93 protein-coding genes and 1 tRNA gene are annotated in these 106,740 nt (G+C 60.4%); 54 read left to right on the top strand and 40 right to left on the bottom strand.

From position 1 onward, the window contains the following. Window positions 1-135: 135 nt before the first annotated feature. On the bottom strand, window positions 136-1,335 hold the full coding sequence (gene tyrS, locus NTD85_RS23890) for a tyrosine--tRNA ligase (protein ID WP_003228770.1): 1,200 nt from the start codon (window positions 1,333-1,335) through the stop codon (window positions 136-138). 212 nt (window positions 1,336-1,547) lie between these two features. Here tyrS and NTD85_RS23885 point away from each other — a divergent pair, with 212 nt between their 5' ends. Both NTD85_RS23885 and NTD85_RS23880 read left to right on the top strand, forming a co-directional pair. Next, entirely contained in the window at window positions 1,548-2,972 is a 1,425-nt protein-coding gene (locus tag NTD85_RS23885; protein WP_103484981.1) for a peptidoglycan DD-metalloendopeptidase family protein, read from the top strand. A 3-nt stretch (window positions 2,973-2,975) separates the two neighbouring features. Beyond that, window positions 2,976-4,067 (top strand): anhydro-N-acetylmuramic acid kinase, encoded by a 1,092-nt coding sequence (locus NTD85_RS23880; protein ID WP_262143361.1) that lies wholly within the window; start codon window positions 2,976-2,978, stop codon window positions 4,065-4,067. A 75-nt stretch (window positions 4,068-4,142) separates the two neighbouring features. On the opposite strand, the gene erpA is transcribed toward NTD85_RS23880, so the two are convergent. Together erpA and argC are read right to left on the bottom strand one after the other, a co-directional pair. After that, window positions 4,143-4,493 (bottom strand): iron-sulfur cluster insertion protein ErpA, encoded by a 351-nt coding sequence (gene erpA / locus NTD85_RS23875; RefSeq protein ID WP_003228776.1) that lies wholly within the window; start codon window positions 4,491-4,493, stop codon window positions 4,143-4,145. A 168-nt stretch (window positions 4,494-4,661) separates the two neighbouring features. Beyond that, complete coding sequence (argC, locus tag NTD85_RS23870) at window positions 4,662-5,696, bottom strand: N-acetyl-gamma-glutamyl-phosphate reductase (protein WP_047296942.1); 1,035 nt, start codon at window positions 5,694-5,696, stop codon at window positions 4,662-4,664. Between the two features lie 135 nt (window positions 5,697-5,831). Here argC and hemJ point away from each other — a divergent pair, with 135 nt between their 5' ends. The 6 genes from hemJ (at window position 5,832) to coq7 (ending at window position 10,412) form a co-directional block, all read left to right on the top strand. Further along, the gene (hemJ, locus tag NTD85_RS23865; RefSeq protein ID WP_262143360.1) at window positions 5,832-6,260 is read left to right on the top strand and encodes a protoporphyrinogen oxidase HemJ; all 429 of its coding nucleotides are present in this window, start codon (window positions 5,832-5,834) and stop codon (window positions 6,258-6,260) included. Between the two features lie 35 nt (window positions 6,261-6,295). After that, window positions 6,296-7,282 (top strand): NAD(P)H-dependent flavin oxidoreductase, encoded by a 987-nt coding sequence (locus NTD85_RS23860; protein ID WP_262143359.1) that lies wholly within the window; start codon window positions 6,296-6,298, stop codon window positions 7,280-7,282. 61 nt (window positions 7,283-7,343) lie between these two features. Continuing rightward, a complete protein-coding gene (locus NTD85_RS23855) occupies window positions 7,344-8,291 on the top strand; it encodes a DUF805 domain-containing protein (RefSeq protein ID WP_262143358.1) in 948 nt (315 codons plus the stop codon). A 61-nt stretch (window positions 8,292-8,352) separates the two neighbouring features. Beyond that, window positions 8,353-9,141, top strand: a complete 789-nt coding sequence (locus NTD85_RS23850) for an SDR family NAD(P)-dependent oxidoreductase (protein ID WP_045122654.1) — start codon at window positions 8,353-8,355, stop codon at window positions 9,139-9,141. 80 nt (window positions 9,142-9,221) lie between these two features. Further along, window positions 9,222-9,560, top strand: coding sequence for a histidine triad nucleotide-binding protein (locus NTD85_RS23845; protein WP_127647765.1), 339 nt, complete (start codon window positions 9,222-9,224; stop codon window positions 9,558-9,560). Between the two features lie 204 nt (window positions 9,561-9,764). Next, window positions 9,765-10,412 carry a 2-polyprenyl-3-methyl-6-methoxy-1,4-benzoquinone monooxygenase gene (gene coq7, locus NTD85_RS23840; RefSeq protein WP_027610738.1) on the top strand — a complete coding sequence of 216 codons (648 nt, stop codon included), beginning with the start codon at window positions 9,765-9,767 and terminating at the stop codon, window positions 10,410-10,412. Between the two features lie 116 nt (window positions 10,413-10,528). Here the strand turns inward: coq7 and speD are convergent, their stop codons facing one another. Together speD and NTD85_RS23830 are read right to left on the bottom strand one after the other, a co-directional pair. After that, window positions 10,529-11,323, bottom strand: a complete 795-nt coding sequence (gene speD / locus NTD85_RS23835; RefSeq protein WP_003228791.1) for an adenosylmethionine decarboxylase — start codon at window positions 11,321-11,323, stop codon at window positions 10,529-10,531. A gap of 237 nt (window positions 11,324-11,560) precedes the next feature. Then, complete coding sequence (locus tag NTD85_RS23830; protein WP_003228794.1) at window positions 11,561-11,983, bottom strand: OsmC family protein; 423 nt, start codon at window positions 11,981-11,983, stop codon at window positions 11,561-11,563. 238 nt (window positions 11,984-12,221) lie between these two features. Between NTD85_RS23830 and crp the strand changes: the two genes are divergently transcribed. Next, window positions 12,222-12,866, top strand: a complete 645-nt coding sequence (gene crp / locus NTD85_RS23825; protein ID WP_003228797.1) for a cAMP-activated global transcriptional regulator CRP — start codon at window positions 12,222-12,224, stop codon at window positions 12,864-12,866. A 9-nt stretch (window positions 12,867-12,875) separates the two neighbouring features. On the opposite strand, the gene NTD85_RS23820 is transcribed toward crp, so the two are convergent. From NTD85_RS23820 to NTD85_RS23805, 4 genes are all read right to left on the bottom strand, one after another. Then, complete coding sequence (locus NTD85_RS23820) at window positions 12,876-13,577, bottom strand: biotin/lipoate A/B protein ligase family protein (RefSeq protein ID WP_103520813.1); 702 nt, start codon at window positions 13,575-13,577, stop codon at window positions 12,876-12,878. Between the two features lie 98 nt (window positions 13,578-13,675). Continuing rightward, window positions 13,676-14,512, bottom strand: coding sequence for an indole-3-glycerol phosphate synthase TrpC (trpC, locus tag NTD85_RS23815; protein ID WP_262143357.1), 837 nt, complete (start codon window positions 14,510-14,512; stop codon window positions 13,676-13,678). Then, entirely contained in the window at window positions 14,509-15,558 is a 1,050-nt protein-coding gene (gene trpD, locus NTD85_RS23810; protein WP_003228800.1) for an anthranilate phosphoribosyltransferase, read from the bottom strand. The genes trpC and trpD overlap by 4 nt, the downstream gene beginning before the upstream one ends. An 8-nt stretch (window positions 15,559-15,566) precedes the next feature. Beyond that, window positions 15,567-16,160, bottom strand: coding sequence for an aminodeoxychorismate/anthranilate synthase component II (locus tag NTD85_RS23805; protein ID WP_003228801.1), 594 nt, complete (start codon window positions 16,158-16,160; stop codon window positions 15,567-15,569). A 406-nt stretch (window positions 16,161-16,566) separates the two neighbouring features. Here NTD85_RS23805 and estP point away from each other — a divergent pair, with 406 nt between their 5' ends. After that, a complete protein-coding gene (estP, locus tag NTD85_RS23800) occupies window positions 16,567-18,477 on the top strand; it encodes an esterase EstP (RefSeq protein WP_262143356.1) in 1,911 nt (636 codons plus the stop codon). A 174-nt stretch (window positions 18,478-18,651) separates the two neighbouring features. Here the strand turns inward: estP and trpE are convergent, their stop codons facing one another. From trpE to NTD85_RS23750, 10 genes are all read right to left on the bottom strand, one after another. Continuing rightward, window positions 18,652-20,133, bottom strand: coding sequence for an anthranilate synthase component I (trpE, locus tag NTD85_RS23795; RefSeq protein WP_003228804.1), 1,482 nt, complete (start codon window positions 20,131-20,133; stop codon window positions 18,652-18,654). Window positions 20,134-20,203: 70 nt separating this feature from the next. Continuing rightward, entirely contained in the window at window positions 20,204-21,022 is an 819-nt protein-coding gene (locus tag NTD85_RS23790) for a phosphoglycolate phosphatase (RefSeq protein ID WP_103484973.1), read from the bottom strand. Further along, the gene (gene rpe, locus NTD85_RS23785) at window positions 21,019-21,693 is read right to left on the bottom strand and encodes a ribulose-phosphate 3-epimerase (RefSeq protein ID WP_003228808.1); all 675 of its coding nucleotides are present in this window, start codon (window positions 21,691-21,693) and stop codon (window positions 21,019-21,021) included. Before rpe ends, NTD85_RS23790 begins: the two co-directional genes overlap by 4 nt. Window positions 21,694-21,773: 80 nt before the next feature. Then, the gene (locus tag NTD85_RS23780; protein WP_262143355.1) at window positions 21,774-22,922 is read right to left on the bottom strand and encodes an iron-containing alcohol dehydrogenase; all 1,149 of its coding nucleotides are present in this window, start codon (window positions 22,920-22,922) and stop codon (window positions 21,774-21,776) included. Window positions 22,923-23,145: 223 nt separating this feature from the next. Then, complete coding sequence (locus NTD85_RS23775) at window positions 23,146-23,970, bottom strand: ABC transporter permease (protein ID WP_003228811.1); 825 nt, start codon at window positions 23,968-23,970, stop codon at window positions 23,146-23,148. A gap of 12 nt (window positions 23,971-23,982) precedes the next feature. Further along, the gene (locus NTD85_RS23770; protein WP_003228813.1) at window positions 23,983-25,230 is read right to left on the bottom strand and encodes an ABC transporter permease; all 1,248 of its coding nucleotides are present in this window, start codon (window positions 25,228-25,230) and stop codon (window positions 23,983-23,985) included. A 240-nt stretch (window positions 25,231-25,470) separates the two neighbouring features. Beyond that, window positions 25,471-26,514, bottom strand: coding sequence for an ABC transporter substrate-binding protein (locus tag NTD85_RS23765; protein ID WP_103485889.1), 1,044 nt, complete (start codon window positions 26,512-26,514; stop codon window positions 25,471-25,473). A gap of 49 nt (window positions 26,515-26,563) precedes the next feature. Next, window positions 26,564-27,688 (bottom strand): ABC transporter ATP-binding protein, encoded by a 1,125-nt coding sequence (locus tag NTD85_RS23760; RefSeq protein ID WP_103485890.1) that lies wholly within the window; start codon window positions 27,686-27,688, stop codon window positions 26,564-26,566. A 349-nt stretch (window positions 27,689-28,037) separates the two neighbouring features. Then, window positions 28,038-28,667, bottom strand: a complete 630-nt coding sequence (locus tag NTD85_RS23755) for a response regulator transcription factor (RefSeq protein ID WP_003228820.1) — start codon at window positions 28,665-28,667, stop codon at window positions 28,038-28,040. An 84-nt stretch (window positions 28,668-28,751) separates the two neighbouring features. Further along, window positions 28,752-31,148 carry a PAS domain S-box protein gene (locus NTD85_RS23750; RefSeq protein WP_262143354.1) on the bottom strand — a complete coding sequence of 799 codons (2,397 nt, stop codon included), beginning with the start codon at window positions 31,146-31,148 and terminating at the stop codon, window positions 28,752-28,754. Window positions 31,149-31,222: 74 nt separating this feature from the next. Between NTD85_RS23750 and NTD85_RS23745 the strand changes: the two genes are divergently transcribed. Then, the gene (locus NTD85_RS23745) at window positions 31,223-32,212 is read left to right on the top strand and encodes an alpha/beta hydrolase family protein (protein ID WP_262143353.1); all 990 of its coding nucleotides are present in this window, start codon (window positions 31,223-31,225) and stop codon (window positions 32,210-32,212) included. A 129-nt stretch (window positions 32,213-32,341) separates the two neighbouring features. Here NTD85_RS23745 and NTD85_RS23740 read toward each other — a convergent pair whose 3' ends face one another. From NTD85_RS23740 to NTD85_RS23730, 3 genes are read right to left on the bottom strand one after another with little or no spacing between them, the layout of a single operon-like run. After that, entirely contained in the window at window positions 32,342-33,109 is a 768-nt protein-coding gene (locus tag NTD85_RS23740) for a TerB family tellurite resistance protein (protein ID WP_103485894.1), read from the bottom strand. A gap of 1 nt (window position 33,110) precedes the next feature. Then, window positions 33,111-33,782: an N-acetylmuramate alpha-1-phosphate uridylyltransferase MurU gene (gene murU / locus NTD85_RS23735; RefSeq protein WP_201136429.1), complete on the bottom strand. Its 672-nt coding sequence runs from the start codon at window positions 33,780-33,782 to the stop codon at window positions 33,111-33,113. Then, window positions 33,779-34,798: an aminoglycoside phosphotransferase family protein gene (locus NTD85_RS23730; RefSeq protein ID WP_262143352.1), complete on the bottom strand. Its 1,020-nt coding sequence runs from the start codon at window positions 34,796-34,798 to the stop codon at window positions 33,779-33,781. Before NTD85_RS23730 ends, murU begins: the two co-directional genes overlap by 4 nt. Window positions 34,799-34,928: 130 nt before the next feature. Here NTD85_RS23730 and NTD85_RS23725 point away from each other — a divergent pair, with 130 nt between their 5' ends. The 11 genes from NTD85_RS23725 to NTD85_RS23675 all read left to right on the top strand — a co-directional run bounded on the left by NTD85_RS23725 (window position 34,929) and on the right by NTD85_RS23675 (window position 49,019). Next, on the top strand, window positions 34,929-37,727 hold the full coding sequence (locus NTD85_RS23725; protein ID WP_262143351.1) for an LPS-assembly protein LptD: 2,799 nt from the start codon (window positions 34,929-34,931) through the stop codon (window positions 37,725-37,727). After that, a complete protein-coding gene (surA, locus tag NTD85_RS23720; protein WP_003228836.1) occupies window positions 37,708-39,024 on the top strand; it encodes a peptidylprolyl isomerase SurA in 1,317 nt (438 codons plus the stop codon). Before NTD85_RS23725 ends, surA begins: the two co-directional genes overlap by 20 nt. Continuing rightward, entirely contained in the window at window positions 39,021-40,010 is a 990-nt protein-coding gene (gene pdxA, locus NTD85_RS23715) for a 4-hydroxythreonine-4-phosphate dehydrogenase PdxA (protein WP_262143350.1), read from the top strand. The genes surA and pdxA overlap by 4 nt, the downstream gene beginning before the upstream one ends. Further along, window positions 40,007-40,816, top strand: a complete 810-nt coding sequence (gene rsmA / locus NTD85_RS23710) for a 16S rRNA (adenine(1518)-N(6)/adenine(1519)-N(6))-dimethyltransferase RsmA (RefSeq protein WP_262143349.1) — start codon at window positions 40,007-40,009, stop codon at window positions 40,814-40,816. The genes pdxA and rsmA overlap by 4 nt, the downstream gene beginning before the upstream one ends. Window positions 40,817-40,930: 114 nt before the next feature. Further along, the gene (gene apaG, locus NTD85_RS23705) at window positions 40,931-41,311 is read left to right on the top strand and encodes a Co2+/Mg2+ efflux protein ApaG (protein ID WP_003228843.1); all 381 of its coding nucleotides are present in this window, start codon (window positions 40,931-40,933) and stop codon (window positions 41,309-41,311) included. After that, window positions 41,311-42,192 carry a symmetrical bis(5'-nucleosyl)-tetraphosphatase gene (locus tag NTD85_RS23700; protein WP_262143348.1) on the top strand — a complete coding sequence of 294 codons (882 nt, stop codon included), beginning with the start codon at window positions 41,311-41,313 and terminating at the stop codon, window positions 42,190-42,192. The genes apaG and NTD85_RS23700 overlap by 1 nt, the downstream gene beginning before the upstream one ends. Before the next feature lie 33 nt (window positions 42,193-42,225). Further along, window positions 42,226-42,555 (top strand): thiosulfate sulfurtransferase GlpE, encoded by a 330-nt coding sequence (glpE, locus tag NTD85_RS23695; protein ID WP_003228847.1) that lies wholly within the window; start codon window positions 42,226-42,228, stop codon window positions 42,553-42,555. 295 nt (window positions 42,556-42,850) lie between these two features. Next, on the top strand, window positions 42,851-44,773 hold the full coding sequence (locus NTD85_RS23690; RefSeq protein WP_003228848.1) for a PrkA family serine protein kinase: 1,923 nt from the start codon (window positions 42,851-42,853) through the stop codon (window positions 44,771-44,773). Between the two features lie 121 nt (window positions 44,774-44,894). Next, complete coding sequence (locus NTD85_RS23685) at window positions 44,895-46,166, top strand: YeaH/YhbH family protein (RefSeq protein ID WP_003228849.1); 1,272 nt, start codon at window positions 44,895-44,897, stop codon at window positions 46,164-46,166. Beyond that, window positions 46,163-47,725, top strand: a complete 1,563-nt coding sequence (locus NTD85_RS23680; protein WP_003228850.1) for a SpoVR family protein — start codon at window positions 46,163-46,165, stop codon at window positions 47,723-47,725. Before NTD85_RS23685 ends, NTD85_RS23680 begins: the two co-directional genes overlap by 4 nt. A 64-nt stretch (window positions 47,726-47,789) precedes the next feature. Beyond that, complete coding sequence (locus NTD85_RS23675; RefSeq protein ID WP_262143347.1) at window positions 47,790-49,019, top strand: multifunctional CCA addition/repair protein; 1,230 nt, start codon at window positions 47,790-47,792, stop codon at window positions 49,017-49,019. Window positions 49,020-49,103: 84 nt separating this feature from the next. Here the strand turns inward: NTD85_RS23675 and folK are convergent, their stop codons facing one another. Next, window positions 49,104-49,622 (bottom strand): 2-amino-4-hydroxy-6-hydroxymethyldihydropteridine diphosphokinase, encoded by a 519-nt coding sequence (gene folK / locus NTD85_RS23670; RefSeq protein ID WP_103521082.1) that lies wholly within the window; start codon window positions 49,620-49,622, stop codon window positions 49,104-49,106. Further along, window positions 49,613-49,969 carry a dihydroneopterin aldolase gene (folB, locus tag NTD85_RS23665; protein ID WP_003228857.1) on the bottom strand — a complete coding sequence of 119 codons (357 nt, stop codon included), beginning with the start codon at window positions 49,967-49,969 and terminating at the stop codon, window positions 49,613-49,615. The genes folK and folB overlap by 10 nt, the downstream gene beginning before the upstream one ends. Window positions 49,970-50,043: 74 nt before the next feature. Here folB and plsY point away from each other — a divergent pair, with 74 nt between their 5' ends. Then, window positions 50,044-50,613: a glycerol-3-phosphate 1-O-acyltransferase PlsY gene (plsY, locus tag NTD85_RS23660; protein WP_103485902.1), complete on the top strand. Its 570-nt coding sequence runs from the start codon at window positions 50,044-50,046 to the stop codon at window positions 50,611-50,613. A 23-nt stretch (window positions 50,614-50,636) separates the two neighbouring features. Here the strand turns inward: plsY and tsaD are convergent, their stop codons facing one another. Beyond that, window positions 50,637-51,662 (bottom strand): tRNA (adenosine(37)-N6)-threonylcarbamoyltransferase complex transferase subunit TsaD, encoded by a 1,026-nt coding sequence (gene tsaD, locus NTD85_RS23655; protein WP_262143346.1) that lies wholly within the window; start codon window positions 51,660-51,662, stop codon window positions 50,637-50,639. Window positions 51,663-51,861: 199 nt separating this feature from the next. Between tsaD and rpsU the strand changes: the two genes are divergently transcribed. From rpsU to NTD85_RS23575, 16 genes are all read left to right on the top strand, one after another. Beyond that, complete coding sequence (gene rpsU, locus NTD85_RS23650; protein WP_002551877.1) at window positions 51,862-52,077, top strand: 30S ribosomal protein S21; 216 nt, start codon at window positions 51,862-51,864, stop codon at window positions 52,075-52,077. A 483-nt stretch (window positions 52,078-52,560) separates the two neighbouring features. Beyond that, window positions 52,561-54,525 (top strand): DNA primase, encoded by a 1,965-nt coding sequence (gene dnaG / locus NTD85_RS23645; protein ID WP_262143345.1) that lies wholly within the window; start codon window positions 52,561-52,563, stop codon window positions 54,523-54,525. Window positions 54,526-54,592: 67 nt separating this feature from the next. After that, window positions 54,593-56,440, top strand: coding sequence for an RNA polymerase sigma factor RpoD (gene rpoD / locus NTD85_RS23640; protein WP_003228865.1), 1,848 nt, complete (start codon window positions 54,593-54,595; stop codon window positions 56,438-56,440). Window positions 56,441-56,566: 126 nt separating this feature from the next. After that, window positions 56,567-60,313: a bifunctional diguanylate cyclase/phosphodiesterase gene (locus tag NTD85_RS23635; protein ID WP_262143344.1), complete on the top strand. Its 3,747-nt coding sequence runs from the start codon at window positions 56,567-56,569 to the stop codon at window positions 60,311-60,313. Window positions 60,314-60,328: 15 nt separating this feature from the next. Further along, window positions 60,329-60,405: transfer RNA gene (locus tag NTD85_RS23630), tRNA-Ile, on the top strand. 202 nt (window positions 60,406-60,607) lie between these two features. Continuing rightward, window positions 60,608-61,174, top strand: a complete 567-nt coding sequence (locus tag NTD85_RS23625; RefSeq protein ID WP_262143343.1) for a PBECR2 nuclease fold domain-containing protein — start codon at window positions 60,608-60,610, stop codon at window positions 61,172-61,174. A 296-nt stretch (window positions 61,175-61,470) separates the two neighbouring features. Further along, window positions 61,471-61,932, top strand: a complete 462-nt coding sequence (locus NTD85_RS23620) for an Lrp/AsnC family transcriptional regulator (RefSeq protein ID WP_007910086.1) — start codon at window positions 61,471-61,473, stop codon at window positions 61,930-61,932. A gap of 343 nt (window positions 61,933-62,275) precedes the next feature. Then, on the top strand, window positions 62,276-63,958 hold the full coding sequence (locus tag NTD85_RS23615) for a flavin monoamine oxidase family protein (protein ID WP_003228871.1): 1,683 nt from the start codon (window positions 62,276-62,278) through the stop codon (window positions 63,956-63,958). A gap of 12 nt (window positions 63,959-63,970) precedes the next feature. After that, window positions 63,971-64,765: a carbon-nitrogen hydrolase family protein gene (locus NTD85_RS23610; RefSeq protein ID WP_262143342.1), complete on the top strand. Its 795-nt coding sequence runs from the start codon at window positions 63,971-63,973 to the stop codon at window positions 64,763-64,765. 48 nt (window positions 64,766-64,813) lie between these two features. Beyond that, window positions 64,814-67,231: a pyrroloquinoline quinone biosynthesis protein PqqF gene (gene pqqF / locus NTD85_RS23605; RefSeq protein ID WP_262143341.1), complete on the top strand. Its 2,418-nt coding sequence runs from the start codon at window positions 64,814-64,816 to the stop codon at window positions 67,229-67,231. A gap of 158 nt (window positions 67,232-67,389) precedes the next feature. Beyond that, complete coding sequence (pqqA, locus tag NTD85_RS23600; RefSeq protein WP_003422658.1) at window positions 67,390-67,464, top strand: pyrroloquinoline quinone precursor peptide PqqA; 75 nt, start codon at window positions 67,390-67,392, stop codon at window positions 67,462-67,464. 81 nt (window positions 67,465-67,545) lie between these two features. Then, on the top strand, window positions 67,546-68,457 hold the full coding sequence (gene pqqB / locus NTD85_RS23595; protein WP_103520389.1) for a pyrroloquinoline quinone biosynthesis protein PqqB: 912 nt from the start codon (window positions 67,546-67,548) through the stop codon (window positions 68,455-68,457). A gap of 137 nt (window positions 68,458-68,594) precedes the next feature. Then, complete coding sequence (gene pqqC / locus NTD85_RS23590) at window positions 68,595-69,347, top strand: pyrroloquinoline-quinone synthase PqqC (protein ID WP_262143340.1); 753 nt, start codon at window positions 68,595-68,597, stop codon at window positions 69,345-69,347. After that, window positions 69,344-69,619, top strand: a complete 276-nt coding sequence (gene pqqD / locus NTD85_RS23585) for a pyrroloquinoline quinone biosynthesis peptide chaperone PqqD (RefSeq protein ID WP_003228880.1) — start codon at window positions 69,344-69,346, stop codon at window positions 69,617-69,619. The genes pqqC and pqqD overlap by 4 nt, the downstream gene beginning before the upstream one ends. Continuing rightward, on the top strand, window positions 69,591-70,763 hold the full coding sequence (gene pqqE / locus NTD85_RS23580; RefSeq protein WP_045121967.1) for a pyrroloquinoline quinone biosynthesis protein PqqE: 1,173 nt from the start codon (window positions 69,591-69,593) through the stop codon (window positions 70,761-70,763). Before pqqD ends, pqqE begins: the two co-directional genes overlap by 29 nt. Next, a complete protein-coding gene (locus NTD85_RS23575; RefSeq protein WP_262143339.1) occupies window positions 70,729-72,540 on the top strand; it encodes a S9 family peptidase in 1,812 nt (603 codons plus the stop codon). Before pqqE ends, NTD85_RS23575 begins: the two co-directional genes overlap by 35 nt. A gap of 136 nt (window positions 72,541-72,676) precedes the next feature. Here NTD85_RS23575 and NTD85_RS23570 read toward each other — a convergent pair whose 3' ends face one another. The 4 genes from NTD85_RS23570 to NTD85_RS23555 all read right to left on the bottom strand — a co-directional run bounded on the left by NTD85_RS23570 (window position 72,677) and on the right by NTD85_RS23555 (window position 75,133). Further along, a complete protein-coding gene (locus tag NTD85_RS23570) occupies window positions 72,677-72,835 on the bottom strand; it encodes a YqaE/Pmp3 family membrane protein (protein WP_003228885.1) in 159 nt (52 codons plus the stop codon). Window positions 72,836-72,944: 109 nt separating this feature from the next. Continuing rightward, on the bottom strand, window positions 72,945-73,265 hold the full coding sequence (locus NTD85_RS23565) for a helix-turn-helix domain-containing protein (RefSeq protein WP_003228888.1): 321 nt from the start codon (window positions 73,263-73,265) through the stop codon (window positions 72,945-72,947). Beyond that, a complete protein-coding gene (locus tag NTD85_RS23560; protein WP_226500968.1) occupies window positions 73,258-73,614 on the bottom strand; it encodes a type II toxin-antitoxin system RelE/ParE family toxin in 357 nt (118 codons plus the stop codon). The genes NTD85_RS23565 and NTD85_RS23560 overlap by 8 nt, the downstream gene beginning before the upstream one ends. 235 nt (window positions 73,615-73,849) lie before the next feature. After that, on the bottom strand, window positions 73,850-75,133 hold the full coding sequence (locus tag NTD85_RS23555; RefSeq protein WP_262143338.1) for an aspartate aminotransferase family protein: 1,284 nt from the start codon (window positions 75,131-75,133) through the stop codon (window positions 73,850-73,852). Window positions 75,134-75,302: 169 nt separating this feature from the next. Between NTD85_RS23555 and NTD85_RS23550 the strand changes: the two genes are divergently transcribed. Continuing rightward, the gene (locus NTD85_RS23550) at window positions 75,303-76,232 is read left to right on the top strand and encodes a LysR family transcriptional regulator (RefSeq protein ID WP_045122656.1); all 930 of its coding nucleotides are present in this window, start codon (window positions 75,303-75,305) and stop codon (window positions 76,230-76,232) included. Between the two features lie 227 nt (window positions 76,233-76,459). On the opposite strand, the gene NTD85_RS23545 is transcribed toward NTD85_RS23550, so the two are convergent. The 9 genes from NTD85_RS23545 to bioB all read right to left on the bottom strand — a co-directional run bounded on the left by NTD85_RS23545 (window position 76,460) and on the right by bioB (window position 86,974). Continuing rightward, window positions 76,460-78,238 (bottom strand): acyl-CoA dehydrogenase C-terminal domain-containing protein, encoded by a 1,779-nt coding sequence (locus tag NTD85_RS23545; RefSeq protein WP_262143337.1) that lies wholly within the window; start codon window positions 78,236-78,238, stop codon window positions 76,460-76,462. A 188-nt stretch (window positions 78,239-78,426) separates the two neighbouring features. Then, window positions 78,427-79,716, bottom strand: coding sequence for a GGDEF domain-containing protein (locus NTD85_RS23540; protein WP_003228895.1), 1,290 nt, complete (start codon window positions 79,714-79,716; stop codon window positions 78,427-78,429). A 192-nt stretch (window positions 79,717-79,908) separates the two neighbouring features. Further along, window positions 79,909-81,714 carry a phenylacyl-CoA dehydrogenase gene (locus NTD85_RS23535; protein ID WP_262143336.1) on the bottom strand — a complete coding sequence of 602 codons (1,806 nt, stop codon included), beginning with the start codon at window positions 81,712-81,714 and terminating at the stop codon, window positions 79,909-79,911. A gap of 276 nt (window positions 81,715-81,990) precedes the next feature. Next, window positions 81,991-82,287 (bottom strand): pyrroloquinoline quinone biosynthesis protein PqqE, encoded by a 297-nt coding sequence (locus NTD85_RS23530; RefSeq protein WP_207849928.1) that lies wholly within the window; start codon window positions 82,285-82,287, stop codon window positions 81,991-81,993. A 108-nt stretch (window positions 82,288-82,395) separates the two neighbouring features. Further along, entirely contained in the window at window positions 82,396-83,076 is a 681-nt protein-coding gene (gene bioD / locus NTD85_RS23525) for a dethiobiotin synthase (RefSeq protein WP_262143335.1), read from the bottom strand. Beyond that, entirely contained in the window at window positions 83,073-83,885 is an 813-nt protein-coding gene (bioC, locus tag NTD85_RS23520) for a malonyl-ACP O-methyltransferase BioC (RefSeq protein ID WP_262143334.1), read from the bottom strand. The genes bioD and bioC overlap by 4 nt, the downstream gene beginning before the upstream one ends. Beyond that, entirely contained in the window at window positions 83,878-84,609 is a 732-nt protein-coding gene (locus tag NTD85_RS23515; RefSeq protein ID WP_262143333.1) for an alpha/beta fold hydrolase, read from the bottom strand. Before NTD85_RS23515 ends, bioC begins: the two co-directional genes overlap by 8 nt. After that, the gene (gene bioF, locus NTD85_RS23510) at window positions 84,602-85,780 is read right to left on the bottom strand and encodes an 8-amino-7-oxononanoate synthase (RefSeq protein WP_262143332.1); all 1,179 of its coding nucleotides are present in this window, start codon (window positions 85,778-85,780) and stop codon (window positions 84,602-84,604) included. Before bioF ends, NTD85_RS23515 begins: the two co-directional genes overlap by 8 nt. 138 nt (window positions 85,781-85,918) lie before the next feature. Then, window positions 85,919-86,974 carry a biotin synthase BioB gene (gene bioB / locus NTD85_RS23505; protein ID WP_103486447.1) on the bottom strand — a complete coding sequence of 352 codons (1,056 nt, stop codon included), beginning with the start codon at window positions 86,972-86,974 and terminating at the stop codon, window positions 85,919-85,921. A gap of 91 nt (window positions 86,975-87,065) precedes the next feature. Here bioB and NTD85_RS23500 point away from each other — a divergent pair, with 91 nt between their 5' ends. From NTD85_RS23500 to rarD, 5 genes are all read left to right on the top strand, one after another. Then, window positions 87,066-87,800, top strand: a complete 735-nt coding sequence (locus NTD85_RS23500; protein WP_262143331.1) for a ComF family protein — start codon at window positions 87,066-87,068, stop codon at window positions 87,798-87,800. Window positions 87,801-87,989: 189 nt separating this feature from the next. Beyond that, window positions 87,990-88,754 carry a TOBE domain-containing protein gene (locus tag NTD85_RS23495; RefSeq protein WP_262143330.1) on the top strand — a complete coding sequence of 255 codons (765 nt, stop codon included), beginning with the start codon at window positions 87,990-87,992 and terminating at the stop codon, window positions 88,752-88,754. Between the two features lie 71 nt (window positions 88,755-88,825). Beyond that, window positions 88,826-90,727 carry a PhoX family protein gene (locus NTD85_RS23490; protein ID WP_262143329.1) on the top strand — a complete coding sequence of 634 codons (1,902 nt, stop codon included), beginning with the start codon at window positions 88,826-88,828 and terminating at the stop codon, window positions 90,725-90,727. A gap of 209 nt (window positions 90,728-90,936) precedes the next feature. After that, the gene (locus NTD85_RS23485; RefSeq protein WP_027610685.1) at window positions 90,937-91,911 is read left to right on the top strand and encodes a serine/threonine protein kinase; all 975 of its coding nucleotides are present in this window, start codon (window positions 90,937-90,939) and stop codon (window positions 91,909-91,911) included. A 192-nt stretch (window positions 91,912-92,103) separates the two neighbouring features. Beyond that, the gene (rarD, locus tag NTD85_RS23480) at window positions 92,104-92,991 is read left to right on the top strand and encodes an EamA family transporter RarD (RefSeq protein ID WP_103522066.1); all 888 of its coding nucleotides are present in this window, start codon (window positions 92,104-92,106) and stop codon (window positions 92,989-92,991) included. A 222-nt stretch (window positions 92,992-93,213) separates the two neighbouring features. On the opposite strand, the gene NTD85_RS23475 is transcribed toward rarD, so the two are convergent. Further along, entirely contained in the window at window positions 93,214-93,732 is a 519-nt protein-coding gene (locus NTD85_RS23475) for a glycine cleavage system protein R (protein ID WP_003228919.1), read from the bottom strand. Window positions 93,733-94,338: 606 nt separating this feature from the next. Here NTD85_RS23475 and NTD85_RS23470 point away from each other — a divergent pair. Then, window positions 94,339-96,516, top strand: coding sequence for a malate synthase G (locus NTD85_RS23470; RefSeq protein ID WP_262143328.1), 2,178 nt, complete (start codon window positions 94,339-94,341; stop codon window positions 96,514-96,516). Window positions 96,517-96,758: 242 nt separating this feature from the next. Here the strand turns inward: NTD85_RS23470 and NTD85_RS23465 are convergent, their stop codons facing one another. Next, window positions 96,759-97,205, bottom strand: coding sequence for a response regulator (locus NTD85_RS23465; protein ID WP_003228923.1), 447 nt, complete (start codon window positions 97,203-97,205; stop codon window positions 96,759-96,761). Between the two features lie 259 nt (window positions 97,206-97,464). Here NTD85_RS23465 and NTD85_RS23460 point away from each other — a divergent pair, with 259 nt between their 5' ends. From NTD85_RS23460 to NTD85_RS23425, 8 genes are all read left to right on the top strand, one after another. Continuing rightward, on the top strand, window positions 97,465-99,399 hold the full coding sequence (locus NTD85_RS23460) for a DUF294 nucleotidyltransferase-like domain-containing protein (RefSeq protein WP_315975171.1): 1,935 nt from the start codon (window positions 97,465-97,467) through the stop codon (window positions 99,397-99,399). Continuing rightward, the gene (locus tag NTD85_RS23455) at window positions 99,396-100,103 is read left to right on the top strand and encodes a PolC-type DNA polymerase III (protein WP_262143327.1); all 708 of its coding nucleotides are present in this window, start codon (window positions 99,396-99,398) and stop codon (window positions 100,101-100,103) included. Before NTD85_RS23460 ends, NTD85_RS23455 begins: the two co-directional genes overlap by 4 nt. Window positions 100,104-100,310: 207 nt before the next feature. Beyond that, a complete protein-coding gene (locus NTD85_RS23450; RefSeq protein ID WP_262143362.1) occupies window positions 100,311-100,829 on the top strand; it encodes an RNA polymerase sigma factor in 519 nt (172 codons plus the stop codon). Then, the gene (locus NTD85_RS23445; protein ID WP_201136409.1) at window positions 100,826-101,797 is read left to right on the top strand and encodes a FecR domain-containing protein; all 972 of its coding nucleotides are present in this window, start codon (window positions 100,826-100,828) and stop codon (window positions 101,795-101,797) included. The genes NTD85_RS23450 and NTD85_RS23445 overlap by 4 nt, the downstream gene beginning before the upstream one ends. A 234-nt stretch (window positions 101,798-102,031) precedes the next feature. Beyond that, window positions 102,032-104,458: a TonB-dependent siderophore receptor gene (locus tag NTD85_RS23440; RefSeq protein WP_262143326.1), complete on the top strand. Its 2,427-nt coding sequence runs from the start codon at window positions 102,032-102,034 to the stop codon at window positions 104,456-104,458. A 75-nt stretch (window positions 104,459-104,533) separates the two neighbouring features. Further along, window positions 104,534-105,658, top strand: a complete 1,125-nt coding sequence (locus tag NTD85_RS23435) for a PepSY-associated TM helix domain-containing protein (protein WP_262143325.1) — start codon at window positions 104,534-104,536, stop codon at window positions 105,656-105,658. Continuing rightward, a complete protein-coding gene (locus NTD85_RS23430) occupies window positions 105,655-105,834 on the top strand; it encodes a hypothetical protein (RefSeq protein WP_003228937.1) in 180 nt (59 codons plus the stop codon). Before NTD85_RS23435 ends, NTD85_RS23430 begins: the two co-directional genes overlap by 4 nt. Window positions 105,835-106,027: 193 nt before the next feature. Further along, entirely contained in the window at window positions 106,028-106,657 is a 630-nt protein-coding gene (locus NTD85_RS23425) for a glutathione S-transferase (protein ID WP_103486436.1), read from the top strand. Window positions 106,658-106,740 lie beyond the last annotated feature (83 nt).

The following is a 106,740-nucleotide window of genomic DNA, read 5'->3' as shown; positions in this document are numbered from 1 at the left end:
CTCGATGAACTGAAGCAAGCCACTGTCGAAAACTGTGTAACTCATTGAATCTCAAGGAGTTTTCCGTTTCGACTGCGCCGGAAGTGGGGCGAATTATAGACTTCTAAAATTCGCCGTCAACCCCTAGATCCAACTTTATTCAGATTTCAGCGTGATGCGCGCGAATGCCTTCTTGCCCGCCTGACAAACGTGGGTCGCACCCAGTACATATATAAAGGAGCGATCAACCACCTCACCATCCACACGCACACCACCGGAAGCCAACAGATCACGCGCAGCCGCCGAGTTCTTCACCAGGCCCGCCTTATTAAGGACGGCCGCAATCGGCATATCTTCAGCAGAAGCCAGCTCAATCTCCGGCAGATCATCCGGCAGCTCACCATCCTTCATACGGTTACCAGCAGCGCGATGCGCATTGGCGGCAGCCTCCTCACCGTGGAAGCGAGCGACAATCTCTTCTGCCAGCTTGATCTTGATATCGCGCGGGTTAGCCCCAGCCTCTACATCCGCACGGAAGGCATCGATCTCATCCATCGAACGGAAGCTGAGCAGCTCAAAGTAACGCCACATCAACGCATCCGGGATCGAGACCAGCTTGCCGTACATCACACCTGGCGCTTCCTGGATACCGACGTAGTTGCCCAACGACTTGGACATCTTCTTCACGCCATCCAGACCTTCTAGCAGTGGCATGGTCAGAATGCACTGAGCTTCCTGGCCATATCCACGCTGCAGCTCACGCCCCATCAGCAAGTTGAACTTCTGATCGGTACCGCCCAACTCGACATCCGCGCGCAGAGCAACCGAGTCATAACCCTGAACCAGAGGATAGAGAAACTCGTGAATGGCGATCGGTTGGTTGGTGGTGTAACGCTTATCGAAGTCATCACGCTCAAGCATACGCGCGACGGTGTATTGCGAAGTCAGACGAATGAAGTCCGCAGGCCCCATCTGATCCATCCAGGTGGAGTTGAACGCAACTTCGGTTTTCGCCGGATCCAGAATCTTGAACACCTGAGACTTGTAGGTCTCGGCATTTTCCAAAACCTGCTCGCGAGTCAAAGGAGGACGAGTAGCGCTCTTGCCGCTTGGATCACCGATCATCCCGGTGAAGTCACCAATCAGGAAGATCACCTGATGCCCCAATTCCTGGAACTGGCGCAGCTTATTAATAAGCACGGTGTGACCCAAGTGCAGATCCGGGGCGGTTGGATCGAAACCAGCCTTGATACGCAGCGGCTGGCCGCGCTTGAGCTTCTCGATCAGCTCGGACTCGACCAATAGTTCTTCCGCACCACGTTTAATCAGCGCTAGCTGCTCTTCAACCGACTTCATAACAGACCCGCAAGGCTCAGATTCAAAGGGAACCAACCATACAAGATCGTGCACCAATTACAAGTTTTGCCCGGCGCACGGACACCAATCTGCAGACAGGCTGTCTGTAGACTTGCTTCGGGGATGATTTGGTTATATTTTATACAGTTATTTCATCTTCATCATGTCATTCATCTTTTCCAATTCATCTTTTTTCAAAGTCAAAATTACTTATGACCACTGAACCGTCTAAAGCGCCACCGCTTTACCCGAAGACCCACCTGCTTGCCGCAAGTGGAATCGCCGCTCTTCTCAGCCTGGCACTCCTGGTATTCCCTTCCAGTGATGTTGAAGCCAAAAAGACGACCCTGAGCCTTGAACTGGAAAGTCCTGCTGAACAACTGACACAAGATCAAGACGCTGCTGACGCGGTTCAAGCCACAAATGAGCCAGTAGCCTCACCTTTCGCCCAAATCGAAAACAGCACCGAAGACACCCCGAAAACCGCTGAGGCCGCACCTGCACCTGCTCCGACTGCGGAAAAACCGAAAGCCCCGGGACATCGCGAAGTCATCGTCTCAAAGGGCGATACGCTCTCTACATTATTCGAGAAAGTCGGCCTGCCAGCTGCCGCCGTGCATGAAGTCCTGGCCAGTGACAAACAAGCCAAACAGTTCAGCCAGCTCAAGCACGGCCAGAAGCTCGAGTTCGAACTGAACCCGCAAGGCCAACTGACCAGCCTGCACAGCAAGGTCAGCGACGTAGAAACCATCACCCTGACCAAGAACGACAAGGGCTATGCGTTCAACCGCGTCACCGCTAAACCTACCGTTCGCACGGCTTACGTGCACGGCGTGATCAATAGCTCACTGTCACAATCCGCTGCCCGCGCAGGCCTGTCCCATAGTCTGACCATGGATATGGCCAGCGTATTCGGCTACGACGTCGACTTTGCACAGGACATCCGCCAGGGTGACGAATTCGACGTGATCTACGAGCAGAAAGTGGTCAACGGCAAGGCAGTGGGCACCGGCCCGATCCTGTCTGCGCGCTTCACCAACCGCGGCAAGACCTACACCGCCGTGCGTTACACCAATAAACAAGGCAACAGCAGCTATTACACCGCCGATGGCAACAGCATGCGCAAGGCATTCATCCGTACCCCGGTGGACTTCGCCCGCATCAGTTCTAAATTCTCCATGGGCCGCAAACACCCGATCCTCAACAAGATCCGCGCCCACAAAGGCGTCGATTACGCAGCTCCACGCGGTACGCCAATCAAGGCTGCCGGCGACGGTAAAGTGCTGCTGGCTGGTCGCCGCGGCGGCTACGGCAACACCGTGATCATTCAGCACGGCAACACCTACCGTACGCTCTACGGCCACATGCAAGGCTTCGCCAAAGGCGTGAAAACCGGCGGCACCGTCAAGCAGGGCCAGGTAATCGGCTATATCGGTACCACCGGCCTGTCCACAGGACCGCACTTGCACTACGAGTTCCAGGTCAACGGCGTTCACGTCGACCCGCTGGGCCAGAAGCTGCCGATGGCTGATCCGATCGCCAAATCCGAGCGTGCACGCTTCCTTGCACAGAGCCAGCCATTGATGGCCCGCATGGACCAAGAGAAGGCCACCATGCTGGCTTCGAGCAAGCGCTAAGCCATGGCTCTTTATATCGGCGTGATGTCCGGCACCAGTCTCGACGGGCTGGACATCGCCCTGATCGAGCAGACCTCGGCGATCAGACTGATCGCCACGCACTACATCCCCATGCCCGAATCCCTGCGCACCGAGCTGCTTGGCCTGTGCGCCAGCGGCCCTGACGAGATCGCCCGCTCGGCGCTCGCCCAGCAGCACTGGGTAAAACTCGCCGCACAGGGCATCAACACCCTCCTCGATCAGCAGCAACTCAAACCTGAAGCCATTCGCGCAATCGGCAGCCACGGTCAGACCATTCGCCATGAGCCCGCTCGCGGCTTCACCGTGCAAATCGGCAATCCCGCACTACTGACCGAGTTGACCGGCATCACCGTGATCAGTGACTTCCGCAGCCGTGATGTGGCTGCTGGCGGCCAGGGTGCGCCGCTGGTGCCTGCTTTCCATGAAGCTTTGTTCGAAGAGCGTAGCGGTAACCGTGCAGTCTTGAATGTCGGCGGTTTCAGCAATCTGAGTCTGATTGAGCCGACCAGGCCTGTAGCCGGTTTCGACTGTGGCCCTGGGAATGTGCTGATGGATGCCTGGATTCATCAGCAACGCGGCGAGAACTATGATCGCAACGGTCAGTGGGCAGCCACCGGCACTGTCGAGCCAGTCTTGCTGAAAGCGCTGCTCAGCGATCCGTTCTTCGTGACCAAAGGTCCAAAGAGTACTGGCCGGGAAGTGTTCAACCTGCCTTGGCTGGAACACCATCTCTCAGAGCTACCGAGCTTCGCCCCTGAAAACGTCCAGGCAACGCTGCTCGAACTGACGGCGCTGACCATTGTCGAGTCGCTGCAAACCGCTCAAGCCGATACCCGGGAAATGCTGGTCTGCGGCGGCGGCGCTCACAACGTCACGCTGATGAAGCGTCTGGCCGACCTGTTGCCAAACGCTACCGTGGCCAGCACCGCCACTCACGGCGTCGATCCGGACTGGGTCGAGGCAATGGCCTTCGCCTGGCTGGCCCATTGCTGCCTCGAAGGCATTGCCGCCAACCGTCCGAGCGTCACCGGCGCCAAAGGCCTGCGGATACTCGGCGCCATTTACCCCAACTGAACAAAACGCCGACAACAAAAAACGCCGCAGAACCGTAAGGCTCTGCGGCGTTTTGTTGTGTGTAGCGAGGTGCGATCAGATCGAGAACGAAGAGCCGCAACCACAGGTCGTGGTGGCGTTCGGGTTCTTGATCACAAAGCGCGAACCTTCCAGACCTTCCTGGTAGTCCACTTCGGCACCCGCCAGGTACTGGAAACTCATCGGATCGACCACCAGACTCACGCCTTCGCGCTCGACGATGGTGTCGTCCTCGGCCACATCCTCATCGAAGGTGAAGCCGTACTGAAACCCCGAACAACCGCCGCCCGTAACGAATACGCGCAGCTTCAAGCGATCATTCCCCTCTTCATCGACCAGGCTCTTCACCTTGTGCGCAGCACCTTGGGTGAATTGCAAAGCCGTGGGGGTGAAGGATTCGACGCTCATGCTGACTATCTCCCGGCGTTACGCCGCCATAATGCGTGATGACGCGCATTATCCGCTTGTCCTAGAAAATCGGTCAACTATTGTTACGGTATATCAATAAACCCGACCAACTGCCCAGAATGCAAAAAGGCCCGTTTGACGGGCCTTATTGCTGTGTTGCCGAAAGTGTTACGGCAGCATGCCGGCGTGGGACAGGCCGAAGCGCTCATCCAGGCCGAACAGGATATTCATGTTCTGCACCGCCTGACCCGACGCGCCTTTGACCAGGTTGTCGATCACCGACAGCACCACCACCAAATCACCATCCTGCGGACGATGTACTGCAATGCGGCAGACATTGGCGCCACGTACGCTGCGGGTTTCCGGATGGCTGCCGGCCGGCATCACATCGACAAACGGTTCGTTGGCATAACGCTTTTCAAACAGCGCCTGCAGATCCACCGAACGATCGACCACGGTCGCATAGAGCGTGGAGTGAATACCACGGATCATCGGCGTCAGGTGCGGCACGAAGGTCAGACCAACGTCCTTACCGGCAGCGCGACGCAGACCCTGGCGAATTTCCGGCAGATGACGGTGACCTTTCACCGCATAGGCCTTCATGCTTTCCGACGTCTCGGAGTACAGCGAGCCTACAGACGCGCCGCGACCGGCTCCGCTGACGCCGGATTTGCAGTCAGCGATCAGGCGCGAAGTATCTGCCAGACCCGCCTCAAGCAGCGGCAGGAAACCCAACTGCGTAGCGGTTGGATAGCAGCCGGGAACGGCGATCAGACGAGCCTTCTTGATCTGCTCGCGATTGACTTCCGGCAGACCGTAGACCGCCTCGTCCAGCAATTCCGGCGCACCGTGTGGCTGGCCGTACCACTTGGCCCATTCTTCAGCGTCCTGCAGACGGAAGTCCGCTGACAGATCGATGACCTTGGTGCCCGCCGCCAGCAATTCACCGGCCAAGGCATGGGCAACACCGTGCGGAGTGGCGAAGAACACCACATCACAAGCGCCAAGGGTCTTGATATCGGGAACGCTGAACGCCAGACCGTCATAGTGGCCACGCAGGTTCGGGTACATGTCAGCCACGGCCAGACCGGCCTCGGATCGGGAAGTGATCACCACCACTTCTGCCTGCGGATGCTGTGCCAACAGACGCAGCAGTTCGACACCGGTGTAACCCGTGCCGCCGACGATACCGACCTTGACCATAAACCTGCCCTCAACGAACCCACTGGAAAGCCGTCGATAATAGGGGCCGCGCGCCCCTGCGACAACCATCAAGGTGACGTGCGGACGCTCAAGCCTCTACTATCCCGGCTACCGTGAACCTGGGAATAACTAAAAATGCTCTATCTGTGGATCAAAGCGTTTCACATCGTCAGTGTCGTGTGCTGGTTTGCCGGGCTGTTCTATCTCCCCCGGCTGTTCGTTTATCACGCGCAAAGTGAAGACGCGATCAACAAGGAACGCTTCAGCGTCATGGAGCGCAAACTGTATCGCGGCATCATGGGCCCGGCGATGATCGCCACGCTAATCTTCGGCGGCTGGCTCATCTACCTCAATCCGGGCATCTTCAGCATGGGCGGCTGGATTCACGCCAAGCTGACCCTGGTGGTCTTGCTGATCGGTTACCACCACATGTGCGGTGCGCAGGTAAAACGCTTCGCCCGTGGCGAGAACACCCGCAGCCATGTCTTTTATCGCTGGTTCAATGAAGTGCCGGTTCTGATATTGCTGGCTATCGTAATTCTGGTCGTGGTCAAGCCGTTCTAACTTCTATACAGGCATAACACCTCGGGGGATTTCCAATGTCGCTGCCCGCTCTGCTCGAACAACGTCTGCGCCTGCCGGTAGTGGCGGCGCCGATGTTCCTGATCTCCAACCCGGAGCTGGTACTCGCCTGCTGCCGTAACGGCGTGGTCGGCAGTTTCCCGGCGCTGAACCAACGTGAAAGCAGCGGTTTCAAGGCCTGGCTGGAGGAGATCGAAACGGGCCTGGCGACACTGGACAACCCGGCGCCGTATGCCGTGAACCTGATCGTGCACAACAGCAACCCGCGCCTGCAGGCGGACCTGGACATCTGCGTCGAACACAAGGTGCCGATTGTCATCACCAGCCTCGGCGCGGTGAAGGAGCTGGTCGATGCCGTGCACAGCTACGGCGGTCTAGTGTTCCACGATGTGACCACGCGCCGGCATGCCGAGAAGGCCGCCGAAGCCGGAGTCGACGGCTTGATCGCCGTTGCGGCGGGCGCCGGGGGCCATGCCGGGACCTGGAGCCCGTTTGCGCTGATCGCCGAGATCCGCGAGTTCTTCGATAAAACCCTGCTGCTTGCAGGATGTCTGAACCACGGCCATGAGATCCTGGCCGCACAACTGCTCGGCGCGGATCTGGCCTACTTCGGAACGCGATTTATCGGCACCACCGAAAGTCATGCGCCTGACGCCTACAAGGACATGCTGCTGACGGCCAAAGCGGCGGACATCATTCATACTCCTGCCGTCTCTGGCGTACCGGCCAGCTTCATGCGCCAAAGCCTGGAGGCGGCAGGTTTCGACATGGCCGCGCTGCAAGGCAAGGGCGAAGTCAACTTCGGTGACAAGCTCAAGCCGATCAACGACGAAGCCAAGGCCTGGAAGACTGTGTGGTCGGCCGGCCAGGGCGTAGGCCAGATTGACGACCTGCCGAGCGTCGACCAGTTGATCGCCCGGCTCGACGCGGAATATCGTCAGGCGCTGGAACGCGCGGCGCAATTGCCCAAACGCTGGCCGCGCCGAGAAAAATCAGGCCAGTGATCGACCGACTGGCCTTACACTTGCTGACCTTCAATTGATTCGCGACAAGGATGCCCCGACCATGAGCGAACCTCGTTACAAGATCGTTTTCGACGGTGCTCTGCAGCCCGGCGTCGATCTCACCACCGCCAAGCTCAATCTGGCGGCCCTGTTCAAAAGCGATGTCGCTGCCATCGAGCGCCTGTTCAACGGCAGCACCGTCGCCCTCAAGCGCGACCTGACTCACAGTGATGCGCAGACGTATCTGCAAGCACTGAGCAAAACCGGGATCGACGCGCGGATCGAGGCGGAAACGGCAATCGAGCTGAATCTGGCGGACGTGCACGAACATCAGCCCGTCATTGCAGAACCAGCCTCCCCCTACGCACCACCACGCGCCGACGTTGGCGAGAGCCTGCCGGCCTTCGCTGTGCTCAAGCCCTTCAGCGTTGAAGGCCGGATCGGTCGCCTGCGGTTTTTGGCCTGGACGATGGTACTGAGCCTGGTGACCCTGCCGATCGTTGGCATATTCGCTCTGCTCGCGCTCGGACTGGTCAGCGGCGACTCCACCACCGGTCTGATCATCGGCGGGATATTCGCGTTCTTCCTGTTCCTCGGCTTCATCATTGTCAGCATCCTGTTCAGCGTGCAGCGCCTGCACGATATCGGATGGTCCGGCTGGCTGTGGCTGCTGAACCTGGTGCCGTTCGTGGGCAGTTTCTTCCCGCTGGTGATCATGGTCGTGCCGGGCAACACTGGCGCCAACCGCTACGGCCCGCCGCCGCCACCCAACAGTACCGCGGTCAAAGTGTTGTGCTCGTTGTGGATCGTGTTCTTCGCCCTGGTATTTGCCGGCGGCATGCTCGGCGGCATCTCGGCCATTCAGCAGGAATACGAAAGCAACCTTGAGAGCAGCTACGAAAGCGGCTCGGTCACCACCGATGAAGTCGAGGTCGAGACTGAACCGGCGAATTCCGTGGACGATGCAGCCGAAGCGGCCCCGGCCCCTGTAGACTCTGCGAAAGAATGAACAGCGCTCCCCGCCGTGACACCTGCGTCGCTGGCGCGGAGCTGTTGCGATGGAGAATTGCATGACCCGTTACGCTCTGATCACTGGCGCCTCCAGCGGCATCGGCCTGGCCCTGGCTGAAGCTCTGGCCCGGCGCGGCCGCAGCCTGATTCTGGTGGCTCGCCAGCGTGATCAGCTGGAAAGTATCGCGATCGAACTGACCCAGCGTTTTGGCGTGGAGGTGTTGTTCCGCGCCTGCGACCTGGGCGAGCCATTGCGCTTGTCCGGGTTCCTGCTGGAACTGGAAGAAGGCGACCGGCAGATCGATCTGCTGGTCAATTGCGCTGGCATCGGCACCTGCGGCCCATTCCTCGCCCAGGACTGGATGACCGAGCAGGACCTGATCGAAGTCAACATCCTCGCCCTCACCCGCCTGTGCCACGCCATTGGCAACAGCATGGCGCTGCAGGGCGGCGGGCAGATTCTCAACGTCGCCTCGGTGGCGGCTTTCAATCCCGGTCCGTGGATGAGCACTTATTACGCCAGCAAAGCCTACGTATTGCACTTCTCCGAAGCCCTGCGAGTGGAGCTCAAACAGAGCGCGGTCAAGGTTTCGGTGCTTTGCCCCGGCCCGACCCGCACTGCATTTTTCCGCACGGCGCAGCTCAACAGCGACAAACTCAAGGACAGCAAGCTGCTGATGAGTCCCGAGGAAGTCGCGCTGTACACCGTGCGGGCGCTGGAAAAAAACCGCGCCATCATCATTCCCGGGAGGCGCAATCGCTGGTTCGCCTTCCTGCCACGCCTCGGCTCGCGCTGGCTCAATCGCACCCTTGTCGGCATGGTCAACAAGGCTTACTGCCCGCGCTGAACTGTCCTACGGCAAAACACTGGGCGGGGGCATTCCCCATGCGTACACTCAGGCCAGCCCACACAACGGAGAAAACAGCAGTGGATACTCTGTTCACCAAGATCATCAACCGGGAGATCCCGGCCAAGATCATTTACGAAGACGACCAGGTTCTGGCGTTCCACGACATCGCTCCTCAGGCACCGGTGCATTTTCTGGTGATCCCGAAGAAACCGGTGCGTACCCTCAACGACCTGACCGAAGACGACAAGGCACTGGCCGGGCACATCCTGTTCACTGCCCAGCGTCTGGCACTGGAGCTGGGCTGCGAGGAAGGCTTCCGGGTCGTGATGAACTGCAATGAACAAGGTGGGCAGACCGTCTATCACATTCATATGCACGTACTCGGTCAGCGTCAGATGAACTGGCCACCGGGCTGATTCACTGCATCAGCCCCTGTGGGAGCGGGCTTGCTCGCGAAAGCGGATTGTCTGGCACTGATACTTTGAATGTGCCGACGTCTTCGCGAGCAAGCCCGCTCCCACAAAAACACCACCGTGCTCTCTGCATGGCAATGACCCAGCGCAAACCTTCCCCGGCCGATTCGGTTAAACTGGCCGTCGAGATTTTTCCCGGAGGTCAGCATGACTACCCAACGTCACTACTCGCCGATTGACCGTCTTCTGCTGCAAGCCGATGCCGCGATGCGCACCCTGCTGCCCTTCAGTGGCCAGCCGTACCGCCCGTCACCCGCCATCGTGCAGCCGGATGTGCAGATGAGCGACGAAGACACCCGCCATGTCGCCGGCCTGATGCGCATCAACCACACCGGTGAAGTCTGCGCCCAGGCGCTGTACCAGGGGCAGGCGCTGACCGCCAAGTTGCCGCAGGTACGTGCCGCCATGGAACACGCCGCTGAAGAGGAAATCGACCATCTGGTGTGGTGCGAACAGCGCATCCATCAACTGGGCAGCCATACCAGTGTGCTTAATCCGTTGTTCTACGGGATGTCGTTCGGCATCGGCGCTGTGGCCGGCCTGATCAGTGACAAGGTCAGCCTCGGTTTCGTCGCGGCCACTGAGCATCAGGTGTGCAAGCACTTGAACGAACACCTGGAGCAATTACCGGCCGAGGACGAGAAGTCCCGGGCGATTCTGGAGCAGATGCGCATTGATGAAGAACATCATGCGGAGAGTGCACTGGATGCGGGTGGTTTCCGCTTTCCGGCGCCGGTGAAGTTCGGGATGAGTCTGTTGGCGAAGGTGATGACCAAGAGTACCTACAGGATCTGACTTCAGTGTTGTCTGGCAGGGCCCCTTCGCGAGCAAGCTCGCTCCCACAGGGTTCTGTTTCGGTAATAAAAAAGGCGACTACCGCACGGTAGTCGCCTTTTTTGTGCCCGGGAATCTTACGTCGGCATGTTGCGCGCGTAGAAGATTTCCAGCATTTCGTGTTTCACACGCTCGGTCACCTGAGCGCGTTGCTCGGACGACAGATTGCTGGTGGCGTCGCCGAACAGGTAGTTGTCCAGTTCGAAGTTCTTCAGCAGCATTTTCGTGTGGAACAGGTTTTCCTGGTACACGTTCACGTCGGTCATCTGGTACGCGTCGCGAGTGTCTTCGGAAAGGTAGTTCTGGATCGAGTTGATCTCGTGGTCGATGAAGTGCTTGTTGCCTTCAACGTCACGGGTGAAGCCGCGCACACGGTAATCCACGGTCACGATGTCCGAATCGAACTGGTGAATGAGGAAGTTGAGCGCTTTAAGCGGTGAAATGACACCACAGGTCGACACGTCGATGTCCACACGGAACGTCGCGATACCGGCGTCCGGATGGATTTCCGGATAGGTATGCACCGTGATGTGACTCTTGTCGAGGTGGGCAAGGATGATTTCGGGCAATGGACCCGGGGACTCTTCGATCTGGCTGTCAGTCGGGGTCACCGGCTCTTCCGAGATCAGAATCGTGACGCTGGCACCCTGAGGCTCATAATTCTGACTGGCAATGTTCAGAATGTTGGCACCAATGATTTCGACAACTTCCGTGAGAATCTGCGTCAGGCGTTCGGCGTTGTACTCTTGATTGATGTACTCGACGTAAGCCTGCTGGTCTTGCGGGGTTTCCGCGTAGCAGATGTCATAGATGTTGAAGCTCAAGGTCTTTGTCAGGTTATTGAACCCGTGGAGCTTGAGTTTGCTTTTCACCGTTAAAAACTCTCTATGTATGCGGCGCAGCCGCGTGATCAAGCATGCCCGTCAAGTGCGAACAACGCACCTGCGTAGGACGGTTAACACCTCTTCGCGATGGCGATTTTGGTTATCTGTTCAGGCGGATGACCCGTCGGCTGACCGATCACTGCCCTGAAAAAAGTGGCGCATTATGCAGACGTCAGCGAGGGATCGCCAGAGTCTGCACTGCTTTTATGATAGTTGAATGTCGGCTCAGCCGAGTTCGACGATTTCATAATCGTGAGTGATCGCCACGCCGGCCGCGCCGAGCATGATCGAGGCCGAGCAATACTTCTCGGCAGACAGTTCGATGGCGCGCTTGACCTGGGCTTCTTTCAGGCCCCGGCCCTTGACCACGAAGTGCATGTGGATCTTGGTGAACACCTTCGGATCTTCGGTCGCGCGTTCGGCTTCGAGGAACGCTTCGCAGCTTTCAACCGCCTGACGCGACTTCTTCAGGATGCTGACCACGTCGAAGTTGCTGCAACCACCAACGCCCAGCAGGAGCATTTCCATCGGGCGAACACCCAGATTACGACCACCGGCGTCCGGCGGACCGTCCATGACCACGACATGACCGCTACCGGATTCGCCGAGGAACATGGCTTCGCCAGCCCATTGGATGCGTGCCTTCATCGCCAAGACTCCACTGTAGAAAAAAGGGTCGCCAGCTTAGCACAGGCCCTTGCTCTGACAGCGCTTGGCGTTCCTAGGACGGATGCCTCTGCGGTGTAGGTAATTTCTCGAATTTTCGACGAAGTGTCTGGTAAGCTGGCGCCAATTCGCTGGCGCCAATTGTCAGCCTGTGTAGCGACCGCCTTCAGCGCCTCATAAAAAATCAAACATCACCGTGCAGTCTTTTCGGGATACAACCATGGTTGCTATTACCCCCACACCCAAAATCAAGAACCTCGACAAGCTGTTGATGCATTGTCAGCGCCGTCGCCATGCGGCCAAGAGCAACATCATCTGCGCCGGCGATCGCTCGGACACGCTGTACTTCATCATCAAGGGTTCGGTGACGATCCTCATCGAAGATGACGACGGTCGCGAAATGATCATCGCCTACCTCAACGCCGGGGATTTCTTCGGCGAGCTGGGCCTGTTCGAACAAGCGGGTCAGGAGCAGGAGCGCAGTGCCTGGGTGCGGGCCAAGGTTGAATGTGAAATCGCCGAAATCAGCTACGTGAAGTTCCGCGAATTGTCGCAGCAGGATCCAGACATTCTTTACGTTCTCAGCGGACAAATCGCACAACGCCTGCGCAATACCACGCGCAAGGTCGGCGACCTGGCGTTCTTCGATGTCACCGGTCGCGTGGCCCGTTGCCTGCTGGAGTTGTGCAAGCAACCTGACGCGATGACCCACCCGGACGGCATGCAGATCAAGGTGACGCGTCAGGAAATCGGGCGGATTGTCGGTTGTTCGCGGGAGATGGTCGGTCGCGTGCTCAAGGATCTTGAAGAACGCAACCTGGTCGATGTGAAAGGCAAGACCATGGTGGTCTTCGGCACGCGCTAAGCGCGCTACTCAGGCGCTGTAGACCTGCGCCAGCATCAGTCGAAACAGCTCATCAAGACGCGCCAAAGCCGTTGGCGCGACGAACTTCTCATGCAGGGCGATGTGGCTTTCGGCCCGTACCCGCTGCTCCAGACCGCAAGCCTCGTTGAAGCGATTGACCGCCGCGACCATCGACTCGCGCTCGTTATCCATCAGCATCGCCCCATGCACCAACCCTACCGGACGCTGACCACCCTGACTCTGGCGCCAGCGCTGAGCGGTGCCGACCATCTTGCGGCCATCGAGATTGACGTTGAAGCGACCGTCGCAGAACGCGCCGGCGATTTCGCCCAACGACGACGTGCCGCCCAACTCATCCAGCAACTCGCAGATCGGATCGCACAGACGCCGGTAGCCGGTTTCGATGCGGTTCAAATCACCCTCGCTGCGGGGCGGGGCGTAGACCAACGCGATGTTGATGGTTGAAGCGGATTGCGGGACCGGTTCGCCACCGGTTTCCCGCAGCAATACCGGCCAACCGGCAGCAGCGGAGACTTCGCAGGCATGCTCGAAACCGGGCAGACGATTGAGGCGACGCGGCATGACCAAGGCGCGATCACTGGGTTGCCAGAACAGCAGGCCGAATTCGGCATCGCCGGCGCAGATCGAGGCCAACAGGTCTTGTTCGGCTTGTAGGCCGGCTTCGATGGGGAGAGGGACTGGCAGCGACATGACGAACTCCGGCAGATCTGGAATCTGTAGGGAATTGACTGGCCTCTTCGCGGGCAAGCCCGCTCCCACAGGGGACGCGGGCGCCTGCAAAGACGTGATCAGTCGAGGGTCGAACCACTGACCGGTACACCACGCTCCGGGAAGAACAGGCGCTGCAGTTCGGTGCCCGGGCTTTCCGCGCGCATGAACGCTTCGCCGACCAGGAATGCGTAGACGTCGCTGATTTCCATCAGCTCGACATCGGCACGGTTGAGAATGCCGCTCTCGGTGATCACCAGGCGATCGCGCGGGATGCGCGGCAGCAGGTCGAGGGTGGTTTCCAGGCTGACGTCGAAGGTGTGCAAGTTGCGGTTGTTGACCCCGACCAGCGGCGTGTCGAGGGTTTTCAGTGCGCGCTCCAGCTCATCGCCATCATGTACTTCAACCAGCACATCGAGACCGACGCCTTTGGCAACCGAGGCCAGCTCGGCCATTTTCACGTCGTCCAGTGCGGAGACGATCAGCAGCACGCAGTCGGCGCCCAGCGCGCGGGCTTCGACGATCTGGTACGGATCGATCATGAAGTCCTTGCGGATCACCGGCAATTTGCACGCGGCGCGGGCCTGTTGCAGGTAGACATCAGCGCCCTGGAAGTAGTCGATATCGGTCAGCACGGAAAGACAGGTCGCCCCGCCCTTCTCGTAGCTCTTGGCGATATCGGCAGGCACGAAGTTTTCGCGGATCACGCCTTTGCTCGGCGAAGCCTTTTTGATTTCGGCGATCACCGCCGGTTGCTTCGTCTTGGCCTGCGCCAGCAGGGCCTGGGCAAAACCACGGGGTGCATCGGCCGCCTTGGCCAGACTTTCCAGCTCGCTCAGGCTGACGCGAGCGCTGCGCTCGGCGACTTCCTGGACTTTGCGCGCCAGAATGTTTTCCAGAACCGTCGGTACACTCATCCCTCATTCTCCACTTTGAATACCGCGGTAAAGGCACCCAACTCCTCGAGTTTTTCCCGAGCAAGACCGGTGTGCAGAGCATCGTGCGCAAGTGCCACGCCTTCTTTGAGACTGGTCGCCAGGTCAGCCGCGTACAGCGCCGCACCGGCATTGAGCACAATCATTTCGGCAGCCTTCTGGCCGTTTTCGGTCTTGCGCTTGCCCAGCGCATCGCGGATCAGCGCCAGCGAAGCTTCCGGGCCTTCGACCGACAGACCGTGCAGGCTCTGGCTCTTCATGCCCAGATCTTCCGGCTCGACCCAATATTCGGTGATTTCGTTGTTCTTCAGCTCAGCCACAAAAGTCGGCGCGGCAAGACTGAACTCGTCCAGACCGTCCTTCGAATGCACCACCAGTACGTGCTTGCTGCCCAGGCGCTGCAAGACTTCGGCCAATGGCCGGCACAGCGCAGGGGTAAACACGCCCACCACCTGATGTTTGACACCGGCCGGATTCGTAAGCGGGCCGAGCATGTTGAACAGCGTACGCAGGCCGAGATCGCGGCGCGGGCCGGCGGCGTACTTCATCGCTTTGTGGTGAGTTTGGGCAAACATGAAACCGATGCCGACGTTGTCGATGCAACGGGCGACCTGTACCGGCGTCAGGTTCAGGTAGATGCCGGCTGCTTCCAGCAGGTCGGCGCTGCCGCTTTTGCCCGACACTGCACGGTTACCGTGCTTGGCCACGGTGCAACCCGCCGCCGCGACGACGAACGCGGACGCCGTCGATACGTTGAAAATGTTCGCACCGTCACCGCCGGTGCCGACCACATCGACCACGCCGTCGAGGGTCTTGAGTTCGACCTGATCGGCCAGCTCACGCATCACGGAAACCGCGCCGACGATTTCGTCGATGCTCTCGCTCTTCATGCGCATCGCCATCATGAACGCGCCAATCTGCGCCTCGGTGCATTGACCGGTCATGATTTCGCGCATCACGTCGCGCATTTCTTCGGTACTGAGGTCGAGGTGTTCGACGATACGGCTCAGGGCTGTCTTGATGTTCATGGGAGTCCTTAGCGCGTGCCGCCGGTTTGTTTGAGGAAGTTGGCAAACAGTTCATGGCCCTGTTCAGTCAGGATCGACTCAGGGTGGAACTGTACGCCCTCAATGTTCAGGGTCTTGTGACGCAGGCCCATGATTTCATCGACCGAGCCGTCGTCGTGCTGCGTCCACGCGGTCAGCTCCAGGCACTCGGGCAAAGTATCGTGTTTGACGATCAGCGAGTGGTAGCGGGTAACCGTCAGCGGATGATTCAGACCGGCAAAAACGCCCTTGTCCTCGTGGAATACCGGGCTAGTCTTACCGTGCATTACCTGACGGGCACGCACGACATCGCCGCCGAAGGCCTGACCGATGGACTGATGGCCCAGGCAGACGCCAAGGATCGGCAGTTTGCCGGCGAAATGTTTGATGGCTTCGATGGAGATGCCGGCTTCGGTCGGCGTGCACGGGCCTGGCGAGACCACGATGCGCTCCGGGTTGAGCGCTTCGATTTCAGCGATGGTCAGTTCGTCGTTGCGCACGACCTTGACCTCGGCCCCCAGCTCGCCGAGGTATTGCACAACGTTGTAAGTAAAGGAGTCGTAGTTGTCGATCATCAGCAACATGGCGTTTCGAACCTCTTGAATTCTGACTTGGAGACAGCCTTCGAATGACTTGCCCGCAGGGCGCTGCACGATGTCGGACGCACAGGTGGCGTCGGCACAGCGGTATTTCAAACGGGCAAGGAAGGCAAAGCGATACAGATCCGGCCGGGCCGGCAGAAAAGATTCAGGCGCGCCAACGCCAACGGGCGTGTGCCTTGATGACTTGATCCAGAAGTTTGCTGACGATCAACACGGGGAAGGTCTCGTTCATACGTTCCGGCACAGTAACTTAGCTGGGCAGAGCGTGCAATATGGCGGGGCTGACGGGGGGCAAAACAACAGGGGTGTTCGCGACCGATGGCAAAAGGCCGGAAGTTTTTGGTACTGTCGTTTTGTTCACTACAACAATAAATAAACGGACTTGCTCATGATCAAACAGACGTTGTTCGTACCGCTTGCCGGATGCCTGCTCGCCATGGCTTGCGCCCAGGCTTACGCAGCACCCGCGCCCTATTCCAACTTCATCGTGTTCGGCGACAGTCTGAACGATGCCGGGACCTTCAGCGACCCGGGCGGCCCTGCCGGCGCCACCCAGCGCTACACCAACCGCACCGGCCCGCTGTACAAGGATGGAACCGGGGAAAACCGAGATCTTAATGCCACCCAGATCATTGGCGGCAAGCTGGGTTTCAATCCGAACCAGACCGCCTCTTCATCCTCGGCGGTACGCGCCAGCGAAGGTCTGCCCGATGGCAACAACTGGGCGGTCGGCGGCTATCGCACTGACCAGATTCTCGACTCGATCACCACGGAGTCGGCCACCGGTGAACGCACCCGCGCCGGTTACCTGCCGTCGAACGGCTTCCGTGCCGATCCGAACGCGCTGTATTACCTGTCCGGTGGCGGCAACGACTTCCTGCAAGGTCGCGTGCTCAGCCTCGATCAGGCCAGCTCGGCAGCCGATCGCCTGGCCGACAGCGTACGCACACTGCAAGGCGCCGGCGCCAAATACATCATGGTCTGGCTACTGCCGGACATCGGCCTGACCCCGGCGATCAACGGCTCGCCGCTGCAGGGTTTCACCTCCCAGCTCAGCGCGCAGTTCAACACCGAACTGGTCAGCCAGCTGCAGGGCATCAACGCTGAAATCATCCCGCTGAACATTCCAGTGCTGCTCAAGGAAGTGTTCGCCAACCCGGCGCAGTTCGGTCTCGCCACCGACCAGAACCTGACCGCCACCTGCTTCAGCGGCAACAGCTGCACCGAGAACGCCCGATACGGCATCAACAGCGCCACGCCGGATCCGTACAAATTGATCTACAACGACTCGGTGCACCCGACCGAAGCCGGCCAACGCCTGATCGCCGACTACGCCTACTCGCTGCTGGCCGCCCCGTGGGAACTGACCCTGCTGCCGGAAATGGCTCAAGGCGCCTTGCGCGCGCACCAGGATGAACTGCGCAATCAATGGCTGGCCGACTGGGAAAACTGGCAGGGCATCGGCCAATGGCGGGCGATTGTCGCCGGTGGCGGCCAACATCAGGATTTCGACGGCCAGCACAGCGCAGCCAGTGCCGATGGCAATGGCTATAACCTGAATATCGGCGGCAGCTATCGCGTCAACGAAGCCTGGCGGGTCGGTCTGGCCGCGGGTCTCTACCACCAGAAACTCGAAGCCGGCGACGCTGACTCCGAATACAAACTCAACTCCTACATGGGCACCGCGTTCGCCCAGTACCAGCAAGATCGCTGGTGGGGCGACCTGGCGATGACCGCCGGGAAACTCGACTACGACAGCCTCAAGCGTAAATTCCAGCTCGGGGTCAACGAGCGCGGGGAGAAAGGCGACACCGACGGCTATGTACTGGCGATCAGCGGCCGTATCGGCTACGACATTGCGCAGCAGGCCAGCAGTCCGTGGCACCTGTCGCCGTTTGTCAGCGCCGACTTCGGCAAGACTGAAGTCGATGGTTATTCGGAAAAAGGCGCGGACGCCACAGCGCTGACCTTCGATGACCAGTCACGCAACTCGCGGCGTCTGGGCCTGGGTATTCAAGGCAAGTACCAGATCACCGCGCAGACCGAAGTGTTCGGCGAATTCGCTCACGAGCGTGAGTACAACGACGACCGCCAGGATCTGACCATCAACCTCAACAGCCTGCCAGGTAATCGCTTTACCCTCGAAGGCTACGAGCCGCAGACCAACCTCAATCGCCTGAACCTGGGCGTGAGCCACAAGCTCACGCAGGATTTGGCGTTGCGCGCCAGCTACAACGTGCGCAAGGATGATGACTTCACCCAGCAAGGGGTGAACGTGGGGGTCAGTCTGGATTTCTGATCTGTAGGCATAAAAAACGCGGCGCCTGTGAGGGCGCCGCGTTTTTTTTATGCCAGACCACAATCCAATGTGGGAGCGGGCTTGCTCGCGAAAGCGGTGTATCAGCCAACATCCATTTTGAATGTCAGGCCGCATTCGCGAGCAAGCCCGCTCCCACAGGGGGACTGTGTGAACTCAGCTTTCCGGGGTCTGCTCAGCCAGGGCCACGGCACGGAACATCGCGCGGCGCTTGTTCAGGGTTTCTTCCCATTCCAGTGCCGGCACCGAGTCGGCAACGATGCCGCCACCGGCCTGCACGTGCAGTTCGCCGTTCTTGATCACCGCGGTACGAATCGCAATCGCGGTGTCCATATTGCCGTTCCAGGCGAAGTAACCGACCGCACCGCCATACACGCCACGCTTGACCGGCTCCAGTTCGTCGATGATTTCCATCGCACGGATCTTCGGCGCGCCGGACAAGGTGCCCGCCGGCAGAATCGCCCGCAGTGCGTCCATCGCGGTCAGCCCGGCCTTCAACTGGCCGGTGACGTTGGAGACGATGTGCATCACGTTGGAATAGCGCTCGATGACCATTTTCTCGGTGAGCTTCACCGAACCGATTTCCGAAACCCGGCCAGTGTCGTTACGACCGAGGTCGATCAGCATCAGGTGCTCGGCGATCTCTTTGTCGTCCGACAGCAGATCCTCTTCCAGCGCCAGATCCGCCTCTTCGGTGGCCCCGCGTGGACGAGTGCCGGCAATCGGGCGCACGGTGATCAGGTTGTCTTCGACCCGCACCAGCACTTCCGGCGAACTGCCGACGACGTGGAAGTCGCCGAAGTTGAAGAAGTACATGTACGGCGTCGGGTTGAAGCAACGCAGGGCACGATACAGATCGATCGGCGCGGCCTTGAAGTCGATCGACATGCGTTGCGACGGCACGACCTGCATGCAGTCGCCCGCGAGGATGTATTCCTTGATGGTGTCGACGGCTTTTTCGTAGTCGCTCTGGGTGAAACTGGAGCGAAACACCGGATCAGCGGCTTGTTGCTTGCTGAAATCCAGGCCACGGCGCGGGGTGATCGGCTGGCGCAGTTTCTCCAGCAGTTCCTGCAATTGCGCCTGCCCCTGCTCGTAAGCATCGGCTTGCGCCGGGTCAGCGAGGACAATCGCGTGCATCTTGCCCGCGAGGTTGTCGAACACCACCACCGCATCAGAGACCATCAGCAGAATGTCCGGCACGCCCAGTGGATCCGGGTTCGGGCATTTGCCCAGACGTTTCTCGACATAGCGCACGCAGTCGTAACCGAAGTAGCCGACCAGACCACCGTTGAAACGCGGCAGACCGGCGATGGTCGGCACGTTGTAGCGGGCCTTGAAGGTTTCGACGAAGGCGAGCGGGTCTTCGACGTCATGGCTTTCGGTCTCGACGCCATCGACGGTGATGCTCACGTGATGGTCGTGCACCCGCAGCACAGTGCGGCACGGCAGGCCGATGATCGAGTAACGGCCCCATTTCTCGCCACCCTGCACCGATTCGAGCAGATAGGAGTTGGGCTGGTCGGCCAGTTTCAGGTAGATCGACAGCGGCGTGTCGAAGTCGGCCAGGGTTTCGCAGGCCAACGGAATGCGGTTGTAGCCGTCAGCGGCCAAGCGCAGGAATTCTTCGCGGATCATGAGGTGCCTCGTGGTGTGAGGTGCTAACAGTCAGGTATGCAAACGCGCCGGCAAGCCGGCCAGGAACCAGTCAGGCGCGCCAACGCCAGCGGGCCAGGGCCTTGATGACTTTCATCCAGAGTTTGCGGGTGACCACCACGATGGCGTTTCCAGAAGGAGATTGAGAAGCGTCGGGCAACGTTATCTCAGCGGCAGTACCGAGGCAACCGGGAATTAGCTTGCGCAGATCGTCGATCACCAGTGCCGGGGATTCCTCGGCAATCGGTCGACCGTGGTTATAGCCGTAGCTCAGCGCCACACACTTGACCCCCGCCGCTTTCGCCGCCTGCACGTCACTGCGCGAGTCGCCGACGAACAGCGATTGCGAGGCCGGGATGTTGGCCATTTTCATCACGAAGAACAGCGCGGCCGGATCAGGCTTCTTCTGCGGCAGGGTGTCGCCGCCGATGATCCATTTGAAGTAGCGGCCGATCTTCATCTGATCCAGCAGCGGTGCGACGAAACGCTCCGGCTTGTTGGTGATCAGCGCCATGGCCACGCCCTGCTTGTGCAACCACTTGAGGGTGTCGCGCACGCCGGGATAGACCACGGTCAGCTCATGACTCGCGCCGTAGGCTTCCATGAACACTTCCAGCGCGTGCTCGGCCTCGACGTCGTCCACCGCCGAATGATCGATGCCACCGGCCAGCGCCCGGCGCACCAGCACCGGTGCGCCGTTGCCGACCCACTCGCGCACCGCCTCGATGCCGGCAGGCTTGCGGCCGAGGGAGAGCAGCATGGTGTCCACCGCGGCCGCCAGGTCGGGAACCGAGTCGATCAACGTGCCATCCAGATCGAACATCACCAACCGTGGCAGTTGCCCCGGGAACAGCTGCTCAAAACCGCTCATGGGCGCGCCAGCGCCAGTTCGGAACGCATCTTGTCGATGACTTCCTGATAGTTCGGCGCATTGAAGATCGCCGAACCGGCGACGAAGGTGTCAGCACCGGCCGCGGCGATTTCACGGATATTGTTGACGTTGACGCCGCCGTCGATTTCCAGACGAATGTCGCGGCCCGAGGCATCGATGATCGCCCGCGCTTCGCGCAGTTTATCGAGGGTGCCGGGGATGAACTTCTGCCCGCCGAAGCCCGGGTTGACGCTCATCAGCAAGACCATGTCGACCTTGTCGATCACGTACTTGAGCACGTCCAGCGGGGTCGCTGGGTTGAACACCAGCCCGGATTTGCAGCCGCCTTCACGGATCAGTTGCAGCGAACGATCGACGTGCAGCGTGGCTTCCGGGTGGAAAGTGATGTACGTCGCACCGGCCTCGATGAAGTCGCCGACGATGCGATCCACCGGGCTGACCATCAGGTGCGCGTCGATCGGCGCGGTGATGCCGTACTTGCGCAATGCTGCGCAGACCATCGGGCCAATGGTCAGGTTCGGCACGTAGTGGTTGTCCATGACATCGAAGTGGACGAAGTCGGCACCGGCGGCCAGAACATTGTCCACTTCTTCGCCGAGGCGGGCGAAGTCGGCGGAGAGAATCGACGGAGCAATTACGAAGGGCTGCATGACGCACCTTTTCTGAGCTAAATCACGATGGCGCGCATTGTATACCTCAAGTTTCCGTGCGCGCACCGTGACCGCGATGATCAGTACGCCGCTCGGTAGATCTTCTCGATATCCGCAGCGCTGAGCTTGCGCGGGTTGTTGCGCATCAAACGCTCGATTCCCGCGGCCTCCACAGCCATGGCCGGGATCGCCTCTTGCGGCACACCGAAAGTGCGCAGCCCGGCCGGAATTTCCACCGCCGCACACAGTTCGGTCATCGCCTGCACGGCTTTGTCCGCCGCCTCGGTGGCGCTCAGATGAGCGGTCTTCACCCCCATGGCTTCGGCGATATCCTGCATGCGCTCGACACAGGCCATCTTGTTCCAGGTCATGACATACGGCAGCAACAAGGCGTTACTGACGCCATGGGCAATGTTGAAACGCCCGCCCAACGGATAGGCCAACGCATGCACCGCGCCGACCCCGGCATTGCCGAACGCCATGCCGGCCATCAGGCTGGCGGTGGCCATGTCTTCACGGGCTTGCAGGTTGCCGCCATTGGCGTAGGCCTTGGGCAGCGCCCTGGCGATCAACTTGATTGCGCCGAGCGCCAGCGAGTCGGTGATCGGCGAAGCGTTGACCGACAGATAGGATTCGATGGCATGCACCAGCGCATCGACGCCACTGGCGGCGGTGACGCTGCGCGGGCAGGTCAGGGTCATTTGTGGACTGACCAGCGCCACGTCCGGCAGCAGGTAGTCGCTGACGATGCCTTTCTTCAGTTGTGCAACCTTGTCGGAGAGGATGGCGACGTTGGTCACTTCCGAGCCGGTGCCGGCGGTGGTCGGGATGGCGATCAGCGGCGGACCTTTGCGCGGCACCTGCTCGACGCCGAACAGGTCTTCCAGCGCGCCGTGATAGCCGGCGTACGCGGCAACGCTCTTGGCGATGTCGATGGCACTGCCGCCGCCCAGGCCGATCAAGCCGTCATGCCCGCCCTCGCGATACACGCGCATGCAATCTTCGACGATGGCGATTTCCGGGTCCGGCAGCACCCGGTCGAAGATCTCGTACTCGCGCCCGCCCAATTGGCACAGCGCCAGCTCCACGGTGCCGGACTTGACCAGCGCGGCGTCGGTGACGATCAGCGGGTTGTCGATATCCAGCCGCGTGAGTTCCGCCGCCAGTTGCTCGATGGCCCCGGCGCCGGTGATCAGTTTGTGAGCGATTTTGAACTGGGACAGACTCATTGTGCGCAGCCTCTTATAGATGTGGGAGCTGAGCACAAGCGTAGTTGAGGGATCCGGGTTGTCTGCCATTCACCCCATGAATGAGACAAAACTTCGCATACAACACAAATCCCTTGTGGGAGGGGGCTTGCTCCCGAAAGCGGTGGGTCAGTCGACATCTACTTCAACTGATCCACCGCTTTCGGGAGCAAGCCCCCTCCCACAGTTTTTATCGTGTACAGCTTCAGACTTGGGCAGTGCGAAGTTTCTCGCTACGACCGCGCAGCCATTCGAGGGTTAACAGCAGGATGACGGAGAAGGCGATCAACAAAGTTGCCGCAGCAGCAATCGTCGGACTGAGGTTCTCGCGAATCCCGCTGAACATCTGCCGTGGCAGCGTCGCCTGCTCGGGGCCGGCGAGGAACAGCGTCACCACCACTTCATCGAACGATGTGGCGAAAGCAAACAACGCCCCGGAAATCACTCCCGGCGCAATCAGCGGCAGGGTCACCCGGCGGAACGTGGTCAACGGCGATGCGCCGAGGCTGGCCGCCGCCCGCACCAGATTCTGATTGAAACCCTGCAACGTCGCCGACACGGTGATGATCACGAACGGCACACCCAGCACTGCGTGCACCACGATCAGCGAGAAGAAGCTGTTGCCCAGACCCAGCGGCGCGAAGAACAGATAACTCGCCACACCAATGATCACCACCGGCACCACCATCGGCGAAATCACCAGCGCCATCACCAGCGCCTTGCCGGGGAAATCGCCACGGGTCAGGCCAATGGCGGCCAGCGTGCCGAAGACCATCGCCAGCACCGTTGCCGCGGGGGCGACGATGATGCTGTTCTTCAGCGAACGCATCCATTCCGCCGAGGCGAAGAAGTCCTGATACCAGTGCAGGGAGAAGCCCTGCAGTGGGTACACCAGAAAACTGCCGGAGTTGAACGACAGCGGCACGATCACCAGCACCGGCAGAATCAGGAACAGCAGGATCAGGCCGCAGAGAATCCGCAAGCTGTAGAACCACACCCGTTCGATGGGCGACATGTAAGGACTCAGCATTTCAAATTCCCCTTAGCTCAGGCGCAGGCGACTGGCGCCCACCAGCCAGCTGTAGATCAGATACAGCACCACGGTCGCCAGCAGCAACAAGCCGCCCAGTGCAGTGGCCATGCCCCAGTTGATGCTGGTGTTGGTGTAGAACGCGACGAAGTAACTGACCATCTGATCGTTCGGGCTGCCGAGCAGCGCCGGGGTGATGTAGTAGCCGATGGCGAGAATGAACACCAACAGGCAACCGGCACCGACGCCGGCATAAGTCTGCGGGAAATACACCCGCCAGAAACTGGCGAACGGATGGCAGCCCAGCGAGATCGCGGCGCGCATGTAGGTCGGCGAGATGCCTTTCATCACGCTGTAAATCGGCAGAATCATGAACGGCAGCAGGATGTGCACCATCGAGATGTAGACCCCGGTGCGGTTGAACACCAGCTCCAGCGGCTTATCGATGATGCCCATGGCCATCAGCGCGCTGTTGATCAGCCCGCCCGATTGCAGCAACACGATCCACGCCGCGACCCGCACCAGAATCGAAGTCCAGAACGGCAGCAGCACCAGAATCATCAGCAGGTTGCTTTGCCGCGAGGGCAGGTTTGCCAGCAGGTAGGCCAGTGGATAGGCGAGGAACAGGCAGATCACGGTGATGACCAGCCCCATCCAGAAAGTCCGGGCAAAAATGTCGAGGTAGATCGCCTGATCCGGGGTGGCCGGCGCCACTTCACCAAGGTCGTCGATGCGGTGATCGACTGCCGCCAGCAGATAGTAAGGCGTGATGTTGCTGGTGTTGCGGCGCACCGCTTGCCAGTAGGCCGGATCGCCCCAACGCTCGTCGAGCGCTTCGAGGGCTTCTTTATAGGAGGCCGGCTCGCTGGCGAAAGGCAGCGCGCGGGCGGTTTTGGTCAGCAGGCTGCGATAGCCGGCCAACTCCATGTTCAAGCGCTTGGACAGATCGCCCAAGGTCTGGTTTTTGCGGGCTTCGGCGAGGTCTTCGCCGGCGGCTTTATAAACCGGTTCGGCGGGCAGGCCGCGGCCGTCCCAACTGGCGATGGCCGCCACGGTGCGTGGCATGCCGCCGACCACTTCCGGGTTGCCGACGCTTTTATAGAGCAGCGCCACAATCGGCACCAGGAACACCAGCAACAGAAACAGCACCAGCGGCGCAATCAACGCCTGAGCCTTCCAGCGGTTGACCCGCTCGGCGCGCTTGAGCTTCTGCTTCAAGGTGGGGCTGGTGCCCTCGTTCAGGGGAACGGCGATGGCCATGACGTACTCCGCAAATCTTTGATCGTTACAGAGGTGGCGAACCACCTCTGTTGTGTTGAAACACCATGCCTGATGATGGCGATTCCCTGTGGCGAGCGAGCTTGCTCGCGCTGGGCTGCGAAGCGGCCCCAAAATTGTGTGGGCAGTGCCAATTTTGTGAGTGCTGCGCACTGGTGCGCCAGCCCGGTCAAGCGGGAGCAAGCTCCCTCGCCACAGGAGCCCTCATAGTGGGAGCGATGGTTATTTCGCAGCCCAGGAATTGAAGCGCTGCTCCAGTTGCTCGCCGTTGTCAGCCCAGAAGCTGACGTCGATCTGCACCTGGTTGGCGATGTTTTCCGGGGTGGTCGGCATGTCTTTCAGTACGTCCTTGCTCAGCAGCGGTACCGCTTGGGTGTTGGCCGGGCCGTAGGCGATGTTTTCCGAGTAGGTCTTCTGTTGCTGCGGCTGAACCGAGTAGGCAATGAACTTCTTCGCAGCATCGGCGCGGGTCTTGTCCAGACCTTTCGGGATGGCCCACGCGTCGAAGTCGTAGATGCCGCCGTTCCAGACGACCTTGAGGTTGGATTCTTTCTGCACGGCCGCGATGCGACCGTTGTAGGCCGAGCTCATGACCACGTCACCGGAAGCGAGGTATTGCGGCGGTTGGGCGCCCGCCTCCCACCACTGGATGTAAGGCTTGAGTTCGTCGAGTTTCTTGAAGGCGCGATCCTGACCGTCCTTGCCGGCCAATACTTTGTAAACGTCTTTTGGTGCAACACCGTCAGCCATCAACGCGAATTCCAGAGTGTACTTGGCGCCTTTACGCAGGCCGCGCTTGCCCGGGAATTTCTTGGTGTCCCAGAAATCTGCCCAACTGGCGGGTGGCGCTTTGAGCTTGTCGGCGTTGTATGCCAGCACGGTCGACCAGACGAAGAAGCCCACGCCGCACGGCTGGATCGCGCCCTTTACATAGTCTTCGGTCTTGCCGAACAGCGCCGGGTCGAGTTGCTCGAACATGTCTTCATCACAACCACGGGCCAGCTCCGGGGATTCAACTTCCACCAGATCCCAAGACACACTCTTGGTATCGACCATGGCTTTGACCTTGGCCATTTCGCCGTTGTACTCGCCAGCAACGATCTTGCCGTTGCCCGCCGCCTGCCACGGTGCGTAGAACGCTTTTTCCTGGGCGGCCTTGTTCGCCCCGCCAAACGACACCACAGTCAGATCAGGGCCGGCGGCCATCGCGTGTGCCGCACCCATCAGGCCCAGGGTCAGGGCTGTCAACTTCAGGGATCTCAACATTTATTGTTCTCTCCACGTGCAGGGTTGGTGTTGGTATTGCGGGGGGCGATCAGTTCGCCTCTAACAGCGGGTCGAGCGCACGAACGTGCTCGACCTGCCAGCCAAGCGGAACCACGTCCCCGACCGCGAGCGCTGGATCGAGCTCGGCAATCGGCTGTTTCACGAAGAAGTCGGTCTTGCCGCAGACTTCCAGGCGCACCCGGACGTGGTCGCCCAGATAGATGAATTCCGCCACCCTCCCTGAGAAGCGGTTTACGCATTGGTCGCTCGAACCGTTGAGGCTCACGCGCTCCGGGCGAATCGACAGAGTCACGGGTTCGCCGGTCTGGCCGACGTTGACCGCCAGCGCCTCGACCTTCTCGCCACGGCCCAGCTCGACCACGCAGCGCTCGCCGCTCTGACTGAGCAGACGGCCGTTGAGGCGGTTGTTCTCGCCGATGAAGTTGGCGACGAAGGTGTTTTTCGGCTCTTCGTAGAGGGTGCGCGGCGGGGCGATCTGCTGGATTTCGCCCTGATGAAACACGGCGACGCGGTCGGACATGGTCAGGGCTTCACCCTGGTCGTGGGTCACGTAGACCACGGTCACGCCGAGGCGCTGGTGCAGGTGCTTGATCTCCATCTGCATGTGTTCGCGCAATTGCTTGTCGAGTGCGCCCAGCGGTTCGTCCATCAGCACCAGTTGCGGTTCGAACACCAGTGCCCGGGCCAGCGCCACACGCTGCTGCTGACCGCCGGAGAGTTGCGCCGGATAGCGCGACGCGAAGGCGTCGAGCTGGACCATGCTCAGGACTTTCTTGACCTTGTCGCTGACGTCGCTCTTGTTCAAGCCACGGACGGTCAGCGGGAAAGCCAGGTTCTCGGCTACGGTCATGTGCGGGAACAGCGCGTAGTTCTGGAACACCATGCCGATGTCGCGCTTGTGCGGCGGCACGTTGTTGATCGCACGGCCGGCCAGGAGGATTTCGCCGGCGGTCGGGGTTTCGAAGCCGGCAAGCATCATCAGGCTGGTGGTCTTGCCCGAGCCGGACGGCCCGAGCAGGGTCAGGAACTCGCCTTTGCGAATGTCCAGGTTGAGGTCTTTGACGATCAGGTTCTCGCCGTCGTAGCTCTTCTGCACTCCACGAAAGCTGACCAGCACGTCACTGGTCCCTGCGTTTGAATCGACCTGGCTCATACCCACACCTTTGTTATTGGTAACTGCTCTGGATTAAGCCTAGTGGCTGGCGCCAGCCACGCAAATCGGGGCGCAGGAGAGAATCGCCTCAGCCGGATGGAAGGTTGGGGGTAGGGATTGCCCTACAAGGATGGCGCGTTTTGGCAAGCGCAGCGGAAGCGACGAGCGGCGAGCCGCAAGAACAGGCAAACGCGGCTGTCGCTAATGGATATGCCCACAATTGCAGGCCAGATGGAGATTCCCTGTGGGAGCGGGCTTGCTCGCGAACGCGGTGTGTCAGTCACTGAATGATTGGATGACACACCGCATTCGCGAGCAAGCCCGCTCCCACAGTAGAAATACGGTGTGCTTAGAGGAGTTTATGTTCCATCGCGTATTTCACCAGCTCGGCCAGCGAGGTGATGTTGAGCTTCTGCATCAGCCGCGCCTTATGGGTGCTGATGGTCTTGCTGCTCAGGGCCAGTTGCTGGGCGATGTCGTTGACGTTGGCGCCTTGGGCCAGGCGCTCGAACACCGAGAACTCGCGTTCGGACAACAGCGAATGCAACGGACGCGTGTCAGTCAGGCCGACCTCGAAGACCATCCGGTCGGCCAGCTCCGGGTCGATGTAACGCCCGCCGGCCGCGACCTTGCGAATAGCTGTCAGCAACAGCGCCGGATCACTGTCCTTGGTCGCATAGCCAGCGGCGCCGACCTTCAGCGCACGGGCAGCCATTTGTGCTTCGTCGTGCATCGACAACACCAGAATCGCCGGCGGATTGTTCAGCGCGCGAATCCGCGGGATCGCTTCCAGTCCATTGACCCCGGGCATCGAGATGTCCAGCAACACCACTTCACATGGCACGCTGCGCAGGGTTTCGAGGAGTTGTTCGCCATTACTCGCCTCCCCCACCACTTGCAGATCCTTGGCCAGGCCGATCAATTGCTTGATGCCTTCACGGACGATGGTGTGGTCTTCGGCTACCAATACACGGATCAAGTTTTTCTCCAGATTTCAGGTACACACCAAACCCTGTGGGAGCGAGCCTGCTCGCGATAGCGTCAGCTCAAACACCACAAACCTTCAAACCTCACTCACCGGCACCCACACATGCAGACTGGTGCCCTCCCCCGGTTCACTCTCAAGCACCAGCCGCCCGCCCATGATCAGCACCCGCTCGCGCATACCGACCAAACCAAAGGAAGTCGGCCGATCCGCAGTGGCGACAAAGCCTACGCCATCATCGCTGACCGTCAGACACAACTCATCGTCTTCCAGCACCAGCGTCAGCTCCACAGTATGCGCCTGGGCATGGCGCATGACGTTGGTCAGCGCCTCCTGCAGGATACGGAACAGGCCAATCGCCTTGGCATCGCTGAGCGCCGGCAGATTGTCCGGCACCTGCACCAGACACGGAATCTGCGTACGCGCCTCGAAGCGCCGCGCCTGCCACTCGATCGCCGAGGCGATCCCGGCATCGAGGATCGGCGGGCGCAGCGCCGTCGCCACATCGCGCACCAACTGGAACAACTGGGCGATCAGGCGTTTCATGCTGTTCAAGCGCTCGTTCAGCCCCGGGTCGAGCTGCGCATAGGCCAGCTCGCACATCGAGGTTTCCAGTTTCAGCACCGTGAGCATCTGCCCCAGCTCATCGTGCACTTCGCGGGCGATTCGCGCCTTCTCTTCTTCGCGCACGCTTTCCAGGTGCGCCGACAATTCGCGCAGTTGCTCGCGGGACGCGGCCAGCTCCAGTTCAATGCGCTTGCTTTCGCTGATGTCCCAGACGATGCCGTCCCAGACATAGGCGCCATCCTCCAGTTGGCGGGTGATCGCCTTGATCTCGGCCCAGCGCTGTTCGCCCTGGCGAGTGAGGATGCGGCCCTGCCACGACCAGTCACTGTCGGTGTCCAGCGCCTGATCCTGGGTCTGGTGGTAACTGGCCCTGTCTTCGGGATGCACCAGACTGCGCAAGCCCATGTCACGGTGCGCGATGGCGGCCGGCGCGTAACCGACCAGGCTCTCGCTGCCCTCACTGATGTAGGCGAAATCGATCTGCCCGGTCACCGCCGCCCGCTCCAGACGGAACACCAGTCCCGGCACGTTGGCGGCGATGCCTTGCAAGCGCGCTTCACTTTCCTGCAACGCAGCCAGTGCTCGGCGACGCTCGGTGACGTCGGTGAGGTAAACCACCAGATACTCGCTGTCGCGAAAGCGCAGGAAACTCAGCGAGACGTCCGCCGGCAAGATGCTGCCATCAGCGCGCACGCAACTGGTTTCAAAGCTCAGCGGCCCTTCTTCACTGGCCCGCGCGCGTTTCCACAGGTTGAGCCAGCGGTCCATGTGCAGACCGGGTTCGAAGTCGATCAGCGGCCGCTCGATCAGCGCGCCCTGTGGATAACCGAGCATGTGTTCCGCCGCGCGGTTCGCGTAGCGCACATGGCTGTCCCAGTTGACCCAGAGAATGCCGACGGTGCTTTGATCGATGGAAAACTGGGTCAGGCGCAAGGCTTCTTCGCTGGCCGCGCGCAGGGCAATATCTTCCCGGGCCGCCAGCAGGCGCTGTTCGAGGCTATGTTGCTGGCGTCGCTGCCAGACCACGATGGCCACACAACTGAGCAGCAACACGGCAAACAGCAGACTGAGGTTCTGCCAGAACCCCGGCGATTCGGTGAGGCGCGGGTACTTGGGTTGCAGCCATTGGTTGTGCAGGCGCTCCAGATCCTTGGCCGGGATCGCCCGCAAGGCGCTTTCGATAATCCCGGCCAACTGTGGCCAGTCCCGCCGCGTGGCGACTCGCAACAGCTGCGGCAAGCCGATATCGCCGACCACCACCAGCCCGGCGAACTCCGGCTCGGCGGACAATCGCCCGAGTTGCGCTTCGTCCACCACGGCGTAGGACGCTTGCTGAGTCAATAACAGTTGCAACGCCTGACGCTCCAGCGGCACGCCTTGCAGATTCAGGTGCGGATAATTGCTGCGCAAATAATCGGCGGTGACGCTGGGCATGCGCACGGCGACGCGGGACAGGCTGTCGAGCTTTTCCAGCTCGACCACGCCGCCGCTCTTCTGGTCGCTGACCACCAGTTGCGGCACACGCATGTAAGGATCGGAAAACAGCCACAGGCGCAGTGCCTCCGGGGTCTGGGTCAAGCCCGGGGCGATGTCGATTTCACCTTCGCGAGCGGCCTCCTCCAGTTGTGTCAGATCCTGAAAATTGCGCCAGCTCAGATCGACATTCAGGGTTTTGGCCAGTGACTTCATCAATTCGACATTGGCCCCGGACAAGCGCTGCAGACGCCGGTCGTACTGCGCGTACGGTGCCTGCAACACCAGACCGACGCGCAGCTCCCGGTGCTGCGCCAGCCATTGCTGCTCGCCGGGCGTCAACAGCGCCGCGTGCGCCGCCGGCGCAGACGCCGCCCAGCCCATCAAGGGAAAACACAACCAGCCGATAACCCACAGGCAGCAAAAACGCATCATTGAAGTCTCGTACACTGACAAATTCTGACCAACCCATTAGGCTGCCGGGATACTTTTCTGGCCTGGAATAACCGATGCCCTCTGTCTACCGCCTGGCAATGCCAGCATTGTGCCTGTCGCTGATCCTGCCTTGTGCGTTTTCCGTCGAGGCTGCCGATCCGGCGCCCGCCTCCACCGCCGGGCAACCGGCCACCGAAAAACCGGCCGAACGCCAGCCACTGCTTGAGCGTAGTCAGGAAGAAGCCGCGGCACTCGAACGCAAAGTCCCGGCGCAAGAACAGCAGCAACTGCAGGCCGGCGCCGACACTTTCCTCGCCCTGTGGAAACCGGCCAACACCGCCGACCCGAAAGGTGCGGTGATTATCGTCCCGGGCGCCGGCGAAACCGCTGACTGGCCGCAAGTGATCGGCCCGCTGCGCAACAAATTGCCCGACGTCGAGTGGAGCAGCCTGAGCATCACCCTGCCGGATCTGCAAAGCGATGTCATCGCCCCGCGCGTGATTGCGCCCGCCGCCGCGCCGAAAGCCCCGGAAAGTGGCAGCAAGGATTCCACCACCGCGCAACCGATCGAACAGGCGGCGGGCGGTGAAGCGGAAGTGGCGGATCAGGTGGTTGCCGAAACGACTGAAGAACAGTCCAAGGCGGATGCCGAGCGCATCTTCGCGCGGATCGACGCGGCGATTGCCTACGCTGAGCAACAAAGCGCACGCCGGGTCGTCGTCCTCGGTCACGGCACGGGCGCCTACTGGGCGGCGCGTTTCCTCAGCGAGCGGCAGAGTTCGCAGGTCGAGAAGCTGGTGATGGTCGATGCGCAAACGCCAAGCAAGGCCAAGCCGCCACTGGCCGAGCTGACGCCGACCCTGAAGTTGCCGACGGCGGATATTTTCTACATGGACAAGGCGCTGGATCGCACCGCGGCGCTGGAACGCATGCAGGCCAGCAAGCGCTTGAAGACTTCAGCGTTCAGCCAGGTGGCGCTCAAGGCGTTGCCGGATAAAAAGGCTGAGCAGGAACAGTTGTTCCGGCGGGTGCGTGGCTGGTTGAATCCGCAGAAGACTGACTGATAGACCGAGTCGCCCCATTCGCGAGCAAGCCCGCTCCCACCCTGATCGCGTTCCTTCAGCTGAAATGCGATCAAAGTGGGAGCGGGCTTGCTCGCGAAGAGGCCCTCATCAACAACTAACTTCTAACGATCAGCGAAAATCCCGTCGCGCCCGAATCAACGTAAACGCGTTGTGCAGCTCGCGGGTTTTCTCGGTCGCGTCACGCACCTGCTCCGGCGTCGCGCCGCTGCCGGCGATCTTGTCCGGGTGATGACGGCTGAGCAGTCGTCGATAGGCGCGCTTGATCTGCGCCGGCTCGCTGGTCGCCGACACGCCGAGCAGGCGCATCGCTTCCTGATAACTCATCGCAGCACTGACAATCGGCCGTTTGTTCGGCTCGTAATCATTGGCCAGCGCCTGGATCTGGTGCGTTGTCCACCCCAGCCACTTGCCCCACTGCGCCAATAATTCACGCTCACTGACGCCCGCGCGACCGTCGGCCCAGACCATCCGCCAGCAGGCGCGCAACACGCCTTCGGCAGCATGCGGCTGAGCACTCAGGCGTCGCAGATAACCGCGCAGGCGGTCGCCGCCGGACTTGCCGCGATTGAACGCGGCAATCGCCCGCCGCCGCGCCGGTTCGCTCATTTCCAGGGCGTTCATTTCATTGCGCGCCTGCTGGATATGACCGTCCGTCACCCGCCCGTCACTCTTGGCCAGACGCCCGAGCAACACGAACAGCAACTCGTCGTTGCGCAACATCGGCCGGCCGCCGAGTTTTTCCCGCAAGTGTCCCCAGCTCTGCAAGTGCAGACGCCGATCCAGCGCCTGTCCCAACAATGCCCCAAGCATGGCCCCCGGAATGCTGGCAATCGCAAAACCTGCTCCGGCTCCAATCAGAGTCCCTGGCCACAACATATCAACGACTCGCTTCTATCAATGCTTCAGCTTCGGCCAGACGCTCATGCGTACCGACATCCACCCAATGGCCTTTCAGACGCTCGCCCGTGACCTGTCCATCGGCCATGGCTTTGCGCAGCAATGGTGCGAGCTTGAACGCGCCGTCGGCGCAGCCATCGAACAACTGCGGATGGAGCACGGCGATGCCGCTGTAGGTCAGGGTTTGCGCACCCGCCTGGCCATCGCTCACCCGACCGTCAGTCAGGGTGAAATCGCCCGTCGGATGATGGGCCGGGTTGTCCGCCAGTACGAGATGCGCCAGACCGTTGATCGGTTGATGCAGCACGCTGAAGTCGTAATCGGTCCAGATGTCACCGTTGACCACCAGAAACGCATCATCACCGAGCAACGGCAAGGCGCGGAAAATCCCGCCGCCGGTTTCCAGCGGCTCACCTTCCGGCGAGTACTGGATGCTCACGCCGAACTGCGAACCGTCGCCCAGATAATCCTCGATCTGCTGACCGAGCCAGGCATGGTTGATCACGATCTCGCTGAAACCGGCCGCTGCCAGCGCGCGCAGGTGATATTCGATCAACGGTACGCCGCCGGCACGCACCAGCGGTTTGGGGGTGGTCAGGGTCAGCGGGCGCATGCGCTCGCCCTTGCCTGCCGCCAGAATCATGGCCTTCATGCAGTCACTCCGCCACGCAGACTGGCGAGCAACGCCTGCAGGTCCGCCAGTTCCGGACGACGAGCGATCACCGCTTCTATATAGGCGAAGAAACGCGGCACGTCGGCCAGATAGCGCGGCTTGCCATCGCGATGGCAGATGCGGGCGAAGATGCCGATGACTTTCAGGTGACGCTGTACGCCCATCAGGTCGCTGGCGCGCAGGAAGTCTTCGAAATCGGCCTGCACCGGGATGTTCAGCGCAGCGGCTTGCTGCCAGTAACTTTCCAGCCAGCCACGCACACGCTCTTCAGGCCAACTGAGGAAGGCATCCTTGAACAGGCAGGTGACGTCGTAGGTGACCGGGCCGTAGACCGCGTCCTGAAAGTCGAGCACACCGGGATTCGGCGCGCTGAGCATCAGATTGCGCGGCATGTAGTCGCGGTGCACCAACACTTTCGGCTGGGCCAGAGCGCTGTCGATCAGCAGATCGCTGACGGCTTGCCACTGTTGCTGCTGTGCTGCATCAAACTCGATGCCGAGTTCGCGCTTCACGTACCACTCGGGGAACAGTTCCAGTTCGCGGCGCAGCAGTGCCACGTCGTAACTCGGCAGTGGTGCGACCATCGGCAATTGCTGAAAAGCCAGCAGAGATTGCAGCGCATCGCTGAACAAAACGTCAGCATTTTCGCTGTCGATTACGTCGAGATAGGTCTTGTTGCCCAGGTCATTGAGCAAAAGAAATCCGCGTTCGAGGTCTTCTGCATAAATTTTCGGCACATTAATTCCGGATTTCGCCAGCAAAAAGGCGATATCCACGAACGGTTTGCAGTTTTCCTGGGGTGGCGGAGCATCCATCACGACGAAGCTGCGGCCCGCTCCTTCCCAGCGGAAATACCGCCGGAAACTCGCGTCGCTGCTGGCCGCGGTCAACGTGGCCGGGGGTACGGCGCCCCAGCCCTGATCTGCAAAAAGGATTGCCAACTGTTCATCGAGCCAAACTTTCAGGTGTTGCAAGCGTACATCTTGGTCAGGCATTGCAAGGGTCTCCGACGGCGCTAGCCGTCAAGCGGGTCATGCTTTATTATCCAGCATCTTTTTCAGACCATCGAGAGGCGTGCGGCCCACACCGCGGGCAGATGGCACGCAGGAAGCCCGGACTAATAAGATGGCATTGAAATCCCCCGCGTTTCGTAAAAAATTTCCGTTGTTGGTAACCGGCAGTCTGCTGGCTATGCAACCTCTGGCCAGTCAATTCGTTGTCGCCGCCGAGCAGTATGACTGCGCCGTCTCGGCAACGGGTGGCTGGGCTTGTGCGCCCAAGACGCCGGCAGCTGCATTGCCGCCGCGTCCGGTGCATGACGGCAGTGCCGTCAGCGCCGCTGGCGAAGCCCCGGCCCAGAACGGTTCCACTTCCGACACCGGCGCCAAGCCTGTGCTGGTCACCGAAGCCAAAGGCCGCGGCCTGAAATCCCGTAGCGAAGACTACAGTCACCTCGACTGGGTTCCGCGCGAGAAGCTCACCGCCGCCCAATTGGCCGAGACCGGTCCTTACTGCTCTGGTTCCTATATCGAACCGATTCGTCCTGGCATGAATGACAAGACGAATAAAAGTGACGCACCGACCTTTATCGGCGCCAAAGCCTCGCGCTACAACACCGAAGATCAGGTGGGTACGCTGGCCGGCGACGTGGTCCTGCGTCAGGGCAGCATGCAGGTCGAGTCCGACGAGGCCAGCCTGTACCAGGCCGAGAGCCGCGCCGAACTCAACGGCGACGTGCGCATTCGCGACAACGGTGCACTGATCGTCGGCGACCACGCCGATGTGCAGCTCGATACCGGTGAAGCCAAGGTCGACAACGCCGAATACGTGCTGCACAAATCGCGCATCCGCGGTAACGCGCTGTACGCCAAGCGTGCCGAAAACGCGATCATCCGCTTGAAGGACGGCACGTACACCACGTGCGAACCTAACAGCAACGCCTGGCAGCTCAAGGGCAACAACATCACCCTGAACCCTGCCACCGGCTTCGGTACCGCGACCAACGTGACACTGCGGGTCAAGGACATTCCGATCCTGTACACGCCGTACATCTACTTCCCGATCGATGACCGTCGTCAGTCGGGCTTCCTGCCGCCGACCATCGGCACCGGCAGCGACACCGGCTTCATGCTGGTCACCCCGTACTACTTCAACCTGGCACCGAACTACGATGCCACGTTGTATCCGCGCTACATGAGCAAGCGTGGCCTGTTGATGGAAGGCGAGTTCCGCTACCTGACCAAGTCCAGCGAAGGTCAGTTCGGTGCGGCGTACCTCAACGATGAAGATACTGATCGCAGCAAGCAGTCCGATTACGAAAAAAATCGCTACATGTACAACTGGCAGCACAAGGGCGGTCTCGACTCCCGTGTGTATACCCAGGTTGACTACACCAAGATCAGCGATCCGTATTACTTCCAGGATCTGACCACCGATCAGATCGGTGTGAAGAGCTCTGACTATGTGAACCAGCAGGGTTCGGTGACCTACCGCGGCGACAGCTACACCGCTCGCCTGAATGCGCAGCAGTACCAATTGGCAACCGTTTCGAACATCACGCCTTACGGCCGTCTGCCGCAGATCACCTTCAATGGTCAGTTGCCGTATCACCCGGAAGGTTTGAATTTCGATTATGAGACCGAAATTGTTCGGTTCGATCGTGACCTGCAAAACGGTAACTTTACCGATGAAGATGGCACCATCTCGCCACGCCTGGATACAAACATCCAAGGCTTGGCGCGCGCTAACGGCGACCGTCTGAATCTGAAGCCAGGCGTCAGCCTGCCGATGAACTGGACTTACGGCTTCCTGAAGCCATCGCTCAAATACCAGTACACCCAGTACCAGCTGGATCTGGACAGTATCGGCAAAGGCCAGATCGCAAATCAAACCGCTGAGCAGAACAAACTCAACGGCACCTTCGACAGCAACCAGAACCGTGGCGTACCGATTGCCAGCGTCGACAGCGGCCTGTATTTCGACCGCAACACGTCGTACTTCGGCACGAACTATCGCCAGACCCTGGAACCGCGTCTGTTCTACCTCTATGTACCCAAGGTTGATCAGGAAGACATTCCGGTATTCGACACCAGTGAATACACCTTCAACTACGCGTCGTTGTTCCGCGACAACCGCTTCTCCGGCTCCGACCGCGTCGGCGACGAGAACAAGCTGTCGCTGGGTGTAACCAGCCGCTGGATCGAAGACAACGGTTTCGAACGTCAGCGCATCAGCGTCGGCCAGGCTTACTACTTCAAGGATCGTGAAGTACAACTGCCAGGCATCGCGTTCAAGGATCGCAAAGATGCCCAGTCCGACGTATCGCCATACGCACTGGAATACGAATACCGCTGGAACCGCGACTGGCGCACCACTGCCGATTACAACTGGGATCCGGACAGCCGCAGCCCACGTTCCGGCAGTGCGATGTTCCATTACCAGCCTGAGGACAACCCGAACAAGGTCGTCAACGTCGGCTATCGCTATCGTAACGACCAGGTTCGCTACGACCAGACCACCGGTAAGTGGTCGGTGGGCGGTGGCGACTACGGCACCCCGGGGCAGCCTGGCTACGTGAAGGACTACTACAAGATCCAGCAGCATGACTTCTCGGTCATCTGGCCGATCGTTCCACAATGGAGCGCAATCAGCCGCTGGCAGTACGACTACAACCGCAATCGCACGCTGGAAGCCTTCGGTGGTTTCGAGTACGACAACTGCTGCTGGAAACTGCGCCTGATCAACCGTTACTGGGTTTCCTATGACGAATTCAGTCAGGAAGCTCCGCAAAACGAAAAAGGCGACCACGGCGTCTTCCTCCAAATTGTTCTGAAGGGACTCGGCGGCCTCACCGGCGCCAAAACCGAGAGCTTCCTCGACAAAGGCATCCAAGGTTATCGTCAACGTGAAGACCAAGCTTTCTGATTGTCTGCGCCCGCTGCTGCTGGGCGCGCTGTTCCTGGGTACTGCGGCCAATGCCGCAGTTCAGTCCATCGATAAAGTGGTCGCGATCGTTGATAACGACGTGGTCATGCAGAGCCAACTGGACCAGCGTGTCCACGAAGTTCAGCAGACCATCGCCAAGCGCGGGGGCGGCATGCCGCCTCCCGGCGTGCTGGATCAGCAGGTGCTCGAGCGTCTGATCGTCGAAAACCTGCAACTGCAGATCGGCGAACGCTCCGGCATCCGCATTACCGATGAAGAGCTGAACCAGGCGGTCGGCACTATCGCTCAGCGCAACAACATGACCGTGGATCAATTCCGCGCTGCTCTGGCTCACGACGGCTTGTCCTACGACGACGCCCGTGACCAGATCAAGCGCGAGATGATCATCAGCCGTGTGCGTCAGCGCCGCGTGGCAGAACGTATCCAGGTGTCGGAACAGGAAGTGAAGAACTTCCTCGCCTCCGATCTGGGCAAGATGCAACTGTCCGAAGAGCTGCACCTGGCCAACATCCTGATTCCAACGCCGGAAAGTGCCAATTCTGAAGCGATTCAGAGCGCTTACCGTCAGGCCATGGACGTTTACCAGCAACTCAAGCAAGGCGCTGACTTCGGTCAACTGGCCGTTGCCAAGTCCGGCAGCGACAACGCTCTGGAAGGCGGCGACATGGGCTGGCGTAAAGCCGCTCAACTGCCACCTCCGTTCGATCGCGAGCTGAGCAACATGGCGGTGGGTGATATCACCCAACCGGCACGCACACCAGGTGGCTTCATCATCCTGAAAGTGCTCGGCAAGCGTGGCGGTGAAACCCAGATGCGTGATGAGGTGCATGTGCGCCACATTCTGGTCAAGCCAAGCCCGATCCGCGACGAAGCCAAGACCAAAGCGCTGGTGCAGTCGCTGTACGAACGCATCCTGGCGGGTGAAGACTTCGCTGAACTGGCGAAGAACTACTCCGAAGACCCGGGTTCGGCGCTCAACGGCGGCGACTTGAACTGGATCGACCCGAACGCACTGGTACCGGAGTTCCGCGAAGTGATGGCCAAGACCCCACAAGGTCAGCTGTCCAAGCCGTTCCAGACTCAGTACGGCTGGCACGTTCTGGAAGTCCTTGGCCGCCGCGCCACCGACAGCACCGAGCAGGCCCGCGAGCAACAGGCAATGACCGTTCTGCGTAACAAAAAATACGATGAAGAGCTGCAAAACTGGCTGCGTCAGATTCGTGAAGAAGCCTACGTAGAAATCAAACTCCCTGGTGCAGACCAGGCAGCGCAGTGAAACCCAAGCGTTTCGCGCTGACACCCGGCGAACCAGCCGGCATCGGTCCCGACCTGTGCCTGCTGCTCGCCTCGCAAGCCCAGCCACACCCCCTGATTGCCATCACCAGCCGCGACCTGCTCCTCGAGCGGGCCGCGCAGCTGGGGCTGGCCGTCACTTTGCTGGAGGTGGCGCCAGATCACTGGCCGGATGTACCGGCACCCACCGGCAGCCTGTACGTCTGGGATACCCCGCTCAGCGCCCCCGTGGTTGCCGGGCAACTGGACAAGGCTAACGCCGCATTCGTTCTGGAAACCCTGACCCGCGCCGGCAACGGCTGTCTGAACGGCGATTTCGCCGGGATGATCACCGCTCCGGTACACAAAGGCGTGATCAACGAATCAGGCATCCCGTTCTCCGGGCATACTGAATTCCTCGCCGACCTGACCCATACCGCACAAGTGGTGATGATGCTCGCCACCCGCGGTTTGCGCGTGGCGCTGGTCACCACTCACCTGCCGCTGCGCGAGATTGCCGATGCAATCACCCCTGATCGGCTGGAGCGGGTCACACGGATTCTGCACGCCGACCTGCAAGACAAATTCGGCATCGCCCAGCCACGCATCCTGGTCTGCGGACTCAACCCGCACGCCGGTGAAGGCGGACACCTGGGCCATGAAGAAATCGACATCATCGAACCTACATTAGAGCGCCTGCGCGGCGAGGGCATGGACCTTCGTGGCCCGCTGCCTGCCGACACTCTGTTTACCCCCAAATATCTGGAGCACTGCGATGCAGTGCTGGCGATGTACCACGACCAGGGCCTGCCCGTGCTGAAGTACAAAGGCTTCGGCGCCGCGGTCAACATTACCCTTGGCCTGCCGATCATCCGCACCTCGGTCGATCATGGCACCGCTCTGGATCTGGCCGGCAGCGGCAAGATCGACACCGGCAGCCTGCAGGTCGCCCTGGAAACCGCCTACCAGATGGCCGAGACCCGTTTATGACCGAGCAATACCAACACAAGGCGCGCAAACGCTTTGGCCAGAACTTCCTGCACGATGCCGGCGTCATCGACCGCATCCTGCGCTCCATCAGCGCCAAATCCGGCGACCGCATGCTGGAAATCGGCCCAGGCCAGGGCGCACTGACGGCTGGCCTGCTCAACTCCGGCGCGCAGCTCGACGTGGTGGAACTGGACAAGGACCTGATCCCGATCCTCAACCAGCAGTTCGCCGGCAAGAGCAACTTCAACCTGCATCAGGGCGATGCGCTGAAGTTCGACTTCAATACACTGAACGCCGCGCCGAACAGCCTGCGCGTGGTCGGCAACCTGCCGTATAACATCTCCACGCCGCTGATTTTCCACCTGCTGAATAACGCCGGCATCATTCGCGACATGCACTTCATGCTGCAGAAGGAAGTGGTCGAGCGTCTAGCCGCGGGCCCCGGTGGTGGCGACTGGGGTCGTCTGTCGATCATGGTTCAGTACCATTGCCGCGTGGAACACCTGTTCAACGTCGGCCCGGGCGCGTTCAACCCGCCGCCGAAGGTCGACTCGGCCATCGTCCGTCTGGTGCCGCACGCCGTATTGCCACACCCGGCCAAGGATCATCGCCTGCTCGAGCGCGTGGTACGCGAAGCGTTCAACCAGCGCCGCAAGACCCTGCGCAACACCCTCAAGCAATTGATGACCGCTGCCGAGATCGAAGCCGCCGGCGTCGATGGCAGCCTGCGCCCCGAGCAACTGGACCTGGCCGCATTCGTGCGCCTGGCCGACAAGCTCAGCGAACAAGCCCCCGCCGCCGACTGACCGGCGATGAACGCTATCGGGCAGGACGCCACTCTGGTTTACTGCCCGATACTTGCCTAGACTGATTCCCCATCAGCTACGCCTCGCGTTCCGCTTTGCTTAAGGCCCTTTTGCATGTCCGATTCTCGCTATCAGGTCGATGTCAGTGTCGTCACCCACTATCTGGCAGACCAATCGCAACCCGAGCACAACCGCTTCGCCTTCGCCTACACCATCACCGTGCAAAACAATGGCGCGCTCCCGGCCAAGCTGTTGTCGCGGCATTGGGTGATCACCGACGGTGACGGGCATGTCGAAGAAGTGCGCGGCGCCGGTGTCGTCGGCCAGCAACCGCTGATCGACACAGGCAAGAGCCACACTTACAGCAGCGGCACAGTGATGACCACCAAGGTCGGCACCATGCAGGGCTCTTATGAAATGGTCGCCGACGACGGCAAGCATTTCGACGCGATTATCAAGCCTTTCCGCCTCGCCGTACCCGGAGCCTTGCACTGATGACGACGTACGCCGTCGGCGACCTGCAAGGCTGCCTCGAGCCGCTCAAATGTCTGCTCAAGCAAGTGGCTTTCGACCCGAAGCTCGATCGGCTGTGGCTGGTCGGCGATCTGGTCAACCGCGGCCCGCAATCGCTGGAGACCCTGCGTTTTCTCTACGGCATGCGCGACTCGCTGGTTTGCGTACTGGGTAACCATGACCTGCACCTGCTCGCTGCGGCCAACAACATTGAGCGCCTGAAGAAGTCCGATACCCTGCGCGAGATCATTGAAGCCCCCGACGCGGCCGATCTGCTCGAGTGGCTGCGCCAGCAAAAGCTCATGCACTACGACGAGCAACGCGAAATTGCCATGGTGCATGCGGGCATTCCTCCGCAGTGGTCCTTGCGCAAGGCCCTGAAGTACGCGGCCGAGGCCGAAGCGGCATTGCGTGACGACAACCTGTTTCCGCTTTACCTGGACGGCATGTACGGCAATGAGCCGGCGAAATGGGACAGCGAGCTCACGGGCGTGACCCGCCTGCGCGTCATCACCAACTATTTCACCCGCATGCGCTTCTGCACCGCCGAGGGCAAGCTCGACCTCAAAAGCAAGGAAGGCCTCGATACCGCCCCGCCCGGCTACAAGCCCTGGTTCCAGCACAAGGAGCGCAAGACCCGCGGCCTGCGGATCATCTTCGGTCACTGGGCTGCGCTGGAAGGCGACGTTCACGAACCGGGCATCTCGGCACTGGACACCGGTTGTGTCTGGGGCGGCAGCCTGACCCTGATGAACGTCGACAGCGGCGAGCGCGTGTCCTGCAAGTGCGATGAACAAGGCGGGCTTGCACCATCAGTCGCACCACTTATCCCCGAAACGTCGCCAGTCAGCGCGCCGCGTTAGACTGCGCATTCTGCCGAGCTACAGGAACCCGCCATGAGCGAATTCAAACGAATCCCCCCGGAACAGGCCCAGGCCCTGCGTGAACAAGGCGCAGTCGTGGTTGATGTCCGTGATCCCGCCACCTTTGCAGCACTGCATATCAGTGGCTCGAAGCATTTGGACAACCATTCCTTGCACGCTTTTATCCAGGGCGCCGACCTTGATGCACCGACTGTCGTCGTTTGCTATCACGGCAATTCCAGCCAGGGTGCCGCCGCGTACCTGATCAGTCAGGGCTTCTCCGACGTCTACAGCATGGACGGCGGTTTCGAGTTGTGGCGTACGACTTATCCTGCAGAAACCGCGCAAGGCACGCCCGAATAATTTTTTTTGTCCCGCGCAGGCCCCGGCTGCCGTGGGCCTGCGCGGGGCAGACGAACGGTCTGCCACAACTAATTACGTATCTCCCCTTTACCTCCCGAATTCCCAACTATCCTTAAGCCCAGGCCATCCAAAACAGGGGAGAGCCGGTACACCGGCGCACGGGTCATCGGGAGTGACTTTCAAGGTTGTCGACCGCGAAAGTGTTCTGGGGGGTAAACAAGTGGCCACAGCGGCTGCTTGCCAGCATCGACTGAGTGATCCGGCGTCGGCTCCACGTATCGAGCGAGGTGACGTCATGAGTATCTTTAGCCACTTCCAACAACGCTTCGAGTCCACACGCCAGGAAGAACTCTCGCTGCAAGAGTACCTGGAGCTGTGCAAGAAAGACCGGAGCGCCTACGTTTCCGCAGCCGAGCGTCTATTGATGGCCATCGGCGAACCGGAACTGCTCGACACATCGACCAATTCGAGGCTGTCGCGCATCTTCTCCAACAAGGTGATCCGTCGCTATCCGGCCTTTGAAGACTTCCACGGGATGGAAGAATGCATCGACCAGATCGTCTCGTATTTCCGCCATGCCGCCCAAGGCCTGGAAGAGAAGAAACAGATCCTCTATCTGCTCGGCCCCGTCGGTGGCGGTAAATCGTCCCTGGCCGAGAAGCTGAAACAGCTGATGGAAAAGGTGCCCTTCTACGCGATCAAGGGTTCGCCGGTATTCGAATCGCCCCTGGGTCTGTTCAACGCCACCGAAGATGGCGCGATCCTCGAGGAAGACTTCGGCATTCCACGGCGCTACCTGAACACCATCATGTCGCCCTGGGCGACCAAACGCCTGGCCGAATTCGGCGGCGACATCAGCCAGTTCCGCGTGGTCAAGTTGTACCCGTCGATCCTCAATCAGATCGCCGTGGCCAAGACCGAACCGGGCGACGAGAACAACCAGGACATCTCGGCGCTGGTCGGTAAGGTCGACATTCGCAAACTCGAGGAGTACCCACAGAACGACGCCGACGCCTACAGCTACTCCGGTGCGCTGTGCCGGGCCAACCAGGGCCTGATGGAATTCGTCGAAATGTTCAAGGCACCGATCAAGGTGCTGCACCCTTTGCTGACCGCCACCCAGGAAGGCAACTACAACAGTACCGAAGGACTGGGGGCGATTCCGTTCACCGGGATCCTGCTTGCGCACTCCAACGAATCGGAGTGGCACACCTTCCGCAACAACAAGAACAACGAAGCCTTCATCGACCGGATCTACATCGTCAAAGTGCCGTACTGCCTGCGGGTCAGCGACGAGGTGAAAATCTACGACAAGTTGCTGTTCAACAGTTCGCTGGCCAAGGCGCATTGCGCACCGGACACCCTGAAGATGCTGGCGCAGTTCACCGTGCTGTCGCGCCTCAAGGAGCCGGAAAACTCCAACATCTATTCGAAGATGCGCGTCTACGACGGGGAAAACCTCAAGGACACCGATCCAAAGGCCAAGTCGATTCAGGAGTACCGCGACTCGGCCGGCGTCGACGAGGGCATGAACGGCCTGTCGACCCGGTTTGCATTCAAGATCCTGTCCAAGGTGTTCAACTTCGATCCGCATGAAATCGCCGCCAACCCGGTGCATTTGCTGTATGTGCTGGAACAGCAGATCGAACAGGAACAGTTCCAGGCCGAGACCCGCGAACGCTACCTGCGCTACCTCAAGGAATATTTGGCGCCGCGTTATATCGAATTCATCGGCAAGGAGATCCAGACCGCGTACCTGGAGTCTTACAGCGAATACGGGCAAAACATCTTCGACCGCTACGTGCTGTATGCGGACTTCTGGATTCAGGATCAGGAATACCGCGACCCGGAAACCGGCGAGATTCTCAACCGTGTCGCCCTGAACGAAGAACTGGAGAAAATCGAGAAACCGGCCGGCATCAGCAATCCGAAGGATTTCCGCAACGAGATCGTCAACTTCGTATTGCGCGCCCGAGCCAACAACAACGGCAAGAACCCGACCTGGCTCAGCTACGAAAAACTGCGGGTGGTCATCGAGAAGAAAATGTTCTCGAACACCGAAGACCTCCTGCCAGTCATCAGCTTCAATGCCAAGGCCAGCAAAGAGGATCAGCAGAAACACAACGACTTCGTTACTCGAATGGTCGAACGCGGCTACACCGACAAACAGGTACGACTGCTGTCCGAGTGGTACCTGCGGGTCCGGAAGTCGCAGTGAAGCAGTTGCAAGCTTCTAGCTATCAGCTGCAAGAACAAAGCGCGTAACCCACAGATGCCCGGGAACCTGCTTTTACTTGCAGCTTGAAGCTCACAACTTGAAGCTGCCCGGAGGGCTTCCTATGAGTTATGTGATCGACCGACGTCTCAATGGCAAGAACAAGAGCACGGTGAACCGCCAGCGCTTCCTGCGGCGTTACCGTGATCACATCAAGAAGGCTGTCGAAGAGGCGGTCAGCCGGCGTTCCATCACCGATATGGAACACGGCGAACAGATCAGCATTCCCGGTCGCGACATCGACGAACCGGTGCTTCACCACGGTCGCGGCGGCAAGCAGACCGTGGTTCATCCCGGCAACAAGGAATTCACTGCCGGCGAACATATCGCCCGTCCACCGGGGGGTGGCGGCGGACGCGGTCCGGGCAAGGCCGGCAATTCCGGCGAGGGCATGGACGAGTTCGTCTTCCAGATCACCCAGGAAGAATTCCTCGAATTCATGTTCGAAGACCTCGAACTGCCGAATCTGGTGAAACGCAACCTCAGTGGTACCGACACGTTCAAGACTGTGCGCGCCGGGATCAGCAACGAGGGTAACCCGTCGCGGATCAATATCATCCGCACCCTGCGCTCGGCTCACGCCAGGCGCATTGCGCTGTCCGGCAGCAGCCGTGCCAAATTGCGCGAGGCCAAAGAGGAATTGGCGCGATTAAAGCGCGAAGAGCCGGATAACTTCGGCGATATTCAGGAACTCGAAGCGGAAATCGAAAAACTCAGCGCGCGCATTCATCGCGTGCCGTTCCTCGACACCTTCGACCTCAAGTACAACCTGCTGATCAAGCAACCCAACCCCAGCTCGAAAGCGGTAATGTTCTGCCTGATGGACGTTTCCGGCTCGATGACCCAGGCGACCAAAGACATCGCCAAACGCTTTTTCATCCTGCTGTACCTGTTCCTCAAGCGTAACTACGACAAGATCGACGTCGTGTTCATCCGCCACCACACCAGCGCCCGGGAAGTGGACGAGGAAGAGTTTTTCTATTCACGGGAAACCGGCGGCACCATCGTCTCCAGCGCGCTGAAGCTGATGCAGGAGATCATGGCCGAGCGCTACCCGAGCAACGAATGGAACATCTATGCCGCGCAGGCTTCCGACGGCGACAACTGGAACGATGACTCGCCGATCTGCCGCGACATCCTGATCAACCAGATCATGCCGTTTGTGCAGTACTACACTTATGTGGAGATCACCCCGCGCGAGCACCAGGCCCTCTGGTACGAATACGAACGCATTGCCGAAGCCTTTTCCGACACGTTTGCCCAGCAGCAGCTGGTCTCGGCCGGGGATATCTATCCGGTCTTCCGTGAACTCTTCCAGCGCAGGTTAGTGACATGACCGCCAAAGAGCAGAAACGCCAACCCATCTCCACCGGCTCCGAATGGACGTTCGAGCTGATCCAGGCCTACGACCGCGAAATCGCCCGGATTGCGGCCGGCTACGCGCTGGATACCTATCCCAACCAGATCGAAGTGATCACCGCCGAGCAGATGATGGATGCCTATGCCTCGGTCGGCATGCCACTGGGCTATCACCACTGGTCCTACGGCAAACACTTCCTCAGCACCGAGAAATCCTACAGCCGCGGCCAGATGGGGCTGGCCTACGAAATCGTGATCAACTCGGACCCGTGCATCGCCTACCTGATGGAGGAAAACACCATCTGCATGCAGGCGCTGGTGGTCGCTCACGCGTGCTACGGGCACAACAGTTTCTTCAAGGGCAACTACCTGTTCCGCACCTGGACTGACGCCAGCTCGATCATCGATTACCTGGTGTTCGCCAAGCAGTACATCATGCAATGCGAAGAGCGCCACGGTATCGACGCGGTGGAGGACCTGCTCGACTCCTGCCATGCGCTGATGAACTACGGGGTCGACCGCTACAAGCGTCCGTATCCGATTTCCGCCGAGGAAGAACGCCGGCGGCAGAAGGATCGCGAAGAACACATGCAGAAGCAGATCAACGATCTGTGGCGAACCATTCCCAAAGGCGCGGACAAATACAGCGACAAGGACAACGCCCGTTTCCCGGCCGAGCCACAGGAAAACATCCTGTACTTCATCGAGAAACACGCGCCGCTGTTGGAGCCGTGGCAACGGGAGATCGTGCGGATCGTGCGCAAGATCGCCCAGTATTTTTATCCACAGCGCCAGACTCAGGTAATGAACGAAGGCTGGGCGACGTTCTGGCACTACACACTGATGAACGACCTGTACGACGAGGGCCTGGTGACCGACGGGTTCATGATGGAATTTCTTACCTCGCACACCAGCGTGGTATTCCAGCCCGGCTTCGACAGTCCTTACTACAACGGGATCAACCCCTACGCACTGGGTTTCGCGATGTATCGCGACATCCGCCGCATGTGCGAAAACCCCACCGAGGAAGACCGGCGCTGGTTCCCGGACATCGCCGGCTCCGACTGGCTGTCGAGCATCAAGTTCGCCATGAGCAGCTTCAAGGATGAGAGTTTCATCCTGCAATACCTGTCACCGAAGGTGATCCGCGATCTGAAGCTGTTCAGCATCCTTGATGACGATCAGAAGGACGATTTGCTGGTACCGGCGATCCATGACGAAACCGGCTACCGGATCATCCGCGAAACCCTGGCTGCGCAGTACAACCTCGGCAACCGCGAGCCCAACGTGCAGATCTACAGCATCGACCGGCGCGGCGACCGCTCGCTGACCCTGCGTCATCAGCAACATGACCGCAAACCCTTGGGCGACTCCACCGACGAGGTACTGAAACATCTGCACAGGTTATGGGGCTTCGACATTCATCTGGAAACCCTGCAGGGTGACCAGATCATGAAAACCCACCATGTACCACCGCGAAGTGAACACAGCGAAGGCGATTACGGTCGGCTCGACCTGGCCGTGATTCATCTTTAGATGCGGCTCTGACCTCCGAAAGTCCGGCGCAAGGGTTATCCTGTCGGGCTAACGGAGGTTTTTTATGCAGATTTTCAAGGTTGGCGGTGCGGTGCGCGATCGCTTGCTCGGCTTACCGGTAACCGATATTGATTGGGTGGTGGTCGGCGCCACGGCAGACCAGATGCTCGCCAAGGGTTATCGCCCGGTTGGAGCGGATTTTCCGGTATTCCTTCACCCCAAGACCGGCGAGGAATACGCCCTCGCCCGCACCGAACGCAAAAGCGGTCGCGGTTATGGCGGCTTCACCTTTCACGCCAGCCCCGAAGTCACCCTCGAAGAAGACCTGATCCGCCGTGATCTGACGATCAACGCGATCGCCGAGGACGACCTGCAAAACCTGACCGATCCGTATCATGGCCAGCGCGATCTCGAAGCGCGCATCCTGCGCCACGTTTCCCCCGCATTCGCCGAAGATCCGCTCCGTGTGCTGCGCGTTGCGCGCTTTGCTGCCCGATATGCCAGTCTTGGCTTCACTGTCGCACCAGAAACACTGGAACTGATGCGCCAGCTCAGTGAGTCCGGTGAACTGCAGGCGCTGACCGCCGAACGCAGCTGGAAAGAAATCTCCCGCGCACTGATGGAAGATCAGCCGCAGGTATTCATCCAGGTGCTGCGCGACTGTGGCGCCTTGAAAGTATTGATGCCGGAAGTCGACGCGCTTTTTGGCGTACCGCAACCGGAAGCGCATCACCCGGAAATCGACACCGGCCTGCACACTCTCAGCGTTCTGGAGCAATCAGCGCTGCACGAACAACCGCTAACGGTACGCTGGGCTTGTCTGCTGCATGACCTCGGCAAAGGCCTGACGCCGGAAGAAGAGTGGCCACGACATATCGCCCATGAACACACCGGGTTGAAGCTGATCAAAGCGGTCAACGAACGCTTCAAGGCACCGAAGGACTGCCAGGAACTGGCGTTGCTAGTCGGCGAGTACCACACCCATGGCCACCGCGCCCTGGAGCTGAAGGCGTCGACCTTGCTGGAGCTGCTGCAGAGCTTTGACGTGTATCGCCGCCCGCAGCGTTTTGAGGAATTCATCGTCGCCTGCGAGATGGATGCCCGTGGACGCAAGGGCCTGGAGCAACGCAGTTACCCACAGGCGGATTATCTGCGCGGCGCTGCCAAGGCTGCACGGGAAGTCGCGGTGCAGCCGTTGCTGGAGAAGGGATTCAAAGGCCCGGAACTGGGCGAAGCGCTGAAGCGAGAACGACTGAAGGCGCTAAAAGCCTACAAAGACGAGGCGTCAGCCTGAAAAGCTTCGCGAGCAAGCCCGCTCCCACAAGGGCAATGCATTGCAAATGTGGGAGCGGGCTTGCTCGCGAAAGCGGCAGTTAATTCAACGCAAATCCGAAGACGTCAGCTGCTGCCCACGCCACTCAAAGGCCACCGGCGCCAACACCTGATCAATCTGCGCCTCGGCCCACAACGTCGCGAAGCTTTTTCCCACACCCGGATGTACCCGATCCGGCGCAATCAGCGACAGCGGCCACAGCACAAAGGCGTTTTTCAGGATTTCGGCACGCGGCAGAATCAAGCCGTCGAAGTTACCGGTCAGATCGCCGTATAACAGCACGTCGATATCCAGCGGCAGCCCCTTGCGATCCGGTGCATAGCGACCGTTATCGGCTTCGATGAATTTCAGGCGCCGATCCAGCTCCATCAACGGCAGATCGGTCAGCGCCGAAACCACGAAGTTGTAGAACGGCCCGCTCTTGATCCCCACCGGCTGACTCTCGAACACCGCCGAACAGCGGATATCCACCAGAAACGTCGCCAATGCGTCGAGTCCGGCGCGCAAATGGGTTTCGCGCTCGATATTGCTACCGAGCCCGAGGTACACCTGAGTCAGCGACATCCGCGCTCGATCTCCACACCCACACCACCCTTGGCGGCCGGCACGGCGCCAGGCTTGGTCAGCTTCAGACGAACCCAGGTGATCTTGAATTCAGCCATCAGCACTTCGACCAGACGCTCGGCAAAGGTCTCGACCAGTTGATACTGGGATTGCTCGGCAAAGGCCTGGATGCGCGTGGAAACGCTGGCGTAATCGAGCGCCAGGGTCAGGTCGTCACCGGCCGCCGCCGGGCGATTGTCCCAGGCGAAGCTCAGATCAAGACGCAAGCACTGTCGGATGCCGCGCTCCCAGTCGTAGGCACCGATCACGGTGTCAACTTCCAGGCCCTCGATAAACACTCTGTCCAAGCACTTTTCTCCGCTGCACGACAAGGGCGCAATGCGCCGTTAGAATCAGGGCGTCCTCGCCCGGAATAGTTAGCATGTTTTGGTTAGTGGCGATCCTCGCCTACCTGCTCGGCTCTCTGTCCTTCGCCATTTTGCTCAGCCGCCTGACCGGAAATCCGGATCCGCGAATGAGTGGCTCGGGTAATGCCGGCGCCACCAACATGCTGCGCCTGGCCGGTCGCAAACTGGCGATCCTGACCCTGCTGGGTGATCTGTGCAAAGGCCTTGTACCGGTGCTGATCGCAGCGGCCATAGGCCTTTCGCTGCAGGATCAGGCCTGGATCGGCGTGTGCGCCGTGATCGGTCACCTGTTCCCGCTGTATTTCCGTTTTCGCGGCGGCAAAGGCGTCGCCACGGCTGCCGGCATGTTGCTGGGCCTGTATCCGCCCGCCGCACTGCTTGCGGTGTGCGCCTGGCTGCTGACGTTCTACCTGACCCGCACCAGCTCGCTGGCGGCGCTGATTGCCACGCCCCTGACCCTGCCCTTGCTTGCGTGGCAAGAACCGGAGGCGCTACTGCCGATGAGCGCGTTGACGCTGCTGATCGTCTGGCGCCACCGCGGCAATCTACGCGACCTGTTTGCCGGGCGCGAACGGCATTTTTAAATACCGCTCAGCCACACCGCCCATCACAGCGCCGACAACTGCTCCATCGGCCAGCGCGCCTGCACGCTGATCGCCAGACTTTCCTGCTGACCGGCCTGCAAACGCTGGCAACCGGCAAACGCGATCATCGCGCCATTGTCGGTGCAGAACTCGGGACGGGCATAGAACACCTCGCCCTGCATGTCGCCGAGCATCTTTTCCAGCGAGGCGCGCAACGCCTTGTTGGCGCTGACGCCGCCAGCGATCACCAAGCGCTTCATGCCCGCGTGTTTGAGCGCGCGCTTGCACTTGATGGTCAAAGTCTCCACCACGGCCTGCTGGAACGCCAGCGCGATGTCGCAACGGACTTGCTCGCTGTCGTCCCCGGCGCTGACGCATTGCTGCCAGGTGTTGAGGGCAAAGGTTTTCAGACCGCTGAAGCTGAAATCCAGACCCGGACGATCACACATCGGACGCGGGAAGGTGAAACGCCCTGCGACACCCTTCTCGGCCAGCTTGGCGATTTCCGGCCCGCCCGGATAATTGAGGCCCATCATTTTCGCAGTCTTGTCGAACGCTTCGCCGGCAGCATCGTCGAGCGTCTCGCCGAGCAGACTGTATTGGCCAATGCCATCGACCTGAACCAGCTGCGTATGACCACCGGAAACCAACAAAGCGACGAACGGGAATTCCGGCGGTTTTGGCTCCAGCATTGGCGCCAGCAAGTGGCCTTCCATGTGGTGCACTCCGAGTGCCGGAATACCCCAGGCAAACGCCAGCGCCTGCGCGCAAGAGGCACCGACCAGCAGCGCTCCGACCAGGCCCGGGCCCGCGGTGTAGGCGATCGCGTCGATCTCGGTCGGCACGCAGTCAGCCTCGGCCAACACCTGACGAATCAAGGGCAGCATGCGCTTGACGTGGTCACGCGAGGCCAGCTCCGGCACCACACCGCCATAAACGCGGTGCAGGTCGATCTGACTGAACAGCGCGTCGGCCAGCAGGCCGCGTTCGCTGTCGTATAATGCGACGCCGGTTTCGTCGCAGGAAGTTTCTAATCCCAGTACTAGCATGGGTTTGCGCCTTGTTTAGGCTGAATTCGAAGGCGCGCATAATAGTCGCCATGCGATGCCCCGACTAGCGGTTTTCGATCAGAGGCTTTGCATTCCGAGCGATGAGGGGTTAACATCCGCAACCCTTAAAAACCGACGTCTTCAAGTGCTCTTTTGCCGCGAGGATGTTGACCCCGGTAATGAATGAAGGTAGCTCTGGATGCCAGCCGTCAAAGTTAAAGAGAACGAACCCTTCGACGTAGCTCTGCGTCGTTTCAAGCGCTCCTGCGAAAAAGCCGGTGTACTGGCTGAAGTTCGTAGCCGCGAATTTTACGAGAAGCCAACTTCTGAGCGTAAGCGCAAAGCAGCAGCCGCTGTTAAGCGTCACGCCAAGAAAGTTCAGCGCGAACAGCGCCGCGCCGTTCGTCTGTACTAATACACAGACGATCGTAGCAAGCTTCTTGCCTAAGCCCGGCCCTCAGCCGGGCTAATGGCATTTGCGTAAAACGCTTGATGCTTCACCGTCGAAGCCGCACATGCGATCGAGACAAAACTGCTTCACCGCGTCAGGCCTGGCTCTTTTGCCAGCGGTGCACGTCTTTTCTGACGAGCCTTTCAAGGCTACTGACGAGCACACCCACTGATTCCTCTCACGACGATCAGCCCAAGGCACCTGCATGCGTGCCCGTTTTATTGAGCTATCCGAGGCCATTTATCGGCCGTCAGCGGATTCAGCGCAACACTTTCAAATAGTCGAAGACTGATAGGCACTAACGTCAGTGGATTTTCGGCAGATACACTTCCCGACAGCGATCACGCAAACGACACCGGTCGAGCCGCCCATTTTGTGCGCTTCACTCAAGACCTGCGTCCGGCCGCCCTTCGCATCGGACTCATTACAAGCACAGACGAGAACGCCATGGCCGGGCTGATTCCCCAGAGCTTTATTGACGACCTCCTGAACCGCACCGACATCGTCGACGTGGTCAGCTCGCGTGTGCAACTGAAAAAGGCCGGCAAGAACTACACCGCCTGCTGCCCGTTTCATAAAGAGAAAACCCCGTCGTTCAGCGTCAGCCCCGACAAGCAGTTCTATTACTGCTTCGGCTGCGGCGCCGGCGGCAACGCCCTCGGCTTTCTCATGGACCACGACAACCTGGATTTCCCCCAGGCCGTCGAGGACCTGGCCAAAGCCGCCGGCATGGAAATCCCCCGCGAGGAAAGCGGTCGCCCGCACAAACCGCGGCAACCAACCGATTCACCACTGTATCCGCTGCTCACCGCCGCCGCCGATTTTTACCGGCAGGCGCTCAAGAGCCATCCCGCACGCAAAGCCGCCGTGGATTACCTCAAGGGCCGTGGCCTGACTGGCGAGATCGCCCGGGACTTCGGCCTGGGTTTCGCACCGCCGGGCTGGGACAATCTGTTCAAGCATTTGAGCAGCGACACGTTGCAGCAGAAAGCCATGATCGACGCCGGCCTGCTGATCGAGAACGCTGAAACCGGCAAACGCTATGACCGCTTTCGCGATCGCGTGATGTTCCCGATCCGTGATACCCGCGGCCGGATCATCGCTTTCGGCGGCCGGGTACTGGGTGACGACAAGCCGAAATACCTGAACTCGCCGGAAACTCCGGTGTTCCATAAAGGCCAGGAACTCTACGGCCTCTATGAAGCACGCAAGAACAACCGCAATCTCGATGAAATCATCGTCGTCGAAGGCTACATGGACGTCATCGCTCTGGCCCAGCAAGGCTTGCGCAATGCCGTCGCGACCCTGGGCACAGCGACCAGCGAAGAACACCTCAAGCGCCTGTTTCGCGTCGTGCCGAACGTTCTGTTCTGTTTCGACGGCGACCAGGCCGGCCGCAACGCTGCATGGCGCGCCCTGGAAGCGACGCTTCCGTGCCTGCAGGATGGACGCCGCGCGCGCTTCCTGTTTCTTCCGGAAGGCGAAGACCCGGACACCCTGGTTCGCGCCGAAGGCACTGACGCTTTCAAGGCACGCATCAATCAGCATGCGCAGCCGCTGGCAGACTATTTCTTCCAGCAACTGACCGAGGAAGCCGATCCGCGCTCGCTCGAAGGCAAGGCTCACATGGCCACCCTTGCCGCACCGTTGATCGACAAAGTGCCGGGCGCCAACCTGCGCATCCTGATGCGTCAGCGCCTGACTGAAATCACCGGTCTGAGCAGCGAAACCGTCAGTCAGCTGGCCCAAAGCGCACCACAGGAAGCGCCGCCCGCCTACGATCCGGGCATCGATTACGACGCAATGCCGGACTACAGCGACTACCATCAGCCGCAGGCACAGGATATGTACGTGCCGCAGCAGGAGTGGACGCCAAAGAAACCCGGCGCCGGCGGCAAGAAATGGGACAAGAAACCCTGGGACAAGAACGGCAAGCGCGGCGGTGATCGCGATCAACAGCGCCCACGCACGCCGATTGGCGTCGAGTCGCCAACCCTGACCGCCCTGCGTACATTGCTGCACCACCCGCAACTGGCCAAGCGCGTTGAAGACGCCGGACACATTGCGGACGAAAATCAGACCAACGCACAGTTACTTGTGGCGCTGCTCGAGGCCGTACAGAAGAATCCCAAGCTAAACTCATTTCAGTTGATCGCGCGATGGCACGGCACTGAACAAGGTCGGTTGCTCAGGGCACTGGCGGAAAAGGAGTGGCTGATTGACGGAGAAAACCTTGAACAACAGTTTTTCGACACCATTACTAGCTTGTCAGCCCGCCAACGCGAGCGAAATCTGGAACAGTTGCTCAGGAAAGCGCGTCAAAGCGAACTGAGCGCCGAAGAGAAAAATCAACTGCGCGACCTTCTAAGTCGCAATGTTTCCGCATCAAACCCGACCTCAACTGGCGCGTGAGGTCATAGCTCAGGTATAATCCTCGGCTTGTTTTTTGCCCGCCAAGACCTTCAGTGGATAGGGTGTTATGTCCGGAAAAGCGCAACAGCAGTCTCGTATTATTGAGTTGATCAAACTGGGTCGTGAGCAGAAGTATCTGACTTACGCCGAGGTCAACGACCACCTGCCCGAGGATATTTCAGATCCGGAGCAGGTGGAAGACATCATCCGCATGATTAACGACATGGGGATCCCCGTACACGAGAGTGCTCCGGATGCGGACGCCCTTATGTTGGCCGACGCCGATACCGACGAGGCCGCTGCGGAAGAAGCAGCCGCCGCGTTGGCAGCGGTGGAGACCGATATCGGTCGCACCACTGACCCTGTGCGCATGTATATGCGTGAGATGGGTACGGTCGAGCTTCTGACTCGTGAAGGCGAAATCGAAATCGCCAAACGTATCGAAGAAGGCATCCGTGAAGTGATGAGCGCAATCGCGCACTTCCCTGGCACGGTTGACCACATTCTCTCCGAGTACACTCGCGTCACCACCGAAGGTGGTCGCCTGTCCGACGTTCTGAGCGGTTACATCGACCCGGACGACGGCATTGCGCCGCCGGCTGCCGAAGTGCCACCGCCGATCGACGCGAAAGCCGCGAAGGCTGACGACGATACCGACGACGATGACGCCGAAGCTTCGGATGACGAAGAAGAAGCCGAAAGCGGTCCGGATCCGGTCATCGCTGCCCAGCGTTTCGGCGCTGTGGCCGATCAGATGGAAATCACCCGCAAGGCCCTGAAAAAGCACGGTCGTCACAACAAGGCAGCGGTTGCCGAGTTGCTGGTCCTGGCCGAGCTGTTCATGCCGATCAAACTGGTGCCGAAGCAATTCGAAGCCCTGGTCGAGCGTGTTCGCAGTGCCCTGGATCGTCTGCGTCAGCAAGAGCGCGCGATCATGCAACTGTGCGTACGTGATGCACGTATGCCACGCGCCGATTTCCTGCGTCAGTTCCCAGGCAATGAAGTCGACGAAAGCTGGTCCGACGCCTTGGCCAAAGGCAAGAGCAAATACGCCGAAGCCATTGGTCGCGTACAGCCGGATATTATTCGTTGCCAGCAGAAGCTGACCGCGCTGGAAACCGAGACCGGTCTGACCATCGCTGAAATCAAGGACATCAACCGTCGCATGTCGATCGGTGAGGCCAAGGCCCGCCGCGCGAAGAAAGAGATGGTTGAAGCCAACTTGCGTCTGGTGATCTCGATCGCCAAGAAGTACACCAACCGCGGCCTGCAATTCCTCGATCTGATCCAGGAAGGCAACATCGGTCTGATGAAAGCGGTGGACAAGTTCGAATACCGTCGTGGTTACAAGTTCTCGACTTATGCCACCTGGTGGATCCGTCAGGCGATCACTCGCTCGATCGCCGACCAGGCCCGCACCATCCGTATTCCGGTGCACATGATCGAGACGATCAACAAGCTCAACCGCATTTCCCGCCAGATGCTGCAGGAAATGGGTCGCGAACCGACCCCGGAAGAGCTGGGCGAACGCATGGAAATGCCTGAGGACAAGATCCGCAAGGTATTGAAGATCGCTAAAGAGCCGATCTCCATGGAAACCCCGATCGGTGATGACGAAGACTCTCATCTGGGTGACTTCATCGAAGACTCGACCATGCAGTCGCCAATCGATGTTGCAACCGTTGAAAGCCTGAAAGAAGCGACCCGCGAAGTGCTGTCCGGCCTCACTGCCCGTGAAGCCAAGGTACTGCGCATGCGCTTCGGTATCGACATGAACACCGACCACACACTCGAAGAAGTGGGCAAACAGTTTGACGTAACGCGTGAGCGGATCCGTCAGATCGAAGCCAAGGCGCTGCGCAAGCTGCGCCACCCGACGCGAAGCGAGCATCTGCGCTCCTTCCTCGACGAGTGATACCAGAACCCCCGGCCCAGGCCGGGGGTTTTGTTTATGGGCAGATTAAATCCCTCTCACCGCCCCTCCCCTGCATACCCCGTCTACACTCGAAAACAATGAATCCCGTGCCATAACGAGACGGTTATGCCCAGACTGGCGCCCTTGCTTTTCTTGCTGTCACTGATGATCTGGACCGCAACGGCTGACGCGCTGACTCTGACCGATGAAGAACGTAGCTGGCTGGCGGCTCACCCGGACTTGCGCCTGGGTGTCGATGCTTCGTGGCCGCCTTTCGAGTTCCGCGATGATGAAAACCGCTATCAGGGCCTGGCCGCCGACTATATCGGCGTGATTCGCCAGCGACTGGCGATCAATCTCACCCCCGTCGAACCGTCGAGCTGGACCGAAGTACTGGAGCAGGTCAAACACGGCAAGATCGATCTGCTGCCGGGCATCATGTCCACCCCGGAGCGGCAAAACTATCTGTCATTCACTCGCCCCTACCTCGACTTCCCCATTGTCATCCTCGCCCACGTTGGCGGCGCCCAGCCCCGCAAGATAGAGGATTTGTACGGTTTGAAAATTGCGGTCGTGGAAAACTACGCCCCCCATGAACTGCTGCGTACACACCACCCGGATCTGAATCTGGTGGCCATGCCCAATGTCAGCTCGACCTTGCAGGCATTGGCCACCGGCCAGGTCGACGCGGTTGTCGGCGATCTCGCTTCCAGTGTCTGGAGCCTGCGCCAACTCAAGCTCGAAGGCTTGTACGTCAGCGGCGAAACACCGTACCGCTACCAGTTGGCGATGGCTGTACCGCGTGACAACAAAATGCTGGTGGAGATTCTGGACAAAGTCCTCGCCGACATGACCCCGGACGAGATCAGCAGCATTCAGGAACATTGGGTCGGCAACGTCCTCGACCATCGGACATTCTGGTCGGACCTGCTGATTTATGGTCTACCCGGTCTGTCGCTGCTGGTGATCATTCTGGCGGTGGTCATTCGCATCAATCGCCGCTTGAGTTCGGAAATTGCCCGACGTGTCGACCTCGAACAGGAATTGCGCAGCAGCGAATACCACTACCGCGGGCTGGTGGAAAGCCTGTCGGCCATCGCCTGGGAAGCGCGCATAAGCGACTTCACCTACAGCTATGTGTCGCCCCATGCCGAGGATCTGCTCGGTTATCCACAGGCGCACTGGCTGATTCCGGGCTTCTGGCGCAACATCATCCACCCCGCCGACCTGACCCGCGCCGAGGCCATCTGTGATGACGCGGTACGTGAAGGACGCGATCACACCCTCGACTATCGGGTGATCACCGCAGACGGGCGCTGTCTGTGGGTGCGCGACATTGTCAGTCTGATTGAACATGGCCATGAGCCAGTGATGCGTGGCTTGATGATCGACATCAGCGAAACCAAACGGACCGAAGAAGCGCTGCGCCTGTCGGAACAGAAGTTCGCCTCGGTGTTCCAGCAATGCCCGGACATTCTGGTGATCGCGCGGCTTTCCGATGGCTGCCTGCTGGAAGTCAACGAAGCCTTTGAAGAACAGATAGGCCTGAAAGCGGAAGAAGTCGTCGGCCAGACCGCCACTGAACTCAACATCTGGGGCATTCCCGGGGTCGGCCCGGGACTGTTGCAGCGCTTGCAGGCCGGTAGCATCCGCAACCTGGAGATGCCTTTTCGCCGCAACAATGGCCATGTGTTCACCGGCCTGATTTCCGCCGAGCCGTTCGATCTCGACACCACTCCGGCGCTGGTGGTCGTAGTGCGCGACATCACCCAGCTCAAGGAAACCCAACAGCAACTGCAAACTTCCGAAGAGAAGTTCGCCAAGGCCTTCCACGCCTCGCCGGATGGATTACTGTTGTCGCGGCAAAGCGATGGCCTGTTACTGGAGGTCAACGAGGGCTTCAGCCGCATCACCGGCTTCAACAGCGCGATGTCGGTGGATCGCTCGGCGCTGGATCTGGGGATCTGGGTCAACCTCAACGAACGCAAGCAGATGCTCGATCTGCTGCACCGCGACGGCTTCGTACGCGACTTTACCTGCCATATCCGTCGCAGCGACGGGCAGATCCGTCTGTGCGAAGTGTCCAGCCGCCCCCTGCCAATCGGCGACGAAGACTGCATGCTGACCATCGCCCGGGACATCACCGAGCGCCACCTGATGCAGGAAAAACTGCAGCAGGCCGCCACCGTATTCGAGAGCACTGCCGAAGGCGTACTGATCACTGACACTCAGCAGCACATCAGCGCGGTCAACCGCGCGTTCACCGAAATCACCGGCTACAGCGAAAGTGAAGCCCTCGGCCACACCCCGCGCCTGCTCGCCTCCGGCCTGCACGACAGCGCGTTCTACGCAGCGATGTGGCACCAGTTGACCGACGAGGGACACTGGCAGGGCGAGATTTCCAACCGGCGCAAGAACGGCGAACTGTACCCGAGTTGGCTGACCATCAGCGCCGTGCGCAACCGCGACAAGTTCATCACTCACTTCGTCGCGGTATTTGCTGACATCTCCAGCCTCAAACACGCGCAAGCCAAGCTCGACTATCAAGCGCACCATGACCCGCTCACCGGCCTGCCGAATCGCACGCTGTTCGAAAGCCGCCTGCTGACCGCGCTGAACAGTCAGCAGGAAAACGGTGGTCAGGGCGCCGTGCTGTTCCTTGATCTCGACCGTTTCAAACACATCAACGACAGCCTCGGCCACCCGGTCGGCGACCTGCTGCTCAAGGGCATTGCCGTGCGCCTGAAAGAACAACTGCGCGATATCGACACCGTCGCGCGGCTGGGGGGCGACGAGTTCATCATCCTGCTGCCGGGCCTGCAACAAGTCAGCGATGCCGACAACATCGCAATCAAACTGCTCAACTGCTTTAGCGCACCGTTTCAGGCTGGTGAGCACGAGTTTTTTATCAGCGCCAGCATCGGTACCAGCCTGTATCCACGGGACGGCTGTGATGTCGCCACCCTGGTGAAAAACGCCGACGCGGCGATGTACCGCTCCAAGGCCAAGGGCCGCAACCGCGTCGAAAGCTACACCCGTGACCTCACCGCCCAGGCCAGCGAGCGCGTGGCTCTGGAGCACGAACTGCGCCGGGCCATCGAGCGCGAAGAATTGTTCCTCTACTACCAACCGAAAATCAGCCTCGACGACCATCGCCTGGTCGGTGCCGAAGCGCTGATCCGCTGGCGCCACCCGACCTTCGGCGAAGTGCCGCCGGAGCACTTCATCCCGTTGGCCGAAGAGAACGGCATGATCCTGCAGATCGGCGATTGGGTGCTCGAGACCGCCTGCCGGCAGATGTTCGAGTGGAATCAGATCTACGACAGCCTTGGCCCGCTGTCGGTCAACCTGGCCGGCGCGCAACTGCGGCAGCCGAATCTGCTCGGGCGCATCGAACAACTGCTCAGGGACAACCGCCTGCAGCCGGATTTACTGCAACTGGAAATTACCGAAAACTTCATCATGAGCCAGGCCGAAGAAGCACTGGCGGTGCTGCACCAGCTCAAACATCTGGGCGTTCAACTGGCGATCGACGACTTCGGCACCGGTTATTCTTCGCTCAGTTACCTGAAACGCCTGCCGCTGGACATCCTCAAGATTGACCAGTCATTTGTCCGCGGACTGCCCGATGACCCGCACGATGCGGCGATTGTCCGCGCGATCATCGCTCTGGGCCGGAGCATGCAATTCACCGTGATTGCCGAAGGCGTGGAAACCCAGGCCCAGCAACAATTCCTCGCCGCCGAAGGCTGCGAACAGATTCAGGGCTACATCGTCAGCCTGCCACTGCCCCCGGATGAATTCGCCGCAACGTTTCTTCGTGTAACCGTATCGGATTATTCGGATAGCACAGCCGCCAAACCGTCGCTATAATCCGCGGCCTACTGAGGGCCTATAGCTCAGTTGGTTAGAGCAGAGGACTCATAATCCTTTGGTCCACGGTTCAAGTCCGTGTGGGCCCACCACATTTGAAAGCCGCGCTCCATGCGCGGCTTTTTCTTGGGCGATCGGTTGAGGGGACAATCTTTGCGAGCGCAATGTTCGGAAGACCTCCCCGAAGGCTGTAGGAATGTTCCGAAGCGATGTTTTCTCCCCTCCCCGTGCCTTGTTGACTGTTTCTCCAGACAAGTAATCTCCGGACGCCACCGCCCGTCCAGGATTGTTTTTATGCTTGTGAATGCTGCGCCACTGATAAGGGAAGCAGCCGACCAACTAACCTGGATCGACCTTGCTCTACCAGATCTGAGAACATTGCCCAGAGAAATTCGGTCAGCCGCAATCGGAGAAGTCAAAAGGGCTGACGACGCAAAAGACGCTCTCAAAATCCTTCTGAATCACTTCGGGTTCGTCGACGATTCCGTGCTGGCCGTTACTATCCTCACGCCTATTGGAAACGTTGCAGTCATGCGAGACAAACTGGCCCATATCGTCGAGAAACGTCCAGACTCCCGAGAACGCTATGTTCGACATGCCATCGATACGCTCACGGGACCATTCGAAGTATGGAAAGTCCTCTACGATAACGGCGGTTTCCGATTGGCATTCATCAACGCCTATGAGGCAAAAAACGACATGCTCGTCGTGGTCGATGTGCGAAACGGGCACGTCCTCTGGAATTTCATGCACGCTCCGTCAAGAGCAATGAACAAGCACCGCCAAGGCGATCTTTTGTACAAGCGGTACATTCTTGAAGACAAAGAAAAGGGCAGCCCGTTGGCTGCCCTTGATATTTGAATCCTGATATTTGCATCCTCAGGAAATGGGATGAAGAGGTCTCACCTTACACCGATGTTGCAGCATCGCTGAGGTACCTACGTCCGCTAAAGCCCTGCAAGGCAGCAGATTTCGCGCTCTTGTTGGCATTCTTGATAAATAGGCCAGGCAAGTCAAACGAAATATTTGATGTTTGTTTTGGCGCAACGAGTGCCTCCACGCATAAGTGACGTGCTCAGTCAGCGCCAGCAGCGTGTCGCTGATAGTGCCTGTAACATGCAAACTCATCCGCCCTCGACAGTCATGGAGCTACACCGTTGCCCGACATTCGCCCTCCTGTTCTCGACGAAATCGACCGCCAGCTGATCGCCGCCCTGCAGATCAACGCCCGCGAAAGCGTGGCCATGCTTGCCCGGCAGTTGGGTATTGCGCGGACCACCGTCACATCGCGGTTGGCGCGGCTGGAGAAGGCCAAGGTAATCACCGGATACGGCGTGCGCCTAGGGCAGCGCGTGGTCGATGGCGGGTTGCAGGCGTATGTCGGGATCAAGGTGCAGCCGCGTTCTGGCAAGGAAGTGCTGCGTCGCTTGAGTGCGATGGCACAGGTGCAGCAGTTGTGTGCGGTGAGTGGCGAATTTGATTATGTGGCGTGGCTGCGCACGGACTCGCCGGAGCAACTGGATCAGTTGCTGGATCAGATCGGCAGTGTGGACGGGGTGGAGAAGACCACGACGTCGATCATTTTGAGTAGCAAGATTGATCGAGGGCAGCCGGTTTGAGTAATGGCAATAACCTTTCGGTTGGCAAATAGGGCCTCTTCGCGAGCAAGCCCGCTCCCACATTTGACTGGGTTGAGCGCAGAATCTGCGCCAGACACAAATCCACTGTGGGAGCGGGCTTGCTCGCGAAAGCGGTCTGTCAGCCGCCTTCTTTAGTGGAAGGAATATAGCCTTCGCTCCCACAATGATCGAAGTGACGTCGGAGATTGTCACTTTGATCAATAGAATGGCAAAACGACGACACTTTGCGTCTTATTAACGTGTTCTACGCTCCCTAGAATGGCTGGCATCTTTTCCTATACTCAGACGCGCATCCTGCGTCGGGTCGCCAGCAAGGTCAGCCATGAACAAGAACAATCGCCATCCTGCAGACGGTAAGAAACCAGTCACCATTTTCGGCCCGGACTTCCCGTTCGCCTTCGACGACTGGATCGAACACCCGGCCGGTCTCGGCAGCATTCCTGAACAGCACCATGGCGCTGAAGTGGCGATTGTCGGCGCGGGTATCGCTGGCCTGGTGGCCGCCTACGAACTGATGAAGCTCGGCTTGAAACCAGTGGTGTACGAGGCCTCGAAACTGGGTGGCCGTCTGCGTTCGCAAGCGTTCAACGGCACCGATGGCATCGTCGCGGAACTGGGCGGCATGCGTTTCCCGGTATCCTCCACGGCGTTCTACCACTATGTAGACAAGCTCGGTCTCGAGACCAAACCCTTCCCGAACCCACTGACGCCGGCCTCCGGCAGCACGGTGATCGATCTCGAAGGCAAAACCCATTACGCACAAAGCCTCAAGGATCTTCCTGCACTGTTCCAGGAAGTGGCTGACGCCTGGGCGGATGCACTGGAGGCTGGCTCGCAGTTCGCCGATATCCAGCAAGCGATCCGTGACCGCGACGTACCACGCCTCAAAGAACTGTGGAACAAACTCGTTCCGCTGTGGGACGACCGCACCTTCTACGATTTCGTGGCCACCTCCAAGGCCTTCGCCAAACTCTCGTTTCATCACCGCGAAGTGTTCGGTCAGGTCGGTTTCGGCACTGGCGGCTGGGACTCGGACTTCCCCAACTCGATGCTCGAAATCTTCCGCGTGGTGATGACCAACTGCGATGATCACCAGCATCTGGTGGTCGGCGGTGTGGAGCAAGTGCCGCAAGGCATCTGGCGGCATGTGCCGGAGCGCTGCGTGCACTGGCCGGAAGGCACCAGCCTGAAATCCCTGCACCGTGGCGCGCCGCGTTCCGGGGTGAAGAAAATCGCCCACGCGCCGGACGGCCGTTTCGCCGTCACCGACAACAACGGCGACACCCGCGAATACGCCGCCGTGCTGACCACCTGCCAGAGCTGGCTGCTGACCACCCAGATCGAATGCGACGAAACCCTGTTCTCGCAGAAGATGTGGATGGCGCTGGACCGCACGCGCTACATGCAGTCGTCGAAGACCTTCGTGATGGTCGACCGGCCATTCTGGAAGGACAAGGATCCGGAAACCGGTCGCGACCTGATGAGCATGACCCTCACCGATCGCCTGACCCGTGGCACCTATCTGTTCGATAACGGTGACGACAAGCCGGGCGTGATCTGCCTGTCGTACTCGTGGATGAGCGACGCGCTGAAGATGCTGCCGCACCCGGTCGAGAAACGCGTGGAACTGGCGTTGAACGCACTGAAGAAGATCTACCCGAAAGTCGACATCGCCGCGCGGATCATTGGCGATCCGATCACCGTGTCGTGGGAAGCTGACCCGCACTTCCTCGGCGCATTCAAAGGCGCCCTGCCCGGCCACTATCGCTACAACCAGCGGATGTACGCGCACTTCATGCAGGACGACATGCCAGCCGAACAGCGCGGGATTTTCATCGCCGGCGATGACGTATCGTGGACGCCAGCATGGGTCGAAGGCGCGGTGCAGACCTCGCTCAACGCGGTGTGGGGCATCATGAAACACTTCGGCGGGTCGACACATAAAGCGAACCCGGGCCCGGGTGATGTGTTCAAAGACATCGGCCCTATCGCCCTGCCCGAGTAAGAGGATTCCCCGATGCGCGTAGCCCTTTACCAATGTCCACCGCTGCCACTGGACCCCGCCGCCAACCTGCATCGCCTGCAGCAACTGGCGATGGAGGCCAAGGGTGCCGACCTGCTGGTGCTGCCGGAAGTGTTTCTGACCGGCTACAACATCGGCAAGGAAGCGGTCAGCACCTTGGCCGAGGTCTACAACGGCGAATGGGCGCAACAGATCGGTCGAATCGCCAAAGCCGCCGGGCTGGCAATTGCTTACGGGTATCCCGAGCGCACGGCCGACGGGCAGATCTACAACGCCGTGCAGTTGATCGACGCGCACGGCGAGCGCCTGTGCAACTACCGCAAGACCCATCTGTTCGGCGACCTGGATCGTTCGATGTTCAGCCCCGGCGAAGATGCGTTTCCGGTGGTCGAGCTCAACGGCTGGAAGCTCGGTTTCCTGATCTGCTACGACCTGGAGTTTCCCGAGAACGCGCGGCGTCTGGCGCTGGCCGGCGCCGAGCTGATTGTGGTGCCGACGGCGAACATGATTCCGTTCGATTTCGTCGCTGATGTCACCGTGCGCTCCCGCGCCTTCGAAAACCAGTGCTACGTGGCGTACGCCAACTATTGCGGGCATGAAGGCGAGATCCACTATTGCGGGCAAAGCAGCATCGCCGCGCCGGACGGCAGCCGTATCGCCCAGGCTGGCCTCGATGAAGCATTGATCGTCGGTGAGCTGGATCGCCAGTTGATGGCCGACTCCCGTGCCGCCAATCGCTACCTCAACGACCGTCGTCCCGAGCTTTACCACGCGTTGAACAAGCGCTGACCCCACGCAATCCGCTAGCATTGGCACTTCACTGTTCTGGAAGTGCCCATGCCTGCGCCAACTCCCCCTCGCCCCCACACTGAAACCCTGGCCAACGGCTTGCGCGTGACCCTGCGTCAGGTGCCCGGCTTGAAGCGCAGCGCCGCTGCGTTGCGGGTGGCGGCCGGTAGTCATGATGTGCCACTGGAGTGGCCGGGGCTGGCGCATTTCCTTGAGCATCTGCTGTTTCTCGGCACTGAGCGTTTTCCTGCGAGGCAGGCGCTGATGGCCTACGTGCAAAGTCACGGTGGGCAAGTAAATGCCAGTACCCGTGAACGCAGCACCGACTTCTTCTTCGAATTGCCGACCTCGGCCTTCAGCGCCGGGCTTGAGCGTCTGTCAGACATGCTCGCCCAGCCGCGTATGAATCCGCACGATCAGTTGCGCGAACGGGAAGTGCTGGACGCGGAATTCGTCGCGTGGTCGCAAGATCCGACGGCTCAGCAGGAACTGGCGCTGTACGAGGGATTGCCGGCCACACATCCGTTGCGCGGGTTTCATGCGGGGAATCGCGATAGCCTGAAAGTTGAGTTACCAGCGTTTCAGCAGGCACTGAAGGATTTCCATCAGCAGTTTTATCGCACCGGACAAATGACGCTGAGCCTGGTCGGGCCGCAGAGCGTTGAGGAATTGCGCGTCCTTGCGCAGCAGTTCGCCGTGGCGCTGCCGGTTGGGGATAAAGTCCAGCAGGCTGCGCCGCTGCCGTTGACGGTGAAAAGTTATCAACAGGTCGGCGAGCGAAGCAGCAATCTGTTGTTCGCTTTCGAAGCACTGCCCGACTCGTCCGCCGAAGCGTTGGCATTTCTCTGCCATTGGCTGAACAGCGCCAAGCCCGGCGGTTTGTTCGCCCATTTGCAGCAACAACGCCTCGCGGATAGTTTGAAAGCCGTGCCGCTGTATCAGTTCGCCGGGCAAGCGTTGCTGCACCTGCAATTCACTGGTTCCGCCGAGTCCCTCAGCGCCACTCGTGAACAGCTGCTGGACTGGTTGAGCTTCTTTGCCGCGCAACAGGACTGGGCAGCGTTGCGCGAGGAGTACATCAAGTTACTTGAGCGTCAGCAGCAAATCAGCGGTGCTCTGCCACTGGCGCGGCTCGACAGTGAACAACGCGAAAACGGTCTGTCGGAAAACGGCGTCGTTGCGCTCAAACAGGTCCTGCGCGACCTCGGTGTTGTGGATAACTTCAGCGACCATTGGCACCTGCCTGCCGCCAACCCTTTCCTGCGCTCCAGCGAACCGCTGGCCAACGCCGGCCTGATTCGCGGCCAGACCAGCGCTCACCGTGGTTTGCGTACTTTCGCTCAGGATCGCTCCCGCGGGCGGCGTGAGCGTTCACCGATGCAATTCAGCCAGGCGTTGCCGGACAACAGTGATCTCGGCACGATTTACCTGCGCTGGCAAACCGAAGCGGTGGCCAGTGTAAAACTGCAAGCCAAGCTGCAACGCAGTCTGCGGGAAACGCAGGAAGATGCGCGGCAGGCCGGCCTCGAGTTGGCGTTCAGTGCCACCGGTACGCAGTGGCTACTGAAACTGACCGGCCTGCAGGAGCCGATGCCCAGTGTCCTCGAACACGCGCTGAAATGCCTGACGCAAATTGACGTCGATTCCGCCAACGCAGAGCCAGAACCACCGCTGATACCGATCCGCCAGTTGCTCAAGGCATTGCCTGAGCATTGCCTGCCATCGGCCGTCGAGTCGGACGACGCCAAACTGCTGTGGACAACTTCGCGCTGGGACGGACTGGCCCTTGGCCTCAACGCGCAGACGCAATCGTCCATGGGCCTGGCCCTGAGCCGCATCCCTGGCACACCGGACAATCAATTGCCGGCAACGCCGGCGATCAACACGCAACATCTATGGAGCCACATCGACACCGCGTCCAGCGAACACGCCTTGCTGCTGTTCTGCCCGACCGCCAGCCACGAGATTGCCGATGAGGCTGCCTGGCGCCTGCTCGCGCAACTGTGCCAGACCCTGTTCTATCAGCGTCTGCGGGTCGAATTGCAATTGGGCTACGCGGTGTTCAGCGCCCTGCGGCAGATGCATGGCCAGAGTGGATTGCTGTTTGGTGTGCAGTCGCCAAATACTGCGCCAGTTGAACTGCTTGGGCATATCCAGCAGTTCCTCGAGGGCATTCCTGCGCTGATCGAAAACCTCGATGAAGAGGACTTCAACCAGCAACGCCAGTCACTCGCGGATCAGTTCGATGAGAGTCATCTGTCCCTCAAAGACGCCGCCGAGTTGCTGTGGCAGGCCAAGCTCGCCGGCCACTCGTCGGATTATCTGGCGCAACTGCACACAGCCATTGGTCAACTGGAACGCTCAACATTGCTGGCGGCAGCGCAGCGCTTGCTCAACGCCGAGGGCGGCCGGCTGTGCCTGGCCAGCGAATCGGTACCCGGCGCACCTTGGCAAGCGACAAAATGATCATTACCAAGGCTGCAAGGAGCTTTCTCAAAGATTCACGGGCAATCGTGCTGAAATTTTGAGTAACATAGCAGCCTAACTATTTGGAACATCCCGGCGCGGCCATGGACTATACCTATGGATAGCGCTATCCCACCCACCCAATGAGGAGTCACCTTATGTCCTGGACAAAACCGGCTTACACCGACCTGCGTATCGGCTTCGAAGTCACCATGTACTTCGCCAGCCGCTGAGTTCTGCCTACGCAGACTTGCAGTGCAACGCCTCGGCTCGCCGGGGCGTTTTATTTTCAGCGTTGAAAGATGGGAGCGTTCATGTTCGTCCAGATTCTGGGTTCGGCCGCCGGTGGCGGATTTCCGCAGTGGAACTGCAACTGCGTCAATTGCGCAGGCTTTCGCGACGGCAGCCTGAATGCCAAGGCCCGTACCCAATCGTCCATCGCGATTTCCGATGACGGCGTGAACTGGGTGCTGTGCAACGCTTCGCCGGACATCCGCGCGCAACTGCAGAGCTTCGCCCCGATGCAACCGGGCCGTGCACTGCGCGACACCGGCATCAGCGCGATCATCCTGATGGACAGCCAGATCGACCATACCACCGGCCTGCTGAGCCTGCGCGAAGGCTGCCCGCATCAGGTCTGGTGCACGGACATGGTTCACGAAGATCTGAGCACCGGTTTCCCGCTGTTCAAGATGCTCACCCACTGGAACGGCGGACTGAACTGGAACCGCATCGAGCTCGACCAGAGCTTCACTGTCGCTGCCTGCCCGAACCTGCGCTTCACCCCGCTGCCGTTGCGCAGCGCCGCGCCACCGTATTCGCCGCACCGTTTCGACCCGCACCCGGGCGACAACATCGGCCTGATCGTCGAAGACCTCAACACCGGCGGCAAACTGTTTTACGCCCCGGGCCTGGGCAAGGTCGACGCGCCGCTGCTGGAGATCATGGCCGGCAGCGATTGCCTGCTGGTTGACGGCACAATGTGGGATGACGATGAAATGCAACGCCGTGGCGTCGGCACCCGCACCGGTCGGGAGATGGGCCACCTGGCGCAGAACGGCCCCGGCGGCATGCTCGAAGTGCTGGAGCAATTGCCCGAACAGCGCAAGGTGCTTATCCACATCAACAACACCAACCCGATTCTCGATGAGGATTCGCCGGAGCGCGCGGAGCTGGCGCGGCGTAATGTTGAAGTGGCGTTCGATGGCATGAGTATTGTGCTGTAGCGGATGGCCTCTTCGCGAGCAAGCCCGCTCCCACATTGGATCTGTGGCGTTCACAAACCCTGTGGGAGCGGGCTTGCTCGCGAAGACGTCCGAACAGACACCCAGAATTCCAACGGTTGTTCCCCCGGAGAACCGCAATGACCGACACCCCGCTGTCCCCCACCGAATTCGAAGCGGCCCTGCGCGCCAAAGGCGCCTATTACCACATCTATCACCCGTATCACGTGGCGATGTACGAGGGCCGTGCCACCCGCGAGCAGATTCAGGGCTGGGTTGCCAACCGCTTCTACTATCAGATGAACATCCCCCTGAAAGACGCGGCGATCCTCGCCAACTGCCCGGATCGCGAGATCCGTCGCGAGTGGATTCAACGCCTGCTCGATCACGATGGCGCCCCGGGTGAGGACGGCGGGATCGAAGCCTGGCTGCGTCTCGGTCAGGCGGTCGGCCTCGACCCGGATCAACTGCGCTCCCAGGAACTGGTGCTGCCCGGCGTGCGTTTCGCCGTCGACGCCTACGTCAACTTCGCCCGCCGTGCCAGTTGGCAGGAAGCCGCCAGCAGCTCGTTGACCGAACTGTTCGCACCGCAGATCCACCAGTCGCGCCTCGACAGCTGGCCGCAGCATTACCCGTGGATCGACCCGGCCGGTTACGAATATTTCCGCACCCGCCTCGGTCAGGCGCGGCGCGATGTCGAGCATGGTCTGGCGATCACGCTCGAGCACTACAAGACCCGCGAGGGTCAGGAGCGCATGCTGGAAATTCTCCAGTTCAAACTGGACATTCTTTGGAGCATGCTCGACGCCATGAGCATGGCTTACGAACTGAACCGCCCGCCATATCACAGCGTCACCGAGCAGCGGGTCTGGCACAAAGGAATCACCTTATGAGTTTTGATCGCAGCAAGATCCCGACCTGGCGTCCCGGCTACCGTTTTCAGTATGAACCGGCGCAAAAAGGCCACGTGCTGCTCTACCCCGAGGGCATGATCAAGCTCAACGACAGCGCCGCGCTGATCGGCGGTTTGATCGACGGTGAACGCGATGTCGCGGCGATCATCGCCAAACTCGACGAGCAGTTCCCCGGCGTGCCTGAGCTCGGTGAAGACATCGAGCAATTCATGGAGGTTGCCCGTGCGCAGCACTGGATCGAACTTGCCTGAGGCATCGGTGCAAGTACCGCCAAAACCTGAAGTCGGCCTGCCGCTGTGGCTGCTCGCCGAGCTGACTTACCGCTGCCCGCTGCAATGCCCGTACTGCTCCAATCCGCTGGATTTCGCCGAGCAGGGCAAAGAGCTGAGCACCGAGCAGTGGATCAAGGTGTTCCGCGAAGCGCGGGAGATGGGCGCGGCGCAACTGGGCTTTTCCGGTGGCGAACCGCTGGTGCGTCAGGACCTCGCCGAACTGATCCGTGAAGCGCGGCAGTTGGGTTTCTACACTAACCTGATCACTTCCGGCATCGGCCTGACCGAGCAGAAAATCAGCGACTTCAAAAAGGCTGGCCTCGATCACATCCAGATCAGTTTTCAGGCCAGCGACGAGCAAGTGAACAACCTGCTCGCCGGCTCGAAAAAGGCCTTCGCGCAGAAGCTGGAAATGGCCCGGGCGGTGAAGGCCCACGGCTATCCGATGGTGCTGAACTTCGTCACCCACCGGCACAACATCGACAAGATCGACCGCATCATCGAGCTGTGTATTGCGCTCGAAGCAGACTTCGTCGAACTCGCCACCTGCCAGTTCTACGGCTGGGCGCAGCTCAACCGTGTCGGCCTGTTGCCGACCAAGGAACAACTGGTGCGTGCCGAACGCATCACCAACGAATACCGCGCCAAACTGGAAGCCGAAGGGCATCCGTGCAAGCTGATTTTCGTCACCCCGGACTACTACGAAGAACGCCCGAAAGCCTGCATGAACGGCTGGGGCAGCATCTTTCTGACGGTAACTCCGGACGGCACTGCCCTGCCCTGTCATGGCGCCCGACAGCTGCCGGTACAATTTCCCAACGTGCGCGACCACAGCATGCAGCACATCTGGTACGACTCGTTCGGCTTCAACCGCTTTCGCGGTTACGACTGGATGCCTGAGCCGTGCCGCTCGTGCGACGAGAAGGAACAGGATTTCGGCGGCTGCCGCTGTCAGGCGTTCATGCTTACGGGGGACGCGAGCAATGCCGACCCGGTGTGCAGCAAGTCCGAACATCACGGCGTGATTCTCAAGGCCCGCGAAGAAGCCGAGACCGCCACCCAGACCATCGAACAACTGGCCTTCCGTAATGAACGAAACTCACGCCTCATCGCCAAGGGCTGAGCCTTTCAGCGCCGCTCAGGCCGTCGCCGCCGGAATGGATTTCGCCGAGCTGCAACTCGGCGCCCACGGTGTGTTCTGGAATGAATATCGCCCGCAAGACGCCGCGTGCCGGATCTGGCACTGGCGCGACGGCGTGGCGAAATGTCTGACGCCGGACGGTTTCAGTGTGCGTAGCCGGGTGTACGAATATGGCGGTGGCGCGTTTTGTCTGACGCCTGACGGAGTGGCTTTCGTCAATGAGGCGGATCAGCAGTTGTATCGGCAAGCGCTGGATGGCGCGCCTGAAGCGCTGACGTCTGGCGAGTGTCGTTATGGCGATCTGCATTTTGCTTTCGGCCAGGTGCTGACGGTTGAGGAGCTGCGCGACCAGCATCGACTGGTAGCAATTGATCTGGCCGACGGCACACGGCATTTGCTGGCTGAAGGTGCGGATTTTTATGCAGCACCGGTGATCAGCCCGGACGGTTCGCGGTTGGCGTGGATCGAGTGGAGTCGGCCGCATCAGCCGTGGACCTCCACGCGATTGATGGTGGCCGAGCGTCTGGCTGAGGGTGGCTTTGGCGCACCGCGTTGCGTGGCGGGGGCTGACCTTGAAGAGTCGATCCAGCAACCGCGGTTCGACGCGAAAGGACGCTTGTTGTGCCTGACTGATCGCGGCGGTTTCTGGCAGCCGTGGCGCGAAACGTCCGACGGTTTGCAGCGACTGCCCTGTGCCGAAGCCGATCATGCGCCCGCCCCGTGGCAAATGGGTGGCTGCACCTGGTTGCCGGTGGGCGATTCGTTTCTGGCTAGCTGGAGCGAAGGCGGTTTTGGTCGTCTGGCGCTCGACGGCGAGGACTTTACTGGCGACTACAGCCGCTTCCGGCATCTGGCGCTGGATCAGCAGTTCATCTACTGCATCGCCGCCTCGCCGATCAGCCCTTCGGCGGTGATCGCCATTGATCGCACGACCTGCTCGGTGCAAGTGCTGGCCGGGGGTGTTGCACCTCTGCCGGCGGAGCGCATCAGCCGTCCGCAGACCTTGCGCTACCCGAGCGGCAGCGGTGAGGCTCACGGATTCTTTTATCCGGCAATGAACGACGAAGCGCGACCGCCACTGGTGGTGTTCATCCACGGCGGCCCGACCTCGGCCTGCTACCCGATGCTCGACCCGCGCATTCAGTACTGGACGCAGCGTGGTTTCGCCGTCGCCGACCTCAACTATCGCGGCAGCAGCGGTTACGGTCGCGAATACCGTCAGGCGTTGCATCTGAGCTGGGGTGAGGTGGATGTCGAGGACGCCTGCGCGGTGGTGGCGTATCTGGCCGAACAAGGTCTGATCGATGGCGAGCGGGCATTTATTCGCGGTGGCAGCGCCGGGGGTTACACCACGCTGTGCGCGCTGGCGTTTCAGCAAGTGTTCCGCGCGGGCGCCAGCCTCTATGGCGTCAGCGACCCGGTGGCACTGGCCCGGGCAACCCACAAATTCGAAGGTGATTATCTCGACTGGCTGATCGGCGATCCCGAACAGGATGCCGAGCGCTACGCCGCCCGCACGCCGCTACTGCACGCGAGCAACATCCGTGTGCCAGTGATTTTCTTTCAGGGTGAACTGGATGCGGTGGTGGTGCCGCAACAGACGCGCGACATGGTCGCGGCGCTGGAGCACAACGGCATCCCGGTCGAGGCGCATTACTACGCCGAGGAACGCCATGGCTTCCGCCGGGCGGTGAACCAGGCGCATGCGCTGGAACAGGAGTGGAGGTTTTATCGGCGGGTGATGGGGTTGGCTGACTGACACCCGCATTCACAATTCAAAATATTGGTGCCTTTATCGCGAGCAGGCTCGCTCCCACATTGGATCTGTGTTGTTCACAAAATCCCCTGTGGGAGCGAGCCTGCTCGCGAATGCTATCTATCAGATGCCGCTGAACTCAGCGCTTGGCGATGATGTACACCGCATGCACGATCCCGGGAATGTAGCCGCACAGCGTCAGCAAAATGTTCAGCCAGAACGCCCCGCCGAACCCGACCTGCAGAAACACACCCAGTGGCGGCAACAGAATGGCGATGATGATACGAATGAAGTCCATGGGTCAGCTCCTGAATGGGGGTTGGCTCACATGAGCCATACAAGCTAATCGACCTGCGCCGTTCTTCAGGGTTCACTGCCAATCAAAGTCTCAGTGCCAAATTGATGGCTCAGGCAAGAATTTGCAGCCCATGCTTCTGCACGATGCTCAGCAGTTTCAGCGCCATTCCGCTGGGATGTTTATCTCCCGACTCCCATTGCTTGACTGTCGATGCACTGGTATTCAAGTAGCGTGCAAATACCGGCTGGCTGACGTTATTACGCTCGCGCAGCGCCTTGATCTGTTCCGCCGGGATCGCGTCAGGCACCGTCGCCAGGCAGGACTCGTCAAACTCACGCATCGTCGCCTTGCTGATGGCTCCGACCGCGAGCAAAGCCTTGGCCGACTCATGTACCGACTGAAAAACTTCACTTTTGTATTTCTTACTCATGGGAAATCTCCACAAACTCCTTCATCGCCAGCAATCCCTGAAGCTGCTCATGCGACAGTTGAGCATAAGCCTTGGCCAATTTGCGTAAATCCTTTAGCTCTGCGGTACTGATATTGCTCCGGTCCTTCTTGGCGAACAGCACTTGATAAATCCAGTAACGACCGCCCTTCGCCAGAACAATCGAGCGGTGGCGATTGGCATTCAGACGTTTCTTCCAGACCCCACCGCCAAGATTGTCAGCCTGTCCATCGAGCATCTCGGCGAATGCCTCCAGTAATTCCTCATCCGTGATCCATGCCTTGCTGGCCTGTACCGCAAAGCCTTTGGTCTTGAACAATCTGAATGACATCGGTATCCCTTCCAAAAAACATACCACCTGGTGGTACATATTACAAAGCCAGTCTTGGTGACACCGCACTCCCTGTCGGCACCTTCTAAAAGAGCATTCGTCCGATAAGTTCTCAAGTGCCAGAAAGCACTTGGCAAAATCCGGGCACAAAAAAACGCCCCACGCCAAAAGAATCAGGCGTGGGGCGTGCGTTATACCGCGAGACGGTTCTTGAAATCGGGTAGGAAACTTCAGCTCAGACGGCAATCCCCTTACGGCATTGCAGTTGCGCGGTGCGCACTCGTGAGAAGGCGCGGGTCAGGCGCAGGAGCATTTCGTCGATGTTGGCCTTGCTGACGGTGAGTGCCGGGGTGAAACGCAGGCAGTTGGCTTGCGGCGCGTTGAGCAGAAGGCCTTCATGCAAGGCGGCTTTGACTACGGCATCGGCGGAATCCTCTGACAGGCTCAGTCCCCAGAACAGGCCTTGCCCGCGCAACTCGCCGTGTCCGTAACGGTGCGCCAGTCGCGCGAGTCCCTCGCGCAAGTGCTGGCCGTGGTCTTTGACCTGCTCGAGGAATGCCCGGTCCTGCACGCTGTCGAGCACCACCAGACCGGCCGCGGTCATCAGTGCATTGCCGTGATGAGTGCCGCCCAGTTCCCCCGCATCAAAGCAGCAGGCCTTGCCTCGGGCCAATAACGCCGCCAGAGGAACGCCGCCACCAAGGCCCTTGCCGAGTACGACGATATCGGCACGCACACCGTAGGACTCTTCCGCGAGCAAAGTGCCGCAGCGGCCGATGCCGGTCTGCACTTCGTCGAGGATCAGCAAAATGCCCAATTCTCGGCACAGGCGCTCGACGCCTTTGAGGTAATGCTCGGTGGCCGGAATCACCCCGGCATCGCTCTGGATCGGTTCGAGCATGATCGCCACGGTTTGCGCATCGACGGCGGCATGCAGCGCCGGCAAATCGTTGAAGGGCACCCGATCGAAACCCGGCAACAAGGGTGCGAAACGGTTGTGCAGGTTGCAACTGTCTGACGCGGAAATCGTCGCCAGACTACGGCCGTGACATCCTTGTCTGGCAACAATGATCCGCGAGGCGCCGCCACGATGCAGTTGGCCCCATTTGCGCGCCAGTTTGATCGCCGCTTCACAGGCCTCGCTACCGCTGTTGAGCAGGTAAGCCTGATCGCTGGAGGTGCTGGCGCACAGGCGCTCGGCAAGGCTGAGCATGCCGCGATTGTGCAGATTGAAACCGGGGTTGATCAGCGCCTGGGCCTGGCCGGCGATGGCTTTGACCAGTGCCGAAGGGCTGTGGCCGAGGCTGTTGGCACCGCCGGCCTGGGAAAAGTCGAGGTAGGCGCGGTCATTGCTGTCCCACAGCCATGAGCCCTGACCGCGAACGAACACCTGCTGCGGCCGTTCGACACTGGGCATCAGGCGCTCGGCATTCAGGCTGTCGCCTGCCTGGGGTGAGGCGGCCTCGAAAGCGAGGTCATCAAGACTCGGCGCCTGGCGCCGCAAACTGAACAGATTCATTGAAAAAAACCTCGTTTGAGGTTTTTTGAACTGCCTATGCAAACACTGTCGAAGCAAACGCTATTCATCGCGCTCTCTGGCCCTGTAAGCCTTGTGATTGCGGTTAGACTAGGCTCACTGACGGCTTCGGGCCATTTCGATTTACCAGCATTTTCGATAAGCGCTACTTATGGATTTCAAACAACTGCGTTATTTCGTCGCGGTCTACGAAGAGGGCCATGTCGGCCGCGCTGCCGAGCGCCTGTCGATCTCGCAACCGGCGCTGTCGCAGCAGATTCGCCAGCTCGAACAGAACCTCGACGTCACCCTGTTCGAACGCAGCAGCAAACGTCTGTTGCCGACACTCGCCGCACACACGCTGTACAACCACGCCCTGCCGCTGCTCGACGGTCTGCAGCGGGCACGGGAAGCGCTGGGCAACTTCAAGGGACAAGCCCTGCGCACGCTGGCGATCGGCGTACTGCAAACCGTGCACACCAGCCTTGTGCCGCAAATGCTCGAACGTGTGCGCAAGGCGCAGCCGCATCTTGTGGTGCAGATCTATGAACTGACGGGGCTGGAGATCGAGCGCCGTTTGCTCAACGGCTCGCTGGACATCGGCATCAGCTACCTGCCGCCGCGCCAACCGGGGCTGCACGGCGTGCTGCTGTACGAAGACGAACTGACGCTGGTGATCCCGGCGGATCACCCGCTGCGTGAATTCAAGAAGGTCTCGATGCGCCAGGCTGCGGAATTGCCCATGTTGCTGCTGGGCGAAGAATTTCAGATCCGGCAGATCTGGCAGGCGCAACTGACCAGCCTGGGGCGGCGCCCGCAAGTACAGGCCGAGCTGAACAATATGCTGGGGATTCTCGACAGTCTGCCGCACACCAAACTGGCGACGGTGTTGCCCGGGCGCTCACAGAGGGAATACGACGAACAGGATCTGCTGTGGAAGCCGTTGAGCGAACCACGGGTGCCGCTGAAGGTTGGGCTGGTATGCCGCGACGTGCAGCGCCAGCAGGCGTCTTTGGCGTTGCTGCGTACGTTGCTGGAAGAGGTGATTCAGCGTGAGGACAAACCGCTTAAAGCTGCGCCGCCACTGGATCCGCTGGCCTGAAAACTTTTCTGCAGGCAAAAGAAAACCCCGCCGAAGCGGGGCTTTGCAGACTGTTTCCCTGACATCCATTTCACTCCGCCACCCTGGCAGAATCCTACGTGTCCGTGTTGTTGCTTTGCGCTTCCTGCGCGACGTCCATGAGTTGTAGATTAGCTGTGGATCCAATCCGCGCCTATGGGAGAACAGCAGCACGTCATGTAAGAGAATGCTTACATGACGTTACATCATCAAAACTGTTCAGCGTTCAGCAGGAACAACGACTCGCTGCCAGCCTTTACCGATGCACTCAGTGAGTGGATACGCGGCAGCAGACGGGCGAAATAGAAGCGCGCGGTGCCCAGCTTGCTGGCGTAGAAATCGTCTTGGGCTTCTTTACCCAGCGCGGCTTTCGCCATCAGTGCCCACATGTAGGCATAAGCGGTGTAGCCAAACGCTTGCAAGTATTCGACCGAGGCTGCGCCGATTTCGTTCGGATTGGTTTTCGACCGATCCAGCAGCCACGCAGTCAGTTCATCAAGGGTGCTGACGGCATCGTTCAGCGGCTTGGTGAATTCGCCGAGGTCAGCGCTGGCAGTCGCGGTGAAGTGGCGGATCTCGTCAGCGAACAGCTTGTAGAACGCGCCGCCGCTGCCGACGATCTTGCGCCCGACCAGGTCCAGCGCCTGAATGCCGTTGGTGCCTTCGTAGATCTGGGTGATGCGCACGTCACGCACCAGTTGCTCCTGACCCCACTCGCGGATGTAGCCGTGGCCGCCGAAAATCTGCTGGCCGTGCACAGTGGTTTCCAGGCCCAGGTCCGTGAGGAATGCCTTGGCCACCGGAGTCAGCAACGCGACCAGGTCTTCTGCGCGCTTGCGGGTGGTCGCGTCTTCGCTGAACTTGGCGGTGTCGAGTTGCATCGCCACGTAGGTGGAGAAGGCGCGACCGCCCTCGTTCGAGGCTTTCATGGTCAGCAGCATGCGACGCACGTCCGGGTGGACGATGATCGGGTCGGCAACCTTGTCCTTGTTCTGCGCGCCGGTCGGCGAACGGCTCTGCAGACGATCACGCGCATATTCGATGGCGTTCTGATAAGAGCGCTCGCCGCTGGCCAGGCCTTGAATGCCGACGCCCAGACGCTCGTAGTTCATCATGGTGAACATCGCCGCCAAGCCCTTGTTTGGCTCGCCGACCAGATAACCCACGGCTTCGTCGAAGTTCATCACGCAGGTCGCAGACGCCTGGATGCCCATCTTGTGCTCGATCGAACCGCAGTTCGCCGGGTTGCGCGCGCCCAGGCTGCCATCGGCATTGACCATGAACTTCGGTACCAGGAACAGAGAAATGCCTTTCGGGCCGGCCGGGGCATCGGGCAGTTTCGCCAGCACCAGGTGAATGATGTTCTCGGTCAGGTCGTGCTCACCGCCGGTGATGAAGATCTTGGTGCCGCTGACCTTGTAGGAACCGTCGGCCTGCGGTTCGGCCTTGGTGCGAATGATGCCCAGGTCGGTGCCGGCGTGCGGCTCGGTCAGGCACATGGAACCGGCCCAGATGCCGGCGTACATGTTCGGCAGGTACGCGGCCTTCAGCTCCTCGCTGGCGTGGGCGTTGATCGACAGGCAAGCGCCGGCGGTCAGCATCGGGTACAGACCGAACGACAGGCTGGCGGAGTTGACCATTTCTTCGACCTGCGCCGAGACAGCCTTGGGCATGCCCATGCCGCCGTAGGCCGGATCGCCACCGACGCCGACCCAACCGCCCTCTGCATAAGTCTGATAGGCCTGTGGGAAACCGGCCGGAGTGCTGACGGCGCCGTCCTTCCAGTGGCAGCCTTCTTCGTCGGCTGCGCGGCTCAGGGGTGCAATGCTTTTGCTGGTGACCTTGCCGGCTTCTTCGAGAATGGCTTCTACGGTTTCTGCATCGACGGTCTCGGCCAAGGCCGGCAGTTCGGCCCAGAGTTTGGCGACTTCGAATACTTCATTGAGGACGAAGCGCATATCGCGCAGCGGCGCTTTGTAGTCAGCCATGGCAAACCTCGCAAGATCTAAACAGGTGATTCGTGGAAGAGTGTTTTCGTTGAGGCCGAGTGTACCTCAACAACTTTTGCGACACATAGGGTCAACCGGTGACTGATTTGTTATTTTTGGTCACCAGCATTCAGCGATAAAACAAAGCCCGCAATCAGCGGGCTTTTTAGTGATGGTTGTGGCGTGATTCAGCCAGCGGCGCTGTCCATGCGCACTGCGCCGCGACGGTTCTGTCCGAACGCCATGACGCAGTTACGCCCGGCGCCCTTGGCGCTGTACAACGCCTGGTCGGCGGACTTGAGGACTTCTTCCGGCGTCCGCTGCTCGACGCGTTCGGCAACGCCGATACTGACCGTGACCGAAACACTGGAAGCACCGCTGCCGCTACGGCGCTGGCGACCTTGCTGGTCGTCCTGCGGGCGGTTCTCCTGATTGCGCAACTGGATGTTGTAGGAGGCAATCGACTCGCGGATCACTTCCAGGTGCGGCATGCATTCCTCGAGGGTTTTGCCCGCAAACACCAGGGCGAATTCCTCACCACCATAGCGATATGCCCTACCGCCGCCGCTGATTTTCGACAGTTTGCTGGCGACCAGTCGCAGCACTTGGTCACCAACATCGTGACCGTGGGTGTCGTTGAATTTCTTGAAGTGATCGACGTCGCTCATCGCCAGCACATAGTTGCGCCCCAGGCGCTGCATCCGCTCATTGAGCGCGCGGCGCCCCGGCAGACCGGTGAGTTCATCGCGGAAGGCCATTTGATAGGCCTCATGCGCCACGGCAGCAGCAACCATCAGCATCACCTGACTGCACATGATGTTCAGGGTGAATGGCAGGATGAAGGTTTTCGGCAGCATCCAGAACAAACCGAGCAAGCCGACCAGTTGCGCCGCATGCAGCGGGCGCGGGTTGCGCCAGTACTGCCAGGCCAGCAGCAGAAATGCCGAGAGGAATACCGGATAGGACATCTGGATCAGGCTCATCCAGGCGCCATGCAGCGCCGGCCAGCGGATTTCCGAGAGCCACATGAGCAGAGCCTGGGGATAACTCTGCTCAAGGCCGAGGGCGACGCTGCCGAAGGCCAGCAACACGGCGAACCGCGCCACCATGTCCTGAAACAGATGGGTACGTTCCTGCCACGCGGCGAACAGCCCGAACAGCAGCGGCAACAGCAGACAGACAAGGTGGAATACCACGGCGGCGTCTTCGCGCACTTTGCCATTGTCGCGGTAATAGTCGGTCTGGGTGTCGAGCAAAAAGTAGGCGATGTACACCGTGAGCATCAGAAATAGTTCGCGCTGACGTCGGTAAACCGCACAGTAAGCGCCGCCCAACAACAGCACCAGGGTCGGCAACACGTTGAACAGCGAAGTGAAAAATACGTTGAGGTCTTTGACGTACGCAGCCGCCAACCCCGCAAGTAACAACAGCAGTGAAGGTAGGAAATGGCTGAAACGTACAGCAGAAGAACGCGGCAAGGGTAAAGCTCCGACCCGTCATATCAAAGAGATGGCATTGTGCCTGCAATGTGGCCAGTTAAGCACACACAATGTGATCCAGATCACACGCAGTCTCTTTAACGGCAGAAAACTCGGGTTTCTGAGTGATTCAGAAACAAAAAAAACCGCTGCCCCATGGGAGCAGCGGTTTTCGTCAGACCGCGTTGAGGCTTAGTAGCCCAGTGCGAAGTCTTCTTCTTTCATGTCCATCAGGTTGTTGGCGCCCGACAGCATGGTGGCCACGTGAGTACGGGTACGTGGCAGGATGCGCTGGAAGTAAAAGCGCGCGGTTTGCTGCTTGGCGGTGTAGAACGCTGCGTCTCCGGTGCCTTCTGCCAGCTTCTCGGCCGCCACACGTGCCATGTCGGCCCAGAAGTAGGCCAGGCAGGCGTAACCGGAGTACATCAGGTAGTCCACGGAGGCCGCGCCGACTTCTTCGCGATCTTTCATGGCTGCCATACCGACCTTCATGGTCAGCTCGCCCCATTCCTTGTTCAGTGCAGCCAGCGGTGCAACGAATTCTTTGACGGCTTCGTTGCCTTCGTTGTTCTGGCAGAACTTGTGGACGATCTTGGTGAAGCCTTTCAGAGCCTCGCCTTGAGTCATCAGCACTTTACGGCCCAGCAGGTCGAGTGCCTGGATGCCGGTGGTGCCTTCGTACAGCATCGAAATACGGCTGTCGCGAACGTTCTGCTCCATGCCCCACTCGGCGATGAAACCGTGGCCACCGTAGATCTGCACGCCGTGGTTGGCGGCTTCGAAACCGACTTCGGTCATGAACGCTTTGGCAATCGGCGTCATGAACGCCAGCAGTGCGTCGGCCTTCTTCTTCTCTTCTTCGTCGACGCCGTATTTGACGATGTCGACCTGCTTGGCGGTGAAGTACACCATCGCACGGTTGCCTTCGGCGAAAGCCTTCATGGTCAACAGCATGCGACGTACGTCAGGGTGCACGATGATCGGGTCAGCAGCCTTGTCCGGCGCTTTCGGGCCAGTCAGGGAGCGCATTTGCAGACGATCGCGAGCGTATTTCAGGCCACCCTGGAAGCCGATTTCGGCGTGGGCCAGACCTTGCAGCGCGGTACCCAGACGTGCGGTGTTCATGAAGGTGAACATGCAGTTCAGGCCTTTGTTCGCCGGGCCGATCAGGAAACCGGTCGCGCCGTCGAAGTTCATCACGCAAGTGGCGTTGCCGTGAATGCCCATCTTGTGTTCCAGCGAACCGCAGCTCACTGCGTTGCGCGCACCGAGGGTGCCATCGGCGTTCGGCAGGAACTTTGGAACGATGAACAGGGAAATGCCTTTGGTGCCAGCCGGTGCGTCCGGCAGGCGGGCCAGTACGATGTGGACGATGTTGTCGGCCATGTCGTGTTCACCGGCCGAGATGAAGATCTTGGTGCCGGAAACTTTGTAGGAACCATCAGCCTGAGGCTCGGCCTTGGTGCGCAGCATGCCCAGGTCGGTGCCGCAGTGAGGTTCGGTCAGGCACATGGTGCCGGTCCACTCGCCGGAAACCAGTTTGGTCAAATAGGCTTCTTGCTGCTCAGGGGTGCCGTGCTCGGAGATGGTGTTCATCGCGCCGTGCGACAGGCCTGGGTACATGCCCCACGACCAGTTGGCTTCACCGACCATTTCGCTGACGGCCAGACCCAGCGACTCCGGCAGACCTTGACCGCCGTGCTCGACGTCGTGCGCCAGGCTAGGCCAGCCGCCTTCGACGAATTGCTTGTAGGCTTCTTTGAAGCCAGTCGGGGTCTTCACGCCGGACTCGCTCCAGGTGCAGCCTTCGAGGTCGCCCACGCGGTTCAGCGGTGCCAGTACCTGCTCACAAAACTTGGCGCCTTCTTCGAGAATGGCGTCAACCATGTCTGGCGTTGCGTCGGCGCAAGCCGGAAGGCTCTGATAGTGCGCTTCGTAGCCGAGCAGTTCGTCACGAACGAAGCGAATATCACGCAAGGGGGCCTTGTAGTCAGGCATAGCGATAAACCTCTGCTGATGTAACCGGGAATGAACGACCGTGTTGATTTGTTGTGACGGTCAAACAGTTGTTTGAAACATACGTTTACGCCGAAATCTTGTCAAGCGTCGATCTTTTGCCGTTCGTCATCACTTTTTTCAAACGCCGGACACAGCAAACCGCCATGGACTGCACAGAGCCACGGGCCATAAAAAAAGATTAGTTGAGGGAGAAGGACTTACAACGAAAAACGCCGCGACAAGGCGCGGCGTTCAGCAGGCGAGACACGCGAAAAATCAGGCAAACGTATCGATGATCGTACCGAGCATTTCATCGGAAGCCTTCGCGACCTTGGTGCCCAGCTCTACCTGAAACTTGCCCTGGGCCATCTCGGCCATGGCGCTGGCCGGATCCATTTGCTGGCTGCGGTCGATACCACGCAGACGATCGACCTGAGCCTCCGAAGACTGGCTGGTAACCGAACGCTCGATGGTGTTGTTGGCGATCTGGCTCGCGGCCTGGTCGACACGGTTCTGCCCGGTCTGAATAGTGCTCAAACCTGCATAAAAAGCTGTGTTACCGGAGATTTCCATAGCGCTCTCATCCTTGGGAAGGATCAATGGTGGTCATTGAAGCAGAGGCGCCAGAAAAACACCCGTCAAAAATACTGATGGCACAGTGCCTTGTCATAGCCAAAAGCATTAATCCAGCAGATCGAGTTGCAGATGATCGGCCACAGCCTCGGCGCTGAGCGACTTCAGTTTCGGTACCCGCCCCAGACACGGCGCCGGAAGCCGCTCGGCCAACGTCGCCAGATTCTCCTCCAGCCGCGACGTCTTCGGATCGATGATATTCGCCACCCAACCCGCCAGTTGCAGGCCATCGCGAGCAATTGCCTCGGCCGTCAGCAACGCATGGCTGATGCAGCCCAGGCGCACACCCACCACCAGAATCACCGGCAGCTTCAACGCGATGGCCAGATCCGACAGATTGTCCTGATCGGCCAACGGCACCCGCCAGCCACCCGCCCCTTCGATCAACGTGAAATCGGCATTCAGCGCCAGAATTTCGCGCATCGGCGCCAGCAACGATTGCACGGTCAGCGCGACGCCGGCCTCACGCGCTGCCAGATGCGGCGCAATCGCTGGCTCGAATGCCACCGGATTGACCTGTTGATAAGTCAGCGGCACCGAACATTCAGCCAGCAGCGCCAGCGCATCGGCATTGCGCAAACCCTTGGGGGTGACCTCGCAGCCCGAAGCAACCGGTTTCCCCGCCGCCGTACTCAGCCCTGCCGAGCGCGCAGCATGCAGCAAACCGGCAGCCACGGCGGTCTTGCCGACATCGGTGTCAGTCCCGGTGATGAAATAGGCTGCGCTCATAAGGGTTTCTCCAAAACGGCGTAAACCACCTGGTAAGTCGCCGGCAATCCCTGCGCCTCACGGAACTGCTCGTAAGCCTCGATCAAGCCGAGGATCCGCGCGCGCCCGGTCAAGCCACCCGGCCGACCAGGGTTCAGATTGTGCGCGCCGAGCGCCTTGAGTTCATGGGTCAGGCTGCGCACATCCGGGTAGTGCAGCACATGCGCCTGATTCTGCAGACTCACCGTACGCAAGCCACTGGCGGCACACAACTGCTCATACCGGGCGAACTCGCGGAAGCGGTTGACGTGCACCAGGCCATCGACCTGCCGCCAGCTGTCCCGCAACTCGTACAACGTCCCTACACAAAGACTAGCAAACGCAAAAATCCCACCGGGTTTCAGTACGCGAAAAGCCTCACTGAGCACCGATTCGAAGTCCGCACACCACTGCACCGCAAGGCTGGAAAAGATCAGCTCACAGGTCGACCCCTGCAACGGCAGACGTTCTGCATCGCCAGCGATGAAATGCTGCGCCCCCCCCAAAGGACGGGCGTGATTGAGCATGCCTTCGGCGATATCCAGTGCCAGACCATGACCCTCGACAAATCGCTCGGCCATTGCGCGAGTGAAATACCCGGTGCCGCAGCCCAGATCCAGCCACCGCGCCGGCACAAAACCCGCTGGCAAGCGCGCGAGCAGCTGCGAACCGACATCACGCTGCAGCTCGGCAACGCTGTCGTAGCTGGCCGCCGCACGGGAGAAAGACGCCGCGACCTGGCGCTTGTCAGGCAAGCCGCCAGGCAGCGCAACAAGAGACAAATCAGTCATCACCGCACTCGTGTAGAAAAGCCTGGATCGCACCCGCCACGCCATGGGGGTCTTCCAGAAGAAATGCATGACTGGCCTGTTCGATCAGACCAATTTCGATATCCGGCAACAGCGCGAACAACGCCCCTGCTGCTTCTGCCGGCACCAGGCCGTCCTGCCCGGCGAACAGGTGCAACTGTGGGCCGCGAAAGGCCTGCAGCGCTTCACGGGTATCCAGTTGTGCGAGCAATTCCAGGCCGGCCATCAAGGTCTCGGGGGCTGCATTCGGCGCACCGCCGAGCATCAGCCGCGACAAGCCGCGCGGGTCTTGCGCGCCTTGGGCACACAGCAGCGAGAAACGTTTGAGGGTCATTCGCGGGTCGGTCTGGCAGCCGGCGAGAAACGCATCGAACGTCTCGCCGGGCATCGCGCTCGGCCATTGCTCATGAGCGACAAACGAAGGATTGCTCGCCAGTGTCAGCAGCCCGCAGCAATGTTCTCCACGCCGCGCCGCCAACTCGCCGGCAAGCATGCCGCCGAGCGACCAACCGCCCAGCCACACGTCCTGAGGGATCCGTTCATCGAGTTCGTCGAGCCAATTCTGCAAGTCGCAAGAATCGAGTTCCGGCAACGGCTCGATCTCGACATGCAGGTGCTCGTCGAGCCCTTGCAATGCCGCGGCCAAGGGCTCCAGCGGCGAAACGCCGAGGCCCCAGCCGGGCAGCAGAATCAGGCGATTACGCATGGCTTGGCTCCGACGACAGTTGGGCAAAGCAATCGGCCAGCCCTTCTAACAATAGCTGCACCTGCGCCTCGCTGTGGGCGGCGGTCAGGGTCACGCGCAGGCGTGCACTTCCCGCCGGGACGGTAGGCGGACGGATTGCGCTGACCATCAAGCCGCGCTCGCGCAGCATCCGCGACAGGCGCACGGCGCGACCGGCATCGCCGATCAGAATCGGCTGGATCGGAGTGAAGCTGTCCATCAGTTGCAGACCGATCTGCTCGGCCCCTCGACGAAATTGGCGGATCAGCAGGTTAAGGTGCTCACGCCGCCAATGCTCGGTGCGCAGTAATTCCAGACTTTTCAGAGTCGCGCAGGCCAACGCCGGCGGCTGGCTGGTGGTGTAGATGTAGGGCCGGGCGAACTGGATCAGGCTTTCGATCAGCTCTTCACTGCCCGCGACAAAAGCGCCAGCAGTACCGAACGCTTTGCCAAGGGTGCCGACCAGCACCGGCACATCCTCCTGACTCAGACCAAAATGCTCGACGATCCCGCCGCCATTGGCGCCGAGCGGGCCGAAGCCATGGGCATCGTCGACCATCAACCACGCGCCTTTGGCCTTGGCCTCACGCGCCAGCGCCGGCAGATCGGCGAGATCGCCGTCCATGCTGAACACTCCGTCAGTCACCACCAGCGTATTGCCGGTGGCTTTCTCCAGCCGCTTGGCGAGGCTATCGGCGTCGTTGTGCAGGTAACGATTGAAACGCGCGCCGGACAACAGACCGGCATCCAGCAACGACGCATGGTTGAGCCGGTCTTCCAGCACCGTATCGCCCTGCCCGACCAGCGCCGTGACCGCACCGAGGTTGGCCATGTAGCCGGTGGAGAACAGCAACGCACGGGGCCGGCCGGTGAGATCGGCAAGGGCTTCTTCCAGTGCGTGATGCGGGCCGCTGTGACCGATCACCAGATGCGACGCGCCGCCGCCCACGCCCCAGCGCTCGGCACCGTCGCGCCAGGCTTCGATCACCTGCGGATGATTGGCCAGGCCAAGGTAATCGTTGTTACAGAACGCCAGCAACGGCTGGCCGTCGACCACCACTTCAGGCCCCTGCGGGGACTCGAGCAGCGGGCGCTGACGATAGAGATTTTCGGCACGGCGGGCAGCAAGGCGTGCGGCGAGATCGAAAGACATGCAGGCCTCGAAAAGTCAGTGATAGCTCTGTAGGAGCTGCCGCAGGCTGCGATCTTTTGATGTTGATTTTTTACAGCAAGATCAAAAGATCGCAGCCTTCGGCAGCTCCTACAGGGGGTTTTGCGTTTCGAGCGAAGATCAGACCGCAGCGTTATAGAACTGCTCGCTGCTCTTCTGCTCCACCAGCGCCTGCTCGATCGCGGCCTGATGCACCTCGTCGGAATGCTCTTCGCGCGCTTCCGGTTGAATGCCCAGGCGCGCGAACAGTTGCATGTCCTTGTCGGCCTGCGGGTTGGCGGTGGTCAGCAGTTTGTCGCCGTAGAAAATCGAGTTGGCACCGGCAAGGAATGCCAACGCCTGCATTTGCTCATTCATCGCCTCGCGGCCGGCGGACAGGCGCACGTGGGATTGCGGCATGAGGATGCGCGCCACGGCGAGCATGCGGATGAAGTCGAACGGATCGACGTCATCGGCGTTTTCCAGCGGCGTGCCGGCGACCTTCACCAGCATGTTGATCGGCACCGACTCTGGATGCTCAGGCAGGTTGGCCAACTGGATCAGCAGGTTGGCGCGGTCGTCCAGCGACTCGCCCATGCCGAGAATGCCACCGGAGCAGATCTTCATCCCCGACTCACGCACGTAGGCCAGCGTCTGCAAGCGTTCGCTGTAGGTGCGGGTGGTGATGATGCTGCCGTAGAACTCCGGCGAGGTGTCGAGGTTGTGGTTGTAGTAATCGAGGCCAGCCTTGGCCAGCGCCTCGGTCTGTTCCTGATCGAGACGACCGAGGGTCATGCAGGTTTCCAGGCCCATGGCCTTCACGCCTTCGACCATCTTCAGCACATACGGCATGTCTTTGGCCGACGGGTGCTTCCACGCCGCGCCCATGCAGAAACGGGTCGAGCCGATGGCTTTGGCGCGGGCAGCCTCTTCGAGGACTTTCTGCACTTCCATCAGCTTTTCTTTTTCCAGGCCGGTGTTGTAGTGACCGGACTGCGGGCAGTACTTGCAATCTTCCGGGCAGGCACCGGTCTTGATCGACAGCAGCGTGGAAACCTGCACGCGGTTGGCGTTGAAATGGGCGCGGTGCACCGTCTGCGCCTGGAACAGCAAGTCGTTGAATGGCTGTACGAAGAGCGCTTTGACTTCGGCTAAAGACCAGTCGTGACGCAGGGTGGCAGAGGTGCTGGCGCTCATGGGCAGTTCCTTGGTTATGCTTGGCTGGCGGCTGCGGGAACGGAATACCCACAGGCGCGACACGGATGTTCGGCATATTTAAGGAAGAGTCATGCGCTGTCAACCACGACACGAACAACAGGTTTACATCTGTTTAAAAAACGTACAGACCTGCTTGCTGTGCGATGAGCCCGCAGAAGCAGAAATGCCAATTTGCGTCGCCTGCGAAACCGATCTGCCCTGGCTCGGCGACCACTGCCAGAGCTGCGCCTTGCCGCTGCCCAGCACTGGCCTGACCTGCGGCGGGTGCCTGCTAGAGCCGCCGGCGTTCGAACAGGTGGTGGTGCCATGGCGCTATGACTTCCCGGTGGACAGTTTGATTACGCGTTTTAAACACAACGCGAAATGGCCGTTTGGTCACCTGCTCGCCGACGTTGCCGGACAATACCTGCAACATCGCTTCGATGAAGGTTTGCCGCGACCCGACCTGTTGGTGCCGGTGCCACTGGCCAGCAAACGTCTGCGTCAACGTGGGTTCAATCAAGCGGCAATGCTGGGGCGATGGTTGAGCCAACAGCTGGATCTGCCTTTTGAGGAACAGGCTCTACGGCGGATTCACGACACCAGCGCCCAACAGGATCTCGACGCCAAGGCACGCAAGCGCAACTTGCGTCACGCCTTCGCCCTGGCCCCGGACGCAGAGGTGAAAGGTCGGCACTTCGCATTGATCGATGACGTGCTGACCACCGGCGCCACGGCCCAGGCACTGTCGCGACTGTTAAAAGATGCCGGTGCAGCGCGGGTTGACGTGTATTGCCTGGCGCGCACGCCAAAGCCGGGGACTTGAGAATCGGCACAATCCCATTGTGGGAGCGGGCTTGCTCGCGAAGGGGCCTGTACATTCAGCATCTATGGCGACTGACACACCGCCTTCGCGAGCAAGCCCGCTCCCACCGGGGGACAGCGTGTGGCTTGACTCTTGTGGTGCAAGCCGCCAACTTCACTTTCCACCGCCACTGTGAAAAAGCCCCCACCAATGTCCCTGCCCACCCTGTTGTCCCAGCACATCGTCCGCCGTCCGCAGCGCATCGCCCTGCTGCAACACATTGCCGAACAGGGCTCGATCACCCGCGCCGCGAAAAGCGCCGGGCTCAGTTACAAAGCCGCCTGGGATGCAATCGACGAGTTGAACAACCTGGCGCAGAAACCGCTGGTGGAACGTGCGGTCGGTGGCAAGGGCGGCGGTGGCGCCAAACTGTCCAGCGAAGGCGAACGGGTGTTGCGTCTTTATCAAAAGCTGCAGGCGTTGCAGGCGCAGGTGCTGGAAGCCGCCGAAGACGCCAGCGATCTGGACCTGCTCGGGCGCCTGATGCTGCGCACCAGCGCGCGCAACCAGTTGCACGGCAAAGTCGTCGCCATCGAAGGTCAGGGTCGCAATGACCTGATTCGCCTCGAACTGGCCGAAGGCCTGTGGATCAACGCGCAGATCACCCACGACAGCACCGTGCACCTGGAACTGCAACCGGGCACCGAAGTGGTGGCACTGATCAAGGCCGGCTGGCTTGAATTGCTGGCCCCGGAGCAAGTTGCAACATCTGGACACAATCTTCTGCAGGGCACCATTGAAGCCATTCTCGATGCCGAGGACGGCCCCAGCGAAGTGCGCATCACCCTGCCCAACGGCCAGACGCTCTGCGCTCTGGCGGAGCCGCTGCAGCTTCGCACCCGCAAGCTGAATGTCGAACAACCGGTGCAGGTGCAATTCTCGCCGTCCAATGTGCTGATCGGCACGCCGCTGTAACGGACTTTCTGCAACAAAAGCTTCATCGCCCCCCATTAAGGTTGCTGCCAAAACCAAGCAGGGAGCCTGATGTGAGCCTATTAGAAGAAAACCAATCGACTGATCTGGAAAAAATGGTCGGCCTCAGCCGTCGCGGTTTCATCAGCGCCGGGGCACTGTGCGGCGCCGCCATGTTCCTCGGCGGCAACCTGCTGAGCCGTAGCGCGCTGGCCACCGGCATCAGCGCCGGCAATAGCCGCCTGCTCGGTTTCGAGAGCATTCCCGCCGCGACCACCGACGTCATCAGCCTGCCCAAGGGCTACAAGTCCTCGGTGCTGATCAGTTGGGGTCAGCCATTGCACAAGAACGGCCCGGCATTCGACCCGAGCGGCAATGGCACCGCCGCCGCCCAGGAAGTGCAGTTCGGCGACAACAACGACGGCATGAGCCTGTTCGAATTCCCCGACGACCGAAACCGTGCGTTGATGGCGATCAACAACGAATACACCAACTACCGCTACCTCTACCCGCACGGCGGCATGCCGCAATCGGCCGAAGACGTGCGCAAGGCGCTGGCCTGCGAAGGGGTTTCGGTGATCGAAGTGCAGCGCAAGAACGGCCAATGGCAGTTCGTCCAGGGCTCGCGCTACAACCGCCGCATCCATGGCAACTCGCCGCTGCGCATCAGTGGCCCGGCGGCTGGTCACGAGCTGATGAAGACGGCCGCCGACAAGCACGGCAAAAAGGTCCTTGGCACCTTCCAGAACTGCGCCAACGGCAAGACACCGTGGGGCACCTATCTGACCTGCGAAGAGAACTTCACCGACTGCTTCGGCAGCAGCAACGCTCAGCAGCAGTTCGACCCGGCGCAAAAGCGCTACGGCGTGTCGGCCGCCAGCCGTGAAATCAACTGGCACCCGTTCGACCCGCGCTTTGACATGGCGAAGAATCCCAACGAACTCAACCGTCACGGCTGGGTGGTCGAGATCGATCCGTTCGATCCGCAATCGACCCCGGTCAAGCGCACCGCGCTCGGCCGCTTCAAACATGAAAACGCCGCCCTCGCCGAGACCGATGACGGTCGCGCCGTGGTGTACATGGGCGACGACGAACGCGGCGAGTTCATCTATAAGTTCGTCAGCCGTGACCGCATCAACCATCGCAACCCGAAAGCCAACCGCGACCTCCTCGACCACGGCACCCTGTACGTGGCGAAGTTCGATAACGGTGACAGCAACCCGGATCACCCGAAAGGCCAGGGCCAGTGGATCGAACTGACCCACGGCAAGAACGGCATCGACGCCACGAGCGGTTTCGCCGATCAAGCCGAAGTGCTGATCCACGCCCGCCTCGCCGCCAGTGTGGTCGGCGCCACGCGTATGGATCGCCCGGAGTGGATCGTGGTCAGCCCGAAGGACGGCCAGGTTTATTGCACCCTGACCAACAACGCCAAGCGCGGCGAAGACGGGCAGCCAGTGGGTGGGCCGAACCCGCGCGCGAAGAACGTCTACGGGCAGATCCTGCGCTGGCGCACCGACCGCGACGATCACGCGTCGAAGACGTTTGCCTGGGATCTGTTTGTGGTCGCCGGCAATCCGGGTGTGCATGCCGGCACGCCGAAGGGCGGCTCGTCGAACATCACCCCGCAGAACATGTTCAACAGCCCGGACGGTCTGGGCTTCGACAAGGCCGGGCGCTTGTGGATTCTGACTGACGGCGACTCGAGCAACGCCGGCGACTTCGCCGGGATGGGCAACAACCAGATGCTCTGTGCCGATCCCAAGACCGGCGAGATTCGCCGGTTCATGGTCGGGCCGATTGGTTGCGAAGTCACCGGGATCAGCTTCTCGCCGGATCAGAAAACCCTGTTTGTCGGGATTCAGCACCCGGGCGAAAACGGCGGTTCAACCTTCCCCGAGCATCTGCCGAATGGCAAGCCACGGTCTTCGGTGATGGCGATTACTCGTGAAGACGGTGGAATCGTCGGCGCCTGATAAACCGCTTTCGCGAGCAAGCCCGCTCCCACATTGGATCGGCTGAGTGCATGAGATGGTCGGCACACCGGAGATCCACTGTGGGAGGGGGCTTGCTCCCGAAGAGGCCCTTCCAGGCAGCCCACTATTCAAGGCAAAACCCTCAACCTCCACAGTCTGCGCTACCATGCTGGGCCGGACGCGGCAGCCTGCTGCGCGCAGGAGTCAGCATGGCCCACCCGTTTGAAACCCTTACCCCCGACCTTGTACTCGATGCCGTCGAAAGCATCGGGTTTCTCAGTGATGCGCGCATTCTCGCGCTCAACAGCTATGAGAACCGCGTCTACCAGGTCGGTATCGAAGACTCCGAACCGCTGATCGCCAAGTTCTATCGCCCGCAGCGCTGGACCAACGAAGCCATCCTCGAAGAACACCAGTTCACCTTCGAACTGGCCGACGTCGAAATCCCGGTGGTGGCGCCGCTGATCCACAACGGCCAGACCCTGCACGAACACGCGGGTTTCCGCTTCACCCTGTTCCCCCGTCGGGGGGGGCGCGCGCCGGAGCCAGGCAACCTTGATCAGCTGTACCGCCTCGGCCAGTTGCTCGGGCGCATTCATGCGGTCGGTGCGACCAAGCCGTTCGAACACCGTGAAGCACTCGGCGTGCAGAACTTCGGCCATGCCTCGCTGGCAACATTGCTTGAAGGCAACTTCATCCCCAAGAGCTTGCTGCCAGCCTACGAGTCCGTGGCCCGCGACTTGCTCAAGCGTGTCGAAGACGTCTACGCCGCCACGCCGCACCAGAACATTCGCATGCACGGCGACTGCCACCCCGGCAACATGATGTGCCGCGATGAAATGTTCCACATCGTCGACCTCGACGACTGCCGCATGGGTCCGGCCGTGCAGGACATCTGGATGATGCTCGCCGGCGACCGTCAGGAATGCCTGGGGCAACTGTCGGAACTGATGGACGGCTACAACGAATTCCACGACTTCGATCCCCGTGAACTGGCGCTGATCGAACCGCTGCGCGCCCTGCGCCTGATGCACTACAGCGCCTGGCTGGCGCGGCGCTGGGACGACCCGGCGTTCCCGCACAGCTTTCCGTGGTTCGGCACCGAGCGTTATTGGGGCGATCAGGTGTTGGCGTTGCGCGAACAGCTTTCGGCGCTCAATGAAGAACCCCTGAAACTGTTCTGATTCACCACAAACCATGTTGGAGGGGGCTTGCTCCCGAAGGCGGTGTGTCAGGCAATTATTCTGCTGCTGATACACCGCATTCGCGAGCAAGCCCGCTCCCACATTTGGCCAGTGTTCACAAATTCAAAACTCATTCGCCACCAAATCTCCTTACAATCCCTGCTTTGTCAGCTGCCTAAGCAAGGATTCTGCATGCAAGCCGCCAACCCGCGTCGCGGGTACATTCTGGGCCTGAGTGCCTACATCATCTGGGGCCTGTTCCCGATCTACTTCAAAGCCATCGCCGAAGTTCCCGCTGTCGAGATCATCATTCACCGCGTGCTGTGGTCGGCGCTGTTCGGCGCCTTGCTGCTGATGGTGTGGAAGCATCCCGGTTGGTTGCGTGAGTTGCTCGACAACCCGAAACGTCTGGCGATTCTGGCCTTGAGTGGCACCTTGATTGCGGCCAACTGGCTGACATACGTGTGGTCGGTGAACAACGGGCGCATGCTCGAAGCGAGCCTTGGTTACTACATCAACCCGCTGGTCAACGTGCTGCTGGGGATGCTGATTCTCGGCGAACGTCTGCGGCGCATGCAGTGGGTCGCGGTGGGCCTGGCGGCCATCGGCGTGGCGCAGCAGGTGTGGCAGGTCGGCAGTCTGCCGTGGGTGTCGCTGGTGCTGGCGCTGACCTTCGGTTTTTACGGCTTGATCCGCAAACAGGCGCCGGTCAAGGCCTTGCCGGGGCTGGTGGTGGAAACGTGGATGCTGGTGCCGATCGCCTTCGCCTGGTTGCTGTTCAACCAGACCGCAACCAGCGCACAACCGGCGTTCTGGACCACCTCCCAAGCCTGGTGGCTGGTGGCTGCCGGCCCGGTCACGCTGGTGCCGCTGGTGTGCTTCAACGCCGCTACCCGGCACTTGCCCTACACCACCATCGGCTTCCTGCAATACCTGGCGCCAACGCTGGTACTGCTGCAGGCGGTGCTGCTGTTTGGTGAGCATTTGTCGTCGAGCACGCTGATCGCGTTCATCTTCATCTGGGCCGGTCTGGCCGTTTACAGCGTCGATGCGGTGATCAGTTTACGTCGGCGCAGCTGATCAAAAAACGTACAAAGCTTCGCAGGCCACGGTTCTCGTGGCCTGCAACGTTCCTTCCCAAGGTTATCCACAGCGTGATCCCCGCCGTTTGTGCGCAAGTCACTGAATGCTGACGGTTTTTTGATCAGTACGCTGCAAGCCACGGCTGGCGTGGCGTTGCGCCCGGTCTCTACAGGTTATCCACAGGCAGGTGCACGTTAAAACTGGATAACCCGGCGGCGCTTAAAGGTCTGTGCGTAACACCAGTTCGACCATCAGATCATCGGCCAGGGTTTCCAGCCGCGATTGCAGCACGTCCAGCGACAGGGTCAGCGGCACCGCCAAAATCGCTTCGGCGTGAAACAACGGCTCGCTGCTCATCGGTGCCGGGCGCACTTCGGTCACCAGCCGTTCGAGGTTCACCCCCTGCTCGCTGAGCAACCGGGTGATGTCGCGCACGATGCCCGGGCGGTCATTGCCCACCAGCTCCATGGCGATTGGTTTCCAGGTGCAGGACTGCTCGATGCCACTCTCGGCGATCAGCACGCGAATGCCCTGTGCCGCCAGTGCTTGTAAGGCATCGACTAATTCGTCGTAAGCCTCCGCCGGTACGCCCACCCGCAGAATCCCGGCGAACTGCCCGGCCATCCGTGACATGCGGCTTTCCAGCCAGTTGCCGCCGTGTTCGGCGATGCATTGGGCGATGCGCTCGACCTGCCCGGGCTTGTCCGGGGCAAACACAGTGAGTACGAGATGGTCCATGGCGCCGCCCTCTTGTCATGACTTTTGTTATAGAAAGGCAAGTATAGGCAAGCACCGACATTCAGCCGCCATGCTCAAGTGAACAACACCTGTGGCGAGGGAGCTTGCTCCCGCTGGCGGCCGCAGGACGCCCTCTCCAGTCAGTCATAGCTTTTGCGGGTGCTTCGCCCCCGAGCGGGAGCAAGCTCCCTCGCCACAAATGCAGGCTCAGCGATGCTGAATGGAAGCCGCACAGGATTTATGTGTACAACTTTTTATATTTAGCTGGAACAATCCGATGGTTTTTTGAGAACATCCCGTTCCGCGACGTGACCGCAATGCGTCATGAGGTCGCAGAACGACGTAATTAGTCTGATTTTCACAAGCGCAACGCATCATGTAGTATGCCTCGGCGCGCACTACATAACGCTGGATCGATGTCTGCCCAAGGCACGTTCGCAACCTTGAAAGCCCCGTCAGCAAGGCCCCCAAGCCGTTGATTGGTCCCAGCCCAGCCGCCAGCAATGGCATGTACTGGTCGGAAGGTTTGTGGTTTAAATGGCCAGAGGCTTCATTGTCAAATTGAAGAGCTGAAAAGCGAAATAGCTGAGCAGAGTGAGGCAAGCAATGACTGAACACGTTCAAGTCGGTGGCCTGCAGGTCGCCAAAGTCCTGTTCGACTTCGTGAACAACGAAGCCATTCCCGGTACCGGCCTCACCGCCGAAAAATTCTGGGAAGGTGCCGACAAGGTCATTCATGACCTGGCGCCGAAGAACAAAGCCCTACTCGCCAAACGCGATGACTTCCAGGCTCGCCTTGATGCCTGGCACCAGGAACATGCCGGCCAGGCGCACGACGCCGTGGCTTACAAAGCCTTCCTGCAAGAAATCGGTTATCTGCTGCCAGAAGCGGCTGATTTCCAGGCAACGACGCAAAATGTCGATGATGAAATCGCCCGTACCGCCGGCCCGCAACTCGTGGTGCCGGTGATGAACGCCCGCTTTGCCCTCAACGCCTCGAACGCCCGCTGGGGTTCGCTGTACGACGCCCTCTATGGCACCGACGCGATCAGCGAAGACGGTGGCGCGGAAAAAGGCAAAGGCTACAACAAGGTGCGTGGCGATAAAGTCATCGCCTTCGCCCGTGCGTTCCTCGACGAAGCGGCGCCCCTGGCTGCCGGTTCCCACGTCGATTCGACGGCTTACAAGATCGTTGACGGCAAACTGCTGGTCACCCTCGAGGGCGGCAGCAACACTGGCCTGCGCAACGATGCACAACTGATCGGCTTCCAGGGCGATGCCAATGCCCCGATCGCGATCCTGCTGAAGAACCACGGCCTGCATTTCGAAATCCAGATCGACGCCAGCACCCCGGTCGGCCAGACCGATGCCGCCGGCGTCAAAGACATCCTGATGGAAGCGGCACTGACCACCATCATGGACTGCGAAGACTCCGTGGCCGCCGTCGATGCCGACGACAAAGTGGTGATCTACCGCAACTGGCTCGGCCTGATGAAGGGCGACCTGTCCGAAGAAGTCGCCAAGGGCGGCCAGACCTTCACCCGCACCATGAACCCGGATCGCACCTACACCAAGGTCGATGGCAGTGAACTGACCCTGCACGGTCGCTCGCTGCTGTTCGTGCGTAACGTCGGTCACCTGATGACCATCGACGCGATCCTGGACAAGGACGGCAACGAAGTGCCGGAAGGCATCCTCGACGGTCTGGTGACGTGCCTGGCGGCGATGCACAACCTCAACGGCAACACCTCGCGCAAGAACACCCGCACCGGCTCGGTCTACATCGTCAAACCGAAGATGCACGGCCCCGAAGAAGCGGCGTTCACCAACGAGTTGTTCGGTCGCATCGAAGATGTACTGGGCCTCAAGCGCAACACCCTGAAAGTCGGGATCATGGACGAGGAGCGCCGCACCACGGTCAACCTCAAGGCCTGCATCAAGGCTGCCAGCGAGCGCGTGGTGTTCATCAACACCGGTTTCCTCGACCGTACCGGCGACGAAATCCACACCTCCATGGAAGCCGGCCCGATGGTGCGCAAGGCCGACATGAAGGCCGAGAAGTGGATCGGCGCCTACGAAAACTGGAACGTCGATATCGGTCTGAGCACCGGCCTGCAGGGTCGTGCGCAAATCGGTAAAGGCATGTGGGCGATGCCCGACCTGATGGCGGCGATGCTCGAACAGAAAATCGCTCACCCGCTGGCCGGTGCCAACACCGCCTGGGTGCCATCGCCGACCGCGGCTGCGCTGCACGCGCTGCATTACCACAAGGTCGACGTGTTCGCCCGTCAGGCCGAACTGGCCAAGCGTGCCCGTGCTTCGGTGGACGACATCCTGACCATTCCGCTGGCGGTCAACCCAAGCTGGACGCCTGAGCAGATCAAGAACGAACTGGACAACAACGCCCAGGGCATTCTCGGTTACGTGGTGCGCTGGATCGACCAGGGCGTGGGTTGCTCGAAGGTGCCGGACATCAATGACGTCGGCCTGATGGAAGACCGTGCAACACTGCGGATCTCCAGCCAGCACATTGCCAACTGGCTGCGCCACGGTATCGTCACCGAAGCGCAAGTGATGGAAAGCCTCAAGCGCATGGCGCCGGTGGTCGACCGTCAGAACGCGAACGACCCGCTGTACCGTCCGCTGGCACCGAACTTCGACAGCAACATCGCCTTCCAGGCGGCGGTCGAACTGGTGATCGAAGGCACCAAACAGCCGAACGGCTACACCGAGCCGGTACTGCACCGTCGTCGTCGCGAGTTCAAGAAGGCCAACGGCCTGTAACTAGCGCTGAAAGGCGGACATGAAAAAGCCCTGATCTTGCGATCAGGGCTTTTTTGTTTGGACTGAAATCCCAGGCAGGCAGTAATCCCTGTGGCGAGGGAGCTTGCTCCCGCTCGGCGGCGCAGCCGTCGTAAATTCAGCGAATGCGATGTGTCAGGATTGATGTGGATGCAGGGTTTGGGGCCGCTTCGCAGCCCAGCGGGAGCAAGCTCCCTCGCCACAAGGGTAGCGGCTAAACACGATTACGGATCAATGCCCAATTCGTGTTTGACCAGACCCAGCAACTTCGCCGTATCAATCGGCTTGAGCAGAAAATCCACCACGCTCAGGTGCATCGCGGCAATCGCGTCCTTCACATCGGCATCGCCGGAAACAATGATGATCGGCAATGCCGCCCGCTCCGACTCACGCACCTGCCGAATCAGATCCAGCCCACCGACGTGGCCCATGCGCAGATCAGTGATCACCAATCCAATCGAGGGTTTTTCCGCGAGCATCTTCAGCGCGGTTTCACCGCTGGCGGCGGTCATGCAATGAATGCCATCCAACGCGAGTATCTCCGACAAAAGCTCCCGGGCGTCCTTGTCGTCATCGACGATCAGTACACGCTGCGGCGGCAGATCGGGTTCGAGCATTACAGCACTGAGCGCTTCACGCTCGGCGTCGCTCAAAATATCGTGGTCGGACATGGGATTCTCTACGTTTTCAATTCAGTCACCTGGCACAGTCGTCAGACATCGCTAAGCAGAGCTTCAATGTGCACTTCGTCGGATTTTTTTCCAAGAGGCTGGCGGGAGAATTTCCGACTGTTTTTGTAGGGCACTTCCCAAATGTGCCGAACGGCAGCGCAAACCTAGACTTACGTCCAATGGGCACCCCGCGCGCAGGGGCCGACCATGGCTGCAACGATCCGACAACAACAATTCAAAAAAGACTGCGGTAATGGTTATGAGTAAAGCGGACGCCTTCACCCAGGCAGGGAAAACCGCGGTGTTGCAGAACATTCAGGGCACCCTGCAATTCCTTCAGCGCTTCCCGCCCTTCAATCAGATGGAACACGCGCACCTGGCTTATCTGGTGGAACAATGTCAGCTGCGTTTCTATGGCCAGGGCGAGAGCATCATCAAACCCGCCGACGGGCCGGTCGAATATTTCTACATCGTCAAACAGGGTCGCGTGGTCGGCGAACGCCAGCACATCACCCGGCCCGGCACCGAAACCACCTTCGAGATCACCACCGGGGAATGCTTCCCGCTGGCCGCGCTGATTGGCGAGCGGGCGACCCGCACCGAACATCTGGCCAGCGAAGACACCTTCTGCCTGCAACTGAACAAACCGGCGTTCATCAAACTGTTCGCCCTGTCCAACAGCTTCCGTGATTTCGCTTTGCGCGGGGTCAGCAGCCTGCTCGATCAGGTCAACCAGCAAGTCCAGCAGAAAGCCGTGGAAACCCTCGGCACCCAGTACTCGCTGAACACCCGCCTCGGCGAATTGGCGATGCGCCATCCGGTGACGTGCAGCCTGGACACGCCACTGCGCGAAGCGGTGAAGCTGATGCACGAGCAACAGGTCGGCAGCATCGTCGCGGTGGATGAACACAAGGCGCCGCTGGGGATTTTCACCCTGCGCGATCTGCGCGAAGTGGTCGCCAATGGCAGCGGTGATTTCAGCGAAACCATCGAGCGACACATGACCTGTTCGCCGTTTTTTCTGTCGCCCGATCACAGCGCATTCGACGCGGCGATTGCCATGACCGAACGGCACATCGCCCACGTTTGTCTGGTCAAGGATCAGCGTCTGTGTGGCGTGGTTTCCGAGCGCGACCTGTTCTCGCTGCAACGGGTCGATCTGGTGCACCTGGCCCGGACCATCCGCAGTGCCCAGCGCATCGAGCAACTGGTGAGCCTGCGCGGCGAGATCGGCCAACTGGTCGAACGCATGCTCGCCCACGGTGCGTCTTCGACGCAGATCACCCACATCATCACCCTGCTCAACGACCACACCGTGTGCCGGGTGATCGAACTGACCCTCGCCGAAAAAGGCGACCCCGGCGTGCCGTTCAGTTGGCTGTGCTTCGGCAGCGAAGGCCGGCGCGAACAGACGCTGCACACCGATCAGGACAACGGCATTCTGTTCGAAGCGCGGGACGCGGCGCATGCGGCGGAGATTCGCGGCAAACTGCTGCCAATCGCCCAGCAGATCAACCAGAGCCTGGCGCAGTGCGGCTTCAGTCTGTGCAAGGGCAACATCATGGCCGGCAACCCCGAACTGTGTCTGTCGCGGGCGGAATGGGCGCGGCGCTTTGCGGCGTTCATCCGCGAGGCGACGCCGGAGAACCTGCTCGGTTCGAGCATTTACTTCGACCTGCGAGTGGTCTGGGGTGACGAAAAAGGCTGCGCGCAACTGCGCCGGGGGATTCTCGATCAGGTCGGCGACAACCGTTTGTTCCAGCGCATGCTGGCCGAGAACGCCCTGCGCAATCGTCCGCCGGTGGGGCGTTTCCGCGAGTTTGTGCTGGCGCGCAAAAACGGCGAGAAAGCCACCCTTGATCTCAAGGTTCAGGGCCTGACGCCCTTCGTCGACGGCGCACGCCTGTTGGCACTGGCCAATGGCATCGAAACCAACAACACCCTCGAACGCTTGCGCCAACTGGTTGAAAAAGAGGTGATCGAACGTCTCGACGGCGCTGCGTATGAAGAGGCCTACCATTTCATCCAGCAGACACGCATGCAGCAGCATCAGATCCAGACGCGTGAGAATCTGCCATGGTCGAACCGGGTCGATCCCGACAGCCTCAATCATCTGGACCGACGCATCCTGCGTGAATCCCTGCGCCAGGCGCAGCGCCTGCAAAGCAGCCTGGCCCTGCGGTATCAGCTATGAGCCTGTTCTCGTGGCTGCGGCCGGCCAGCCCCCCGCTGTCGGCAGACCTGCAACAACGTCTGGCAAAACTGCCGGCGATCAGCGAACTGAAAGAATGCAGCCTGCGTGAACAGCGCTGGGTGGTGCTCGATCTGGAAACCACCGGGCTGAACCTGAACAAGGATCGCGTGCTGTCGATCGGTGCTGTGGTCATCGAAGACGGCGCGATCGACTTCAGTCAGCAGTTCGAGCGCACTCTGCAATGTCGGGAGCTGAAGCTCAGCCCGAGCGTGTTGATCCATGGCTTGGGGCCGAACGCGATTGCCGCCGGCAGCGACCCGGCCGAGGCGTTGCTGGAGCTTATGGAATTTATCGATGACAGCCCGGTGCTGGCGTTTCATGCGCCCTTCGATCAGCACATGCTTGGGCGCGCGCTGCGGGAACACCTGGGTTACAAGCTGCAGAACGTGTTTTTGGATGTCGCGGACATGGCGCCGCTGCTGTATCCGCAGGCGAATATCCGCGAGGCCGGGCTGGACGAATGGATCGACTGGTTCAGGCTGGAGGTGTTCGAGCGGCACAACGCGAGTGCCGATGCGCTGGCCACGGCAGAGCTGGCGTTGATTCTGTTCAGCCGCGCGCGACAGCAGCAGATTCATAGTCCGCTGAATCTGCAGCAACGCTTGAGTCAGTGGAAGCGCCGACAGCAGGCGCCTTCCTTGTAGATTTTCGGCGCCTGCTCCGGCCCCTTCGCGAGCAAGCCCGCTCCCACCCTGGAATGCATTCCCCCTGTGGGAGCGGGCTTGCTCGCGAAGAACGATGACGCGGTCCTGCTGATACCACCCGACCAGTGGCCAATTGCTAACCATTCCCACCTCTGCGAGAATCGCGAACAATTCTCGTTGGTTAACATTTCCCAATCGGTGCGTCTGGTGTCGTCAGTCCCAAGCCCTCACAGTGAACTCGTCGGTGCGTTGTATCGTGACCATCGCGGTTGGCTGCTGAGTTGGTTGCGGCGCAATGTGGCTTGCCCGCAACGGGCCGAAGACCTGAGCCAGGACACCTTCGTCCGTCTGCTCAGTCGCGATGAGTTGCTGACGCCGCGCGAACCCCGGGCGTTTCTGGTGGCGATTGCCAAGGGCCTGCTGTTCGACTACTTCCGCCGCGCCGCACTGGAGCAGGCCTACCTCGCCGAGCTGATGCTGATCCCCGAAGGCGAACAACCGTCGGTCGAAGAGCAGCAACTGATCCTCGAAGACCTCAAGGCTATCGACCGCCTGCTCGGCAAGCTGTCGACCAAGGCCCGCGCCGCCTTCCTTTATAATCGCCTCGACGGCCTCGGCCATGCTGAAATCGCCGAGAAGCTTGGCGTCTCCGTGCCCCGTGTGCGGCAGTACCTCGCGCAGGGCATCCGCCAGTGCTACATCGCCCTGTACGGTGAGCCGACATGAGTCCGGCCAGCTCCAAACCGGTCTCCGCGCAGGTGCTGGATGCGGCGATTGCCTGGCAGTTGTCGCTGGATTCCGGCAGTCCGCTGGAGCGCGAGGAGTTCGCCAAATGGCATGCAGCGAATGAAGAACACGCCCGCGCCTGGCGGCAGTTGGGCATGCTCGATCAGCGCTTCAGCGTCGCCAATGGCCCGGCCCGCGCGGCCCTGCTGCAATCGCGCGAAGGCATTCGGCGGCGCGTGCGCAAGCTCGGCAGCGGATTGGCCAGCGTGGTGGCGCTCGTCGGTCTGGCGTTGTTTGCCGGTGATCGCTACTTGCCGCTGGATTACTGGCTCGCCGATCAACGCACCGCCACCGGCGAGCAGCGTACGGTGCGCCTGGCCGATGGCACCGTGCTCAACCTCAACACCCACAGCGCGGTGGATGTGCGTTTCGATGCCAGGCAGCGGCTGATCGTGTTGCAGGCAGGCGAGATCATGGTCGAGACCGGTCACGGCGATGCGCGGCCGTTCATCGTCGAAACCCGCGAAGGCAGCATGCGCGCATTGGGCACACGGTTTCTGGTCAAGCGCGAGGAACAAGGCACGCGCCTGAGCGTGTTGCAATCGGCGGTGGCGGCGCATCCACAAAGTCACCCCGAAGAGCAGATCCTGCGCGAAGGCCAGCAAGTGCTGATTCGCAACGACGGCCTCGACACAGTCGCTGCGCTCACGCCCGGCGCCGATGCCTGGACCCGCGGCATGCTGGTGGTGGACAACGCGCGGCTCGCAGACCTCGTGCATGAACTGGCTCGTTATCGCCGCGGATATCTGGGCGTGGCGCCGGAAGTCGCTGACCTGCGCATCACCGGCAGCTTCCCGCTGCACGACACCGACAAGGCCCTGAGCGCCCTGCTGCCGACCCTGCCGGTGCAGATCGAGCAGCACACGCCGTATTGGGTCACGGTGGCGAAGGCTGATACCAAGCCTTAAAAAATTCGTTGTCAGGAAAATAGCTATCGCGAGCAGGCTCACTCCTACAGTAGGAATGCGTTCCCCCTGTAGGAGTGAGCCTGCTCGCGATAGGGCCACCCGCAGCACTCGAAAATTCCGAATCAGCAGCCCCACTCCCAGTTAATCGAAATTATTTTCATCCAGCCCTATCACTTTTCAATTCTCGTCCGGCACACAGGCAATTGAGAAATATTTCCATTCAGGAGCCTTCGCATGTCCCGTTCGCTAGACACCTTGCTGCGCCCCAGTCTGCTGGCCGTCGCCATCGCCCTCAGCGCGCCGCTGATCGGCAGCCCGTTGCTCGCCGCCGAACAGGCCTCCAGCGTCCGCGCCTACAACCTGCCGGCGGCGCCGCTGTCGACCACCCTGAACCAGATCGCCAGCCAGGGCGGCCTCGCGCTGTCACTGAATCCGTCGCTGGCGGCGGGCAAGACCTCCGCGCCGGTCAGCGGCCAATATGATGCCGCCGGTGCGCTGCGTGCTGCCCTGCGTGGCACCGGTCTGCAACTGGAACAAAGCAGCACCGGCACTTACACCCTGGTGGCGGTGCCGGAAGGGACACTGGCGCTGCCGGAAACCGCAGTCATCGGCGTGGAAAACCTGGAAACCGCCTGGGGCCCGGTCGAAGGCTACACCGCCACCCGCACCGCCGCCGGCACCAAGACCGACACTGCGCTGGTCGAAGCACCGCGCTCGATCTCGGTCGCCACCCGCCAGCAGATGGACGATCGCAGCGTGCACAGCCTCGATGACGCCGTGCGCTACATGCCAGGCATCACCGCCAGCAGCTACGGCAGCGACACCCGCGCCGACTGGCTGCGCGTGCGCGGTTTCGAGCCGACCCAGTTCCTCGACGGCCTGCCCCTGCCAAAAGGCGTGTACGCCAACCCGAAACAGGAAACCTGGAACCTCGACCGTCTCGCCCTGCTGCGTGGCCCGGCCTCTTCCGTTTACGGCCAGACCCCGCCGGGCGGCCTGCTGGACATGGTCAGCCGACGCCCGAGCAGCGACGCCAGCAGCGAAATCCAGTTGCAGTACGGCAGCGACAACCACCGTCAGATCAACTTCGCCAGCACCGGCAAGATCGACGACGCCGGCCAGTTCCTCTACGGCATCAGCGGCGTGGTGCGTGACAGCGGCACCCAGATCGACCACATCGACAACAAGCGCTACAACATCGCGCCGAGCCTGACCTGGAACATCGACGACGACACCAAATTCACCCTGCTGAGCCAGTTCACTCGCGACGATACCGGCATTACCAGCCAGTTCCTGCCGGTGCAGGGCACCAAGATCGACATGCCGTTCGGTAGTGTCTCGCACCACAAAAATCTCGGCGATCCGGATTGGGAATACTACGACCGCACTTACTACGCGCTCGGTTATGCCTTCGAACACCGGCTGAACGATGTCTGGCAGTTCAAGCAGAACCTGCGTTACACCAAGTCGGACCTGTCGTTCCAGGCCCTGACCGTCGGTTCTTACCCGTACACCATGGTGGACGATCAAGGTAACGTCGGGCGCACCAGCACCAGCGTTGACGAAGACATCAGCCAGTTCGCGGTAGACAACAACTTCCAGGCCGACTTCGCCACCGGTGACATTCGCCACACCGTGCTGTTGGGGCTGGATCACCAGCGCAGCAACACCAACTACCTGTCGATCTACGGTGACGGCCTGAAAACCAACGTGCTGAACCCGATCTACGGCCAGCCGATCGTTCGTCCGGATCGCTCGACGGCGTATTACGACTACGACCAGAAGACCTACCAGACCGGCCTTTACGTGCAGGACCAGATGGCCCTCGACCAATGGCGCCTGACGCTGGGCGGTCGTGAAGACTGGGTCCACACCGGCACCACGTTCTTCAACAAGGCCGACGCGACCAACACCCAGCGCGACAAGAACTTCAGCGGTAACGCAGCGCTCAGCTACGTGTTCGACTCGGGCTTCGTCCCGTACATTTCCTACGCCGAATCCTTCCAGCCAACCACCGGCGCCGACGCCTCCTCCAGCGGTTCGCTGAAACCGACCGAAGGCAAGCAATGGGAAATGGGCGTCAAGTACCAGCCACCGGGCAGCAAAACCTTGCTGACCGCCGCCGTGTATGACCTGACGCAGAAAAACGTCGCGGTCACCACCACCGTCGGCAACACCCCGATCACCAGCCAGACCGGCGAAGTGAAAGTCAAAGGCCTGGAACTGGAGGCGACCTCGGACGTCACCGATAACCTCAAAGTGATTGCCGCCTACACCCTGGCCAAGTCCGAAGTGCAGAAAGGCGACTACAAAGGCAACCGCCTGCAACTGATGCCGAACCAGCAAGCCTCGCTGTGGACTGATTACACCTGGCACAGCGGTGTGCTTGACGGCTTCGGTATCGGCGGTGGCGTGCGTTACACCGGCAACACCTATGGCGATCAGGGCAACACCTGGCTGGGCAAGGCCAATGCCTACACCGTGTTCGATGCCTCCGTGCATTACGACCTCGGGCGTCTGGACAACAGCCTCAAAGGTGCGTCGCTGGCCGTCAACGCTACCAACCTGTTCGACAAGGACTACATCTCCACCTGCGACGGCTTCTACTGCTACTACGGCGACCAGCGTAGCGTCGTCGCCAGCGCCACCTACAAGTGGTAAGCGACTGAGTGCCAACCGGTCCTGTCATCAGGCCGTCCCTGCGGGGACGGCTTTGGTGTTTTTGAAGGTCACGAAATGAAAAGTAAAACCATCCGCCGCTGGTCGTTCATCCACACCTGGACCAGCCTGATCTGCACCGTGTTTCTGCTGCTGTTGGCAATGACCGGCCTGCCGCTGATATTCCATCACGAGATCGAGCACCTGCTCGGCGATGCGCCGCAAGTGCGCGAAATGCCCGCCGACACGCCGCGCCTGAATCTGGCGCAACTGGTCGACGCCGCAGAAAAACATCGCCCCGGTGAAGTGGTGCAGTACTTCGGTTTCGAAGACGACGAGCCCAACGCCGTGCTGACGATCATGGCGAAAACCGCCGGCACCGAACCGAACTCTTCGCACACCTTCATGCTCGATGCGCGTACCGGTGAAGCGCTGGAAACCCCGTCGGCCAATGGCGGCCTGATGCTGTTCATCCTGCGCCTGCACGTCGACATGTTCGCCGGGTTGCCGGGCAAGTTGCTGCTGGCATTCATGGGCGTGCTGTTTGTGGTCGCGATCATTTCCGGCACGGTGCTGTATCTGCCATTCATGCGCCGCTTGCCGTTCGGCACCGTGCGTCAGGACAAGTCCACCCGCCTGCGCTGGCTCGATCTGCACAACCTGATCGGCGTCGTCACCCTGACCTGGGCCTTGGTGGTCGGCGTCACCGGAGTAATCAGCGCCTGCGCCGATCTGATCATCGCCGCGTGGCGCAATGACACGCTGACCGCCATGGTCGCGCCCTACCGCGATGCCCCGCCGCTGACCCGACTGGCCCCGGCCACCCGCCTGCTGGACATCGCCCGCGACGTGGCGCCGGGCATGAACCCGGATTTCATCGCTTTCCCCGGCACGCGGTTTTCCAGCGAGCATCATTATTCAGTCTTCATGAAGGGCGGCACGCACCTGACCTCGCACCTGCTGACGCCGGTACTGATCGACGCCAGCACCCTGCAAGTCACCGCCGTCGGTGAACGCCCGTGGTACATGGACGCCATGGGCATGTCACAGCCGCTGCACTTCGGCGACTACGGCGGCATGCCGATGAAAATCCTCTGGGCGACCCTCGACGTGCTGACCATCATCGTGCTCGGCAGCGGCGTGTACCTCTGGGTGGTGCGGCGTAAAGCGGCGAAACCGGTGACGGCGGAGGCTGCTGCATGAAGCCGCGTCAGTCGAGTTTCTGGAAAGTGTTCAGCACCCCGCTGGTGATTGCGCTGCTGAGTGCGGCGGGGCTGTTCGCGGCGTTGTTGGGGGATGGAATCTGGGATGCGTTGAGCTGGGTCGGGCTGGGTGTCCCGGCGTTTCTGGCCGTAAGAGGCTTGCTGCCGCGTGGGTGATTTTTGTGCTGCCTGACAGGGCCTCTTCGCGAGCAAGCCCGCTCCCACAGGGGATTTGTGAACGAAACAGATCCAGTGTGGGAGCGGGCTTGCTCGCGAAGGCGGCCTGATGAACACCAGCAAATCCCTCGCCAGCCGCTCTGTATCTGACTAGGCTAACCTCCTGCTCTTCGATGACCACCGAGGTTTGCCAATGTCCGCCCCCAGCATGACCCTGTACCACAACACGCTTTCCCCGTTCGTGCGCAAAGTGATGGTGCTGCTGCACGAGACCGGCCAGCAGGATCGCGTCGCTCTGCAAGACTGCGTCCTCAGCCCGGTCAGCCCGGATCCGGCGCTCAACGCCGACAACCCGCTGGGCAAGATTCCGGCTCTGCGTCTGGCCGACGGCAGCGTGATTCATGACAGTCGCGTGATTCTCGAATACCTCGACCAGCAGCACGTCGGCAATCCGCTGATCCCCCGCGAAGGTGCGGCCCGCTGGCGGCGTCTGACCCTGGCGTCGATGGCCGACGGGATCATGGACGCCTCGGTGATGGTGCGTTACGAACTGGTGCTGCGCGCCCCGGAAAAGCACTGGGATGAATGGCTCGACGCCCAGCGCGACAAGATTCGTCGCGCCCTGGCCTATCTGGAAAGTGACGCCATTGCCGAGCTGACCAGCCACTTCGACGTGGCGGCGATCAGCGTCGCTTGTGCACTGGGTTACATCGATCTGCGTCATCCGGATCTGGACTGGCGCAGCGCCAATCCGCAACTGGCCAACTGGTATTTCGACGTGAGCCAGCGACCGTCCATGGTCGCCACCATGCCCAAGCCTTAAGTCGGCGGAGTCTGATCCGGCCCCTTGGGGGGGCCGCCCCCCCCCCCCCCCCCCCCCCCCCCCCCCCCCGGGGGGGGGGGGGG

The sequence above is a fragment of the Pseudomonas sp. 13B_3.2_Bac1 genome, from assembly GCF_025466205.1.
GTDB lineage: Bacteria > Pseudomonadota > Gammaproteobacteria > Pseudomonadales > Pseudomonadaceae > Aquipseudomonas > Aquipseudomonas fluorescens_H.
The sequence above is the reverse complement of the archived record's forward strand: the minus strand, read 5'-3'. Positions and strand labels throughout refer to the sequence as shown.

Coding starts and splice junctions, on each gene's coding strand:
- tyrS (WP_003228770.1), bottom strand. CDS start 1,335: ATGAAGTCGGTTGAAGAGCAGCTAGCGCTGATTAAACGTGGTGCGGAA.
- NTD85_RS23885 (WP_103484981.1), top strand. CDS start 1,548: ATGACCACTGAACCGTCTAAAGCGCCACCGCTTTACCCGAAGACCCAC.
- NTD85_RS23880 (WP_262143361.1), top strand. CDS start 2,976: ATGGCTCTTTATATCGGCGTGATGTCCGGCACCAGTCTCGACGGGCTG.
- erpA (WP_003228776.1), bottom strand. CDS start 4,493: ATGAGCGTCGAATCCTTCACCCCCACGGCTTTGCAATTCACCCAAGGT.
- argC (WP_047296942.1), bottom strand. CDS start 5,696: ATGGTCAAGGTCGGTATCGTCGGCGGCACGGGTTACACCGGTGTCGAA.
- hemJ (WP_262143360.1), top strand. CDS start 5,832: ATGCTCTATCTGTGGATCAAAGCGTTTCACATCGTCAGTGTCGTGTGC.
- NTD85_RS23860 (WP_262143359.1), top strand. CDS start 6,296: ATGTCGCTGCCCGCTCTGCTCGAACAACGTCTGCGCCTGCCGGTAGTG.
- NTD85_RS23855 (WP_262143358.1), top strand. CDS start 7,344: ATGAGCGAACCTCGTTACAAGATCGTTTTCGACGGTGCTCTGCAGCCC.
- NTD85_RS23850 (WP_045122654.1), top strand. CDS start 8,353: ATGACCCGTTACGCTCTGATCACTGGCGCCTCCAGCGGCATCGGCCTG.
- coq7 (WP_027610738.1), top strand. CDS start 9,765: ATGACTACCCAACGTCACTACTCGCCGATTGACCGTCTTCTGCTGCAA.
- NTD85_RS23830 (WP_003228794.1), bottom strand. CDS start 11,983: ATGAAGGCACGCATCCAATGGGCTGGCGAAGCCATGTTCCTCGGCGAA.
- crp (WP_003228797.1), top strand. CDS start 12,222: ATGGTTGCTATTACCCCCACACCCAAAATCAAGAACCTCGACAAGCTG.
- NTD85_RS23820 (WP_103520813.1), bottom strand. CDS start 13,577: ATGTCGCTGCCAGTCCCTCTCCCCATCGAAGCCGGCCTACAAGCCGAA.
- trpC (WP_262143357.1), bottom strand. CDS start 14,512: ATGAGTGTACCGACGGTTCTGGAAAACATTCTGGCGCGCAAAGTCCAG.
- trpD (WP_003228800.1), bottom strand. CDS start 15,558: ATGAACATCAAGACAGCCCTGAGCCGTATCGTCGAACACCTCGACCTC.
- NTD85_RS23805 (WP_003228801.1), bottom strand. CDS start 16,160: ATGTTGCTGATGATCGACAACTACGACTCCTTTACTTACAACGTTGTG.
- estP (WP_262143356.1), top strand. CDS start 16,567: ATGATCAAACAGACGTTGTTCGTACCGCTTGCCGGATGCCTGCTCGCC.
- trpE (WP_003228804.1), bottom strand. CDS start 20,133: ATGATCCGCGAAGAATTCCTGCGCTTGGCCGCTGACGGCTACAACCGC.
- NTD85_RS23790 (WP_103484973.1), bottom strand. CDS start 21,022: ATGAGCGGTTTTGAGCAGCTGTTCCCGGGGCAACTGCCACGGTTGGTG.
- rpe (WP_003228808.1), bottom strand. CDS start 21,693: ATGCAGCCCTTCGTAATTGCTCCGTCGATTCTCTCCGCCGACTTCGCC.
- NTD85_RS23780 (WP_262143355.1), bottom strand. CDS start 22,922: ATGAGTCTGTCCCAGTTCAAAATCGCTCACAAACTGATCACCGGCGCC.
- NTD85_RS23775 (WP_003228811.1), bottom strand. CDS start 23,970: ATGCTGAGTCCTTACATGTCGCCCATCGAACGGGTGTGGTTCTACAGC.
- NTD85_RS23770 (WP_003228813.1), bottom strand. CDS start 25,230: ATGGCCATCGCCGTTCCCCTGAACGAGGGCACCAGCCCCACCTTGAAG.
- NTD85_RS23765 (WP_103485889.1), bottom strand. CDS start 26,514: ATGTTGAGATCCCTGAAGTTGACAGCCCTGACCCTGGGCCTGATGGGT.
- NTD85_RS23760 (WP_103485890.1), bottom strand. CDS start 27,688: ATGAGCCAGGTCGATTCAAACGCAGGGACCAGTGACGTGCTGGTCAGC.
- NTD85_RS23750 (WP_262143354.1), bottom strand. CDS start 31,148: ATGATGCGTTTTTGCTGCCTGTGGGTTATCGGCTGGTTGTGTTTTCCC.
- NTD85_RS23745 (WP_262143353.1), top strand. CDS start 31,223: ATGCCCTCTGTCTACCGCCTGGCAATGCCAGCATTGTGCCTGTCGCTG.
- NTD85_RS23740 (WP_103485894.1), bottom strand. CDS start 33,109: ATGTTGTGGCCAGGGACTCTGATTGGAGCCGGAGCAGGTTTTGCGATT.
- murU (WP_201136429.1), bottom strand. CDS start 33,782: ATGAAGGCCATGATTCTGGCGGCAGGCAAGGGCGAGCGCATGCGCCCG.
- NTD85_RS23730 (WP_262143352.1), bottom strand. CDS start 34,798: ATGCCTGACCAAGATGTACGCTTGCAACACCTGAAAGTTTGGCTCGAT.
- NTD85_RS23725 (WP_262143351.1), top strand. CDS start 34,929: ATGGCATTGAAATCCCCCGCGTTTCGTAAAAAATTTCCGTTGTTGGTA.
- rsmA (WP_262143349.1), top strand. CDS start 40,007: ATGACCGAGCAATACCAACACAAGGCGCGCAAACGCTTTGGCCAGAAC.
- apaG (WP_003228843.1), top strand. CDS start 40,931: ATGTCCGATTCTCGCTATCAGGTCGATGTCAGTGTCGTCACCCACTAT.
- NTD85_RS23700 (WP_262143348.1), top strand. CDS start 41,311: ATGACGACGTACGCCGTCGGCGACCTGCAAGGCTGCCTCGAGCCGCTC.
- glpE (WP_003228847.1), top strand. CDS start 42,226: ATGAGCGAATTCAAACGAATCCCCCCGGAACAGGCCCAGGCCCTGCGT.
- NTD85_RS23690 (WP_003228848.1), top strand. CDS start 42,851: ATGAGTATCTTTAGCCACTTCCAACAACGCTTCGAGTCCACACGCCAG.
- NTD85_RS23685 (WP_003228849.1), top strand. CDS start 44,895: ATGAGTTATGTGATCGACCGACGTCTCAATGGCAAGAACAAGAGCACG.
- NTD85_RS23680 (WP_003228850.1), top strand. CDS start 46,163: ATGACCGCCAAAGAGCAGAAACGCCAACCCATCTCCACCGGCTCCGAA.
- NTD85_RS23675 (WP_262143347.1), top strand. CDS start 47,790: ATGCAGATTTTCAAGGTTGGCGGTGCGGTGCGCGATCGCTTGCTCGGC.
- folK (WP_103521082.1), bottom strand. CDS start 49,622: ATGTCGCTGACTCAGGTGTACCTCGGGCTCGGTAGCAATATCGAGCGC.
- plsY (WP_103485902.1), top strand. CDS start 50,044: ATGTTTTGGTTAGTGGCGATCCTCGCCTACCTGCTCGGCTCTCTGTCC.
- tsaD (WP_262143346.1), bottom strand. CDS start 51,662: ATGCTAGTACTGGGATTAGAAACTTCCTGCGACGAAACCGGCGTCGCA.
- rpsU (WP_002551877.1), top strand. CDS start 51,862: ATGCCAGCCGTCAAAGTTAAAGAGAACGAACCCTTCGACGTAGCTCTG.
- dnaG (WP_262143345.1), top strand. CDS start 52,561: ATGGCCGGGCTGATTCCCCAGAGCTTTATTGACGACCTCCTGAACCGC.
- rpoD (WP_003228865.1), top strand. CDS start 54,593: ATGTCCGGAAAAGCGCAACAGCAGTCTCGTATTATTGAGTTGATCAAA.
- NTD85_RS23635 (WP_262143344.1), top strand. CDS start 56,567: ATGCCCAGACTGGCGCCCTTGCTTTTCTTGCTGTCACTGATGATCTGG.
- NTD85_RS23625 (WP_262143343.1), top strand. CDS start 60,608: ATGCTTGTGAATGCTGCGCCACTGATAAGGGAAGCAGCCGACCAACTA.
- NTD85_RS23615 (WP_003228871.1), top strand. CDS start 62,276: ATGAACAAGAACAATCGCCATCCTGCAGACGGTAAGAAACCAGTCACC.
- NTD85_RS23610 (WP_262143342.1), top strand. CDS start 63,971: ATGCGCGTAGCCCTTTACCAATGTCCACCGCTGCCACTGGACCCCGCC.
- pqqF (WP_262143341.1), top strand. CDS start 64,814: ATGCCTGCGCCAACTCCCCCTCGCCCCCACACTGAAACCCTGGCCAAC.
- pqqB (WP_103520389.1), top strand. CDS start 67,546: ATGTTCGTCCAGATTCTGGGTTCGGCCGCCGGTGGCGGATTTCCGCAG.
- pqqC (WP_262143340.1), top strand. CDS start 68,595: ATGACCGACACCCCGCTGTCCCCCACCGAATTCGAAGCGGCCCTGCGC.
- pqqD (WP_003228880.1), top strand. CDS start 69,344: ATGAGTTTTGATCGCAGCAAGATCCCGACCTGGCGTCCCGGCTACCGT.
- NTD85_RS23575 (WP_262143339.1), top strand. CDS start 70,729: ATGAACGAAACTCACGCCTCATCGCCAAGGGCTGAGCCTTTCAGCGCC.
- NTD85_RS23570 (WP_003228885.1), bottom strand. CDS start 72,835: ATGGACTTCATTCGTATCATCATCGCCATTCTGTTGCCGCCACTGGGT.
- NTD85_RS23565 (WP_003228888.1), bottom strand. CDS start 73,265: ATGAGTAAGAAATACAAAAGTGAAGTTTTTCAGTCGGTACATGAGTCG.
- NTD85_RS23560 (WP_226500968.1), bottom strand. CDS start 73,614: ATGTCATTCAGATTGTTCAAGACCAAAGGCTTTGCGGTACAGGCCAGC.
- NTD85_RS23555 (WP_262143338.1), bottom strand. CDS start 75,133: ATGAATCTGTTCAGTTTGCGGCGCCAGGCGCCGAGTCTTGATGACCTC.
- NTD85_RS23550 (WP_045122656.1), top strand. CDS start 75,303: ATGGATTTCAAACAACTGCGTTATTTCGTCGCGGTCTACGAAGAGGGC.
- NTD85_RS23545 (WP_262143337.1), bottom strand. CDS start 78,238: ATGGCTGACTACAAAGCGCCGCTGCGCGATATGCGCTTCGTCCTCAAT.
- NTD85_RS23535 (WP_262143336.1), bottom strand. CDS start 81,714: ATGCCTGACTACAAGGCCCCCTTGCGTGATATTCGCTTCGTTCGTGAC.
- NTD85_RS23530 (WP_207849928.1), bottom strand. CDS start 82,287: ATGGAAATCTCCGGTAACACAGCTTTTTATGCAGGTTTGAGCACTATT.
- bioD (WP_262143335.1), bottom strand. CDS start 83,076: ATGAGCGCAGCCTATTTCATCACCGGGACTGACACCGATGTCGGCAAG.
- bioC (WP_262143334.1), bottom strand. CDS start 83,885: ATGACTGATTTGTCTCTTGTTGCGCTGCCTGGCGGCTTGCCTGACAAG.
- NTD85_RS23515 (WP_262143333.1), bottom strand. CDS start 84,609: ATGCGTAATCGCCTGATTCTGCTGCCCGGCTGGGGCCTCGGCGTTTCG.
- bioF (WP_262143332.1), bottom strand. CDS start 85,780: ATGTCTTTCGATCTCGCCGCACGCCTTGCTGCCCGCCGTGCCGAAAAT.
- bioB (WP_103486447.1), bottom strand. CDS start 86,974: ATGAGCGCCAGCACCTCTGCCACCCTGCGTCACGACTGGTCTTTAGCC.
- NTD85_RS23500 (WP_262143331.1), top strand. CDS start 87,066: ATGCGCTGTCAACCACGACACGAACAACAGGTTTACATCTGTTTAAAA.
- NTD85_RS23495 (WP_262143330.1), top strand. CDS start 87,990: ATGTCCCTGCCCACCCTGTTGTCCCAGCACATCGTCCGCCGTCCGCAG.
- NTD85_RS23485 (WP_027610685.1), top strand. CDS start 90,937: ATGGCCCACCCGTTTGAAACCCTTACCCCCGACCTTGTACTCGATGCC.
- rarD (WP_103522066.1), top strand. CDS start 92,104: ATGCAAGCCGCCAACCCGCGTCGCGGGTACATTCTGGGCCTGAGTGCC.
- NTD85_RS23475 (WP_003228919.1), bottom strand. CDS start 93,732: ATGGACCATCTCGTACTCACTGTGTTTGCCCCGGACAAGCCCGGGCAG.
- NTD85_RS23470 (WP_262143328.1), top strand. CDS start 94,339: ATGACTGAACACGTTCAAGTCGGTGGCCTGCAGGTCGCCAAAGTCCTG.
- NTD85_RS23465 (WP_003228923.1), bottom strand. CDS start 97,205: ATGTCCGACCACGATATTTTGAGCGACGCCGAGCGTGAAGCGCTCAGT.
- NTD85_RS23460 (WP_315975171.1), top strand. CDS start 97,465: ATGAGTAAAGCGGACGCCTTCACCCAGGCAGGGAAAACCGCGGTGTTG.
- NTD85_RS23455 (WP_262143327.1), top strand. CDS start 99,396: ATGAGCCTGTTCTCGTGGCTGCGGCCGGCCAGCCCCCCGCTGTCGGCA.
- NTD85_RS23445 (WP_201136409.1), top strand. CDS start 100,826: ATGAGTCCGGCCAGCTCCAAACCGGTCTCCGCGCAGGTGCTGGATGCG.
- NTD85_RS23440 (WP_262143326.1), top strand. CDS start 102,032: ATGTCCCGTTCGCTAGACACCTTGCTGCGCCCCAGTCTGCTGGCCGTC.
- NTD85_RS23435 (WP_262143325.1), top strand. CDS start 104,534: ATGAAAAGTAAAACCATCCGCCGCTGGTCGTTCATCCACACCTGGACC.
- NTD85_RS23430 (WP_003228937.1), top strand. CDS start 105,655: ATGAAGCCGCGTCAGTCGAGTTTCTGGAAAGTGTTCAGCACCCCGCTG.
- NTD85_RS23425 (WP_103486436.1), top strand. CDS start 106,028: ATGTCCGCCCCCAGCATGACCCTGTACCACAACACGCTTTCCCCGTTC.